The 108,761-nt window shown below is 42.2% G+C and carries 110 protein-coding genes, 1 tRNA gene, 1 rRNA gene and 1 riboswitch (1 of these 113 only partly in view); of the genes, 66 read left to right on the forward strand and 46 right to left on the reverse strand.

Features of this window, described 5'->3' with window-relative positions; all coding sequences use genetic code 11:
• The 4 genes from yunB to ACOSV2_RS17255 all read left to right on the forward strand — a co-directional run.
• Window positions 1-184: the 3' end of a sporulation protein YunB gene (gene yunB / locus ACOSV2_RS17240; protein ID WP_148970790.1), read on the forward strand. Its footprint begins 581 nt before the window's first position; the window shows 184 of its 765 coding nt (coding positions 582-765); its start codon lies off the left edge, out of view; its stop codon occupies window positions 182-184.
• Window positions 185-263: 79 nt separating this feature from the next.
• Window positions 264-446: riboswitch (Lysine riboswitch) on the forward strand.
• 115 nt (window positions 447-561) lie between these two features.
• Window positions 562-2,127 carry a Na+/H+ antiporter NhaC family protein gene (locus tag ACOSV2_RS17245; protein WP_428976202.1) on the forward strand — a complete coding sequence of 522 codons (1,566 nt, stop codon included), beginning with the start codon at window positions 562-564 and terminating at the stop codon, window positions 2,125-2,127.
• Between the two features lie 321 nt (window positions 2,128-2,448).
• Window positions 2,449-3,975: a sodium-dependent transporter gene (locus ACOSV2_RS17250; RefSeq protein WP_428976203.1), complete on the forward strand. Its 1,527-nt coding sequence runs from the start codon at window positions 2,449-2,451 to the stop codon at window positions 3,973-3,975.
• Between the two features lies 1 nt (window position 3,976).
• On the forward strand, window positions 3,977-4,084 hold the full coding sequence (locus ACOSV2_RS17255; protein WP_113969000.1) for a methionine/alanine import family NSS transporter small subunit: 108 nt from the start codon (window positions 3,977-3,979) through the stop codon (window positions 4,082-4,084).
• Between the two features lie 47 nt (window positions 4,085-4,131).
• On the opposite strand, the gene ACOSV2_RS17260 is transcribed toward ACOSV2_RS17255, so the two are convergent.
• Entirely contained in the window at window positions 4,132-5,091 is a 960-nt protein-coding gene (locus tag ACOSV2_RS17260; RefSeq protein ID WP_428976299.1) for a M23 family metallopeptidase, read from the reverse strand.
• A gap of 268 nt (window positions 5,092-5,359) precedes the next feature.
• Between ACOSV2_RS17260 and lipA the strand changes: the two genes are divergently transcribed.
• The gene (gene lipA, locus ACOSV2_RS17265; protein ID WP_428976204.1) at window positions 5,360-6,277 is read left to right on the forward strand and encodes a lipoyl synthase; all 918 of its coding nucleotides are present in this window, start codon (window positions 5,360-5,362) and stop codon (window positions 6,275-6,277) included.
• Window positions 6,278-6,361: 84 nt separating this feature from the next.
• Here lipA and ACOSV2_RS17270 read toward each other — a convergent pair whose 3' ends face one another.
• Window positions 6,362-7,081 (reverse strand): YhcN/YlaJ family sporulation lipoprotein, encoded by a 720-nt coding sequence (locus tag ACOSV2_RS17270; protein ID WP_428976205.1) that lies wholly within the window; start codon window positions 7,079-7,081, stop codon window positions 6,362-6,364.
• Window positions 7,082-7,192: 111 nt separating this feature from the next.
• Between ACOSV2_RS17270 and ACOSV2_RS17275 the strand changes: the two genes are divergently transcribed.
• Window positions 7,193-7,468: a YutD family protein gene (locus ACOSV2_RS17275; RefSeq protein WP_113968994.1), complete on the forward strand. Its 276-nt coding sequence runs from the start codon at window positions 7,193-7,195 to the stop codon at window positions 7,466-7,468.
• Between the two features lie 44 nt (window positions 7,469-7,512).
• On the opposite strand, the gene ACOSV2_RS17280 is transcribed toward ACOSV2_RS17275, so the two are convergent.
• A complete protein-coding gene (locus ACOSV2_RS17280; protein ID WP_113968993.1) occupies window positions 7,513-7,815 on the reverse strand; it encodes a cytosolic protein in 303 nt (100 codons plus the stop codon).
• A 76-nt stretch (window positions 7,816-7,891) separates the two neighbouring features.
• Window positions 7,892-8,161, reverse strand: a complete 270-nt coding sequence (locus ACOSV2_RS17285; RefSeq protein WP_324745235.1) for a DUF3055 domain-containing protein — start codon at window positions 8,159-8,161, stop codon at window positions 7,892-7,894.
• 134 nt (window positions 8,162-8,295) lie between these two features.
• Here ACOSV2_RS17285 and ACOSV2_RS17290 point away from each other — a divergent pair, with 134 nt between their 5' ends.
• The 3 genes from ACOSV2_RS17290 to ACOSV2_RS17300 all read left to right on the forward strand — a co-directional run bounded on the left by ACOSV2_RS17290 (window position 8,296) and on the right by ACOSV2_RS17300 (window position 10,457).
• The gene (locus tag ACOSV2_RS17290; RefSeq protein WP_428976206.1) at window positions 8,296-8,733 is read left to right on the forward strand and encodes a DUF86 domain-containing protein; all 438 of its coding nucleotides are present in this window, start codon (window positions 8,296-8,298) and stop codon (window positions 8,731-8,733) included.
• 125 nt (window positions 8,734-8,858) lie between these two features.
• Window positions 8,859-9,623, forward strand: coding sequence for a TIGR01457 family HAD-type hydrolase (locus ACOSV2_RS17295; RefSeq protein ID WP_428976207.1), 765 nt, complete (start codon window positions 8,859-8,861; stop codon window positions 9,621-9,623).
• A gap of 582 nt (window positions 9,624-10,205) precedes the next feature.
• A complete protein-coding gene (locus ACOSV2_RS17300; RefSeq protein ID WP_261749762.1) occupies window positions 10,206-10,457 on the forward strand; it encodes a helix-turn-helix domain-containing protein in 252 nt (83 codons plus the stop codon).
• On the opposite strand, the gene sda is transcribed toward ACOSV2_RS17300, so the two are convergent.
• Together sda and ACOSV2_RS17310 are read right to left on the reverse strand one after the other, a co-directional pair.
• Window positions 10,454-10,576 (reverse strand): sporulation histidine kinase inhibitor Sda, encoded by a 123-nt coding sequence (gene sda, locus ACOSV2_RS17305; protein WP_113969158.1) that lies wholly within the window; start codon window positions 10,574-10,576, stop codon window positions 10,454-10,456. The two genes, ACOSV2_RS17300 and sda, sit on opposite strands and share 4 nt — an antisense overlap.
• Window positions 10,577-10,894: 318 nt before the next feature.
• Window positions 10,895-11,395, reverse strand: coding sequence for a phosphatidylglycerophosphatase A family protein (locus ACOSV2_RS17310; RefSeq protein WP_113968983.1), 501 nt, complete (start codon window positions 11,393-11,395; stop codon window positions 10,895-10,897).
• Between the two features lie 284 nt (window positions 11,396-11,679).
• On the opposite strand from ACOSV2_RS17310, the gene yutH reads away from it, so the two are divergent.
• Window positions 11,680-12,681 carry a spore coat putative kinase YutH gene (gene yutH, locus ACOSV2_RS17315; protein WP_428976208.1) on the forward strand — a complete coding sequence of 334 codons (1,002 nt, stop codon included), beginning with the start codon at window positions 11,680-11,682 and terminating at the stop codon, window positions 12,679-12,681.
• A gap of 90 nt (window positions 12,682-12,771) precedes the next feature.
• Complete coding sequence (locus ACOSV2_RS17320) at window positions 12,772-13,746, forward strand: 2-hydroxyacid dehydrogenase (protein ID WP_428976209.1); 975 nt, start codon at window positions 12,772-12,774, stop codon at window positions 13,744-13,746.
• 36 nt (window positions 13,747-13,782) lie between these two features.
• Here ACOSV2_RS17320 and ACOSV2_RS17325 read toward each other — a convergent pair whose 3' ends face one another.
• Entirely contained in the window at window positions 13,783-14,019 is a 237-nt protein-coding gene (locus ACOSV2_RS17325; RefSeq protein WP_034763763.1) for a NifU family protein, read from the reverse strand.
• Window positions 14,020-14,866: 847 nt separating this feature from the next.
• Here ACOSV2_RS17325 and ACOSV2_RS17330 point away from each other — a divergent pair.
• The gene (locus tag ACOSV2_RS17330; protein WP_428976210.1) at window positions 14,867-15,193 is read left to right on the forward strand and encodes a YuzD family protein; all 327 of its coding nucleotides are present in this window, start codon (window positions 14,867-14,869) and stop codon (window positions 15,191-15,193) included.
• A gap of 82 nt (window positions 15,194-15,275) precedes the next feature.
• Here the strand turns inward: ACOSV2_RS17330 and ACOSV2_RS17335 are convergent, their stop codons facing one another.
• Window positions 15,276-16,343: an NAD(P)/FAD-dependent oxidoreductase gene (locus ACOSV2_RS17335; RefSeq protein ID WP_428976211.1), complete on the reverse strand. Its 1,068-nt coding sequence runs from the start codon at window positions 16,341-16,343 to the stop codon at window positions 15,276-15,278.
• Window positions 16,344-16,652: 309 nt separating this feature from the next.
• On the opposite strand from ACOSV2_RS17335, the gene ACOSV2_RS17340 reads away from it, so the two are divergent.
• Window positions 16,653-16,910: a YuzB family protein gene (locus tag ACOSV2_RS17340; RefSeq protein ID WP_428976212.1), complete on the forward strand. Its 258-nt coding sequence runs from the start codon at window positions 16,653-16,655 to the stop codon at window positions 16,908-16,910.
• Between the two features lie 88 nt (window positions 16,911-16,998).
• On the opposite strand, the gene ACOSV2_RS17345 is transcribed toward ACOSV2_RS17340, so the two are convergent.
• Entirely contained in the window at window positions 16,999-17,697 is a 699-nt protein-coding gene (locus ACOSV2_RS17345) for a DUF2225 domain-containing protein (RefSeq protein WP_428976213.1), read from the reverse strand.
• A gap of 218 nt (window positions 17,698-17,915) precedes the next feature.
• On the opposite strand from ACOSV2_RS17345, the gene ACOSV2_RS17350 reads away from it, so the two are divergent.
• The gene (locus tag ACOSV2_RS17350) at window positions 17,916-18,278 is read left to right on the forward strand and encodes a HesB/IscA family protein (RefSeq protein ID WP_113968972.1); all 363 of its coding nucleotides are present in this window, start codon (window positions 17,916-17,918) and stop codon (window positions 18,276-18,278) included.
• A 47-nt stretch (window positions 18,279-18,325) separates the two neighbouring features.
• Here ACOSV2_RS17350 and ACOSV2_RS17355 read toward each other — a convergent pair whose 3' ends face one another.
• Window positions 18,326-18,970 (reverse strand): SDR family oxidoreductase, encoded by a 645-nt coding sequence (locus tag ACOSV2_RS17355; protein ID WP_428976214.1) that lies wholly within the window; start codon window positions 18,968-18,970, stop codon window positions 18,326-18,328.
• Between the two features lie 147 nt (window positions 18,971-19,117).
• On the reverse strand, window positions 19,118-20,116 hold the full coding sequence (locus ACOSV2_RS17360) for an NAD(P)/FAD-dependent oxidoreductase (protein ID WP_397552898.1): 999 nt from the start codon (window positions 20,114-20,116) through the stop codon (window positions 19,118-19,120).
• An 819-nt stretch (window positions 20,117-20,935) separates the two neighbouring features.
• Between ACOSV2_RS17360 and ACOSV2_RS17365 the strand changes: the two genes are divergently transcribed.
• From ACOSV2_RS17365 to ACOSV2_RS17380, 4 genes are all read left to right on the forward strand, one after another.
• Entirely contained in the window at window positions 20,936-22,153 is a 1,218-nt protein-coding gene (locus tag ACOSV2_RS17365; protein ID WP_428976300.1) for an NAD(P)/FAD-dependent oxidoreductase, read from the forward strand.
• Between the two features lie 269 nt (window positions 22,154-22,422).
• Window positions 22,423-22,548, forward strand: coding sequence for a YuiA family protein (locus ACOSV2_RS17370; protein ID WP_172655674.1), 126 nt, complete (start codon window positions 22,423-22,425; stop codon window positions 22,546-22,548).
• Window positions 22,549-22,757: 209 nt separating this feature from the next.
• Complete coding sequence (locus tag ACOSV2_RS17375; protein WP_428976215.1) at window positions 22,758-23,075, forward strand: YuiB family protein; 318 nt, start codon at window positions 22,758-22,760, stop codon at window positions 23,073-23,075.
• A 265-nt stretch (window positions 23,076-23,340) separates the two neighbouring features.
• Window positions 23,341-24,045, forward strand: a complete 705-nt coding sequence (locus tag ACOSV2_RS17380) for a 3D domain-containing protein (RefSeq protein ID WP_428976216.1) — start codon at window positions 23,341-23,343, stop codon at window positions 24,043-24,045.
• 34 nt (window positions 24,046-24,079) lie between these two features.
• Here ACOSV2_RS17380 and ACOSV2_RS17385 read toward each other — a convergent pair whose 3' ends face one another.
• Both ACOSV2_RS17385 and ACOSV2_RS17390 read right to left on the reverse strand, forming a co-directional pair.
• Complete coding sequence (locus ACOSV2_RS17385) at window positions 24,080-24,874, reverse strand: cobalamin-binding protein (RefSeq protein WP_428976217.1); 795 nt, start codon at window positions 24,872-24,874, stop codon at window positions 24,080-24,082.
• 10 nt (window positions 24,875-24,884) lie between these two features.
• Window positions 24,885-25,364, reverse strand: coding sequence for a divergent PAP2 family protein (locus ACOSV2_RS17390; protein ID WP_149157587.1), 480 nt, complete (start codon window positions 25,362-25,364; stop codon window positions 24,885-24,887).
• 157 nt (window positions 25,365-25,521) lie between these two features.
• Between ACOSV2_RS17390 and ACOSV2_RS17395 the strand changes: the two genes are divergently transcribed.
• Complete coding sequence (locus ACOSV2_RS17395; protein WP_428976218.1) at window positions 25,522-27,027, forward strand: leucyl aminopeptidase; 1,506 nt, start codon at window positions 25,522-25,524, stop codon at window positions 27,025-27,027.
• A 119-nt stretch (window positions 27,028-27,146) separates the two neighbouring features.
• Here ACOSV2_RS17395 and ACOSV2_RS17400 read toward each other — a convergent pair whose 3' ends face one another.
• A complete protein-coding gene (locus ACOSV2_RS17400; protein ID WP_428976219.1) occupies window positions 27,147-27,284 on the reverse strand; it encodes a hypothetical protein in 138 nt (45 codons plus the stop codon).
• A 202-nt stretch (window positions 27,285-27,486) separates the two neighbouring features.
• Between ACOSV2_RS17400 and ACOSV2_RS17405 the strand changes: the two genes are divergently transcribed.
• Window positions 27,487-28,803: a Na+/H+ antiporter family protein gene (locus ACOSV2_RS17405; RefSeq protein ID WP_428976220.1), complete on the forward strand. Its 1,317-nt coding sequence runs from the start codon at window positions 27,487-27,489 to the stop codon at window positions 28,801-28,803.
• A gap of 64 nt (window positions 28,804-28,867) precedes the next feature.
• On the opposite strand, the gene ACOSV2_RS17410 is transcribed toward ACOSV2_RS17405, so the two are convergent.
• Window positions 28,868-29,248, reverse strand: a complete 381-nt coding sequence (locus tag ACOSV2_RS17410; protein ID WP_428976221.1) for a hypothetical protein — start codon at window positions 29,246-29,248, stop codon at window positions 28,868-28,870.
• A gap of 175 nt (window positions 29,249-29,423) precedes the next feature.
• Here ACOSV2_RS17410 and ACOSV2_RS17415 point away from each other — a divergent pair, with 175 nt between their 5' ends.
• Together ACOSV2_RS17415 and ACOSV2_RS17420 are read left to right on the forward strand one after the other, a co-directional pair.
• A complete protein-coding gene (locus ACOSV2_RS17415) occupies window positions 29,424-29,807 on the forward strand; it encodes a PaaI family thioesterase (protein WP_044338131.1) in 384 nt (127 codons plus the stop codon).
• Between the two features lie 84 nt (window positions 29,808-29,891).
• On the forward strand, window positions 29,892-30,260 hold the full coding sequence (locus ACOSV2_RS17420; RefSeq protein WP_428976222.1) for a DUF2188 domain-containing protein: 369 nt from the start codon (window positions 29,892-29,894) through the stop codon (window positions 30,258-30,260).
• A 66-nt stretch (window positions 30,261-30,326) separates the two neighbouring features.
• Here ACOSV2_RS17420 and mnhG read toward each other — a convergent pair whose 3' ends face one another.
• The 7 genes from mnhG to ACOSV2_RS17455 are packed head-to-tail and all read right to left on the reverse strand — an operon-like array spanning window position 30,327 to window position 36,085.
• Window positions 30,327-30,689: a monovalent cation/H(+) antiporter subunit G gene (gene mnhG, locus ACOSV2_RS17425; RefSeq protein WP_428976223.1), complete on the reverse strand. Its 363-nt coding sequence runs from the start codon at window positions 30,687-30,689 to the stop codon at window positions 30,327-30,329.
• Window positions 30,673-30,957: a Na(+)/H(+) antiporter subunit F1 gene (locus tag ACOSV2_RS17430; protein WP_113968950.1), complete on the reverse strand. Its 285-nt coding sequence runs from the start codon at window positions 30,955-30,957 to the stop codon at window positions 30,673-30,675. Before ACOSV2_RS17430 ends, mnhG begins: the two co-directional genes overlap by 17 nt.
• Window positions 30,957-31,433 carry a Na+/H+ antiporter subunit E gene (locus ACOSV2_RS17435; protein WP_113968948.1) on the reverse strand — a complete coding sequence of 159 codons (477 nt, stop codon included), beginning with the start codon at window positions 31,431-31,433 and terminating at the stop codon, window positions 30,957-30,959. The genes ACOSV2_RS17430 and ACOSV2_RS17435 overlap by 1 nt, the downstream gene beginning before the upstream one ends.
• 6 nt (window positions 31,434-31,439) lie before the next feature.
• Window positions 31,440-32,921, reverse strand: a complete 1,482-nt coding sequence (locus tag ACOSV2_RS17440) for a Na+/H+ antiporter subunit D (RefSeq protein WP_428976224.1) — start codon at window positions 32,919-32,921, stop codon at window positions 31,440-31,442.
• Complete coding sequence (locus tag ACOSV2_RS17445) at window positions 32,914-33,255, reverse strand: Na(+)/H(+) antiporter subunit C (protein ID WP_044338125.1); 342 nt, start codon at window positions 33,253-33,255, stop codon at window positions 32,914-32,916. Before ACOSV2_RS17445 ends, ACOSV2_RS17440 begins: the two co-directional genes overlap by 8 nt.
• The gene (locus tag ACOSV2_RS17450) at window positions 33,255-33,683 is read right to left on the reverse strand and encodes a Na(+)/H(+) antiporter subunit B (RefSeq protein ID WP_324745210.1); all 429 of its coding nucleotides are present in this window, start codon (window positions 33,681-33,683) and stop codon (window positions 33,255-33,257) included. Before ACOSV2_RS17450 ends, ACOSV2_RS17445 begins: the two co-directional genes overlap by 1 nt.
• Window positions 33,680-36,085 carry a Na+/H+ antiporter subunit A gene (locus ACOSV2_RS17455; protein WP_428976225.1) on the reverse strand — a complete coding sequence of 802 codons (2,406 nt, stop codon included), beginning with the start codon at window positions 36,083-36,085 and terminating at the stop codon, window positions 33,680-33,682. The genes ACOSV2_RS17450 and ACOSV2_RS17455 overlap by 4 nt, the downstream gene beginning before the upstream one ends.
• A gap of 303 nt (window positions 36,086-36,388) precedes the next feature.
• Between ACOSV2_RS17455 and ACOSV2_RS17460 the strand changes: the two genes are divergently transcribed.
• Window positions 36,389-36,646: a hypothetical protein gene (locus ACOSV2_RS17460; RefSeq protein WP_428976226.1), complete on the forward strand. Its 258-nt coding sequence runs from the start codon at window positions 36,389-36,391 to the stop codon at window positions 36,644-36,646.
• A 164-nt stretch (window positions 36,647-36,810) separates the two neighbouring features.
• Complete coding sequence (locus tag ACOSV2_RS17465) at window positions 36,811-37,386, forward strand: DUF5366 family protein (RefSeq protein WP_428976227.1); 576 nt, start codon at window positions 36,811-36,813, stop codon at window positions 37,384-37,386.
• 35 nt (window positions 37,387-37,421) lie between these two features.
• On the opposite strand, the gene ACOSV2_RS17470 is transcribed toward ACOSV2_RS17465, so the two are convergent.
• The gene (locus tag ACOSV2_RS17470; protein WP_428976228.1) at window positions 37,422-39,269 is read right to left on the reverse strand and encodes a transglycosylase domain-containing protein; all 1,848 of its coding nucleotides are present in this window, start codon (window positions 39,267-39,269) and stop codon (window positions 37,422-37,424) included.
• A 16-nt stretch (window positions 39,270-39,285) separates the two neighbouring features.
• Window positions 39,286-40,497, reverse strand: a complete 1,212-nt coding sequence (locus ACOSV2_RS17475; protein WP_428976301.1) for an MFS transporter — start codon at window positions 40,495-40,497, stop codon at window positions 39,286-39,288.
• Window positions 40,498-40,752: 255 nt separating this feature from the next.
• Here ACOSV2_RS17475 and kapD point away from each other — a divergent pair, with 255 nt between their 5' ends.
• Window positions 40,753-41,373 carry a 3'-5' exonuclease KapD gene (kapD, locus tag ACOSV2_RS17480; protein WP_428976229.1) on the forward strand — a complete coding sequence of 207 codons (621 nt, stop codon included), beginning with the start codon at window positions 40,753-40,755 and terminating at the stop codon, window positions 41,371-41,373.
• Between the two features lie 45 nt (window positions 41,374-41,418).
• Here kapD and ACOSV2_RS17485 read toward each other — a convergent pair whose 3' ends face one another.
• On the reverse strand, window positions 41,419-41,817 hold the full coding sequence (locus ACOSV2_RS17485) for a kinase-associated lipoprotein B (RefSeq protein WP_428976230.1): 399 nt from the start codon (window positions 41,815-41,817) through the stop codon (window positions 41,419-41,421).
• Between the two features lie 95 nt (window positions 41,818-41,912).
• Between ACOSV2_RS17485 and ACOSV2_RS17490 the strand changes: the two genes are divergently transcribed.
• The 3 genes from ACOSV2_RS17490 (at window position 41,913) to ACOSV2_RS17500 (ending at window position 43,762) form a co-directional block, all read left to right on the forward strand.
• Window positions 41,913-42,653 (forward strand): peptidylprolyl isomerase, encoded by a 741-nt coding sequence (locus ACOSV2_RS17490; RefSeq protein WP_428976231.1) that lies wholly within the window; start codon window positions 41,913-41,915, stop codon window positions 42,651-42,653.
• A 214-nt stretch (window positions 42,654-42,867) separates the two neighbouring features.
• Entirely contained in the window at window positions 42,868-43,071 is a 204-nt protein-coding gene (locus ACOSV2_RS17495; protein ID WP_428976232.1) for a hypothetical protein, read from the forward strand.
• A gap of 160 nt (window positions 43,072-43,231) precedes the next feature.
• On the forward strand, window positions 43,232-43,762 hold the full coding sequence (locus tag ACOSV2_RS17500) for a superoxide dismutase family protein (RefSeq protein WP_428976233.1): 531 nt from the start codon (window positions 43,232-43,234) through the stop codon (window positions 43,760-43,762).
• 111 nt (window positions 43,763-43,873) lie between these two features.
• On the opposite strand, the gene ACOSV2_RS17505 is transcribed toward ACOSV2_RS17500, so the two are convergent.
• Both ACOSV2_RS17505 and ACOSV2_RS17510 read right to left on the reverse strand, forming a co-directional pair.
• Window positions 43,874-45,037 (reverse strand): MalY/PatB family protein, encoded by a 1,164-nt coding sequence (locus ACOSV2_RS17505; protein WP_428976234.1) that lies wholly within the window; start codon window positions 45,035-45,037, stop codon window positions 43,874-43,876.
• A gap of 184 nt (window positions 45,038-45,221) precedes the next feature.
• Window positions 45,222-46,130, reverse strand: coding sequence for an alpha/beta fold hydrolase (locus ACOSV2_RS17510; RefSeq protein WP_428976235.1), 909 nt, complete (start codon window positions 46,128-46,130; stop codon window positions 45,222-45,224).
• A gap of 188 nt (window positions 46,131-46,318) precedes the next feature.
• Between ACOSV2_RS17510 and ACOSV2_RS17515 the strand changes: the two genes are divergently transcribed.
• The gene (locus ACOSV2_RS17515; protein WP_397554233.1) at window positions 46,319-46,819 is read left to right on the forward strand and encodes an Lrp/AsnC family transcriptional regulator; all 501 of its coding nucleotides are present in this window, start codon (window positions 46,319-46,321) and stop codon (window positions 46,817-46,819) included.
• Window positions 46,816-47,985 carry an aminotransferase gene (locus tag ACOSV2_RS17520; protein ID WP_428976236.1) on the forward strand — a complete coding sequence of 390 codons (1,170 nt, stop codon included), beginning with the start codon at window positions 46,816-46,818 and terminating at the stop codon, window positions 47,983-47,985. The genes ACOSV2_RS17515 and ACOSV2_RS17520 overlap by 4 nt, the downstream gene beginning before the upstream one ends.
• A gap of 180 nt (window positions 47,986-48,165) precedes the next feature.
• Here the strand turns inward: ACOSV2_RS17520 and ACOSV2_RS17525 are convergent, their stop codons facing one another.
• A complete protein-coding gene (locus ACOSV2_RS17525) occupies window positions 48,166-48,537 on the reverse strand; it encodes a helix-turn-helix domain-containing protein (RefSeq protein WP_428976237.1) in 372 nt (123 codons plus the stop codon).
• Window positions 48,538-48,667: 130 nt separating this feature from the next.
• On the reverse strand, window positions 48,668-49,996 hold the full coding sequence (locus ACOSV2_RS17530) for a sodium-dependent transporter (RefSeq protein ID WP_428976238.1): 1,329 nt from the start codon (window positions 49,994-49,996) through the stop codon (window positions 48,668-48,670).
• A 344-nt stretch (window positions 49,997-50,340) separates the two neighbouring features.
• On the opposite strand from ACOSV2_RS17530, the gene ACOSV2_RS17535 reads away from it, so the two are divergent.
• From ACOSV2_RS17535 to ACOSV2_RS17565, 7 genes are all read left to right on the forward strand, one after another.
• Entirely contained in the window at window positions 50,341-50,628 is a 288-nt protein-coding gene (locus ACOSV2_RS17535) for a spore morphogenesis/germination protein YwcE (RefSeq protein ID WP_428976239.1), read from the forward strand.
• Window positions 50,629-50,769: 141 nt separating this feature from the next.
• Window positions 50,770-51,327 carry an RNA polymerase sigma factor gene (locus ACOSV2_RS17540; RefSeq protein ID WP_428976240.1) on the forward strand — a complete coding sequence of 186 codons (558 nt, stop codon included), beginning with the start codon at window positions 50,770-50,772 and terminating at the stop codon, window positions 51,325-51,327.
• Window positions 51,320-52,573 carry a hypothetical protein gene (locus ACOSV2_RS17545; protein WP_428976241.1) on the forward strand — a complete coding sequence of 418 codons (1,254 nt, stop codon included), beginning with the start codon at window positions 51,320-51,322 and terminating at the stop codon, window positions 52,571-52,573. The genes ACOSV2_RS17540 and ACOSV2_RS17545 overlap by 8 nt, the downstream gene beginning before the upstream one ends.
• Before the next feature lie 208 nt (window positions 52,574-52,781).
• Window positions 52,782-53,198 carry a S1 domain-containing post-transcriptional regulator GSP13 gene (yugI, locus tag ACOSV2_RS17550; RefSeq protein ID WP_113968910.1) on the forward strand — a complete coding sequence of 139 codons (417 nt, stop codon included), beginning with the start codon at window positions 52,782-52,784 and terminating at the stop codon, window positions 53,196-53,198.
• 118 nt (window positions 53,199-53,316) lie between these two features.
• Window positions 53,317-53,880 carry an MEDS domain-containing protein gene (locus ACOSV2_RS17555; protein WP_428976242.1) on the forward strand — a complete coding sequence of 188 codons (564 nt, stop codon included), beginning with the start codon at window positions 53,317-53,319 and terminating at the stop codon, window positions 53,878-53,880.
• A gap of 219 nt (window positions 53,881-54,099) precedes the next feature.
• A complete protein-coding gene (adh, locus tag ACOSV2_RS17560) occupies window positions 54,100-55,620 on the forward strand; it encodes an aldehyde dehydrogenase (protein WP_428976243.1) in 1,521 nt (506 codons plus the stop codon).
• Window position 55,621: 1 nt separating this feature from the next.
• The gene (locus ACOSV2_RS17565) at window positions 55,622-55,954 is read left to right on the forward strand and encodes a DUF779 domain-containing protein (RefSeq protein ID WP_428976244.1); all 333 of its coding nucleotides are present in this window, start codon (window positions 55,622-55,624) and stop codon (window positions 55,952-55,954) included.
• A gap of 180 nt (window positions 55,955-56,134) precedes the next feature.
• On the opposite strand, the gene ACOSV2_RS17570 is transcribed toward ACOSV2_RS17565, so the two are convergent.
• Window positions 56,135-57,517 (reverse strand): sigma-54 interaction domain-containing protein, encoded by a 1,383-nt coding sequence (locus ACOSV2_RS17570; protein ID WP_428976245.1) that lies wholly within the window; start codon window positions 57,515-57,517, stop codon window positions 56,135-56,137.
• 553 nt (window positions 57,518-58,070) lie between these two features.
• Here ACOSV2_RS17570 and ACOSV2_RS17575 point away from each other — a divergent pair.
• The 3 genes from ACOSV2_RS17575 (at window position 58,071) to ACOSV2_RS17585 (ending at window position 62,274) form a co-directional block, all read left to right on the forward strand.
• On the forward strand, window positions 58,071-59,264 hold the full coding sequence (locus ACOSV2_RS17575) for an ornithine--oxo-acid transaminase (RefSeq protein WP_397554243.1): 1,194 nt from the start codon (window positions 58,071-58,073) through the stop codon (window positions 59,262-59,264).
• Window positions 59,265-59,415: 151 nt separating this feature from the next.
• The gene (locus tag ACOSV2_RS17580; protein WP_113968897.1) at window positions 59,416-60,660 is read left to right on the forward strand and encodes a Glu/Leu/Phe/Val family dehydrogenase; all 1,245 of its coding nucleotides are present in this window, start codon (window positions 59,416-59,418) and stop codon (window positions 60,658-60,660) included.
• A gap of 222 nt (window positions 60,661-60,882) precedes the next feature.
• Window positions 60,883-62,274 carry an aldehyde dehydrogenase gene (locus ACOSV2_RS17585; protein ID WP_428976302.1) on the forward strand — a complete coding sequence of 464 codons (1,392 nt, stop codon included), beginning with the start codon at window positions 60,883-60,885 and terminating at the stop codon, window positions 62,272-62,274.
• A 62-nt stretch (window positions 62,275-62,336) separates the two neighbouring features.
• Here the strand turns inward: ACOSV2_RS17585 and ACOSV2_RS17590 are convergent, their stop codons facing one another.
• Window positions 62,337-62,573, reverse strand: a complete 237-nt coding sequence (locus tag ACOSV2_RS17590) for a DUF378 domain-containing protein (protein WP_113968895.1) — start codon at window positions 62,571-62,573, stop codon at window positions 62,337-62,339.
• Window positions 62,574-62,772: 199 nt separating this feature from the next.
• Between ACOSV2_RS17590 and ACOSV2_RS17595 the strand changes: the two genes are divergently transcribed.
• From ACOSV2_RS17595 to ACOSV2_RS17605, 3 genes are all read left to right on the forward strand, one after another.
• A complete protein-coding gene (locus tag ACOSV2_RS17595; protein WP_428976246.1) occupies window positions 62,773-63,936 on the forward strand; it encodes an iron-containing alcohol dehydrogenase in 1,164 nt (387 codons plus the stop codon).
• A 395-nt stretch (window positions 63,937-64,331) separates the two neighbouring features.
• Window positions 64,332-65,681 (forward strand): glucose-6-phosphate isomerase, encoded by a 1,350-nt coding sequence (locus ACOSV2_RS17600; RefSeq protein WP_428976247.1) that lies wholly within the window; start codon window positions 64,332-64,334, stop codon window positions 65,679-65,681.
• 92 nt (window positions 65,682-65,773) lie between these two features.
• On the forward strand, window positions 65,774-66,181 hold the full coding sequence (locus tag ACOSV2_RS17605; RefSeq protein ID WP_397554247.1) for a YugN-like family protein: 408 nt from the start codon (window positions 65,774-65,776) through the stop codon (window positions 66,179-66,181).
• Here ACOSV2_RS17605 and ACOSV2_RS17610 read toward each other — a convergent pair.
• From ACOSV2_RS17610 to nagA, 6 genes are all read right to left on the reverse strand, one after another.
• Entirely contained in the window at window positions 66,174-67,166 is a 993-nt protein-coding gene (locus ACOSV2_RS17610; RefSeq protein ID WP_428976248.1) for a potassium channel family protein, read from the reverse strand. The two genes, ACOSV2_RS17605 and ACOSV2_RS17610, sit on opposite strands and share 8 nt — an antisense overlap.
• Window positions 67,167-67,218: 52 nt before the next feature.
• Window positions 67,219-67,770, reverse strand: a complete 552-nt coding sequence (locus tag ACOSV2_RS17615; protein ID WP_428976249.1) for a GNAT family N-acetyltransferase — start codon at window positions 67,768-67,770, stop codon at window positions 67,219-67,221.
• A gap of 196 nt (window positions 67,771-67,966) precedes the next feature.
• A complete protein-coding gene (locus ACOSV2_RS17620; RefSeq protein ID WP_428976250.1) occupies window positions 67,967-69,184 on the reverse strand; it encodes a lactate 2-monooxygenase in 1,218 nt (405 codons plus the stop codon).
• 310 nt (window positions 69,185-69,494) lie between these two features.
• Window positions 69,495-69,567: transfer RNA gene (locus ACOSV2_RS17625), tRNA-Ala, on the reverse strand.
• A 154-nt stretch (window positions 69,568-69,721) separates the two neighbouring features.
• Complete coding sequence (nagB, locus tag ACOSV2_RS17630) at window positions 69,722-70,471, reverse strand: glucosamine-6-phosphate deaminase (RefSeq protein WP_428976251.1); 750 nt, start codon at window positions 70,469-70,471, stop codon at window positions 69,722-69,724.
• Window positions 70,458-71,666, reverse strand: a complete 1,209-nt coding sequence (gene nagA / locus ACOSV2_RS17635; protein ID WP_428976252.1) for an N-acetylglucosamine-6-phosphate deacetylase — start codon at window positions 71,664-71,666, stop codon at window positions 70,458-70,460. Before nagA ends, nagB begins: the two co-directional genes overlap by 14 nt.
• Before the next feature lie 231 nt (window positions 71,667-71,897).
• Here nagA and nagE point away from each other — a divergent pair, with 231 nt between their 5' ends.
• Together nagE and ACOSV2_RS17645 are read left to right on the forward strand one after the other, a co-directional pair.
• Window positions 71,898-73,280, forward strand: a complete 1,383-nt coding sequence (gene nagE, locus ACOSV2_RS17640; RefSeq protein ID WP_428976253.1) for an N-acetylglucosamine-specific PTS transporter subunit IIBC — start codon at window positions 71,898-71,900, stop codon at window positions 73,278-73,280.
• Window positions 73,281-73,422: 142 nt separating this feature from the next.
• Window positions 73,423-74,148: a GntR family transcriptional regulator gene (locus ACOSV2_RS17645; RefSeq protein WP_428976254.1), complete on the forward strand. Its 726-nt coding sequence runs from the start codon at window positions 73,423-73,425 to the stop codon at window positions 74,146-74,148.
• A gap of 47 nt (window positions 74,149-74,195) precedes the next feature.
• Here the strand turns inward: ACOSV2_RS17645 and ACOSV2_RS17650 are convergent, their stop codons facing one another.
• Together ACOSV2_RS17650 and ACOSV2_RS17655 are read right to left on the reverse strand one after the other, a co-directional pair.
• Window positions 74,196-74,939, reverse strand: coding sequence for an SIS domain-containing protein (locus tag ACOSV2_RS17650; protein WP_428976255.1), 744 nt, complete (start codon window positions 74,937-74,939; stop codon window positions 74,196-74,198).
• Window positions 74,940-74,992: 53 nt separating this feature from the next.
• Window positions 74,993-75,226 carry a YczI family protein gene (locus ACOSV2_RS17655; protein WP_428976256.1) on the reverse strand — a complete coding sequence of 78 codons (234 nt, stop codon included), beginning with the start codon at window positions 75,224-75,226 and terminating at the stop codon, window positions 74,993-74,995.
• Between the two features lie 146 nt (window positions 75,227-75,372).
• On the opposite strand from ACOSV2_RS17655, the gene ACOSV2_RS17660 reads away from it, so the two are divergent.
• The 5 genes from ACOSV2_RS17660 to ACOSV2_RS17680 all read left to right on the forward strand — a co-directional run bounded on the left by ACOSV2_RS17660 (window position 75,373) and on the right by ACOSV2_RS17680 (window position 81,632).
• Window positions 75,373-76,197 (forward strand): PRD domain-containing protein, encoded by an 825-nt coding sequence (locus ACOSV2_RS17660; protein WP_428976257.1) that lies wholly within the window; start codon window positions 75,373-75,375, stop codon window positions 76,195-76,197.
• A gap of 422 nt (window positions 76,198-76,619) precedes the next feature.
• The gene (locus ACOSV2_RS17665; RefSeq protein ID WP_428976258.1) at window positions 76,620-77,993 is read left to right on the forward strand and encodes a sucrose-specific PTS transporter subunit IIBC; all 1,374 of its coding nucleotides are present in this window, start codon (window positions 76,620-76,622) and stop codon (window positions 77,991-77,993) included.
• Between the two features lie 83 nt (window positions 77,994-78,076).
• Window positions 78,077-79,033, forward strand: coding sequence for an aminoimidazole riboside kinase (locus ACOSV2_RS17670; protein WP_428976259.1), 957 nt, complete (start codon window positions 78,077-78,079; stop codon window positions 79,031-79,033).
• Complete coding sequence (locus tag ACOSV2_RS17675; protein ID WP_428976260.1) at window positions 79,033-80,490, forward strand: glycoside hydrolase family 32 protein; 1,458 nt, start codon at window positions 79,033-79,035, stop codon at window positions 80,488-80,490. Before ACOSV2_RS17670 ends, ACOSV2_RS17675 begins: the two co-directional genes overlap by 1 nt.
• Before the next feature lie 320 nt (window positions 80,491-80,810).
• Window positions 80,811-81,632 carry a Cof-type HAD-IIB family hydrolase gene (locus ACOSV2_RS17680; protein WP_428976303.1) on the forward strand — a complete coding sequence of 274 codons (822 nt, stop codon included), beginning with the start codon at window positions 80,811-80,813 and terminating at the stop codon, window positions 81,630-81,632.
• A 70-nt stretch (window positions 81,633-81,702) separates the two neighbouring features.
• On the opposite strand, the gene ACOSV2_RS17685 is transcribed toward ACOSV2_RS17680, so the two are convergent.
• Window positions 81,703-82,188, reverse strand: a complete 486-nt coding sequence (locus ACOSV2_RS17685) for a CotY/CotZ family spore coat protein (protein WP_428976261.1) — start codon at window positions 82,186-82,188, stop codon at window positions 81,703-81,705.
• Window positions 82,189-82,269: 81 nt separating this feature from the next.
• On the reverse strand, window positions 82,270-83,472 hold the full coding sequence (locus ACOSV2_RS17690; protein ID WP_428976262.1) for an ATP-grasp domain-containing protein: 1,203 nt from the start codon (window positions 83,470-83,472) through the stop codon (window positions 82,270-82,272).
• 285 nt (window positions 83,473-83,757) lie between these two features.
• Here ACOSV2_RS17690 and ACOSV2_RS17695 point away from each other — a divergent pair, with 285 nt between their 5' ends.
• Entirely contained in the window at window positions 83,758-85,008 is a 1,251-nt protein-coding gene (locus ACOSV2_RS17695; protein ID WP_428976263.1) for an ATP-grasp domain-containing protein, read from the forward strand.
• A gap of 171 nt (window positions 85,009-85,179) precedes the next feature.
• Here ACOSV2_RS17695 and ACOSV2_RS17700 read toward each other — a convergent pair whose 3' ends face one another.
• The 3 genes from ACOSV2_RS17700 to ACOSV2_RS17710 form a co-directional block, all read right to left on the reverse strand.
• Window positions 85,180-86,286: a UDP-N-acetylmuramoyl-tripeptide--D-alanyl-D-alanine ligase gene (locus ACOSV2_RS17700; protein ID WP_428976264.1), complete on the reverse strand. Its 1,107-nt coding sequence runs from the start codon at window positions 86,284-86,286 to the stop codon at window positions 85,180-85,182.
• A gap of 20 nt (window positions 86,287-86,306) precedes the next feature.
• Window positions 86,307-87,350 carry a YheC/YheD family endospore coat-associated protein gene (locus tag ACOSV2_RS17705; protein WP_428976265.1) on the reverse strand — a complete coding sequence of 348 codons (1,044 nt, stop codon included), beginning with the start codon at window positions 87,348-87,350 and terminating at the stop codon, window positions 86,307-86,309.
• Window positions 87,351-87,459: 109 nt separating this feature from the next.
• Window positions 87,460-89,460, reverse strand: a complete 2,001-nt coding sequence (locus ACOSV2_RS17710; RefSeq protein ID WP_428976266.1) for a DUF2817 domain-containing protein — start codon at window positions 89,458-89,460, stop codon at window positions 87,460-87,462.
• 272 nt (window positions 89,461-89,732) lie between these two features.
• Here ACOSV2_RS17710 and ACOSV2_RS17715 point away from each other — a divergent pair, with 272 nt between their 5' ends.
• The 12 genes from ACOSV2_RS17715 to ACOSV2_RS17770 all read left to right on the forward strand — a co-directional run bounded on the left by ACOSV2_RS17715 (window position 89,733) and on the right by ACOSV2_RS17770 (window position 105,719).
• Window positions 89,733-90,128, forward strand: a complete 396-nt coding sequence (locus ACOSV2_RS17715) for a GNAT family N-acetyltransferase (RefSeq protein WP_428976267.1) — start codon at window positions 89,733-89,735, stop codon at window positions 90,126-90,128.
• Between the two features lie 18 nt (window positions 90,129-90,146).
• Entirely contained in the window at window positions 90,147-91,541 is a 1,395-nt protein-coding gene (locus ACOSV2_RS17720) for a UDP-N-acetylmuramoyl-tripeptide--D-alanyl-D-alanine ligase (protein ID WP_428976268.1), read from the forward strand.
• Window positions 91,542-91,562: 21 nt separating this feature from the next.
• Window positions 91,563-92,987: a Mur ligase family protein gene (locus ACOSV2_RS17725; RefSeq protein WP_428976269.1), complete on the forward strand. Its 1,425-nt coding sequence runs from the start codon at window positions 91,563-91,565 to the stop codon at window positions 92,985-92,987.
• A 15-nt stretch (window positions 92,988-93,002) separates the two neighbouring features.
• A complete protein-coding gene (locus tag ACOSV2_RS17730) occupies window positions 93,003-94,388 on the forward strand; it encodes a Mur ligase family protein (protein ID WP_428976270.1) in 1,386 nt (461 codons plus the stop codon).
• 152 nt (window positions 94,389-94,540) lie between these two features.
• Window positions 94,541-96,031, forward strand: a complete 1,491-nt coding sequence (locus tag ACOSV2_RS17735; protein ID WP_428976271.1) for a C40 family peptidase — start codon at window positions 94,541-94,543, stop codon at window positions 96,029-96,031.
• 203 nt (window positions 96,032-96,234) lie between these two features.
• Complete coding sequence (locus ACOSV2_RS17740; RefSeq protein ID WP_428976272.1) at window positions 96,235-97,110, forward strand: ABC transporter permease subunit; 876 nt, start codon at window positions 96,235-96,237, stop codon at window positions 97,108-97,110.
• Window position 97,111: 1 nt separating this feature from the next.
• Entirely contained in the window at window positions 97,112-98,119 is a 1,008-nt protein-coding gene (locus tag ACOSV2_RS17745; protein ID WP_428976273.1) for an ABC transporter permease, read from the forward strand.
• Window positions 98,120-98,541: 422 nt separating this feature from the next.
• Window positions 98,542-100,521 carry an LTA synthase family protein gene (locus ACOSV2_RS17750; RefSeq protein ID WP_428976274.1) on the forward strand — a complete coding sequence of 660 codons (1,980 nt, stop codon included), beginning with the start codon at window positions 98,542-98,544 and terminating at the stop codon, window positions 100,519-100,521.
• Window positions 100,522-101,341: 820 nt separating this feature from the next.
• Window positions 101,342-102,094 (forward strand): DeoR/GlpR family DNA-binding transcription regulator, encoded by a 753-nt coding sequence (locus ACOSV2_RS17755; RefSeq protein ID WP_428976275.1) that lies wholly within the window; start codon window positions 101,342-101,344, stop codon window positions 102,092-102,094.
• Window positions 102,091-103,002, forward strand: coding sequence for a 1-phosphofructokinase (pfkB, locus tag ACOSV2_RS17760; protein ID WP_428976276.1), 912 nt, complete (start codon window positions 102,091-102,093; stop codon window positions 103,000-103,002). Before ACOSV2_RS17755 ends, pfkB begins: the two co-directional genes overlap by 4 nt.
• 13 nt (window positions 103,003-103,015) lie before the next feature.
• Window positions 103,016-104,881 (forward strand): PTS fructose transporter subunit IIABC, encoded by a 1,866-nt coding sequence (locus ACOSV2_RS17765; protein ID WP_428976277.1) that lies wholly within the window; start codon window positions 103,016-103,018, stop codon window positions 104,879-104,881.
• 112 nt (window positions 104,882-104,993) lie between these two features.
• Window positions 104,994-105,719, forward strand: a complete 726-nt coding sequence (locus ACOSV2_RS17770) for an MgtC/SapB family protein (RefSeq protein WP_428976304.1) — start codon at window positions 104,994-104,996, stop codon at window positions 105,717-105,719.
• A 41-nt stretch (window positions 105,720-105,760) separates the two neighbouring features.
• Here ACOSV2_RS17770 and ACOSV2_RS17775 read toward each other — a convergent pair whose 3' ends face one another.
• Window positions 105,761-106,453, reverse strand: coding sequence for an MgtC/SapB family protein (locus ACOSV2_RS17775; RefSeq protein ID WP_428976278.1), 693 nt, complete (start codon window positions 106,451-106,453; stop codon window positions 105,761-105,763).
• Window positions 106,454-106,555: 102 nt separating this feature from the next.
• Here ACOSV2_RS17775 and ACOSV2_RS17780 point away from each other — a divergent pair, with 102 nt between their 5' ends.
• Together ACOSV2_RS17780 and ACOSV2_RS17785 are read left to right on the forward strand one after the other, a co-directional pair.
• Window positions 106,556-107,485 carry a DMT family transporter gene (locus ACOSV2_RS17780; RefSeq protein WP_428976279.1) on the forward strand — a complete coding sequence of 310 codons (930 nt, stop codon included), beginning with the start codon at window positions 106,556-106,558 and terminating at the stop codon, window positions 107,483-107,485.
• Window positions 107,466-107,966, forward strand: coding sequence for a GNAT family N-acetyltransferase (locus tag ACOSV2_RS17785; protein ID WP_428976280.1), 501 nt, complete (start codon window positions 107,466-107,468; stop codon window positions 107,964-107,966). Before ACOSV2_RS17780 ends, ACOSV2_RS17785 begins: the two co-directional genes overlap by 20 nt.
• A gap of 76 nt (window positions 107,967-108,042) precedes the next feature.
• Here the strand turns inward: ACOSV2_RS17785 and ACOSV2_RS17790 are convergent, their stop codons facing one another.
• Window positions 108,043-108,219 carry a hypothetical protein gene (locus tag ACOSV2_RS17790; protein WP_428976281.1) on the reverse strand — a complete coding sequence of 59 codons (177 nt, stop codon included), beginning with the start codon at window positions 108,217-108,219 and terminating at the stop codon, window positions 108,043-108,045.
• Between the two features lie 341 nt (window positions 108,220-108,560).
• Here ACOSV2_RS17790 and ACOSV2_RS17795 point away from each other — a divergent pair.
• Window positions 108,561-108,761, forward strand: a 16S ribosomal RNA gene (locus ACOSV2_RS17795); the annotation flags it as partial.

Genomic DNA, 108,761 nt, shown 5'->3' on the forward strand with positions numbered 1-108,761 from the left:
CGTTGTGAAAGTGTTTGTGGAGCTTGAAGTCAATGTCCAGATCATCATTCCATTTGCAACGAAAACCGAAACCATCAAGCAGGATATCCTTGTTGCCATGGGTACCGTTCACTTGGATGTACCGCAGTTTTATAACAATGGTGGAGGAGAATCCAGTCCTTCCATTGAAATTCCCACAAATTAGTCAAGAAAAAAAGTTGTCAAAAGAATGATAGTTTGTTATATTAATAAAGAAAATTTTATAACACACCACATCATCAGTCCGATGGGGTAGAGGCGCAGAGTTCAAGAGTAAGCTGTTTGAGAATGACAACTGTGAGAACAGATGAAAGGGAACTTTTGCCGAAGTAAATATACATGTCGAATGTGTATTTGCTGGGGTTATCTTGAAGAAGGATAACACTGTCATTATAGGGGAATCTCTATAATGGGGAGCTACAGATCGTGATGGAGCACTTAAATTACTTACTAAGGTAATGATAGCTTCTCTATCGTTGCCTTTTTTTATTATCCTCTATCATGCTACGATGGTTCCCCCCTATCAAATAGGAGGAGGACATTATGGAAAACACGATTTACTCACTATTACCACCCCTTTTAGCCATTCTTATGGTTATACTTACGAGACGGGTTCTACTTTCACTGGGAGTAGGAATCGTTGCGTCTGCCTTTCTGTTAGCAGATTTCTCAATTACGAAAACATTAAGCTTTATGTGGGACGCCTTTAAAGGCATCTTTGTCGCAGATGGAGCACTCAACACCTGGAATGTCTATATTATTTTCTTCTTACTCATTCTTGGTGTCATCACAGCATTTGTGAATATTTCCGGCGGTAGCCGCGCATTCGGTGAATGGGCGATGAAACGTGTGAAAACGAGAAAAGGGGCGCAGCTTCTTGCAGCCGTTTTAGGTATCATAATTTTTATTGATGACTATTTTAACGCCCTTGCCGTTGGACAGGTTTCGAGACCCATTACGGATCGTCACAAAATTTCACGTGCGAAACTGGCCTATATCATCGACTCGACATCGGCACCCATTTGTGTCGTTTCTCCAATCTCAAGTTGGGGAGCGTACATCATCGGTATTATCGGTTCGATTCTGGCTACACACAGTATCACAGAGTACACAGCATTTTCGGCCTTCGTTCAAATGATTCCGATGAACCTTTATGTCTGGGCAGCTGTCCTGCTTGTCATCATGGTTGCTGCTAAAGGCCTGGACTTTGGAAAGATGAAAGAGCATGAAGTCAGAGCCCTTGAAACGGGAGCCCTTTATGATCCTGAAAAAGAGATTCCAGGCGAATTGAAGAATGATCTGCCTGTCAGCTCGAAAGGATCAGTAGGTGATCTTGTCTGGCCAATTGTAGCTCTTGTTATCGGTACGATTGGAATGATGCTCTGGACAGGATATCAAGCAGTAGGATCGTTTGACATCCTGCCGATTTTTGAAAATACAGATGTAACGAAATCATTATTATATGGTGGGTTATTCGGTCTCCTTGTTGCACTGATTTTCTTCCTTCGTCAAGTCAGCTTGAAAGGAATCGAAGGGAAAGCCGTTGGAACAGCAGTAGTGGAAGGGATCAAATCCATGCTGCCAGCCGTTTACATCCTTATCTTCGCCTGGACGATCGTCACATTGATCGATCAATTGCAAACGGGTACGTACCTTGCGGGTCTGGTTGAACAATCAAGCTTACCGATGCAGGCACTTCCTGTCATCTTGTTCTTAGTTGCCGGAATCATGGCATTCTCGACGGGAACCTCATGGGGGTCTTTCGGAATCTTACTTCCGATCGCCGGTGAAATTGCTGCAGCGACAGATGTAAGCATCTTACTTCCTGCGATGGCAGCTGTTTTAGCTGGATCCGTATTGGGAGATCACTGTTCTCCAATTTCGGATACAACCATCCTTTCCTCTACAGGAGCAGGAAGCAACCATATCGATCACGTTCTTACACAGCTTCCATATGCATTAATCGGAGCGGTTGCTGCATCGATTGGATACCTTGTATTAGGATTCACTGGAAGTACGCTGTTCGGTCTCGGTGTTGTGATCATATTAATCGTCGCATTCGCTTTTCTGTTTGGTGAAAAAGCAAAACCCGCTGTTTCAGAACAATAATTAAATGAAAAACCAGGAGCTTATCGGCTTCTGGTTTTTTAGTATGTATTCGTATTGATGTCAGGGTATCTACTAAAACACGTGGTGGTATCCCAAAACCCAACTCAACCTTTCCGATCATCAATTCTTCATGGTTCGACAAAATTCTTATAGTGAAATAGTACCTGTCCCGATTAGAAAAAATCTCTCTATATGCTTCAAAATAGCTTTGACAATTGCCTTGGAACTAGCTATACTGACTGTAGATTATAAATAATCTGAAAATATAAAAATTTCGAATACCTTAATATGGTAGTTGAAAAGAACTAGGGGGGAACCAACATGGAGAAACGTGCCCAGTTTGGAACACGAGCAGGATTTATTCTAGCTGCTGTTGGATCAGCAATCGGTTTGGGAAACATTTGGCGTTTTCCAGCAGTAGCGTATGAAAATGGTGGAGGAGCATTCTTTATTCCGTATTTATTCGCTCTTCTTACAGCAGGTATTCCATTATTAGTGCTTGAATTTACGTTAGGTCATAAGTACCGTGGGTCGGCACCACTATCTTATTTCCGTCTGAATAGGAAATCAGAGTGGCTTGGCTGGTGGCAAGTATTAATCGCATTTGTCATTTCTACCTATTATGCCGTCATTATCGCATGGGCGATGTCGTACAGTGTGTTTTCTTTCAATTTAGGTTGGGGGAAGGATACAGAGTCATTCTTATTCAATGACTATTTGAAGCTGACGGTTGATCCCGGTCAGACAGGCAGTATCGTTCCTGGAGTATTCATTCCGCTTGTATTGGTATGGGTGATTACATTAGGGATTCTTTTCAAAGGTGTAAAGAAGGGAATCGAAGTAGCGAATAAGATCTTTATTCCGGCACTAGTTATTTTATTCTTAATAATTGTTGTTCGCGCTTTAACATTACCTGGAGCATTGGATGGTTTAGATGCTTTCTTCAAACCGGATTTCAGCAAAATAGCTGACCCTGGTGTTTGGGTAGCGGCTTACGGACAAATTTTCTTCAGCTTATCCATCGCATTCGCGATTATGATTACGTATTCCAGTTACCTTCCTAAGAAATCGGATATTACAAATAACGCATTCATCACGGGTTTCAGTAACTCAGGGTTCGAATTGCTGGCAGGTATTGGAGTATTTGCTGCTTTAGGCTTCATGGCTCAATCTCAAGGTGTAGGGGTTCAGGAAGTAGTAAGCGGGGGAGTTGGATTGGCGTTTGTGGTATTCCCGCAAATCATTAACGAATTCCCGGCTCTTAACGGTTTATTCGGGTTCTTGTTCTTTGCTTCCCTAGTGTTAGCGGGGCTGTCCTCACTTATCTCGATTACAGAGACTTATGTAGCAGGGGTTTCTGAAAAGTTCGGAATTTCCCGTACCAAAGCTGTTCTATTCGGTGGAGGTCTTTCTGCGATCATCTCGATCTTATTTGCCACTCAGGGCGGATTACTCTTCCTGGATGCAGCAGATTACTTTATCAACCAGTTTGGCGTAGCATTCGCCGGATTAGTTGAAGTGGTGGTGATTGCCTGGTTCCTGCGCAAGTTAGGTGCTTTCCAATCTCACGCTAATGGAATTTCCGATATTCAGCTTGGTGCCTGGTGGAAAATATGCTTAGGCGTCATCACACCAATCGTTCTTGGATGGATGATGTTCGGATTATTCAAAATGAATTTATTAAGAGAATTTGAAACTGAAACTGGAAACTATGGAGGTTACTCAGATGCCTTCATCCTTTACAGCGGATGGTTTGTTGCAGGATTCGCAATTCTTGCAGGTGTTGCCTTCTCATTCAAACGCTGGCATGCGAAAACAGAAGCTGAAAGCTATAAGGAGGTTGGCTAACATGACTGGTAGTGCAATTGCAATGATGATTGTAGGAATGGTCATCATCTGGGGTGGATTAGCAGCTAGTATCATTAACGCTGTTTCCAAATCCAAAAAACAGGTGTAAAGAGAAAAAAGATAAAGCAGACGATGGGTTAACCATTGTCTGCTTTTTTAACGTTTTTTGCTTTTGATTCTCTCCTGACGTTCCCACATGCGTAAGTGAGGGTAAGGATCAAATGACCATTCCGTCAAACCATTATCCTTGTACATTCCGTAGTGCAGATGAGGAGGGAATTTCCCTGATGTCCCAGGGGGGCCGTATCCGGAGCTCCCAACACCGCCAATAACCATTCCCGGTTCCACCACTTGACCTATATGAAGATCTTTAGAGAAACCACTAAGGTGGGCAAAATAATGATACGTATTATTAATGTCACGTATGCCGATACGCCAGCCTCCATATCGGTTCCATCCTTTCATCTCAATGATTCCATACGATGTCGCTCTTACAGGTACACCATAATCAGCAAAGAGGTCCGTCCCTTCGTGAATGCGTCTTCCTCCCCAACCACGGGCATCACCCCAGGTGTTTCGGTAACTGTAGTTGAATCTGAGGGGAAGAGGGAAGGCTTTCTGGTTTAAATGGATGGTATCGTATTGTTTATAGATTTTTGCATTTCCCATGATGATACTGACCGTTTTATCACGTTTGTAATAGTCCCACAGAGCAAGCTTGAAATTATCCCGGTCAATTCCGTATCGTAATATAAAATCTGTCAAAGCAGCCAGTATATCTTCATCACTCTTCAGGCTCGCTTTTCCATCGAAGTCTCCATCCCGGCCTATCCCGTTGAAGAGGGCGATCGTTTCTGGATTGTCATCTTCCCGGTTGGGATTCAGAGGGCCGACCCATTTTTCCGGCTCCATATAGATCGATATAAGTGAAGTGGGCTTTTCCCTATCTTTGCGGGCAAACCGCAGACTGCGTTCGTACTGATCAATAGCAGCAAGATAATACCAGGGAATACGAGTCAGAGCCGCGCTTTTCTGAAATAACTCCATCCTTTTCGTGTGAATCTGTTCGTCTGTCAGCTTTTCTGCAGCAAAGGTTTGACAAGGACCTATCAACATGCAGATAGCGACAAAGGCTAAGAACAATCGTTTGTACAAAATAATCCCTCCATTTTTAGGGGCCTACTTCTAGTTTGTATCGTTCATCGGGATTCATAATCATCAATAAATGGTAATAGGGTATCACATGCTTGTTTTCACTTTTTTAGTATGATAAAGTGACAAAAGAAGTATATTGATGATGGCTTTTTTTACATAAGATGAACGATTGAGAAAGCGTTTCACTCTTTGCCTAAGTCAGAATTATTTAGGATTGGAGATGAGGGGTATGAGTAAGAAAGATGAACACATTCGTAAACCGGATTGGCTGAAAATTAAGCTGAATACGAATGATAACTATATGGGCTTGAAGAAAATGATGCGTGAGAACAACCTTCATACGGTATGTGAAGAGGCTCGTTGTCCTAATATTCATGAATGTTGGGGAACTAGAAGAACAGCTACCTTCATGATTCTTGGAGATATTTGTACACGGGCATGCCGTTTCTGCGCAGTGAAAACAGGCCTGCCAACTGAATTAGATCTGAAAGAACCAGAACGCGTTGCTGATTCAGTTCAATTAATGAACCTGAAGCATGTAGTCATTACAGCGGTTGCACGTGATGACCTGAAAGATGGTGGATCGCAAGTATTTGCTGAAACGGTTCGTGCCATTCGCCGTAAGAGCCCGTTCACTTCCATAGAAGTATTACCTTCCGATATGGGTGGTGTTTTCGATAATATCAAGACATTGATGGATGCAAAGCCAGACATCATGAACTACAATGTCGAAACCGTTCGTCGCTTGACTCCAAGAGTTCGTGCCCGCGCTACTTACGATCGTACATTGGAATTCCTGCGTCGTGCAAAAGAATTAAATCCGGAAATTCCAACAAAATCAAGTATCATGGTTGGTCTTGGGGAAACGAAGGAAGAAATTCTTGAAACAATGGATGATCTGCGTGCAAGTCATGTGGATATTGTGACATTAGGTCAATACCTGCAACCATCTAAGAAACACCTGAAAGTACAGAAATATTATCACCCGGATGAGTTTGCTGAACTGCGTGAAGCAGCGATGGAAAAAGGCTTCAGTCACTGTGAAGCAGGACCCCTCGTTCGTTCTTCCTACCATGCAGATGAGCAAGTTAATGCAGCTGCCAAAGCAAGACAAGCAGCCGGTGAGCAAGAAGTTCAAAAGGCATAACTTTTCATATAAAAAAGGACTGACTTGAAGGAGAAGATCTCTAACAGTCAGTCCTTTTTGTAGCAAAGAGCTTCTGTTCTCTAATTAATCGACCATGTTATCTGTGTTATCTTTTCGCTTTTGGCGGTCTTTGTTGATTTTGTGGACATCATCGTCTTGCATTTCGTATTTCTCGGATGTCATTTCACCATTTGGATTTTCACCTGCGTCTACATTTCTTCCCTGAGGAGAATCCTGAAGCATAAGGTTGATGGTATCATCAATGGCTGTGTTGGCGTTACGGCTGTCGCTATCCATTTTAGCCAGGTTTTCAACATTGCGCATCAGGCTCTTGTCATCGGTCACATAGACATGGTACCAACGGGGAATAACCGACATGGCTGTTTTCTTTACTTGGTCGGCTACTTCAAAGCGGCCGTCTTTATCCTTTTTGTCAGTCACGTATGAAATCAGCACTTCTTCGTCAGTGACAAGAGTGGAACAATCCTTGACGTCTGGAAGAGAGACACTCATTTTGCTGATGGTGTCGGCTACTTGTTCCCGATCGATGCTGTACATATCCTTTGTGGAAATGGTTTGTCCACCTGTGGGACTTTTCTGTTGCCGAACATAGCCGAAGTCCTCACCGCGGTGAGCTCCTTTTTTCGTCCAGCTATTTTCGTTGTACAGGTCTTCCCGGTCATTCACGTTAATGGTATTTCCATTGTTGTGAAACATTTCTTCATTGGCCGTGTCAATTCCATCACAAGCAGTTCCGATTAGCGCAATACTTAGTACAGTTGTACCCAGAATGAATTTATTCAAGTTAAACACCCCCTATTTGATAGGGTGACCATCTCTTATGACAATTTTTCATAGTAATTAATGGACAATCCGTTATAATTTAAGATAAGGAAATGAAAGTGGGTGGACAAGATGATTTGTGTGCAGAATACATGCTACGAAATCGTTGAAGAATTTAGAGACGGATTCAACGAAGAAGCATTTAAGGAAAGATATAGCGACATCTTAAGTAAATACGACTTTATCCTTGGGGATTGGGGATATGGCCAGCTCCGCTTAAAAGGATTCTTTGATGATCATAATCAAAAAGCCTCTTTTGACACAAAGGTGAGTACACATAAGGATTATTTGTATGAATACTGTAATTTTGGCTGCGCTTATTTTCTTGTGAAAAAAGTTAATAAATAATGGTGAAAAAGGAACAAACCGTCCAGTTTGTTCCTTTTGTTATTTTACTTATTTTCAGTATATGGAGGTTCTTCATTCACATCGGGATCTGCATGAACAGGGTGTGATCCAGGCTCCTGACGTGGGATATCCTGATGAAGTGATTTATTTTCATAGTTGAAAGCACTGTAGTATCGCTGTCCTTCTTTCCAAGGAGTGCTTTTGTTCTCAACGGGAGTATGCTTTCCTCGGGGAGAGCCGTATGGCCCTTCTGGCAGTGTTTCCGGCACGATAAAATTGCGGTATGTTTCAACATTGGAAAAGTCACTATATACTTCTTCTTCTTTGTCTCTTGGTTCTTTACTCATATATCTCCCACCTTTCATACTTGTAGTATGTGAGAGTGGAGTGGACTTCATTCTTAATAGTGCCCTGTTAGAACGACTACATAATGATTTCTCCTAAGAAGTCCCTCAATTCATCGGCTTCTTCCTCCGTCAGCTTGAATACACTTTCTACATATCCGGGTTCATCAAGGTCATCCCTGCCAACGATCGCAAATCGACTGCCTTGAAGGTCTAATACTAAAGATTTGCCGTAATAGCGATCGGTTTGGGTAATCGCTAAGTCGTACCGCTGATTTTCCCCCATAAAACTCACAAAACGTGTTTTTGTATTTTCTGTATCATCGTATAAATAAAATCGTTCACTCATGATGATGTCCTCCTCTTTTTTTGCTTATCTCATCATAACAAACTGAGCTGAGAAATGCAGGATGTACCTGTATGACAGTGAGGGAAATATGTTAAAATAAAGGGGAGGATATCGTTCATAGAGAGGGGTGCACCATGTATTTCGTAGACAGAGAAAAGATAGAGGAAATATTATTGTATATGTATGAGCAGTTAAAGACTGTTAGAGCACTTGATCAATGGAACGGGACATTAGAAAAATTAGCTTTGGAGCGAATGGCTCATACGATTATTGAATCTATACTCGATGTAGGAAACAGTATGATCGACGGTTTCATTATGAGAGATCCAGGAAGCTATGAGGATATCATTGATATTCTTCTGGATGAAAAGGTCATTGGAGACAAGATGAGTGAGGATCTTAAAAGACTTGTTGCAGAGCGTAAGGTTCTTGTTCAAGAGTATACAGCCATCGACCATGAGCAATTACATACGATTTTAAACGAGGTATTCCACTCATTAGAGAAGTTTCCCCAACAGGTTCAGAGCTACCTTGAAAATGAATTGGGACCTGTGTCTGCCTTTAAAAATTAATCAGTATTTGACAGCGCTTTCTAAACAGGGGGCGTTTTGTTTTATTTATGGAATACATTTACCGAAAATGGCACCGGCTCTCCGGTGATTGGGACATACTATACACAAGCATATGGAGGTACACAATGAAAGAATATAAAGGTTACTTAATTGATTTAGATGGCACAATGTATAGAGGAAAAGAGAAAATTGAAGAAGCGGGAGATTTTGTTAAACGATTACAAGAAAAGGGATTACCTTATCTGTTTGTCACCAATAATTCTTCAAGAAGACCGGAACAGGTTGCGGAGAAATTGCAGTCATTCGATATCCCTGCCGCGAAGGAACAGGTATTTACTACTTCCATGGCGACAGCTCAGTATATGGCGAAGAAAAAGCCGAATGGGACGGCTTATGTGATCGGTGAAGAAGGAATCCGTTCAGCATTGGAAGAGAACGGCATCACCCTTCAAGATGAGAAACCTGATTTCGTGGTAGTGGGAATTGATCGTGATATTAATTATGAGAAGTTATCCCTCGCTTGTTTAGGTGTGAGGAATGGAGCTACCTTTATTTCAACCAATGGTGATATCGCAATTCCGACTGAAAGAGGGTTGCTTCCAGGGAACGGTTCCCTTACGTCAGTTGTCACAGTTTCCACACAAACCGAACCGGTCTTTATCGGGAAGCCTGAATCGATCATTATGGAGCAGGCGCTAACTGTATTAGGTGTGCCCAAGGAAGATACGTTAATGGTTGGGGATAATTATGATACAGATATTTTGGCCGGGATAAACGCCGGACTTGATACACTGCTTGTTCATACAGGAGTAACAACCAAAGAAGCTTTGAGTTCGAAGTCTATTCAGCCAACCTATACAATTGAAACGTTAGATGAATGGCATCTATAACAATAAAAAAGTGGGGGCTGTATTTACAGCCTCCACTTCCTCTAAACCCTTCTGAGTACTCAAAAGAAAAAATTTTTAAATTAGTAACATATTCATAATAGACAACCCTCGTTCGTATAAGTAAAATAGAACTAGTGTTAAAAGAAGTAATCAAAATACTATTTATACTCGTGGGACCTATGTAAGGGTCTTTTTTATGACTGTCTATGCCTCTATAGATAGTGGGTGAGTATAGATAATAGCAGGAACGAAAATTATACTCCTAAAGTATTATGTGGTTTTTCCTCTAACTAATTTTTCCATTACACATATTTGAGTACTCATAAGGACCAGGAAGACAGGATTTGAAAAAACAATAAGAATATAAAGATTTTTCTTGAAAAATATTACGAAAAGAAGTGTAAAGGTATGCAACTAGGGTAAACAACTAAGGTAGTAGGGACTATTAGCATTGATACCTTTTCAATTTCTAACTATTCTTTACGAATGCAAACAACTTTAAGAATGAAAGTCACTGTTTCTTATTGATTTTCGAAACATTCCACGTCATTTCTAAAGAATTTTTAAAAGGGTAGTGAGGTAATGAGTATTACAGTTACAGGACTTGTCGGAAAGAAAATAAGGCACCATAGAAGAGCAAAAGAAATCACCATACAAGAATTAAGTCGCAAATGTGGATTGACAGTTAATTACATTTCGTTGATTGAAAAGGGAGAGGCGAACCCGTCCCTGAATAAGTTGAATGCCATCGTATGTGCTCTGGACGTACAGTGGGAAGATATTATGCCGACTTGCGAGGAACACGAAGACATCTACAATCAAACGATTCTTTAATGAACTAATTTTCTCTTTTTAATTTCTTGTTCGATCAGAATGATAAATTCATTACTGAGTTTTAACTGTTTTGCTTTCTTATAAGCATCAATAAGGGCTTGGTCACTTAGGAGCCGGATAGGATTTCACCTCAATTATTCTTCGTATGTAGCATGTGAAATTCTCTGGAATCTCATTAAAGTGATAGCCTTTATTTGGTGTTTATTCATACAGAAGCCTTGTTATAGCTATGTTGACGTAATTACAACTATAGTTGTAATTATATAAAACAATTCATCGTTGTGCAATAATAAAGTTGGTTAAAAGGATCTATTTATATGAAGTATATAATCATTTAGGGAATATAGTATGATTATTTTGTTAGCGTATTTATCCACTTCTTCTATCACTAAAAAATCAGACGACCCCTGTCGTCTGATTTGGATAATTATTCAACCTCATTCTGCACATTTCGCCCTGTGTGCCAAACGACTGGAAGCAGCCGCTGCAATAGCTCCGACGATATCATCCAAAAAGGTATGACACATACCGGATGACTTATCATTGAGCCTCTCCAGAATTCCGGGTTTTTGCTTGTCGATATATCCGTAGTTCGTAAATCCGATCGAACCATATACATTCACAATTGAAAAGGCCAGGATTTCATCCACACCATATAGTCCTTCATCTACTTCAATAATCGCTTGAAGCGGTTCTTCAAGCATTTTTTTCTCAGCCAATATATCAAGTTGAATACCTGTCAGTATTGCATTCTGTACTTCCCGCTTCGTTAACACACGTTCAACATTATAGACACATTCCTTTAGTTCAAGATCAGGATGATATTTTTGTTGAAGGTACATGACCAATTGAGCGATATCTTCAATCTCCACTCCTCTTTCATGCAGCCATTTACGTGCCGTTTTCTCTAATAAATCCATTGATTCTTTATCCTTCATCCTATTCACCTTTTCTTTGAAAGATTATAAAACCCCTATTTCGATTAGACGAAGCCTTGTTTTACACATATGATTCCTATTTAAAAAATAGACATAATAATAGCTTCTACTCTCATTCTTGCCCATCTCCAGTTTCAGATATTCATAAATGTCCTTAAAGGTTATATTCATATAATGTGTGTCCTTCAAAATGAAGGGAAATGACAATATGAAAAAGAACTTCTTTGCCACAGATCACCCTGCGAAAAAGAAAAAGACGGTCACTTTAGATAGGAGAGATCAACATGTCTCAAGAAATATTAATCAATCATTTTGGATTGCATCCAGAGCGGGCATTCTTTGATGGAATGATGAATCGATATATGGTTGGGGGGTTAGTATATAGTATTGTCGGCGTAACGAATATGGAACAAGAAACCTTGGTGGAACTCTACAAATTGGCAGAGCACCTAAAAAGTCAGGGGGATCGGCATGTTTCAACCTTCGTCCCTAACAACGAAGGAAGATTTCTAGTTGTCGAAAAAGATAAAGACTTTGTGGTACTGCGAAATGAAAGCATCCAATCCCCCTCTGATAATAGGCTGGGAAGAAAGTTAAGCAAATTCCATTTCAGGGGACGGACATTTGAAGAAAAAGTGGAGAAAATAAATCGTATGGGACAGTGGAAGAGTCTGTGGGAAAAGCGGCTTGCCCAGTTAGAGAAAGCGTACTATCAGGTTATCCAGGATCAGCCTGCTGATGAGTTTGAGCGTCGTTTTGTTGAGAGCTATCCTTATTACAGTGCTTTGTCAGAGAACGCCATTCAATACTTGGTGGATACGGAGCTTGATGAGGACCCGAAGCAAGAGGATGCAGGCACGATTTGCCATGAACGTTTTCTTCAATCCACATGGGGGACTGAGGTATGCATTCATTTTCCTTTTCAGTGGGTGTTCGATCACTGCAGCCGGGACATTGCGGAGTGGGTGAGGGAAAGATATTTCATGAGAAGCCAAACGTTTCATCCTGAGCTTCAGGAATTTATGAGAGAGTATGAATCCATCACCCCACTTTCGCCATTCTCATGGAGACTGCTGTATTCACGGCTTCTGTTTCCCCTTCATTATTTCGAATGCATCGAGGAATATTATATTTCGGAATCTGAGCAGAAGAAGAAGATAGTGGAAGAGAAGCTGGAGAATTATCTGAAAAATTCTCATCAATATGAGGCCTTTCTGTCTGACTTTTATCATATGTCCGAAGTTCCGGTGGAAAAATGGGGAATTCCCCTTGTTGCATGGCTGTAAATGATCAATGTCTTCACAGACTTTAACCCCCTGCATCCCTTTACTTTTATGCTAAACTGAAGGAAAGTGAAGGGAAGGTAGGGGAGACATATGAAGCCATCCATATACATTACGAGAAAATTGCCTGAATCAGTGATTGCACCATTGCAAAGCGAATTTGAAGTCGATATGTGGGAACATGGGGATGTCCCGGTGCCAAGGGATATTCTTCTCCGTAAAGCAGAGAGATCCACTGCTTTACTTACGATGCTGTCGGACCGGATAGACAAACAGCTATTACAGAACGCTCCTTCTTTGAGGGTAGTGGCCAATCTTGCGGTGGGCTATGACAATATAGATGTTGAAGCCTCTAAAGAATTAGGCATAATCATTTGCAACACGCCGGATGTCCTAACGGAAACTACGGCTGACTTAACCTTTGCTCTGTTAATGGCGACAGCAAGACGAATCGTTGAAGCGGATCGTTATATTAAAGAAGGAAAGTGGAAAAGCTGGTCACCCCTTCTCCTTTCCGGCATGGATATTCATCACAAAACCATTGGCATCGTCGGGATGGGAAGTATTGGCGAAGCGGTAGCCAGAAGAGCCAAGGGGTTCAATATGAATGTTCTTTATCATAATCGTTCCAGGAAGCATGAAGCGGAAAGAGCCCTTGGTGTTCAATATGTAACCTTTGAAGACCTCCTAATACAGTCTGATTTCGTTGTTGTGCTGGCTCCACTTAACGCGGGAACGAAAGGCATGTTCCAGGAAGAACAATTCACCATGATGAAAAAAACAGGGATTTTCATCAATGCAGCCCGTGGAGCAATTGTAAATGAAGAGGCATTAGAAAAAGCATTAAAGAGGGGTGACATTGCAGGTGCTGGATTGGATGTATTCGAAGCAGAGCCGATTGATACCGATCATCCACTTCTTGCCTTTGATCAAGTTGTCGCCATCCCCCATATCGGCAGTTCCTCGAAAGAAACGCGTTATGAAATGATGGCCTTATGCGTGGAGAACATTCAGGCAGTATTAAAAGGAGATCAACCGAAGACGGAAGTACAATGGAAAAAAGCCTAAATCCGATTAAGGATTTAGGCTTTAACGTGAATGGAATTAGAATACTTGCTCTACTTCAACGATGCCTGGAACTTCTTCCACTAAAGCGCGTTCGATTCCTGCTTTTAGCGTGATCGTTGAACTTGGGCAGCTTCCACAAGCACCTAGAAGGCGTAATTTAACGATTCCGTCTTCAACGTCCACTAGTTCACAGTCTCCACCATCGCGAAGTAGGAACGGACGTAATTTATCTAATACTTCCTGAACTGGTGCAATCATTTCGTTTTCAGCCATAATTATCTACTCCTTTCCTTACTCTCTATTATAATGACATATTCACAAAAAATCTATCAACCTGCAAACTATTGGGAATTTCTTTTTTGGAAATGGATTATTACGGAAATCCCACTCACTTTGAGTAACTCCAAGAAAAGTGAATTTACCATGAGTTTAGTGTAATAACATGGACCGTTCCTTTCCGCTCCAGGCACAAGATTCCCCGGGGAGGAAGAAAGCCTCCTCGGGCTTTGCCCTGCGGGGTCTCCACTTTTCCTCTACATCCCGCAGGAGTCAAGTGCCTTCCGCTCCAATCCACTCTGTGCTTCTATTTTTCAGACAATTTCAATCTTGGGAAACTTCACATCAAGTTTCTGCTTGTGTTATCCCAATAGACCTATGTCATTCAATTCCCTTCAGTGAGAATCAATTTTTAAAAACTGAAATACATTTCGCAGTGTTGGATTTCCCCTTTTGTTCTAGAGAGTTGTAAAAATCACTTGGAGAGAGTATTAATTAGACTGTTTTCTCTCTTATAAGCTCTGTTACGAAATCTTCAATGGATGGTGAGGGGAACTGCGGAGACTCCTGCGTAAGTACGGGCGTGCCGAGACCCCGTTCGGCTAAGCTGAGGAGGATCGGCCGAACGCTAGCTGCAAGCGGAGCGGTTCCCCTCACCATCCTGCACAACTGGATGACAGAGCACATAGCAGTTCTCATGTAATAAAAAGAAAAGATTTGCGAACAGCTCATAAGAAATTATTAAAAAGCAATTTCCAGTAGAGAAATTCATACATTATCGTTCCAACCCGGCTGCTTTTTTTGTAAAATAAACAAGAGAGGGAAACAAAGGGGAGAGAGTGATATGGTGAGAAAACCTGTTGAGCTTTACGTATATGGGGCAGAAATACTTTGTCCAAGCTGCGTGAACTTACCGTCAGCGAAAGAAACGTACGAATGGCTTGAGGCTGCTGTCAGTCGGAAGTACCCAAACCAGCCCTTCGTGATTAAATATGTAGATATTCACAATCCTCCTGAAGATGAAGTCGTAAAGCAGTTTGCTTCAAGAGTGATCGAAGAAGATATGTTCTATCCCATTGTCCTGTTAGAAGGAAATATTGTCGGCGAAGGGAATCCCCGTTTAAAAACGATTTACTCTGAGCTTGAAAAGTATGGGTATAAAGCGGTTTAGTTCTTAGGGATGGTTAGCCTTATGAATGGATCATTAGAGCTGCATTAAAAAAAGAACCGCGCGCATCGCGGTTCTTTTTTCATCATCCATTATGATACTTATACATCCACAACACACCGGATTTCAACAATCGAGCGACACGACCTGTGATGGAGCGCTCGTTCACCAGGCCGAAACCATGTTTTTTTCCTAGTGAACCGAGAATTCCTTTAAGTTTGATCTTAGGTAATTCTGCAGGGAGTTCCTCGTTTTTCCAACGCTTAAGTAAAACGGTCACGATTTGTTCTGCTTGTCCCTCAGCAAGCTGGGCACTTGGAGCTTGAGGAAGGCTTGCGCAGTCACCGACCACGTACACATTCTCATCTTGAGGCAGGTTATGATACTTTGTCAGAATGACGCGACCGCTTGCATCTTTTTCAACATCCATATCACGGACGACCTTGCTTGGCTGTATACCCGCCGTCCAAACGATGGCATCGCAGAAAATCTGTTCTTCATGGTTATGAAGGGTGTTTGGCTCCACTTTTGTAATATTCGAGCCATTGACGATGTCTACGTCATTCTCGTCGAACCACCCGTGAACATAAGAACTTAGACGCTCAGGGAAGGCGTTGAGAATACGGGGACCGCGATCGAATAATTTAATTTTCAGATCAGAACGGCTTTCACGAAGCTCACTCGCAAGCTCAATCCCGCTTAAACCAGCTCCAACGATTCCAACGATCGAACCAGCTGGAAGATTACATAAGGTTTGGTATGTCTTACGGGATCTTTCTATTGTTTGAATGGAGTAAGTATGTTCGTCAGCACCAGGAACATTATGATATTTATCCTCACAACCGAGTCCAATCACAAGGTCGTCATAAGGAACTGGATCTTGATCTTTCATCTTTACGAGTTTGTTTTCCATGTCCACTCCGGAGATATCTCCGTACACATAGGATAAACGGGCATGTTCCGGGAATGATACGCGTACATGTTGATCTGAAATCGTACCAGCGGCTAAAGCATAGTATTCCGTCTTAAGACAGTGGTAAGGATTTCGATCAATCAGGGTAATCGATACATCTTCAGGTAATTGGTTGGGTAATAAGCGAAGAAGGACGCGCATATTCCCATATCCTCCGCCAAGCAGCACTAATTGTTTCATGAAAAATTTCCCCTTTTTTGCACTCTACATTATGAATGAAATAGTGTGTTTGAATATGATTTATATCCCATAAATTATATGGGACAGGATTGAAAGGACATTCACGCCGAAACGGGTCCTGAAAAAGTAAGCATTTTCAATATGAAGCATAATTCGGGCATTTATCATATTAATAAACCTATTAACATTAAAAGTATATCGAAATAGTGGCGTTTTCACAACAGAAATAAGCGAAAATGTTCACAATCTGTTATACCATTACATGGAATCAAATGATTGACGATAATGATAAAAAAAGATAGCATAACAATGAGTAGTGAGGTGATAGAATTGAAACCAATAATAGAATTTTGTATAAGCAATCTTGCTAGTGGTGCGCAAAAAGCGCTTGAGATATTAGAGAGAGACCCAAACCTTGATGTCATTAAGTATGGATGCCTGGGTTACTGCGGGAAATGCGCCCAATCCTTTTATGCTCTCGTCAATGGTGAAGTCGTAACAGGGGATACACCTGAAGAGCTGGTGGATCATATCTATCAATTTCTTGAAGACAATCCGATGTTCTAAAGAAAAGCTGGTCTTGTGACTGGCTTATTTTTTGTTTGTAAACTGAGTTAAAATAAAAAACTAGTGGACACTCTCCACTAGTTTTCTTTTAAATGGACTTAGTTTCTTTATAGAGCTCACGAATTTCGTACCAGCTCTCTCTGGCCATTTCAACGATTTTCGGTTCGGTGGAGAGATGCTGATTACTGATCACTTTAGATAAATAAACCACCGATTCCTCGATTTTATCCTGTCTTCTCAATAATTCCGCGATGATATACAATAGCTTAGTTTCGGACATCAAAGAACCTGATACACCATCTGTCAAATAGGCATCAATGTATTCATGAGTAGCAAGGTTGATGAATCGTCTTTCCTGTTCTTTTTCTTGGGTCTTTCGATAAAGCCAGGCTGTCCGAAGGTATAATCCTGCTATGGTCACCTTTTTTTCCTTTTTAATAAGGGCACAGTAGGCGGCCAATTTATATGTATTGATCCCATCTTCGTATGACCTCTGTTTTCCATAATCCTGTGTCTGCCAGTGCAGGCTGATTTTCTTTTCCAGCTCAGCTTTGAGAACAGGAGGTATGTATGTTGTGAAATCATCTGTATATGAAAATCCACACTTTGGGCATACAGAAACATTATAAAGTAAAGGATTTACATCCATTAACTCATAAAGGGGACAAAAGTCACTGTCATAACCTGCTACCTTCACAAAGCGAGATCTGATCCTTGTTGTACTGTACGAGTGTTTACACGAAAGACACTGTGTTTTTTTATCATAAAAGGGCGTCACTACCGTCATGAATACCACCTCGTAATCGGGACTATTTTCCTTATTATACCTTGATGGAAGGGTAAAGGACCAGTGTTTTTTTAAAGAATGATAAGCAAAAAGTCATGGTTGATGGATAATAATATAAAGTTTCCTTTCAATCATTCACCAAAGCCCCTTTGGTTGAGTAGTAAAATAGAAAGGAGTATACTAAGAAGTAAGAAATATAAAGGTTGGGGGTGTAATGAATGAGTGAAGTAGTCATTCTGACAGAAGCCGCGGCCCTTCAGATTAAAGAAATGATGAAGGAACATGACGAAACAGATGCCATGTTACGAGTAGCGGTAAAAGGGGGAGGCTGTAGCGGCCTTTCTTACGGTATGGGATTTGAACATGAGCTCCAGGATGGGGATACAACGCTGGAACAGCATGGAATCAAGCTTGTTGTAGCAAAAAATGATGCTGCCATTTTGAACGGTACCAAAATAGATTACAAGCAGTCCATGATGGGCGGCGGGTTCACCATCGATAATCCAAACGCCATCGCTTCATGCGGATGCGGATCATCGTTCGTGACGGCGACGAATAAGGGTACGCCGGAGAATTGTTGATAAATTAAAGGGACGGACCTCCATTTTGGAGGTCCGTCCCTTTTTGATTAATGGAGATTTTTTAGCGCTTCTTCAACAGGTGTGTCACCACTCAGGATTTCGAATACTTTATGGTTCGTTTCTTCGATGGTCAGGGAGTCGACGAGTACTTTCGCGACATCTTCACGTGATATGTCTCTGCTTTTGTCTTCAATGGAAGTAGAAGCCTCAATCTTTCCTTTCCCTTCATCCAATGAAAGGGAGCCAGGTCGGACAATTGTGTAATTCAGACCGCTTTCTTTCAAATAGGCATCCGCTGCTCCTTTCGCTTTCAAGTAAAACTGCAGGGCATCCGGGCCGCTTGACGGGTTATCTGCACCCATTGAGCTAAGCATCACAAAGCGCTCAATTCCCATCTTCTTCGCATAATCCACTGCTTTCTTTGCACCTTCCTGATCGATCGCAAGTGTCTTATCGTCTCCTGTTGAACCACCGCTGCCAGCAGCAAAGATAACGGCATTCACATTTTCGAGTGCGTAGGAGAAGTCCTTTTCGAGATCTGCGACAATCGGTCTCGCCCCTAGGTCTTCCATATCCTTGGCCTGTTCTGTCTTTCGAATCATAGCTCTCACGAAATGTTGACTGCTGTTTGAAAGTTCTTTCACTATGTGTCGGCCAGTATGACCGTTTGCTCCAATAACTAGTACATTCATGCATCCATCATCCTTTATCTAAGTTTTTTTATCTTATTATTGGTCTACCCATTAACTGTTAAAATAAACAATTTGATGGGTCGATGTGAAGAGAGCTAACTAAAAAGAGGGTCAGGAATAGTTATCCTGACCCTCTTATAATGATCTTTAGTCTGAAAACATGGATGTACTGTGCATTGGTTGGACTCTTGCTTTTGGATCCATATAAGCTTTGGCATTATTGACAGCTGTCGGTGCTTCGCCAAATCCACTGGCAATGAGTTTGACTTTCCCATCATAGGTACTGATATCACCTGCTGCATAAATGCCTGGAATATTCGTTTCCATTCTCGAGTTAACGACGATTGAATTCTTTTCGATTTCCAGTCCCCAATCCTTGATCGGACCAAGTGATGAAACAAAGCCAAAGTTCACGATCAGCTCATCCAGATCAATAATCTCCTTCTCGTCACCCTTTGTTTCTTCCAAAATCAGCTGATTGATTTTGTTCTCATCCACAACCAGCTCTGAAGGAACATAAGGTGTTTTCAGTTCTACGGTTGAGTTGTGCAAATTCTCCACACTATGTTCATGTGCTCTGAATTTATCTCTTCTGTGAACGAGGTAGACTTTTTCTGCAATCGGCTCAAGCATAAGGGCCCAGTCAACGGCAGAATCACCACCACCACAAATGACAACCTTCTTGCCTCTGAAGTGCTCCAGGTTATCAACAAAGTAATGAAGATTCTTACCTTCAAATTCAGATGCATGCTGGAGTTCCAGGCGTCGAGGCTGGAATGCACCGTTCCCTGCTGTGATGATGATTGTTCTGGAAAAATGAATTTCTTTATCGGTTGTGAGCTTAAACATGCCATCAGCTTGTTTTTCTACACCTTCCACGGCTTGCTCAAGACAAATCGTCGTCTCAAATTTAGCCATCTGCTCTTTTAAATTATTGACAAGATCCTGGGCTTTCACTTTAGGAAAACCGGCAACATCATATATGTATTTCTCAGGATATAGAGTGGCTAGCTGTCCCCCGAGTTGTGGTAAACTTTCAATGATCTTAACTGATGCTTTTCTCATGCCGCCATAGAACGCCGTAAACAATCCTGTAGGGCCGCCGCCTATGATTGTAATATCATACACTTTTTGATCTTCCTTCAACTAGATCCCTCCAACAATTAAGATGTATTACATTTTAATTTATTCTATCATAGAGCAATCGATTCTTCACAGTAATTGAAATTATAATTGGGAATAATCAGTCTTTTCGGGGAGACCCCTTACGACTTTTGAATGAGTGACTCTGACATGTTTTTCGATGTGTCCAGCTCCGGCAGGTTCACCTTATGCTTGTCGCCTCTGGGCAAAGCCCTTACGCTTTTCGGTGATGTCCAGCTCCAGGGCTTAGAGGCTCGAGGTCATAAGTCAAACCAGCCAAAAAGGCAAAAAAGCGCCTTTCCGGCAGGTTCGTCTTATGCTTGTCGCCTCTGGGCAAAGCCCTTCCGCTTTTCGAAGTGTCCAGCTCCGGCGGCTAGCCCCTCGAGGTCATAAGTCAAGCACACCAAAAAGGCAAAGAACGCCTTTCCGGTGCACTTGCCTTATGCTTGTCGGGCCTGAGCAAGCCGCCTCCGCTTTTCGGAATATTCTTAAGTTTTCAATTTCCTATATATATCTTGAAAATGGATGGTAAAAAGAATATTATGTAATGTAGGCATAATGTTAAGAATTTATGACAATTCTCGCATAAGTATGTAGTAGTTCGTGAAATACGTCACATACTTTCTTGTTTATCGTTTTTATTTATTTTTCATACAATACTTTCCTTTTAAATGAAGGAAAACTTCTCGTTTGATTTGTTTCAGTTTCTTTTCTATAGGGAAAAAGGTAATAGCATCAGATTGAACGGGATAAAAAAGCATGATGTGGAGGACTCTAAGAGTATCCAAAGCAAATTTATCAAAAAAGGTGGATGTGATTCAGTTGAGAAAGCCAAGAATCGTTGTATTAGGTGCAGGTTATGGTGGATTAATGACGGTAACTCGTCTTCAAAAGCAGTTAGGTACAAATGAAGCAGAAATTATTTTAGTTAATAAAAATGATTATCACTATGAAACCACTTGGTTACACGAAGCTTCTGCAGGTACACTTCATCATGATCGTGTACGTTACAACATTAAAGATGTTGTCAACACAAGCAAAGTAAATTTCTTACAAGCTACTGTTGAAGATATTAAAGTAGAAGAAAAGAAAGTCATCACAAGTGACGGTGTGGTAGAATTCGATTACCTTGTTGTTGCATTAGGTGCAGAATCTGAGACATTCGGTATCCAGGGTCTTCATGAGCATGCATTCATGATTTCGAACATTAACTCTGCCCGTCAGATCCGTGAGCATATTGAATTACAATTTGCTACGTATAAAAACGAAGAAGAGAAGAAAGACGACCGCCTTACAATCGTTGTAGGTGGAGCAGGATTCACTGGAATCGAATTCTTGGGTGAATTAGGTAACCGTGTTCCTGAACTTTGTCATGAATATGATATCGATCGCAAGAAAGTACGCATTGTGTGCGTGGAAGCTGCACCGATGATTCTTCCTGGATTCGATCCTGAGCTAGTGAAATACGCGCGTGCCAAGCTTGAGAAAAAAGGTGTGGAATTCCACATCGGAACGCCGCTTAAAGAAGCGAAGGCTGACAGTGTCTTAATCGCTAAAGGTGAAGATGAAGTAGAAGAAATCAAGGCTGGTACGATTGTATGGGCGGCAGGTGTACGCGGTAACTCCATCATCGAAAGAGCTGGAATCGAAAACATGCGTGCCCGTGTGAAAATCAGCAAAGATCTTCGCGCTCCAGGTCATGATAACATCTTCATCATCGGTGACTGTTCACTTATGATCAATGAAGAAACTGAGCGTCCATACCCGCCGACTGCACAAATCGCGATGCAGCAAGGTGAAGTATGTGCCCGCAACATTGCTTCTTTACTGCACGGTAAGGATCATTTGGAAGAATTCACTCCAGACATCAAAGGAACAGTTTGTTCACTGGGTGAAGACGACGCAATCGGTGTCGTTTACGGTAAGAAAATTACAGGAACAAAAGCTTCGTTCATGAAGAAGGTAGTCGATAACCGTGCGCTTTACATGGTTGGTGGACCATCCCTTGTCTTCAAAAAAGGAAAGTTCAAATTCTTTTAAGCTGTAATGAAGAAAAAAATGAAAAAGCAGGGTGGATTCCGCTCTGCTTTTTGTTATGGGGAAAATCCAGGAAAATAATTCGCCTAAATGAGTGTGAATTATTTTTCTTAAAATTCTGTAAATTTTAAGAAAAAAAGAGATAATGAAAGAAAAACACAAATGTATTCGCTTTCTTAGAGGTACATCCCCTATAATGTCCCTTTTCTTTATTTGAGATAGATGATATATTATCAGAAAATTAAGAAATTAAAGAAAAGGGAGAGGGAATTATGAGAGCTACTGCAAGTACTAAAACGAAATACTGTCTATATTGTTCAGGAAAAGGATACTTTCAGTTAGTATTGGGTGGTTCTGAAACGTGTCCGTGTTGCGGAGGCAGTGGGAAGCAGAAATAAGCCCTAAGAAATAGATGAAAAGCAGACCTGATGAGGGTAGATACTTCTATTGGAGGTATGGATCCTGATTCGGGTCTGTTTTTTTGTCACCTGATATGAGACATATGTTTATTTTGTGAATAAGCTACAAATCTTCCCCGAAAATATTGACGCTTCATTACACTAGGGGTACACTAATCTTTAGTGTTTATGGAGGTGTAAATGGTAAAATGCCTATACATGTAATGATTATTTCGATGCTTCTATTTTTTGTTCTATTTTTCGGAATAGGCTTTTTGTTAAATATGTTATTGCGTATGACGTGGATAATGGCGATCATTTATCCTATTGTCGTCATTTTCATTGTGGATGATGTTCGTTTTATAGATTATTTCCGAAATGCAGGAGAGTCCTTTTCTGAGTTAGGTACGAAAATCAGCCATCTGGCTGTAGCCGATCTTGTGATATTAGGAAGTGGGCTGGCAGGAGCGATCCTTTCAGGAGTCGTAATGAGGATCTTAAGAGCAAAAGGATATCGAATGTTTTAAGCAGGTCCGTTTAACCGAGGTGTCTTTCTCGAGTTGAACGGTTTTTTTATTATGATTTTTTTATAAAAAGTGTACATAATAGTTTAAGGAAGAATTATCTTCATCCCACTGTTAAACGCATCAGGGAGATGAAATTCCTCTATAAGGGCCTCTCAAAACGACCATCCTAATAATTTCCAAATATTGAAACTATTCGATTTTTTTCTCAATTTATGCATATATCTCCTCCTGGTTGGGAAGTAATAAGGGTGGGAGGAGTGAATGCATGAATTTGTTTAAAACATGGACGAAGAGATTCGTTATGGTCAGTTTGTTCATTCTGGCACTGGGAACTACTTTTCAATCAGTCTCCGGAGTAGAAGCCCAAACCTTTAAAACCTGGTTGATGGACAAGGGTGACCGTGATCAAACCAATTTGAATTCTAAAGAGCATCAGACAAATCGTTTAGGATTGTCATTTAAATTTCTTAAGAGGCTTGCAGGCTTTGAAACTCAAATTTCTGCGAGTACCCCCGTTGAACCGAGGACGTTGGAAGAATCGGTTGATTGGGATCAGTATACGAAGCATAAGGTTGTAGCCACAGGCTATACAGCCGGGATTGAATCGACCGGGAAGAATCCTGGGCACCCCCTGTACGGAATTACATATTCAGGAGTGAAAGTGAAACGTGATTTATATTCTACGATTGCAGCCGATCTTTCCGTGTATCCTATTGGTACCATTCTTTTTATCCCCCATTATGGATATGGGGTTGTAGCCGATAAAGGGAGCGCTATTAAGGGGAATAGACTGGACCTCTATTATGAGACAGTCGATGATGTGTATAATGAATGGGGTAAACAGACACTGGATGTGTATGTTATCCAGGTGGGTTCAGGAGAGTTATCCGAACAGCAATTAGTGGACCTTAATGAAAATAAATCCATGCAGGTGTTTAGACAGCAGATTTTATCGCCTAAAGAAGAATAATTAAGAAAAGCACGCAGTTGAACTGCGTGCTTTTTTAACGTAATTGTTCCTCTTTATACAATTCTGGATGAAGCATCCCGGCAAGCTTGACGGCTCCCTTTAATAGAAGAGGGGACGGCCTGCAATAGAGGGCTTCTTCCAGGACGAAAATTCGATCCTGTTGAACAGCCCTCATGTCGTTCCATCCTGGACGCTTCTTCACGATATCTGGGTTGACCCGTTTCTGCTGAACGCCGACCCAGGCAAGACAAATATAGTCGGGGTCACGCTTTTGTACATCTTCCCAATCCGTTTGAACACTCGCAAGATCCACATCTTCATATAGATTTCGTGCCCCGATCATCTCGCTCAACTCGGTTAACCAGTTGATCTTACCAGGGGTGAAAACAGGCTTTGGCCACCATTCCCAGTAGAGAGATGGAGGATGTTGAACCCCGGAACTAATCGTCTTTAAGCGTGTTACGGTTTGCAGAAATTCACTCTGACGTTTCAGGGCATCTTCTTCGATTCCACACGCTTTTCCCACCGTTAAAAGATCGTCTGCTATATCAGAAAAGCTCTGAGGATTTAACGTAATGTGGGGGATGTTCCGCTTATCCAGATTTTCTATGTTTTTTTCCATTCCGGGTACACTTAATGAAGAAAACACTAAATCAGGCTCCAAGGACTCCAGCTTATCCATATTAATGGAGAGATCCGGTCCGAGCCTGGGAAGTGATTGGACATCTTCAGGATAATCGGAGTAATCATCGACTCCTACGAGGAGTGGAGTTAATCCGAGGTAATCGATTATTTCTGTATTACTTGGACAGATTGAAACAATTCTCATCGTGCCACTCCTATGCATAAAAGAAATAATGAAGAAGAAGGGTCAGAATAATCCCGGAAAGTCCACCAAAGAACACTTCAATGGGTTTGTGTCCGAGTAATTCCTTTAACTCCTTGCGCTTTTCCTGTTCAGGCTTGTTCTGCCAACCTTTTGCTTCTGACATGAACCTTTGGAAATCGACCATCAATCGATTCAGGACAATGGCTTGTTCTCCTGCCTGCCTTCTCACACCTGTTGCGTCAAACATCGTAATGATGGCAAACATGGCGGAAACAGCAAAGATCGGTGAATCGACGCCTACTTCCAGGGCTACTCCCGTAGATAATGCCGTTACGGCCGCTGAATGGGAACTCGGCATCCCGCCTGTTGAGGTGATTAATGACCAATTTAATTCCCTGGTCGCGATAAACTGTATGGGAACCTTAACAAACTGAGCAAAAAAGATTGAAAATAAAGATGCCCATAATGGAAAATTAAAAAATACTTCCATGCTGTGAAATGCCACCCTTTCAATTGTTTGAATACAAATAATGTTCTCATTATATCATACCCTATTTACCTCTTTAATTAACTTTGTGGATCGGTTTGTTAGAAAGTCGAAATAATGGGACATTTTCGCTATAATAGAGGGTGGAGGTGTCGGATAAATGAAATTTTCAATTAATCAAAATGAATTGACAGCAGCTGATCAGGAGTGCCTGGTTGTTGGGATTTACAATCAGCCAACATTTGAAGGGAAGCTGAAAGAGCTTGACCTCAAGTTCGAAGGCTATCTTACACAGCTGGTAAAAGACGGGGACATATCTACAAAAGCAAAGAAAGTTACCAAAGTACATACATTTGGTAAGCTGGAAACGAAGAGATTATTGTTTGTTGGTCTTGGAAAACAAAAAGAGCTTACGTTTGATTCTTTAAAAGAGTCGTTAGGGGTAGCATCAAAAGCATTAAAGGGGATGAAAGTTTCTTCTTTTTCAGTAGCACTGGATACGTTTATTTCTGAAGAAATGGTAGCGACAGATGCAGCTCATGCATTTATGGAAGCCTTTACGATGTCTACATATGAGTTCCACGGCTATAAGAAGAAATCAAATCAACGGGAAGTACACGTAGACTCGATCGAATTTTTTACAAGCGAAGACTCTAAAGAAGTAGAGACGGCTTTACATATCGGCTCCGCCTTTGGGAACGGAGTCAATTCAGCTCGTTCGCTGGTGAACACTCCTGGTAATCTATTAACCTCTACTAAATTAGCGGAATACGCCCTTGAATTAGCGAAGCGATATAATTTTGAAGTTGAAATTTTGGATAAAGAAGAGATGGAACATCTGGGCATGGGCGCACTGCTCGCAGTAAACCAGGGATCCGTTGAACCTCCCAAAATGATCGTTCTGAAGTACAACGGGAAAGATGAGTGGAAAGATGTCATCGGTTTGGTTGGAAAAGGAATCACCTTTGATACAGGCGGTTATTCTATTAAGCCGAAAGATGGAATCGTCGGAATGAAAGCCGATATGGGGGGAGCAGCAGCGGTTCTGGGTGCAATGGAAATCATCGGTGAAATCAAACCGGAACAAAACGTAGTTGCCGTCATTCCTTCAACAGACAATATGGTGAGCGGCTCTGCATTCAAGCCTGACGATGTGATTACATCAATGAGCGGTAAAACCATTGAAGTGTTAAATACAGACGCTGAGGGCCGTCTCGCACTAGCTGACGGTATGACCTATGCTAAGCATCAAGGAGCAAATTATTTAGTGGACGTTGCAACTTTAACCGGTGGAGTCATCATTGCTCTGGGTGAAGACAAAACCGGGGCACTCACGAATAATGAAGCGTTCTTCGAGCAAGTGCTGGAAGCGTCAGGGGAATCAGGCGAATACATCTGGCAGCTTCCTTATACGGAAAACGACAAGAAGCGTGTTCGTGGAAGTGATATTGCCGACTTGAACAACTCACCTGGACGAGCGGGTCATGCCATCATGGGTGGGGCCTTCGTCGGGGAGTTCGCTGAAGGTCTCCCTTGGGTACACCTTGATATCGCCGGTACGGCAACGACGAAAGGCAGCTATGAACTGGGTCCTAAAGGCGGAACAGGTGTCATGGCAAGAACCCTTGCACTATTAGTTGAGCGCTTTGTACCTTTAGAAAAATAATGTGACGGAATGGAGAGTCTTTTTTCAGTGTTTAAGCACGATGACACTGAAAGAAGGCTTTTTTTTGTGAGAGTTCATGATTTTGGTGGCTGAAATTGTAGATAATACTTGGATTCCGATTAGGATAAGCTGTTAATCCGGCCGTTTTTGACGATAATTCGGCCGAAATAGGCAAAAATCCAGCCATTTTTCTTCAGAATCCAGCCGGAATAGGGAAGAATCCGGCCGTTTTTAACCAGAATCCAGCCGATTGACATTTAATGGTGAACCAACTCGAGCCTCCCCATAAACCAGATCCTCAGCTAAAAACCTTCCACGCTCCTTTTACTTTGCTAAAGTGTTGACAATCTCTCTTTATCTTGTTAAAGTTGAAATCGTGATTTTATTACTCTACCAATTTAGCAGACTAAAGCAAAACGATATATCGTTGCATGGAGAATTATGAGGAGGAAGGTAGTTATGAACGCAGTTGTTATAGCGGTTCTTGTCATGCTTGTACTAAGCCTGGTACGCGTGAATGTTGTATTCGCTCTGATCACTGGTGCGTTAGTCGGAGGATTGACTGGTGGGCTGGGATTAAACGAGACGATATCCGTATTTACTGAAGGAATCAGCGGCGGGGCAAGTATCGCCCTAAGTTATGCATTACTGGGTGGATTTGCGGTGGCGATCTCTTACACGGGAATCCCGAATCTACTTGTTGACTGGGTACTTAAAGTAGTTGGGAAAAAAGGCGATTCCAGAAAAACAGCCCTTTCGAAAGCACTTATTGTTTTATCTATTTTAATTATGGCTTGTTTTTCACAAAATGTGATTCCGATTCACATTGCTTTTATCCCTATTTTGATTCCACCTTTATTGAAGGTGATGACAGAGTTACGGATAGACCGACGTTTAATCGCATCTGTGATTACGTTTGGTTTAACGGCCCCGTATATTCTATTACCTGTAGGATTTGGCTTGCAGTTCCATGAAATCATCGCTCAAAACATGGGCTCAAGCGGCATGGAAATTGCGTTAGGTGATATTCCGAAAGCGATGCTTCTCCCTGTAGGGGGAATGGTGATCGGGTTACTCATCGCCGTGTTTGTAAGCTACCGTAAACCACGGGACTACAATGAAGCAGAAGAAGTGATTGCTGAAGACAAGGTCGTTTATAATAAAAGAGCGATGATTTTCGCTCTCGTTTCCATCGTAGTCGCCCTATATGTTCAGCTTCAGCTGGAATCAATGATCTTTGGAGCATTAGCCGGTATTGCTGTTCTTTATATTTCCGGGTCGGTTAAATGGAAAGAGGCCGACGGGTTACTGAATGAAGGAATGAAAATGATGGCCTTCATAGGCTTTGTGATGATTACGGCATCAGGCTTTGCTGAAGTGGTAAAAGCCACAGGCGATGTCGAAACATTGGTTGAAGCGACTGCTGACGTAATCGGTGGAAACCAGGCATTGGCTGCTCTCATCATGTTGATCGTAGGACTCCTGGTGACAATGGGAATCGGATCTTCATTTGCTACGATTCCTATCATTGCAGCCATCTTCGTACCACTTGCCATGGAGTTTGGATTCAGTCCCCTCGCAACGATTGCGATTGTCGGGACCTCTGGGGCACTTGGTGATGCAGGTTCCCCGGCATCGGACAGTACGCTTGGACCGACAGCCGGATTGAATGCGGATGGACAGCATAATCACATTTGGGACACCTGTGTACCAACATTCTTACACTACAATATTCCACTGATACTATTTGGCTGGATTGCAGCCATTATTCTATAAAAAAAGCAAGGGACATGTGCCCTTGCTTTTTGTTCTTTCACAGCCGGTTCACTACATCGCTTCCCTACATCCACCGGACAATCACAATCAAATGACAGCAATCCACCTGGCCAAGTTTCTCATCGAAGACTAAACGCACACCGTCAGGGTTAAATGAGACGACGGGCTGTACTTTTGTGCCGATGGTTTGAAGTAGTTTATGTACTTCAGGAAGGTTCGATTGCTGTGCAGCCCTCATAAATTTCGATGAAAAATCATCTGAAGTTTTAATTCTTTGGAGCACTTTCTGGGCATCTTCCATCAAGCTCAATGTTTTACCTGCTGAAGACATAAACGTTTTGGTTTCAACAGGGGGATAGTTGCGGTTGTATGAAGGCTGTGCCCTTGAATAAATAGGAGGATAGGGGCGTTGAGTGGGCGGGTAAAAAGGATGGTACCGATACATAACATAACCCCTTTCTTAGGAATGCTCTTAGGAAATGTATGAAAATGTAGAGGGAATTATTCATGAAACAAAAGGTGGATGGGGAGAGCGGCCAAGCCCTTTTAGGCAAAATAAAGGATTTTCACAGCCACTATAGAACAGATAATAGAGAAGAAAATATTATGAGGTGATTCACATGAACATGGAAAATACATTAATCAGCACGTTAGGAATTGAGTTTGTCGAACTGGGAAAAGGAAAAGTAATTGCGACGATGCCAGTAAATGAAAACACGAGACAGCCATTCGGGTTCCTCCATGGAGGAGCATCAGTGGCACTTGCAGAAACGGTTGCGAGTGTTGGGGCGGTGCAATTAATTGACCTGGATAAGGAGATTTGCTTCGGTTTGGAGATCAACGCCAATCATATTAAAGCAAAGCGTGAAGGCCTTGTTACTGCTACAGGAACGGTGATGCACCAAGGGAGAACCACAATGGTTTGGGAGATTAAGATCACGGATGAGGACGATCAATTGATCTGTGTTTCAAGATGTACGATGGCAGTTGTTCCAAAACGCTAAACGAAATTCTTACATATCCAAATGTTTTAAAAGTGAATAAATGGGAAATCAATAACTAACCATTTGATTAGGAGGCTATATTTAATGAGTTGGACAAAAAATGATTATCCTGATTCACTGAAAAACCTGCCTGCAGATGTTCGGAACAAAGCCATTGAGATTGCCAACGCCCTTCTCGATGAAGGGTATGAAGAGGGACGAGCGATTGCGATTGCCACCGACCGGGCCCATAAGTCCGAAGAGGGGAGCAGCTCGGATAAAACGGAGTATCATGTGAGTCCCCATGATGACGGCTGGCAGTTAAAGAAAGCAGACGGACAACGTGCCATCCTGGTAGAAGAGACAAAGGATAAGCTGTTATCAAAGGCGAAGGACTATGTGACGGATCATTCCGGTACGCTTGTTGTACACAAACAGGATGGAAGTGTAGAGAATCACTTGTATCAACAATAAGGAAAAAGGCTTGACCACTCGAGGAGATCCTCATGAGGTCAAGCCTTTTTGTTTCGCATAAGCTTGTTATTGACTGTTTTGGCGGTCATATTCTTTTTTATCTTTTAGGTCATCCCGAACGCTTTTATCCCAAAGCTTAACTCCGGAATTATAGGCAGCTCTTGAGATGAGGTGTCCAGCAACAGGTGCCGTCACAAAGATGAAGAAAATCGTCAGAATCAGTCTCGAATTAAAGTGTCCATGCTCCAAATAAAAGTAAAGAAATGTTGCCAAAAGAATCGACATCACGCCCAGTGTCGCACTTTTAGAAGCAGCATGATTTCTCGTGTATACATCCGGGAGTCTCAGCAAACCAAAGGCAGTGACCAGGCTGAGAAACCCTCCTACTACTAAAAAGAACCCAATGAAAAATCTAATGATCTCGCTCACGTTCGATGATCTCCCCTTTCTCTAAGAACTTTGAAAAGGCAACGGTTCCTAAGAAAGCCAGAATCCCAAGAAGGAGAATAACTTCCAGAAAGGCGTAAGTATCGAGCATCATGGATACGAGGGCGATGATGGCAATCAGATTGATACCGATTGCATCCAGGGCTACCACACGGTCAGGGGTGGTTGGCCCTTTCACAACCCTGTATACAAGCCCCAGCATGGATAGGGAGACGCATAGCAGTGTGATTTGAAAAATCGTGTGTAACATTAGCGACTCACCTCCATAATGGCTTTTTCAAAGGAATTTTTAATCTCATCAATGGCTTGATCGACATCAGGGATATCGATGGCATGGACATAAAGAATCTTATTATCATACGATACATCCATCACGAGTGTCCCGGGTGTCAGGGTAATGAGATTAGCTAATAAGGTAATCTCCCAATCTGTTTTTAAATCTGTCGGTAAAGCAAAGATTCCCGGTTGGAAATCAAGCTTCGGTCTCAGGATCGTTTTTAAGACCGAGATGTTAGCAAGGATCAGTTCTTTTAAAAACAGGAAGAATAACTTGATTACGGCAGCCACGCGTAATAAATAAAACCGTGAGCCGAAAAACCTTCTGAATGCAAAAATCACAAGCAATCCTAGCAAATAGCCAATAATAAATGACTGAGAAGTAAAGGATACCGAAAGAAACATCCAGACAAAGGCCAGGAAAAAGTTTAATAAAATTTGAAATGCCATTCTACATTACTCCTTTAACACTGCGTCTATATAAAGATTCGGATTCACCAGTACTTCTGCTGCTTGTGAGAATAGAGGACGGACCGCCTCGGCACCAAAGCCGTAACATACGGCTAACACGACGAGTATTGCGGAAGTCATCCATAAGTAACGAGCGTGACCTTTTGAAATTCCGTTGTATTCTTTCGGAGTTCCCCATATACCATTCAGGAATATTTTCACAACAGAATACAGTACCAATAGACTTGATGCCAGAATGACACCAGCACCTACATAGGCTTCTGCAGCAAAGCTTCCTCTTAGAATTAATAGTTTCCCTATAAATCCACTCAAAGGAGGGATCCCTGCCAAGGAGAAGGCTGCCACGAGGAACGTCCAGCCGAGCCAAGGGTACTCTTTAATGAGACCGCCCATTTTCTTGAGGTCGGCTGTCCCAGTAATGGCAATCATCACTCCAACCAGGAGGAACAGGGCGGCTTTAATAATCATGTCATGAACGAGATAGTAAATAGCTCCCTCTAGTGCTTCAGGGTTCATGGTCGACACCCCGAACAATATCACACCAACTGCAATGATGATGTTGTAGATGATGATCTTCTTAACATCCCAATACGCGATGGCCCCGATACAGCCAAGGACGATGGTCAGGATGGCTAACATGCTCAGGATTTCATGCGTATACCCGATATCATGATAGAAGAATAATGTGTACGTTCGTAATATTGAATAAATCCCTACCTTTGTAAGCAAGGCTCCGAATAAAGCAAGCACCGGTGTTGGGGGTGCATAGTATGAGCCCGGTAACCAAAAGTAAAGAGGGAAGATCGCACCCTTAAGTCCGAAGACTAAGAGGAACATGATAGCGATCGCTGTAAGAATTCCCGGCTGATTCACTTCAGCAATCTTTCTCGAAATATCTGCCATATTCAATGTCCCCACCACGGAATACAAGTATGCCACGGCAATGACGAATAAAGCAGAGGAGATGACATTGACGAGGATGTATTTGATTCCCTCACGCAATTGAGCCTTTGTCCCGCCCAGAACGAGCAGAACATATGAACTCATCAGCATCACTTCGAAAAAGACGAAGAGGTTAAAAATATCCCCGGTTGTAAATGCCCCGTTCACTCCCACCAACAGGAACTGAACAACAGGGTAGTAGTAGAATCGTTCTCTGTCTGCCCCTATGGACTTAAAGGAGTACAGTAACACGACCAATGTGATGATGCTAGTCGTCGTCACCAGTAGAGCAGAGAGCATATCAGAAACGAGTGTAATCCCAAAGGGAGCCACCCAGCTTCCTAAGTTAATCGTTTGTATTCCATCATTGGAGATGGTGTTGATGAGTACAAGGGATGCTGCAATGGTAGCCAGAGTCGATAGGCTTGAAATTCCTCGTTGTACCTTCACATATTTGCTGATAAACATTAAGATAATCGCCGTAAATAACGGGATTAAAATGGGTAATATTAATAAGTTAGTCATTTCCTTCGTTTCCTCTCATCTGATCCATATTATCCGTTCCAAGCTCTTGATATGCCCGATAAGCAAGAACAAGGAAGAAAGCTGTCACTCCAAAGCTGATAACAATCGCTGTTAAAATCAATGCTTGTGGTAACGGATCGACATAAGATTTTGCGTGTTCTCCAAGAAGAGGTGCAGCTCCTCCTTTTAGGCCACTAATGGAAAGAAGTAAAAGATGAGCGCCGTGACTCAACAATGCTGTTCCAATAATGATTCGGAGCAAGCTTTTGGATAACATTAAGTAAACGGCGATCGTAATAAGAATTCCGACAACAATGGCCATTAATATTTCCATTATTCGCTCACCCCAATCGTTTGAATAATGGTCATCGTGACACCGATCACAACCAGATACACTCCCGTATCAAATAAGACGGCTGTATGCAGAGATGTCTTTCCTAACAGTGGAAGATGGAAATAATCGTACGCATGAGTCAGGAAAGGCACATCAAACAGAAGTGCCCCCGCAGAAGTTGCTACTGCCAGGAGTAAACCAATCGCAGTAACGATTTTATAATCCACCGGCAGGATAGTAGCTACTGTTTTGATATCATACGCCAACAACAGTAATACAATCGCTGCCGAAGTCATCAAGCCTCCAATAAAGCCTCCACCCGGGGTATAGTGCCCGGCGAAGAAAAGTCTCAGAGAAAACAGGATAATGATGAATGCGACAACGTTCGTTACGGTTTGTAAGATGACGTCATTCGTTTTTGTTTTCATCCTTCTTTCCCCCTTGTCAGACGCAATTTAATCATGGAGAAAATACCTAGTGCGGCTATCGCCAATACACAAATTTCAAATAATGTATCAAATCCACGGAAGTCAACGAGGATAACGTTTACCATGTTCTTACCGCCCGCTTCTTCATACACATTCTTGATGTAGTAGCTTGAAATCGAATCAGAAAGCTTTGTGCTGTATGCAGAAATGGCAAATAAGGTAACGACCAGTCCCACACCTATCGCAATCAATGCATTTCCAAGCTTAAATCTCATTCGTTCTTCATGCCTGCTTAATGGAGGCAGGTGATAGAAGCAGAGTAAAAATAGAGCGACAGACACGGTCTCGATCACAAGCTGTGTCAGAGCAAGGTCCGGAGCACGGAATAACACGAAGAATAAAGAAACCGTATATCCGGCAGCTCCCAGCGAAATGATGGACGTTAATCGGGATTTTGCAAACAAGATTGTAACCGAGCTGATAACAAGTAAAAGCGCTATGGCCACCTCATAGACCCCAATCGGAGCCAAATCATCCGTATTGATCGCAAATGCGCCTTTAAACCACAAACTAAACAGTAATACAGCAATCAAGAAGGAGAAGATATATACGAGATACGTACGGATAAACCCTGTCATATAGCCTTTTGTAAAGTTGTAAGCTCCGCGTTCGGTTCCGATTAATCCACCATCATAAAATGAATTCAACGTGAAACGTTCCGGTATCCAAGAGTATATTTTTCTCCATCTTGGAAGTAGGAGATATAACAGAATTCCAAATAGAATGACTCCAAAGGTCATAAACAGTTCAGGCGTAAAACCATGCCAGAATGAAATATGGGTTTTGACTGCATGTCCTTCTTGAATCAGGCTGGGAGTAATGGAAGCTACTGCCGGAGCGATGATTCGTTCGGACAGGATATTTGGAAAGAAACCAAAAATAATCACAAGTGAAGCCAGGATAATGGGAGAAATCAGCATTCCAAGTGGAGCTTCATGTGGTTTCTTTTCCAGTTTCTCCGGTTGATGCTTACCGGTAAAGGTTTTAAACACCAAAATCATGCTGTAAATAAACGTGAACACACTACCAACCCAGGCAAGGATCGGGAAAATCATGCCCACTGTATCCAGGTTGAATATATCCATTTCAAGGACCCTTACCATTCCGGTAAAGAACATTTCTTTACTGAGGAAGCCATTGAATGGAGGAAGTCCTGCCATGGAAAATGCTCCGATTATCGCAATGGTGAAAGTGATCGGCATAAAATTCATCAACCCGCCAAGCTTACGGATATCCCTTGTTCCTGTTTCATGATCAATAATTCCGACCACCATGAACAAGCTTCCTTTGAAGGTGGCGTGATTGATCAAATGGAAAACGGCAGCAAGGGTAGCAACCATATAAATATTTTCGTCTAACTGACTGTAGTGGAGAGCAGCTGCGCCGACTCCCAATAAAGACATGATAAGACCAAGTTGACTGACGGTTGAAAATGCGAGTATTCCTTTAAGGTCTGTTTGTTTCACCGCATTAAAGGAACCCCAGAATAGTGTAAAGATACCGAATCCACCCACAAGCCAAAGCCATACACTTGATTCAGCAAATACAGGACTCATGCGGGCAACAAGGTAAATTCCGGCTTTAACCATTGTGGCAGAATGCAGGTACGCACTGACCGGTGTCGGTGCCTCCATGGCATCCGGTAACCAAATGTGGAACGGGAATTGAGCGGACTTTGTGAAAGCCCCCAACAGAACAAGAAGCAATGCCGGAAGGAAAAGTGCTTCTGTCATCAGCTGATCGGATTGCATGACTAATTCCCTGATGCTGAAGGTCCCGGCCATCAGATAGAGAAGTAAGAATCCCCCAAGCATGCTCAGTCCACCAAAGACGGTAATGAGCATGGATTTCTGGGCCCCGTACCTTGACCGCTCACGGTGATACCAGTAACCGATCAATAAGAATGAGGAAATGGATGTGAATTCCCAGAACATATAAAGAACGATCAAGTTATCCGATAGGACAACCCCCAACATCGCTCCCATGAACATCATTAAATATACATAAAAGTTATGTAGCTGTTCTTTCTTCTTATCTAAGTAATATATCGAGTACAGGACAACCAGTGAACCGATCCCTGTGATAAGCAGGGCGAACAGTAATCCCAGTCCGTCAACGTAGGCGATGAAGTTGATACCAAAGGACGGCATCCATTCCAAGGTTTCCTTGACGGTATCTCCATTTTTAGTAATGGAGATGAATTGAAAAAAGTAAGTAAATAATACGACTGGCAATAATAAAACGAACCAACCGGTATGTACATTCCGAAATGCCTTATAAAGAAATGGAATGAGTATGGCAAATAAAAAAGGCGAAACAATAGCCCAGTGTAACAAAGTCATATAAAACCCCCCTCATGTAAAATTATTTATTCTAAAGCATGGTCTAATGTCTTTCCTGTTTTTAAATATGGATCTTCTTTCAAAAACCTCGACCGAAGCTGAACCTCAAAGAGCATTATAACGTAAAAAATAAATGCGTGCATTACTCAGGATTCCATACATATCAAATTGTTCATGAAGTATTAAATATGTAGATAGACGGAAAATACAACCCGAAATTTGTTGGTTTTTTTCCGGCAATACGACCGATTACAGAATAGTTTCGGTCAAATTGGAGAATCCTATCCATAAGGTGGTGAAGTTATGAAAAAGAAAACGGTAGCGGTTACGACCATATTCTTTACTTTTTTTGGCTTTGCGTGGTTAATTGAATCACAAGATCGGTTTAATAGAGGCATGATCGAAATGGAAGACCCGACCAGTATGAACATCAGGCCTGTTCAATACGGTGAAACGGAAGAAGTGGAAGAAGAAATAACGAAAGACCCCATTCGCCAAAGACAACCATTTGGATCGAGAGAATATATCCGTGTCGTACCACATTCCCGTCCTCAGCAATAAATGACTGTCCTTTCTGCACTCATAGAAGGGCGGTCTTTTTATCCTTGCAGTGAAACAAGTGATAGGCAAATAGTCACTGTTCCTTCTGTTTCTATACCCTTTTCAAGATACTCCTAAACGATTATGATGAGAGTGGTCGAAGAATCGTTATGGGAGAGTTTTGAGTGAAAAATACATACTTAACAAGTTATTTGCCTCTTTTTTCAATATTATTATTTAGCCTTACATTTTCTGTGTATGGTGTAGAAGTATTCGTAGACATCTTTAAGAAAATTGGTGTCTATCCCGGAATGAGGGAATTTTTATCGGATATGCAATTAAAGCTCGCGATTTTGATTTTGTTAATGGTTGCTTTTTTTATGGTATTTGCTGCTTTGAAGCTGATAGCGGAGACGATCAATGGTATTTCGATGTTGTTTTTCTCCATGGATTCAGATGGTGAATTGTATAACCGTGTACGAACAGGCTCGATGATTTATTTTATTGGTGGTCTGGTGTCAGTTCTGAGTCTGAAATCCTTCCTGGGGCTGTTGATTATCTTTGCTTTGAGCTCTGTCGTTTATTTTATTTATTTTGTATATAAAATAAGTCCGTCTCTCTCCAAAATAGGGCTCTTCGGAGTCGTGGGTTTACAGGTGTTTTCGTGGTCATCCTTATTTTTAACGATATTCTTTGTGTGCTTGAAATTATACAATGGCGTGATGGCCAGTTTGCCGGTCATGTCGAAGGTGAAGTTATAGACAAAGAGTCTGCAGCACGTGCTGCAGACTCTTTGTCATTCCATGATCTGCTTCCAAATCTTATGACTTGGTCGCTGCTGTTCTATCTGACTCATGTTACGGGGAATGTCATGCCCGACCCATACACCGGTAGTGAAGGTATCGGTCATTCCCATAACCCAGTAGTCATGATAGTTATTGGTGGTGCCTGTCTTAATCCCGACATAGGGCTTTGATACATAAGCCGCTCTTCCAGTTCCGGAAGTAGCGGCTTCCTCCAGCATTTTTCTCATTTTAGAGGTTGTATCCGCGGACCAAACCTTCTTCGGCTTATTCTTCCATTGATAAAGGATGTTTCCTTTATTGTCCTTCACATGAATGATCGCATGACTATCTTTATACATCCCATCTATAAAGGACGTATATGCATCTGTCATTTCAAGGGGGCTCATCCCATAGGTGAATCCCCCTACGGACGCGGCATAGGTTTGATCCTCGCTGATCACCTTCTCAAATGAGAAAGAGGATAAGGATTTGAAGGCTTCTTCAATGCCCACTTTTTCCATCAAGCGCAATGCAGGGGCGTTAAACGATTGAGCCAGCGATTGTTTTAACGTGACTGGTCCGGGATTAACCCCTCCATAGTTCACAGGGCAATAGTCACCGAGGCAATACCGGTTCCCATTTACCTTTTCAGTGATGGAAGCCTGGTACCTCTCGATATACGGACCATAAACAAGAAGTGGCTTAATCACTGATCCAGGCTGCCTGAAAGCTTGAAATGCGTGATGGAAGTTATATTTCTGGTAGTTCCTGCCCCCGGTCATAGCCGAGATGGTCCTTGTCTTGTTGTCGATGGTGACAGTGGCTCCTTGTAACTCTTGCTGAACCTGTTCATTTAAAGCCTTCACACTTTTTTGTTGCAGCTCCGGGTTCAGTCCGGTTTGAATTTGAACCCCTGAGGAAATCACTTCCTGGAAACGTTCATCGAGCTTCTGTGCCACTTTCTCCTTTTCCTTTGGAGAGGAGGCATTTGCCAGTTCCACTTTGTAGCCCTCATGAATCGAAATCAGATCTTTTAATTCACTTTCCACATAAAAAGCATAATCAGGATATAAATCGATTTTTTTGCGAACGTTTAAGCTAATCGGTACTTTTTTCATTTTTGCTGCTTCTTCTTTTGATAGCTTAGCCGTACTGACGAGAATATCCAGAAGCCGTTCCTGACGAACTTTCGTTTGATCGAAATGATCGATGGGATCATATTTCCCCGGATTATTGGGAATCGATGCAATGAATGCCATCTCTGCATGATTGAGTTCCGTTACACTTTTCTGAAAGTAATACTGTGACGCTGTTTCAATTCCGTAAACTCCATTACTGAAGTAAATGACATTCAGGTAAAGCTCTAATATTTCATCTTTGGATAATGATTTTTCAATTTCATGGGCATAAAATAACTCGGTCAATTTACGATTGTACGTTTTCTCCTGACCCAGATACAGGTTTCTTGCAAGCTGCTGTGTAATCGTGCTCCCACCCTGTTGAATGTGGGTGAATACCAGGTTTTTCACGACAGCCCGAAGAATCGCTCCGGCATCGAATCCGACATGCTCATAAAAATGCTGATCCTCTGAAGCGACAAGAATGTCCTTCATAAAAGGGGGGATCTGTTCATCCGGAATATATAACCGGAAGGGACGATTCACTTCGGAAAATACCTTCCCATTCTGATCCAGCAGTAAGCTGGTGCGATTAAGATTTAAGGTATCGGAACTTACCGAGTGTTCTAATTCATTTTGAAAGCTTTGTACTTTGTTCCATTCATCCGTCGCAAAAAATAATGTGGTAAAAAAGATGAGCATAAAACTTATAACCGTTATATAACCTGCGAAAACTCTCATTTCTCACTCTACTTTTCTAGTAATCTTTCACATGGCTCGTCGTTTTAGAATGACACATACTCCACCATAATAATCCAAATGCGCCTAAGAATAAAGCACCTGTTATATAAAAAACGGAAGAAATCCCAATATATCCTGACACGATCCCGCCAAAAGCAGGGCCGACCACGTTCCCGAGAAAACGAAAGCTTTGATTATACCCGAGCACTTCCCCTTGCATACTTAATGGAGCTTCCTGACGGATATAAGCGGTCACACACGGAATCATTCCTCCGATCGCGATGCCGAATAAGAATCGGAACAGGACAAGCTGCCACAGCTCTACAGCCAGCGCTTGGGGCACAATGAAAATAGAGGCCAGAACAAGAAGGATCGATAAAACTTTTTCATAACCAATGTCATCACCCAGCTGGCCCCACCGTCTCGTCGCAAGTAAATTGCCAAACCCGGTAGCAGAGAACGCAATTCCAGCCAAAAATGCCAGATTTCTAGAAGAGGTTAGCTCATCTACATAGAGGGCGAGAAGAGGCTGAATGCTGAAGTTTGCGACTTGAATCAGGAATGACAGTAAGAGAACGGTCACTAATAATTTATGACTGAAAATATGCTGAAGCACTTCAATACTTGAATACTTGTTTCGTTGATTCCGTTGCTCTTTGCTCCGTTGCTCGTCAATGCCAAGTAAAACAACGGTAGCTGCAATGGCAATGGCAATGGAGGTGAAAATGAATGTGTAGGAAAAACCTACATTATCGGCGAGTAAACCACCGATGACTGGACCGAATAGCCCCCCTGAAACAGTTCCCATTTGCAGGGTGCCAAGCGTTCGTCCTGCTTCTTCCTTTGGAGTCTGAGCGGAAATGAGGGCCATCGAAGTGGGAATGAAACCTGTCACCGCACCCATGATCATGCGAAGGACGAAAAGCCCCCAAACGGAATCCATAAAGCCCATTAGAAAAATGGACGTGGCAATTCCGTATCCAGTAATCAGAAGGATCGGTTTATAGCCGAAGCGGTCTCCGATCCGTCCCCATAAAGGAGAAATAAAGAAAGCCGTTAAGAATGTAACCCCGAACACAAATCCTGACCAGCGTTGAACGTATTCATGACTGTACGTACCAAAGGTTTCAATATAAAGAGATAAAAACGGCAAAACCATCGTCGCACTGGCCGCAACCAGGAAATTGGCCATGAGCATAATCGTCAAATTCTTTTTTTTGATTGAAATGGTTAACACCTTCTGTATGGAATATATTTCGTATACCTAAATATTCATTTTATTAAAGATGGAGACTCCAGTCCACCCAATAACATTTATTCACGGGGAAAACCGGGAATTAGTCATAATTTAAAGGTTCATCATGATATAATGTAAGAATAAGAAGTGTGGGAAATTGGAGTAAGTACCAATTTTATTTTTAGTATGAATTTTTTTTATTATATATAAATTGGGGTCTTATCTAGATTTTGAGGAGGGAGTATAGTGGCGAAAGCGGAACAGCTTGTGTTCATAGATTTTGAGTTTTCTATGCCGGAACGACATAGAGTCCCCAAAGGTTTTTTTCCTGAAATTATTGAAGCCGGTGTCGTGGTGGTTGAGAAAGGGAAAGTGTCCAATTCGTTTTCATCTTATGTGAAACCGACTGCGTTTCCCAAACTGACCAACCGCTGTAAACGGTTCTTATCGATTAACCAGCAGGAAGTCGATTCGGGAATCTCATTTCAATGTTTGATTGACTATTTTTCCGGGTTGAATGCACGAGGAATCGACAAAGTAGTGACGTGGGGAAACATGGATATGAAGGTACTGCGTGATAACTGTGCACAGTCCGGCATTCCATTTCCCTTCCAAGCTCAATTCGTCGACTTGTCCATGGAATACAAACGATTCTTTGGTGATCAAAATCAAACGGGGCTATGGAAAGCAGTCCAGGAATACGGGAGGGAAGGAGTCGGAAAGCATCATAAAGCTTTAGATGATGCCCTCACCACCCACCATATCTACAACCTGGTCGAAAAAGACAAAAAATACCTCGATAAAGCTGAACCTACCACTATCGGGGAAAGAATAGACCTGTCCAAATTTTACAATCAGCTTGCCTAACAAGAAGAGGGACGGACCTTCCTGAGGTCCGTCCCTCTTCTATGTTTAAAATGTCAGGTTATACATCAGTTCGTATTCTCTTTGGATCGATTGGAGCGTTTCAAGGCTCTTTTGGGCGTGAGGGGTTGGATTTTCTTCCAGCTCTTTCTTCAGTGTAAGGTACGCAGAAACCAGTGATTCATTATAATCTGGAATGTTCCCTTCATACGGCTTCACCATCTTCTCCGGCATATTCGCCTGCTCGCGGTGCGCAAGGGCTTTTCGTTCGTGAAACAGAGGAACGTCCACTTCCTGTGGATTATGTAAATCGCCTTGCCGTGGATGCTTCACGACGGAGAGAATCTTCACCACGTAGGCACCTGGACGCTCTCCGGTCACTTCCCCGATATACTTGCCCGTTTTATAAAATGCTGTGACATAATCACCAATTTGTATGTTTTTCATAAAAAAACCTCCTCTAATCCTTCAATCTTTATTATAATGAAAGCGGAATGAATGGTGAAAGAACTACTATAAAGGTAACATGTGGAGGTACATATATGAAGCGTCTGATGATCGTGATCCTGTGTTTATTAGGTTTAGTACTTGCCTCTTGTGGACAAACAGAGAAGGAAGATTCGGCTAAAGAAGGAACGCAACAAACAGAAGAAAAGAAGAATACAGCAGAAGAATCCAAAGGAGATGACACAATGACTTACCCTCAGCTTACAACAGAAGTTGCTGAAAACGAAAAATTGGTAGAAATGAAAACCTCGATGGGGACGATTAAAATCAAGCTTTTCCCTGAGCAGGCACCTAAAACCGTTGAGAACTTTATCACTCATAGTGAAAACGGCTATTATGACGGACTTAAATTCCATCGCGTGATCAAAGACTTCATGATCCAGGGGGGAGACCCGAATGGAAACGGCACGGGTGGAGAAAGTATATATGGTGAGTCCTTTGAAGATGAATTTTCACCTGAATTATTCAACCTTCGTGGTGCCCTTTCCATGGCCAATGCCGGCCCGGATTCGAATGGAAGTCAATTCTTCATCGTACAAAAGGATGAAATCGATCCACAATTTGAAGAGCAAATGAAGTCAGCTGGTTTCCCTGCAGAAATCACCGAAGCTTATATGAAGAATGGTGGAACCCCTTGGCTTGATCAAAAACATACTGTTTTTGGTCACGTGGTGGAAGGAATGGACATCGTCGATGAAATTGCCAATGTAGAAGTTGGTGCGAATGATCTTCCAAAAGAAGATGTCGTGATTGAAACTATTAAGGTTGTAAAATAGTAGTGAGAGAGCTCTAAACCCAAATTGGGGGTTTAGGGTTCTTTTTTTGGGATGAAGGCTCTTAAAGGGTAAACGGATATTTCCTCGGAAATTGTCGAGGCATGTTTCAGAGCCTGTTCATTAAATCGTTAAAAACGTGGCGATTTCAAGTTGGTTTGTCCTTTACAGTGTTGGTATAATAGACGAAGAGTTTGTTTTTTGAAAGGAGCTTACGATGCTTTCTTCTTATGTATTAAATTTATTTCTATACTTTCCTGAAGATAAGTCGGAATATATCCCTGCAAGCATTACCATGGCCATCTTCTTAATAGCTGCCTTATTGACGTTCCGTTTAATTATAAAGGTTTCAAAACGTGAAGAATTGAAAACGAAGAAGATGGAAGAGGAAGCGGGGCAGCATAAAAGGGAAAGAGAATAAAAAGAGTGGAACACGCTTAAATGTATAGGCGTGTTTTTTTGTTGTGTTCATACAACGTGCTTCACTAGATTCGCAGTGGTTTTTCGTGAAAATAGGGAATACTTTTCTACCTCAACGTCAACAATGGTGAAAGAGTATGCAGATTTGGAGGAAGTGCGAAATGAAAAAAATATCACTATTATATATGATCATGATGAGTGTAGTACTTGGGGCATGTGCCATTGAAAACCCCAAAAAGGTTGAAGTGGATATAAAAAATGAGAATGGGGATTCACTTGGAAAAGCCATCCTGCAAGAGAAATCAGATGGAGTGGAAGTCGGATTGGACCTAGAAGGTTTGCCGCCTGGTGAACATGGGATTCACATCCACGAAAAAGGAGTATGTGAACGACCCGATTTTGTATCTGCAGGGAATCACTTCAATCCTGATGATAAAAAACATGGACTTCTTCATCCTGAGGGATCACATGGAGGAGATCTTCCTAACATCATTGTTGAGGATGATGGCATAGCAAAAGTCAAGCTGATGGCAGGTGGTGTTACCTTGACGAAAGGGAAGACGTCCCTTTTCACTAAAGAGGGGACTTCTTTGATCATTGATGAAAACAAAGACGATGGAATGACCCAGCCTTCAGGCGATTCCGGTAAACGTATTGCCTGCGGGGAAATTGTGAGTGATAAGAAGAAGTAGAATAAGGCGTGGGCTTGCAACAAAGTTTGTACCTGGTACAAATGACTTGAAATGTACCAGGTACAAAAAAGTTGAAAATAAAAGTGCAGAAGTTGAAAATAAACCCCTCGATTAGCCCAATGCTTTTCGCAATCTTTCCAACCCATCCATCAACGTCTCTCGTGGACAAGCAATATTCATACGTACAAAGCCTTCCCCGCCTGATCCGTATTTCGTTCCGGGTTCCAATGCGAGTTTTCCTTTGTCCAGTAGGCATTCCTTCAACTCTTCATCAGAGAGTTCCATCTTTGTACAATCTATCCAGAGCAAATAGGTTCCTTCAGGGTCCACTAATTGCACATCAGGCAGGTGCTGTTCAATGAATTCCTTAGTGACTCTCACGTTTTCCTGCAGGTACGCAAGTATTTCTTCCAGCCATGCCTCGCCAAAGCGATAGGCTGCTTCCATTCCGACAATCCCGAACGTGTTAAGAGTGAAGAAGCCCTGTTTTTTATGAATGGCGGCGATTTTTTTCCGGAGATCCGGATTGGGAGTGATCATGGCTGAAGCCTGCAATCCTGCAAGGTTGAAGGTTTTGCTTGGTGCGATGCACGTGATCGTGATATCTCTGAATGAGTCATTAAGAGATGCCAGTGGAATATGGGTATGAGTTTCATAAACCAGATCTGAATGAATTTCATCGGACACGATCACGACATTGTACAGAAGGCATAATTCAGCTATTTTCATTAGCTCATTTTTCCTCCATACACGACCGCTCGGATTATGTGGATTACATAATAAGAAGAGCTTCACACCAGATTTTAAAGATTCCTCAAACGCACTAAAATCGATAGAATAGCTTCCGTCATCATAATCCAGTTGAGCATTGACAATTTCCCGGTCATTGTCCTCCACCAGGCTGAAAAAGGGTGTATAGACAGGGGATTGTACGAGCACTTTATCTCCCGGAACAGTAAGTGCCTGAATAACGGTCGAAATCGCCGGTACAACTCCTGGACTGTATTGGAGCCACGTTTTCTCAATTTCCCACCCGTGACGTTTTTGGAGCCATTCCTTAATGCTTGCTGCCGTTTCATCCCCAACAAAGGTGTAACCAAAGATCCCGTGTTTCAGTCGATCCTGCAGGGCATCCAACACATTTTGTGGTGGAAGGAAATCCATATCTGCCACCCACATGGGCAGAACATCGTCCCTCCCAAACACCGTCTTCGTCAGGTCCCACTTAACGGAGGATGACCCTTTTCGGTTGATGATTTCTTCAAATTTACTCACGAATTTGTCCCCTTTCTAAATATGTAATGGTTAATGTAATCATATGGTGTAATCGAAAAAGATGAAAATTATTTGTTTATCGTTTTTTCTTTTTTAAAAGTAATATAGGTAATACAAGCTGATTTAATTCAAAAATAGCGGATCGTGTTCGATTTAAATATCAACATAAAAAAGGGACTTCTCCCTACGTTTCAGATATGAGCGTTTGGGAAAGTCCTTTTTTGTATAGCGGCTGTGTCTGAGAGTCCTCTGTAATTCCTTCTGGAGGGGCGGATACAAATTGCTGAATGTGTTCCAATACTTCTTCAGGCTTCTCTTCAGGAACGAGATGGCCGGTTTCTTCTAAAATCACGAGCCTTGAGTTCGGGATATCCTGTTTCAGCTTATGCCCCGTGGATAAGGGGACCACTCTGTCATGTTCTCCCCAGACAAGGAGGCAAGGTGTTTGAATGTTGCGCAAATCGCTTACCGTTAAATCCCCTTCACGATCTCGAATCATCCTCGTCAATGCCTTGAAAATATCATCCTCAAGAAATGGCTTCAAATACCCGAACATCATTTCATCATCAATCATGTTAGAATCATGTACGACATTTTCAAGATTATTCCGTATCCCTGATCGTGTAAGCCACAGTTTTACATACAGATGGAAAAAAGGAATATGACTTAGCATCGTGACAGGCCACTTCATTTTCTTGAGATAGCCGGAACTGCACAGGAGTACACCCTTTTCGACTAGGGATGGTGCTTTTTTCATCACGTTCAGAGCGATCTGCCCACCCATTGAATGGCCCGTTAAGTGGACATTGCTAACATTCAGGTGGTCTAATAAGGCGATAACCGTGTTGGCCAGATTGTCGTAAGAATAGATGAATCGATTGTTTTTCTCGCTGTTCCCAAAGGGTGGGAGATCGATGGAAATGACATTATAATTTTCTTTCAATAGAGGCGTTAGACGTCTAAAGCTAAAGGTTGATGATAGAAATCCATGAAGAAGGACGAAGGTTTCAGTGGCTGCAGGATGCTGGTGATGTTCAAAGTAAACATTGGCACCATTCACCTGAACCACCTTTGCAAAATCTTGTTCTTGCATACTTCGTCACTCCTCTCTACTTGGTTTACAGATATTTTACCCCTATTTCAGCTTTTAACACCCCTAGTCGAAAGTTGTTCCATATCCAATTGTAATTATGGAGGTAATGGGGAAAATAGACTTAAAGTGATGATCCCAGCGACTTCTGATATAATAAAATCATTTAGTGGTGATGAGGAGGAAGCAGAATGCAACTAAGAGAAATGGAGCTTGATTTGGTAAGGATTTTGCAAAAGGATGCCAGGATTTCCACAGAGAATATAGCGAAAATGCTTCAAGTAACAACAGAGGAAATAGAGAATGCGATCGAAAAGCTTGAAAAAGACAATGTTCTTGTCAGATACAGTTCCGTTGTGGATTGGTCCAAAGTAGAAGGTCATGAAGGGGTAACGGCGATGATCGATGTGAAAGTCGCTCCGAAAAGGGGAGTGGGATTCGATGAAGTGGCCCATCGTATTTATCGTTACAAAGAAGTGAAAAGCGTTTATTTAATGTCCGGAGCATACGACCTTTCTGTAACGGTGGAGGGCCGGACCATGCATGAAGTAGCTACGTTCGTTTCTGAAAAGCTGTCGACTCTGGATTCCGTTTTATCTACAACCACTCATTTTCAATTGAAGAAATACAAACATGATGGCACCATTTTTGGTGATCATGGTGAAGATAAACGAATTGTGGTGTCTCCATGAAAACAAAGACATCTTACATATCTCAGTCTGTGAAAAACTTAAAGCCTTCAGGGATCCGGAAATTCTTTGATTTGGCAGCAAATATGGAAGGGGTCATATCGCTCGGGGTCGGGGAACCGGATTTCATTACCTCCTGGACGGTGCGGGAAGCCGCTATTCTTTCCTTGGAGCAAGGCTACACCTCTTATACAGCGAACGCAGGCCTATTGGAACTGAGGGAGAAGATTGCCGCTTATATGAAAGAGGGCTACTCCGTAGACTACGATCCCAAAGATGAGATCATTGTGACAGTCGGAGCCTCTCAAGCCCTTGATATCAGTATGCGTGCAATCATTGACCAGGGAGATGAGGTCATTGTGGTGGAACCTGGCTTCGTTTCCTATGTACCCCTTGTTCAATTGGCAGGTGGAGTAGCGGTAACGGTCGGAACCAAGCCGGAAAATGACTTCAAAGTCACAGCCGAAGAATTAGAAGCAGCCATCACTCCCCGTACAAAAGCCGTCTTACTTTGTTCGCCCAATAATCCAACGGGGACGGTCCTTGAAAGAGAGAATCTTGAAGAATTAGCAGAGGTGATTCGGAAGCATGATCTAGTTGTCCTATCAGATGAGATATACTCTGAGCTTGCTTATGATCATCGCCATGTGTCCATTGCTTCTTTAAAGGACATGAGAAAAAGAACCATTGTAATCAATGGTTTCTCAAAAGGATTTGCCATGACGGGCTGGAGACTGGGGTTTATTTGTGCTCCTGAAGAGATCGCTTCGTCCTTACTTAAAATTCATCAATACGCCATGATGTGTGCGTCCACCCCTGCTCAGCATGCTGCCGTGGAGGCACTCGATAAAGGGATGGATGATGTGATGGAAATGAAGCGAAGCTATCGTCATCGACGACACTATTTTGTTGACTCTTTAAATGAGTTCGGATTAACCTGCCACACCCCGGGAGGAGCATTCTATGCCTTTCCTTCCATTAAGAAAACGGGAATGTCTTCAGAAGAATTCGCAGAAAAGCTTCTTATGGAAGAAAAAGTTGCGGTCGTTCCCGGTAATGTGTTCGGTAAAGGGGGAGAAGGATATATTCGTTGTTCTTATGCCTCCAGTATGGAGCAGCTGCAGGAAGCCGTGAAACGGATGAAGCGTTTTGTTGAGAATCACAGTTAGGGAATGAGGGTGCCAGGCACAAAAGAACACATTTGTGCCTGGCACCTTTTTTATTTGGGCAAAAAAAATAGGACGATAAAATATCGTCCAACAAATGAAAACAAAAGGGGGAATACTTAGAAAGCTTATTTTCAGTATGACCCCTTTTTTCACTATCTATACATCATTTTATAAACATTTTCAGGTTTCGCTCTTTTCATACTTCAGTTCATACAACATTTGCATCACACGCAGGAAATCTTCTTCAGAGAATTCCTTCGCCTTTCGGAGGATCAGCTTTGTTCGTTTTGGCCCCAATTCTTTGATCAGCTGTTCCATTTCAGCGTCAACACCTGTAGAAGGATGATCTTTCACTTCCCGTTCCATCAGTTCAGAAGCGGGTATATCAAGTACAGTTGACAGCTTAAGAATCGTTTGTGTATCAGGAATCTGTACATCGGATTCATACTTTTCAATCGTCTTTGTGCCTAATCTGGCCCTTAATGCAAGCTCCTGTTGAGATAGTTTGCGCTCTTCGCGTACCCGTTTTAAATTCTCACCAAAGTGTGACATGCTAAAGTCCCTCCCCATAGAATACCTTCCTTATATCTACAGTTTATCATCATTTGGAAAAAAATAGCCCGCATTCTCGTGAACAAAATGTTAAAAATAAAAAGCCCGCCTCCAGGGACGGACCTCTCATTTAGGTTAAAAATACAAGTAGAATGGCTACTGGTACGATATAGCGGAGAAGGAAGATCCAGCTGTTGAATAATGCCGGTGATATGGAAGATCCTGATTTGAGTTCGTTCCATACGTCTTCCCGTTTCAGTCGATAAGATACAAATATGCTTATTAATAATGCACCGATCGGCAATCCGAAGTTACTCGTTATATAATCTGCAAAGTCAAAGAAGTTCTTTCCTTGGATGAGGAAATCACCGAATACTCCAAATGAAAGGGCGCTTGGAATCCCTGCAAAGAAAACAAGTATTCCTATTAACCATGTAAATGGCTTGCGTTTCGATTGATTCCCTTTTGACAGAGCTGCGACTCCAATTTCAAGAATGGAGAAAGCAGAAGTCAGGGTTGCAAACAATAGTAAAATCAGGAACACTGTTAAGAAAATGCCACCGAATGCAATTTCATTAAACACGGCTGGCAGTACGACAAAGGCAATTCCCGGTCCTTCATCCGGTTGGAAACCAAGGGCGTACACAGCAGGGAAAATGACCAATCCTGCCAATAATGAGATAAAGATATTTAACCCGGATACACTGATAGCGGATCTTGGCATGCTGTCCTCTTTTGAAAGATAAGATGCATACGTCACCATGACAGAAAGTCCGACCGTAAGTGCAAAGAACGCTTGTCCTAACGCAAGTAATACCGTTTCCCCATTCAAATAGCTCCAGTCAGGCAATAACAGGAAGCGGACACCCTCCATAGCACCTTCCAAGGTAAGGGACCTGATCACTAAAATAATAAATAAAATAAATAATGCCGGCATCATATAACGACTTGCCCGTTCAATCCCTTTTTGGATCCCGCCTTGTACGACAAGGATTGTGATGACAATAAAAATGAACTGTGCAATCAGCACTTCTTTTGGATTGGCAATGATGCTTTCGAATAAGGCTCCGTACCCCTCTTGAGTTTTCCCGATTAAAGAGCCAGTCACACTCCGGGCCAAATAAGAAAGGATCCAGCCGCCCACAACACTGTAAAAGGATAATATGATAAAAGAAACAACCGTTCCTAAATAGCCGATCCAATGCCAATAAGAATGAGGCGCCAACTTTTTGTAGGAAGTAACGGCGTCGGCTCCCGTCCGTCTTCCGATGACAAACTCTGCGAGGAGAATGGGGGCACCGATCAAAACGGTGAAAAGGATAAAGAGTAAGAAGAAGACACCCCCTCCATTTGCACCTGCCATATAAGGGAATTTCCAAATGGCACCGAGCCCTATAGCAGAACCGGCAGCCGCCAGAATGAATCCAATTTTAGAAGTCCATTGTTCTTTTTTGGCCAAGATTAAAATCCTCCTTTCGAAAAAATAAGATTTTTCAATCGTACTATGTTTTACACCCTCTGTACACCGGATTTTTAAATTTTCAATATATAAGAAATATGGGGGTGAATGCCATCAAATAAGTGTTAGCGAACAATATGGGCACATGTATTTCCATTTATTATGTGTGAAAACGTTTGAAAACATTACAATTAACCTAATTTCTAGAAAAGTAGTCAAAAACATGTTGAATGGGCTGGAAATTTCTCTAAAATGTAGTATACTAATTGTAACAAAACGTTCACAAATTATTCTTTTTTTCGCCATAATTGAAAGCGTTTACTACCGGATTGGAGGGATTTAGTATGGATGTATTTCTTGTTTATCTTTTTATCGCCACCGCTACTCCGTTATTTCTTTGGGTAGAACATCGTAAATGGGCGGTTCTTCATATCCCATTTGTTATAGCCTTATGGGCAGCATTTATTTATTACGTAGCCGTTCCGGAACTTGGAGGATGGGGACATGTGACGCTGTGGAGCCTGTTTGTTGCAAACCTTGCATTCGCCCACATCGCAGCCTTTATGTTATATGCCTTGCCGTTCATCCAAAAGCAGAAAAAGAAAAAAGCAATCACCATCAAGAATCTATAGTCTGATCCGATGTTCATTGGATCAGGCTTTTTTTTGTGGTCTATTTTAAGTAAATGGATTCAATTGTAAATAAATGAAACAAAATCCACTTCATAATCGTTACATAAATGAGAGCTTCAAAGAGAAAGGGGGAAAACTCGAGTGGAAAATGGGCACTTGATCGAGCGTGCAAAAAAAGGAGATCTGCAGGCATATAGTCATTTAATCACCTATTATTCTCCCATCGTGGAACGGTTTGCCTATCAGATGGGGAATTCTTTTGCGGATATACCAGATATTACCCAGGAAGTGTTCATTCGTGTATATCGGTTTCTGGACGGGTTCTCTTATGCGAAGTTTACAACCTGGCTCTATAAAATCACTTTAAATGTGTCGAGGGACTTTAAACGAAGAGAAAATCAGCACAACAATCGAGTGAAAAAGATCGGGAATGAACCCTCAGAAAACGTCATTACTCCTCAAGAACGTATCCTGAGACAGGAAGAGGATCGTATGCTCCACGAATGTATTCAAAAGCTGGATGGTAAATATCAAATACCAATCATCCTTTACTATTTTCATGAAAAGAAGTATGAAGAAATGGCTGAAATACTGTCAATCAAACTATCTACTGTCAAAACAAGGTTATTAAGAGGAAAAAACCTTTTGAAAAAAGAACTGGAAGATGCTGAAAAGAGGGAGGGGAGATTGAATGGATGACAAGATGCTCGAAAAACGAATGGAATTATTGAATCAATCGTATATGAAAATTCCGGATCAGACCAATCCCTCAGACATCATACAAGCCATAAAAAAAGAAGGGAAATCCCAAAAGAAGCGACCCCTTATTCATTGGCCATACGTTGCAAGTTTCATTGGTGTACTTCTGATCGGTGCGGTTCTCATCCTGCAGCTTACGATGGATGAACCAGGAAGACAGAATGGGAATCAAGCTGATTTTGCCGGTAAGGCAGACCAACGACTTCAAAGGGAAATAGAAGATGCGAAAGCTCAATATGAGTTAAGGAAAACTCAAGCAATGGAGCGGCTCGGGTTTACGGAAGTCATATTTAATTCGACTGTGATTGCCCGGGATGCAAATCGGCATCTCACATATATCGAGTCCATTCCAAAGCGGGACTTCTCAAATGAAAGAAAAATGGAGTGGGTCCAGAGAGCGAGTGAGGAGTTGGATCAGATATTGGCCACTCCTGATGTGATGATGAAAAATCTGAAAGCTCCTTTATCGAAGGAAGAAGCAGAAGTATGGATGGATGATTTTATTAAAAAGGAACAAGATGTTCTCCCTCGATATGAGGACGTGCTGAATGATTATAAGGAATATTGGAAGCCTCATGTTGAGAATGGAAAGTTCAATATGAAGGAGTTCAATCATGTAAAAAATGACTATCCCCCAAAACTATGGTTGTTACGGGAAGGAATATTCAATAATGCTGTTAAGCTATCGTATAACAGTGAGACGGACCGGCTTGAAACTACATTGGATGTGGAGTACTTCAGGATGATCACGAATCGTGAAGCCTTACCGGAAGGCTATGAATTGTATTTGATCACCCGTTTTGATCCAGTCATTCAAGCAGGTGAATTGACAGGAACATGGCAAGAAGCAGCTGATCGCTTGATGGACTACGAAAAGATGTTAAAGGAATTACCGGATAACTCAAGATTCAGGGTAGAAGTGAAACATGAATACAATCTTCTCTATCAATACTTTACAGATGGAAATGTGTATCAGCCCATCTTCAATGAAAGTGATGAGTTGAAATCACATGTAGAAGAAACCTACCGATATATACTGAAAGAGTATCCAGATTACACAACATCCTTTCACCTGAAAGAAGTATATGAGGAGTTAAGAAGTGTGAATTTCGTTAAGCCAGATCGTTGGGTTCAGACGACACCGGTCATTTTGTCTTCTGAGGCAGAAGAAATCTATAAAGACTAATAAAGAGTGCTAAATTTACACTGTTTTAATAATATTAATTATTGGGAAGCATAACTAGTGAGAATGCAATTATAGATGGAAATCGAAGAAAAATGGGGTTTGTTTTATTGGTCAGACAGAATTAAATTTTGCCGAATCCCGGATTCTATGATATAATCTACAATTGCGTGTAAAGACGAAAAATAATATATATACTAGGAGTGTTACCATGACTACAAAATTCGAAACAGGAACTGTTGTAACAGGTAAAGTTACAGGCATTCAACCATACGGAGCGTTCGTTGCACTTGACGAAGAAACACAAGGATTAGTTCATATCTCTGAAATCACTCACGGCTTTGTTAAAGACGTTAGCGAGCACCTTTCAGTAGGCGACGAAGTAAAGGTCAAAGTATTATCAGTGGACGAAAAAGCTGGTAAAATCAGCCTTTCTATCCGTGCTACAGAAGAAGCTCCTGCAGCACCACAAGCAAAACCTGCAGCAGCGAAAAAACCTCGCCGTCAAGGTCAAGGAAGTGTAAAGCAAGCAAACGAAGAAACAACACCAGCTGGCTTCAACACTCTTAAAGACAAGCTTGAAGAGTGGATCGAACAATCAGAACGTCAAGATCTAATCAAGAAATAATACAATTTATAAGAAGACTGCCTTTCTTGGAGGGCGGTCTTTTTTTAATCCTGTTTTTGAAAAAGAGGAGTTCTGATTTATCTTAGAGAATCTATACTATAATGAAAGGCGGGATGAATTGAAAGAGAAAATAGGGAGTCTATTAAATGAAAATCAATGCACTCATATCCTCTATTCATATCATGATCGAAACCGATATCTAGAAAATGCCGTTGCGTATGTTCTCGAGGGGATCGAAAAGGGGGATTCCGTTGTTCTGATTGAGAACGAGAGGAACCTGAATGTATTGCTTAAACGGTTAAACAATCATTTAACCAGCGACCAATTAAAGAAAATTCACGTTATCAGTAACTTTGATTTCTATCAATCGAGTGGAAGTTACCACCCGCCAGCCATTTATGAACAATTAACGAAATCCATTACTCCATTTTTAGAGAACGATATACCTTTTCGCTCGTGGACAAATGTGGAATGGGGCACATTGGAAGACCCGGCTTCCATCATCGAGTGGTTCGAAGAAGAAACGGATCGTGCTATTCATGAGTATGACCTGACCATCGTCTGTGCGTACGAATCGGAGAAAATGCCTGACCATCTGGAGGATGCACTAAAGAAAAGTCATGGGCACATTATGACGGATGAAGATATCGTGATCTCGAAAGTATACAGTAATACTGATTAGTCCAAGAACAGGCGATGATCCTCATAAAGAGGGTTGTCGTCTTTTTGTGGTTCTTTTCATAAAGTTTGTTGCTATTTGCTCTGTCAAAAAAATTATCGTAAATTAACGAAAAATAAAGAATTTTTAAACAACATACTTGTCCGTACCTCATAAATGGCATATAATGATAATGAAAGCGCTTTACATATAGAAAAATACATAAATACAGGAGGATCTTAGATGCTTTATAATAATCCGAATACTGAAGGTTCATTGGTACAATTCAAAGACAAGTATGAGAACTTTATTGGTGGCGAATATGTGCCGCCGGCAAGTGGAGAATATTTTGAAAATGTATCACCTGTTACGGGGAAAGTTTTCACGAAAATTGCCCGGTCGAATAAAGAAGATGTGGAAAAGGCATTAGATGCAGCGCATGCATCAAAAGACGCATGGGGTAAAACCTCTGTTACGGAAAGATCCATTATCTTAAATAAAATCGCCGATCGTATGGAAGAAAACTTAGAAATGCTTGCTGTAGCCGAAACATGGGATAATGGTAAGCCGGTTCGTGAAACACTGGCGGCTGATTTACCACTTGCCATTGATCACTTCCGTTATTTCGCCGGATGTATCAGAGGTCAGGAAGGATCTCTTGGTGAAATCGATAATGATACGGTCTCTTATCATTTCCATGAGCCGATCGGGGTTGTAGCCCAGATCATCCCTTGGAACTTCCCGATTCTGATGGGTGTATGGAAGATTGCCCCTGCCCTTGCTGCGGGTAATTGTGTAGTCTTGAAGCCTGCTGAGCAAACACCTGCTTCCATCATGGTTCTGGTTGAACTGATTAAAGACCTGCTGCCTAAAGGTGTACTGAATGTTGTTCAAGGATTTGGAGTGGAAGCAGGGAAACCTCTTGCGCAAAGTAAGCGTGTTGGTAAGGTAGCCTTCACAGGTGAAACGACAACAGGTCGACTGATCATGCAATATGCTTCTCAAAACATTATCCCTGTCACTTTGGAGCTTGGTGGTAAATCACCAAATATATTCTTTGAAGATGTAATGGATCAGGATGATGATTTCCTTGATAAAGCAGTGGAAGGTTTCGTCATGTTTGCACTTAATCAAGGAGAAGTGTGTACATGTCCTTCAAGAGCGCTAATCCAGGAATCGATCTACGATAAGTTCATGGAGCGTGCGATCGAACGCGTGAAACAAATCAAGCAGGGGAACCCGTTAGATTCAGATACAATGCTGGGTGCCCAAGCTTCTCAAGAACAATTGGATAAGATTCTATCTTATATTGAAATTGGGAAAGAAGAGGGAGCGGAATTACTCATCGGTGGTGAGCAGAATACACTGGATGGAGATCAGGAAGCAGGTTTCTATGTGAAGCCGACCGTCTTCAAAGGCAACAACAAAATGCGTATTTTCCAAGAAGAAATCTTTGGCCCTGTTGTTTCCGTTACAACGTTCAAAACGAAAGAAGAAGCACTTGAAATTGCCAATGATACTCTTTATGGACTAGGAGCAGGTGTGTGGACGCGTGACATGAACACGGCTTACCGTTTCGGTAGAGAGGTTCAAGCAGGACGCGTATGGACTAACTGTTATCACCAATACCCGGCACATGCGGCATTTGGTGGATACAAAATGTCCGGTATCGGGCGCGAAAATCATAAAATGATGCTATCACACTATCAACAAACGAAGAATTTACTAGTTAGCTATAGTCCTAAAGCGTTAGGATTCTTCTAAAATGGAACAGCGACTAGAGGCGACAGAACAAGCCCTCCATCTGATTGAAACGTTAAAAGGCAAGCACGGTGCCCTCCTTTTTCATCAATCTGGAGGCTGTTGTGATGGCAGTTCTCCTATGTGTTTAAGTCAGGATGATTTGATCATCGGTGACTGTGATGTATTAGTAGGTACTGTAGCCGACTGTCCTTTTTATATGAACGAACAACAATATGAGTATTGGAAGCATTTCCGGATTATATTGGATGTAAAAGAAGGGAGGGGAGGAGTGTTCTCTTTGGAATCAACGGAAGGCGTACGCTTTATCACGGATTCCAAATTGATCAAACCATAAACGTGAAGGTTATGGTTCACCCTTCTACTCTCAATGATGATGTTTAGAGACAACCTTTATATAGGTTGTCTCTTTTTCAGTGTCAACAAATTCCGCAACCCCAATTCACCCCATCCCCAATTCACCCCATCCCCAAAACCAAAAAGCCACTCCCTAAAAAGAGAAAGTGGCCGACCAACATTAAAACGAATTCCGTTCGATCCCGTACTTCCGAATCCGATACTGCAGATTCTGCCGGCTCATTCCAAGGGACTTCGCCGTTTTGGTGATATTAAAGTCATGGTATTTCAAAGATTTTTGAATATAATAGGTTTCGGCTTCTTCAATGAAAATCTCCAGCGGCTTGATCTCTGTTCCGGATTGGTAGAGGAACAAAGATTCATCTTGGCTTTCTTCTCCGGCAGCGGAGTGGTGGATGCGTTGCCTGAAACCAAATGGAAGATGATTGAAACCGATCTCCTCTTCAAACCCAACAAGATTAAAAGCTCCCTCGATGACATGCTCAAGCTCCCTCACATTGCCTGGCCAGTCATATTGCTGGAAAATTTCCCGTACTTCATTCGAAATGCCCTTAATACTCATGGCAAAATGGTGGTTGAACTGGTCAATGAAATAGTTCACAATCTCCGGTAAATCTTCTTTTCTCGAACGGAGAGAAGGGATGAAGATTGAAACAATGCTCAGCCTGTAATAGAGGTCCTTCAATAACCGTCCTTCTGCGATGGCGTCGATGGGATCCTCGTTCACCGTCGCCATCACCCGAACATCGTATGGAAGGTCCGTCCCTCGTGAAAAGAAGTTTAATAGCTTCTCCTGGAGGGAAGGGGTTAATGAGTTGATTTCGTCGAGGAGAAGCGTTCCTCCATGTGCTTGTTGGAAGAGGGAGGGCCGGTGATCTTCCGGGTTGCTCGCTTCCTCCTCCTCGTGAAACAAGATTTTTTCAAGCATATCATCACGTAATGAAGAACAGTTCTGGGTAATGAAGGGACGATTGGCACGGGCACTGTCGTTATGGATGCTTTGAGCGAAAAGCTCTTTGCCGGTCCCGATTTCACCACAGATTAACACAGGGGAAGAAGTCCTTGTCGCCCGCTTTCCGGTTTCCACTGCGTCCTGCAGGCGGTGATGCCGACCGATAATGCTATCAAAGGTATATAAGCTGCTTGGGCGCTTATGTATATGATCCCTCATCACTTTTTCGAGCTTGGTGATGTCCCTGGCAATCTCAATCGCTCCAATCAACGCCTCATCATGAAAAATAGGGAATGTATCGTTCATCGTAGTGATTTCGATTCCATTTATATTAAAGTAAGTTTGCTTCACATTAAGGGTAGGTTCCTTTGTGCTTAGAACTTTAAGAAGGGTACTTTCCTCTTCAGAATGAAATTGGAAAACATCCAGCAAATTTTTATCCAGGACGTCTTCAATATCCATGCCTTCGATTTCACGCATTTTGCGATTGTAAATGATGGTTCTTCCGGTAGAATCGATTACATGAACGCCTGATTCGAGATGTTCAGCGACTTTTTCGTACATATATAAACGTTTTTCAGACTCCAGCATGCTGTCTCTCTCCTCTTCATTTTGGTTAGATCTTACTGCAAAACGTATCGTCTATAGTCTTCTTTTTTGCGCGAATTTTCAGCCGTTCGCTGTTTGATTTAGGACTTGGTTTCAAAGGAATCCGCGAAAAGAGTGGGATTATAAAAAATTTTAAAAAAACTCTTGAAAAATGCAACTATCTTTTGCATTATTATAAGTGTAAGGGTTTTCTAAATGCAAATATTTTTTGCGTGTTAGTTAAGGAACCTCGACACACGATGAATTAAAGGGGAAATACCCACATGATTCCTTACAAACAAACACGAACCATTCACAGATTTACTTCAATAGAGATGTACAGGAGGACTCGTCGGCTACCATCCATTTGGTGGGTTCAACATGTCAGGTACCGATTCCAAAGCGGGCGTACCGGATTATCTTCTGCTTCACCTTCAAGTAAAAACAACATCAGAAACAAATTAAGAGTATGAAAACGGGAGGGGGCCTTTTTCTGCGGGGGCTCCATCCTAGTATATAAACAATTATTTTTTTCATTACCTAAGGAGGAAACTATATGACAGTAAGTACTCATTCGATTATTGAACAAACGGAGAAATATGGTGCGAAAAATTATCATCCACTTCCAATCGTCATTTCAGAGGCGGAGGGTGTATGGGTGAAAGATCCGGAAGGCAATAAGTATATGGATATGCTTAGCGCTTATTCAGCGGTCAACCAGGGACATCGTCATCCAAAGATCATCCAGGCGTTAAAAGATCAAGCAGACCGTGTGACCCTGACGTCACGTGCGTTCCACAATGATCAATTAGCCCCTTGGTATGAGAAGATTTGTAAGATGACTGGTAAAGACATGGCTCTTCCAATGAATACGGGTGCCGAGGCAGTAGAAACGGCGATCAAGACAGCTCGCCGCTGGGCGTATGATGTGAAGGGTGTAGCAGAAAACAGTGCGGAAATCATCGCGTGTAACGGGAATTTCCACGGAAGAACGATGACAGCTGTTTCCCTTTCTTCCGAAGAAGAATACAAGCGTGGTTTCGGTCCGATGCTTCCAGGAATCAACTTGATTCCTTACGGTGATCTGGATGCTTTAAAAGAAGCCATCACTCCAAATACAGCAGCTTTCCTTATCGAACCGATCCAGGGGGAGGCAGGGATCGTCTTCCCTCCTAAAGGCTTCATGAAAGCAGCATATGAATTATGTAAAGAAAACAACGTTCTATTCATTGCAGACGAAATTCAGGCAGGTCTTGCCCGTTCCGGGAAAATGTTCGCGTGTGAGTGGGAAGATGTTGATCCTGACATGTACATTTTAGGAAAAGCACTTGGAGGCGGAGTGTTCCCTATTTCATGTGTTGTGGCCAATGAAGAAGTATTAGGCGTGTTCAACCCTGGCTCCCACGGTTCTACTTTCGGAGGGAATCCAATGGCATGTGCGGTTTCCGTTGCGTCCCTTGATGTACTGATCGATGAAAACCTGGCAGACCGTTCGCTTCAAATGGGAGAATACTTTATGAGTAAACTTCGTGAGATAGATAATCCTATGATTAAGGACGTTCGTGGTAGCGGATTATTTATCGGAGTGGAACTTAACGAACCAGCCCGTAAATACTGTGAACAACTGAAAGAAGAGGGGCTGCTTTGTAAAGAAACACATGATACAGTGATTCGTTTTGCTCCACCACTTGTTATCTCACAAGAAGACCTGGATTGGGCAATCGAAAGAATCAAAAAAGTACTGTCTTAATTCCCGGTTGGGTTAAAAGTTTTTTTCTTAAACCGACTGGAACAGGCGTGAAAATAAAAATTATTTCTTTCCCAAGTCAATGGTTTAAGATACGGTAATATGTTACAATTACAACGTTTCAGATCACATAATAAAGAGGCGAATGTTTACAATGGGAGAAAACCTTAATCTGTTTACTTCTACACAGCATGTCATCAATGATGCTTTATCCAAGCTAGGATATACGGAAGAAATGTATGAACTTCTGAAAGAGCCGATTCGTATGTTGACCGTTCGTATTCCGGTTCGAATGGACGATGGCAGTATCAGAGTATTTACGGGCTACCGTGCACAACATAATGACGCAGTCGGACCTACCAAGGGCGGAGTGCGATTCCACCCTGAAGTGGATGAAGAGGAAGTAAAGGCTTTATCCATGTGGATGAGCTTGAAATGCGGAATTGTTGATTTACCGTACGGTGGAGGAAAAGGCGGGATCATCTGTGATCCGAGAACGATGTCTTTCACTGAACTGGAAAAGCTAAGCCGCGGCTATGTTCGTGCCATCAGTCAAATTGTCGGCCCTACAAAGGATATCCCGGCACCTGATGTGTACACAAACTCACAAATCATGGCTTGGATGATGGATGAATACAGCCGTCTTCGTGAAAATGACTCACCAGGATTCATTACAGGAAAACCGATTGTCCTTGGTGGTTCACAAGGTCGTGAAAAGGCGACGGCTCAAGGTGTTACCATCTGTATTGACCAAGCTGCAAAGAAACGGGGCATCGACATCAAAGGTGCACGCGTCGTCATCCAAGGTTTTGGAAATGCCGGCAGTTTCTTAGCGAAGTTCATGCATGATGCCGGTGCAAAGGTCATTGCCATTTCCGATGCCCAAGGCGCCCTTCATGATCCGGCTGGTTTGGATATTGATTATCTGTTGGACCGTCGGGATAGCTTCGGTACAGTAACGACACTATTTGAAAACACGATTTCAAATAAGGAATTATTGGAACTGGAGTGTGACATCCTTGTCCCTGCAGCGATTTCAAACCAAATCACTGAAGAGAATGTCTATGATATTAAAGCATCCATTGTGGTAGAAGCTGCAAACGGTCCGACTACCTTTGAAGCAACACGAATTCTTTCTGAAAGAGGAATCCTGCTTGTTCCAGACGTACTAGCAAGTGCGGGTGGAGTAACGGTTTCATATTTCGAATGGGTTCAGAATAATCAAGGGTACTATTGGACGGAAGAAGAAGTAAACGAGAAGCTTCATGCTAAACTTGTCGAAGCTTTCAACAATGTATACGAAACATCTCAGAATCGTCGAGTGAATATGCGACTCGCCGCATACATGGTCGGCGCACGCAAAATGGCTGAAGCCTCTAGATTCAGAGGTTGGGTGTAACGATCGCATAATATAGAGAACGTATCCTCAATTTATTGGGGATACGTTCTTTTTTCGGTTTGTAAAGGAATTTTCTATTAAGTATCGAAATGATTAGAGAGCATCAATTGTGGGTAAAATCATTGAAATTGGCAATAAAGAGAAATCGTGATACGATAAAAATGTTCTTATGTTTAAACTATTAAACATTAATGATTCGGAGGGATTCATGTGTCAACTGAAATGATTATAGAGGAAACTTCTCTTGAAACGGTTGAATCAACACTTCAACAGCATAAGCAATTTTTTAAGTCAGGGGTTACCCGGCCAATACAATATAGAAAAGACTTGCTAGAGAAGTTCTCAGCAGTCATAAAAAACCATGAAGCAGAAATCATCGATGCATTGAAAAGAGATCTAAATAAATCAGAGATGGAAACGTATGCGACAGAAATCGGTATCCTGCTGGAAGAAATTAGATTCGTTCTGAAGAATATCGACGAATGGGCAGAACCAAAAAAGGTTAAAACGGCGAAAACACATATTGGCTCCAAAGCCTATACCGTCCCGGAGCCTTATGGGGTTACACTAATCATCGCACCATGGAATTACCCGATCCAGCTTGCACTGGCCCCTGTCATTGGAGCGATGGCAGCCGGGAATACAGCCATCATTAAACCGTCAGAATTAACTCCTGCTACATCAGCTTTATTAGCGGAAATGATTAATACTCATTTTGACCCAAGACAGCTTTTCGTGATAGAAGGTGGAGTAGAAACGACACAGCATCTCCTGAAACAGCCATTCGATTATATTTTCTTTACCGGGAGCGTCCCCGTCGGAAAAGTGGTGATGGAAGCAGCGGCAAAGCAGTTGATACCCGTCACTCTTGAACTTGGTGGGAAAAGTCCTTGTATCGTGGATGAAACGGCGGATATCCCTCTGGCTGCGAAGCGCATCGCCTTCGGTAAAGTAACAAATGCCGGGCAAACGTGTATTGCACCTGATTACCTCTTTATTCACAAGAGCAAGAAAGATGAATTTATCACTGAATTTAAGAAAACGGTTATTGAATTTTATGGAACAGAACCGCTTAAAAGTGATAAGTTTGGGCGGGTCGTCAACGAACGTCATTTCAATCGGTTAACAAGCTATTTGGAAGATGGTGAAATCCTCTTAGGGGGAAATGTGGATCCTGGGAGCTTAAAAATTGAACCGACTTTAATGAAGCCGAGAGATTTTACTGTACCGGTGATGCAGGATGAAATATTCGGACCGATATTCCCGGTCATTGAATATGAGGAACTTGAGGAAGTCATTGAATTTGTGACCGAGCGACCGAAACCGTTGGCCCTTTATCTGTTTACAAGCAATCCAATCACAGAAGATAGAATCAATGAATCGATTTCTTACGGGGGCGGTTGTGTGAATGATACACTGATGCACATCGTTACTCCATATCTTCCTTTCGGAGGGGTAGGGGAGAGCGGAATTGGAAATTACCACGGGGAATCAAGCTTTTCAACCTTTTCACATTACAAAAGCATCTTAAAACAGACGACGAAGTTTGACTTAAGCTTCCGTTATCCAAGTGGAAGATTTGGTATGCAGATCATTAAAAAGTTACTGAAATAAGAAAGGTGACCCAGAGGATGGGTCACCTTTTTAAGATGATACGGGAGATACCCCGCTTTTCTTTAATAGCGCGTAGGCTCAGTATGAGGTTCTCTTTCAAGCTCTTCCGTTGGTTTGAATAACAGTCCAAGGTTAATTAGACCGGCTATACCAACTAATCCGTATATGATTCGGGATAGAGCGGCGTCTTGACCACCAAAGATGGCTGCAACAAGATCGAATTGAAAGAAACCGATTAGTCCCCAGTTCACAGCACCAATAATGGTAAGAACCAAAGCAATACGTTGAATTGCACTCATGTTGTTTTCCTCCTTATTGAATGGCTCATTTATAAGTTTCCCATTGCGCTTATTCCTATTCAGTTTGACTGCAACAAAATTTCCTTGTGCAAGTTCTTTGCATTTTGGGGATGATATATTCGATAATAGGAAATGTGTTGAAGACATTTTGGGTAACGAAATAGTTCGGCCCTTACAAAATACAAGGAGGTAACAAATAATGAATGAATTTACTTTTTACAATCCAACCAAATTGATTTTTGGAAAAGGACAAGTAGAACAGCTGAAAGAATTGGTACCTCAATATGGTAAAAAAGTGCTTGTCGTATATGGTGGCGGAAGCATTAAGCGTAATGGTTTATACGATCAGGTAATGTCCGTATTGAAAGATATTGACAGCGAAGTATTCGAGCTTTCCGGAGTAGAACCGAATCCGCGTCTTTCCACAGTCAGACGAGGTGTAGAGATAAGTAAAGAAAATAATATCGAATTTATTTTAGCTGTTGGTGGCGGAAGTGTCATCGACTGTACAAAAGCAATTGCTGCAGGTGCAAAATATGATGGAGATGCATGGGATCTTGTAACGAAGAAAGCTTTTGCGAAAGAAGCCCTTCCATTCGGAACAGTCCTGACTCTTGCAGCGACAGGTTCTGAAATGAATGCAGGATCTGTTATCACGAATTGGGAAACGAATGAGAAATATGGATGGGGCAGTCCTGTGACGTTCCCGCAATTCTCTATCCTGGATCCGGAAAATACGTTCACAGTACCGAAAGATCATACAATCTACGGTATGGTGGACATGATGAGTCACGTGTTTGAACAGTATTTCAATAATGCAACAAACACGCCTTTACAAGACCGTATGTGTGAGTCCGTTCTGACTACGGTTATTGAAACAGCTCCGAAGTTGATCAACGATCTTGAAAACTACGAGCTTCGCGAGACGATTCTGTACTCAGGGACAATTGCCCTTAATGGAATGCTGCAAATGGGCTACAACGGTGACTGGGCAAGCCATAACATTGAACATGCGGTGTCAGCCGTATACGACATCCCGCATGCAGGTGGACTCGCGATTCTATTCCCTAACTGGATGAAGCATAACCTGAAAGTGAATCCTGCACGATTTGCTCAACTGGCAGAACGCGTATTCAATGTAGACCCTGCCGGTAAATCTGAAGAAGAAGTGGCACTGGAAGGAATCGAAAAGCTTCGCGAATTCTGGACAAGCATCGGAGCACCGTCCCGTTTGGCAGACTATGATATCGACGACAGCCAACTGGACCTGATGGCAGACAAAGCCATGGTGAACGGCGAATTCGGTAACTTCAATAAATTAAACAAAGAAGACGTTCTTGCAATTCTGAGAGCATCTCTATGATCGATACTGGGAGGGACGGACCTTGTGAAAGAGGTCCGTCCCTCTTCTTTCGTGAGAGTTGGAAAATAAAGTTAATAGGCTGGATTTTTTGTGATTTCGGCTGGATTTAGGAGTGAAACGGCTGGATTCTGAATCATTTCGGCTGGATTTTTCTACAAAACGGCCGGATTGACCATGCTTTCCCCAATGAAAACTTTATTTTTCATGCCAATCACTCTTCATCCGTCCTTCTTTATTGGTTTGTACACCAATAATTAGGGGAACATAAGCGGGTGAGTACGGTTGTTGAAAAAAAGTTTTCAATGCACACGCTTACATAAAGGGAGCTTTCTTGATTCTCGGGTCAGCTTTCGATAAAGTGAGATAGAAGAAAATATTTTAATCGGAGGATGGTTATGACACACATTCGTTTTGATTATTCAAAAGCGTTATCGTTTTTTGGAGAACACGAACTTACATATCTAAGTGATGCCGTAAAGGTGGCTCATCATTCGTTACATGAACAAACAGGTGCAGGAAACGATTTCCTGGGATGGATCGACCTTCCTGTTGAGTACGATAAAGAAGAATTTTCACGCATTCAGAAATCAGCCGAGAAAATTAAAAGTGATTCCGATGTGCTGTTAGTGATCGGAATAGGTGGATCTTACTTGGGGGCCCGTGCGGCGATTGAAATGCTGAATCATAGCTTCTACAATGCCCTGCCGAAAGAAAAGCGTTCCACTCCACAAGTCCTGTTCGTTGGACAAAACATCAGTTCCACTTACATGAGGGACTTAATGGACCTTCTTGATGGAAAAGATTTCTCCATCAATGTGATTTCCAAGTCCGGTACAACGACAGAACCGGCACTCGCTTTCCGCATATTCCGCAACATGCTGGAAGAAAAGTACGGTGTGGAAGAAGCACGCAAGCGCATTTATGCGACAACGGATAAATCAAAAGGTGCCCTTAAAACCCTGGCAACAGATGAAGGTTATGAAACATTCGTCGTTCCTGATGATATAGGCGGTCGCTATTCTGTGCTGACAGCAGTTGGGCTGCTTCCGATTGCAGCTAGCGGAGTGGAAATCGAGACGATGATGAGCGGTGCTGCACAGGCACGTGAAGATTTCGGAAAATCCGAGCTCACAGAGAATCCTGCGTATCAATATGCTGCTGTTCGTAACGCACTATATAATAAAGGAAAAACAATTGAAATGCTTATTAACTATGAGCCAGGTTTACAATACTTTTCTGAATGGTGGAAACAGCTATTTGGAGAGAGTGAAGGAAAAGACCAAAAAGGAATTTATCCTTCTTCAGCTAACTTCTCAACAGATCTTCATTCTCTTGGACAATATGTTCAAGAAGGACGCCGTGACATTTTTGAAACAGTCATCAAGGTTTCAGAGCCACGTCATGAGCTGAAAATCGAGAAGGCTGACAGTGATTTGGACGGCTTGAATTACTTAGCCGGTGAAACAGTGGATTTTGTAAACAACAAAGCATTTGAAGGGACATTGCTTGCCCATACAGATGGTGGCGTACCAAACCTGATCGTGGAAATTCCTGCAATGGATGCATACACATTCGGTTACCTGGTGTACTTCTTCGAGAAAGCATGTGCGATGAGTGGATACCTTCTTGGTGTGAATCCATTTGATCAACCGGGAGTGGAAGCATACAAAGTAAATATGTTCGCCCTTCTTGGAAAACCAGGCTTTGAAGAGAAGAAGGCGGAGCTTGAAAAACGCCTTAAATAAGGAAAGAGCACTGAGGGAAATCTCAGTGCTCTTTTTACATTTTTCTTTCACTTTAGGAGAAACTATCCCTAAAAGAAAGGGGATGGATCCACGTGATAGAGCTTTCATCTAACATTGAAGGACAGCATTACCAACTGTATAAGCTTGAACAGCTATTAAAGCCGCTTGGATATTCAATAGGTGGCAATTGGGATTATGATCACGGCTATTTCGATTACAAAATTGATGACGAAGTGGGCTATCAGTATTTGAGAGTACCGTTTACGTCTGTTGATGGACAATTGGATTCAAGGGGGGCTACGGTTGAATTCGGAAAGCCGTTCCTTCTCTCTCATAAATACCAGCGTGGCTTGGACGATTACGCATCAACAGGAACCTTCTCAGGCTCGGTCAATCAATTTTCCGAACCACAAGATCCTGATGCAAGCTTCCCGGAAGAATATATTGAAGTTGGGAAAGAACTTGTGAAAGAGCTGGAGAACGTTTTATTCTCTAGTTAGAGATCACAAGCAGTTCATCCGTTTCTTCAACCAAAGTAGTCAAAGGAGGATTCACAGTCGTGTTTTCTCCTTTTTTTATGCCTAAAAGGATGATATTGTTTTTTAGAAGATTTGTACTTAACGAATGAAAGCTCTTATTGATGTATTCTTCTGAAACAGGTATCAGCTTTAAATTGTTTCCTTTTAAATGATTCAATAATTTTAAGATGGTTTTAGACATCCCTTGAGAAATGATACTGTTCATCATCACATAGCTTGTTTGCATATTCGTTTGAATCACTTCATCGGCTCCTGCCCGCTCGGCATTGGCCACTTGATCTTTCTGGAGGATTTCAACGACCGTGTATAAATCAGGGTGATTCCCTTTAATGGCAAGAAGAGTCAGGACAGAATTCATGTCTGCCGTTATCTCATCTTTATTTTGATCAGCGGTAATGATGGCGATCGATGCTTCATGGAGATTTACTTTTTTTAAAATGGCATCTCTAAAAGGGGTTCCCCTCACAAAATGGATATGGTTATTCTTGTATGGATTCTTTTGCAGGGTTTCATCGACCAAAATGATATCACATTGGGACTGCAGGGAGGTTAGTTGGTTAATCACTTCCCGTGTCCGCTCATTCCAACCTACGACTACAATATGTTCCTTCCCCTTGAACGTTGCTTTGCCTTCCAAATACGCATTTTGTGTCATGACCGTTTCTGCTGCAAGCATGACAAAATAAGTAGAAAGAAAACCGGCACCTACTAAGATGAGAATGATGCCAATCAGTCTGCCTTCAAACGATGTGGGAACAAAATCTCCATACCCCACAGTGGAAGTGGTGATAATCGCCCACCAGATCCCATCGAATAGGGAAGGGAAGGTATCGGGCTCGATGAAATGAATGATCGTTCCGAATGAAAGCATCAACGTAATGGCGATCGTGAATATTCGAATTACTAAAGGCCAGCGCAAGAATCCATGAAACATTTGCTGCACCATACTACCAGCTCCTTTTCATCTGCACTGACCATTATTGCCTATTCAGGTTCTTCTAAAACTCAGAAAGCCATTCTTTCTTCAATAAACTGTACATATGCGCATCATATTGATGGTCATCTTGAAGAATATACTCTCTGAGTAACCCCTCCTGCTTGAAACCAAGCTTTTCAACCACTCTTGAAGAAGCTTTATTGAATGGGATAATCACTGCCCCAACACGGTTCATTTCTTTATCTGCAAATAGGTAGTTGAGTAACGGGGAGAGTGCCTCACCCATGATTCCCTTACCCCAGTGTTCAGGGCTAAGGTCGTATCCGATTTCGCAACGCTTATACGCTTTCGAAATGCCGTGGAACCCGCATGTCCCGATCATTCTATTCGAATGCTTCTCCACGATGGCCCAGCGCATGGGACCGCCTGACTCCAAGTGCTTTTCGTAGTTCTCAACCATGCTTACCGCCACTTCTTTCGATTCAATCGGACTCATTCCGAAATAGCGGAGAACGTCACCGGAAGTATAGAGTTCATAAAGGAAATCGACATCTTCCATCGTAATCTGCCTTAGTACGATTCTCTCTGTTTCAAATACTGGATATTTTCCCAAAATTATCAATCCCCTTTGTACATGAAAGTATACCATGTAAGGGGGCGGGGGAGGATAGGAAATTTTATAGTCCCTTTTCCGTTCATGGTTTGTCATATGGGAAAGTTGCATGAGGAAGCATAGCTGGAGACTGATCTCTCGAAACACAAATGAACTGATCGTAAAAGCCCCTGTCAATTAGACAGAGGCTGCTTCATCATGACTTCATTCCGGCAGATTGTGTATCCGGTCTTCCTGACTTTGAAGGAAATGATACGTCTTGCACGTCGGTCAGAAGAGATGGATTTAATTCAGAAACGGATGCTTGACCGGAAAGGGCTAACGTCAAATCGAGGTCGGCCAGTATATTCCGGATGACTTCCTTCACTCCTTGTTCACCAGCCAGGGTCAATCCATACATATAGGGTCTACCTAAGAGAACGGAACTCGCTCCGAGGGCCAATGCTTTCACAACATCCGCACCCCGTCGGATTCCACTGTCAAATAGTACAGGGATCCGTCCATTCACAACCTGACAAATAGCCGGCAATGAACCTAAAGCTCCAACGGCCCCGTCAACCTGTCTTCCACCATGATTGGATACAATGATCCCATCCATTCCGTGATCGATGGCAAGCTTTGCGTCCTCGGGGTGTAGAATTCCTTTAAGAAGAATCGGCAGACTTGTATGATCTCGCAGGAATTCCAGGTCATCCCACGTCAAACTGGCATTGCCAAACACTTTGGACCAAAGGGTGGCAGCTGCCTTACCGTCAACTTCAGGGGGATCTTTCAGCATTGAACGAAAGACAGGGTCGCTCACATAATTCCCAACTCCTTCTCCCGACAGAAAGGGAAGATACGCGTTTTCAAGGTCTGATTCACGCCATGCCATCATCGGGGCATCAAGAGTAACGACGATTGCGGAGTATCCGGACGCTTCAGCCCTCTCCAGCATACTGGCTGCAATCTCACGGTCGTTGCTCCAATATAGCTGAAACCATCTTGGGGAGTTACCCATGACAGAAGCGATTTCCTCCATGGAGTAAGTAGAGGCTGAGCTTGCAATGAACGGAACATTCATGGATGATGCAGCACGTGCAGACGCCAGCTCCCCATCAGGGTGAACGATGGATTGCACTCCGATGGGAGCGAGCATAAGAGGGGAGGAGAATGTATCTCCCCATAAAGTTACCTTCAGATCACGGTTTTCCACGTTATTCAGCATACGGGGAACAATCTGCCAGCGGTCGAAGGCATTTCTGTTGGCGCGCATCGTATCCTCACCGCCGGCACCTCCAGCTACATAATAAAAAGGACCGTCTTCAAGCTTTTCCCGGGCCATTAGTTCAAGCTCTTCAAACCTGAATGGAATGGAGGGACGGACCTTCCTCTGATAGATTTCATTTTGGACATGGTTTCCATACTGATTCATGGTATTCTTCTCCTTTCTTCTATGCCGGAACAGGTGCGAAAAATAAAAAGGAAGCGTATGTAAAAGGCGATTTCCTTATAAGGAAAATGGTACTTGCATAATTCAGAAAAGTCAATTTATTTCAAGGTGAAAAAAGAGACCGATCATACGACCGGACTCCTATGGTATTAGTATGTTTGAGACGACGATATTTTCTATGAGGTATTATGTTGACGGTAAAACATACATTGTCACTGAATCGATGAACCGCCAACCATCTAAAAACATAAAAAAACGTCCTTATTGAAAATAAGGACGCCTTCTTTATGTATGGAGCATAGCGGGATCGAACCGCTGACCTTTTGGCTGCCAGCCAAACGCTCTCCCAGCTGAGCTAATGCCCCGTGAATCGGTCAAGATTAATTATAAGAAATGTTCATAGCGTTCGTCAATCTTTTTTTATAATATTCTTAGCTTTAATTTATATAAGAGCGGCGAACCATTGTCCGCCGCTCTCCAGACATGGACTTAAGATACTCACTCCACATCTTCATCCTTTCATCTATTCAACAACGCTAACCCTTTCACCATTGCCAGCGCTTCTTTATCGGCAATCACCGTGACATGTTCGTGGCGATTCAAGATAGAAGCAGGGAAGTTCTCAGAGATTTCTCCTTCAACTAACTTTTTCATGGCCACTTGTTTCGCCTCACCTGAAACAAGGAGAAGGATTTCTTTGCTTTTCATAATCGAAGAAATCCCCATTGTGATGGCTTGTGCAGGTACTTCATCCATCGAGTCGAAATAACGGGCATTAGCCTCGCGTGTTGACTCGGCAAGCTCGACAATGTGGGTGTTAGTATCAAAAGAAGTACCTGGTTCATTAAATCCGATATGTCCGTTGCTGCCGATTCCCAGAATTTGAAGATCGATTCCTCCATGTAAACGGATCTTTTCATCATATGCCTCACATTCCTTTTCGAGGTCGACTGCTTTTCCAGAAGGGATATGAGTGTTCTCTGAATCAATATCAATATGTTTAAATAGGTGATCATTCATGTAATGGTAATAGCTGTTAGGGTGTTTACCGGATAACCCGATGTATTCGTCCAAATTAAAGGAAGATACATGTTGATAGGAAGTCCTGTTCTGTTTATGGTCATGGATCAATGCCTCATAAAGCCCTTGTGGTGTTCCGCCTGTGGCCAATCCCAGTGTCAGTTGTTTAGAGCTTTTCACCTTGGATAATAGATAGTCTGCAGCGACTTGACTCATTTCCTGGTAGTCTTTCACTTCAATTAGTTTCATGAGTATCATCCTCTCGAATATAGGCTATTTTTCCTTTGCAAATTGTTGTGTATACATCTCTGTTTTCGTCCAGGATGACGAGGTCTGCATCTTTCCGGGGAGCAAGGCTTCCTTTTCGATCAAAGACATTCAATTGTCTGGCAGGGTTTTCAGCGGTCATTTTGATCGCACTTCTCATATCCCCGGTTGTGAATTCCTGGATATTTGTAAAGGCATCCCTCATCTTCAATACGCTTCCTGCTAATGTGTCCTCGTCTAATAATGCTTTCCCGTCCTTAACCGTCACCATCTGGCCGCCAAGATCATATTGGCCATTCTTCAAGCACTTGGCTCTCATGGAATCAGTGATAAGGATTAATCGCTCGTCTGTAATTTGATCGAATGCCAATTGGACCATTTCTGGACGTACGTGGATACCATCTGAAATCAATTCCACCATTAATTCTTTTCGAAGGAAGGAGGCGCCGACAATACCAGGCTCCCGGTGATGAAGTCCCGACATTTGATTGAACAAGTGGGTAACATGGGACAAGCCTGCATCGATGGCTTTCCCGACCTGATCATAGGTTGCATTGGAATGGCCCACTGAAGCGACAATTCCATTCTCTTTTAAGTAACGGATCAATTCGTATTCATCATCAAGTTCAGGGGCAAGGGTCACCAACTTAATATTCTCTCCTGAAAGAGCATGCCAGTTTTTAAATACTTCTACATTTGGCTTTTGGATACGGTTCAGAGGCTGTGCCCCTGCCTTACCCGAGTTAATGAATGGCCCTTCTAAATGAATGCCGAGTATTTCTGCCTGACCACCCCTTTGATGGTTTGACATATAGTCTGCCGTTGCCGTCAAGGCTTTTTCGATTGCACCGGATGCTTCCGTCATGGTTGTCGCAAGGAAGCTCGTGGTTCCTTCTTTCGGAAGTGTCCCGGTCATCGTATCAAGAGCTTCTCGCGTGGCATCCATTGTGTCGGCACCATTTACTCCATGAATATGAATATCTATCATTCCCGGGACAACACTATATCCATGGGGAAGCGAAATCACTTTGTATTCTTCAGAATCGTTTAACTGGGAACGGTCACCCATTTCGGTGATCTTTCCATTCGCTATTTTGATATACCCTTTTTCATATACTGTATTTTCTGCATAGATGTCTCCATCCAAGATAAGTAGTTTCTCTATATTTGAGGTCACTGAAATCACTCCTTGAGTACTTTACACTTCTACCATAACATCGTTTAGTATAGATGTCTATACCAGTTTGTGTTTGGTCAGTGTATTTTGTTATTTTCAAAAGTAATTAGACTCTATTATCTCATCAAATCTCTATTTATATTGATAAAATTGGTATAGACAACCATTCCTTTTTAATGATATGATTTGTTTTGTTTAAACGCTTTCACTTGAAGAAAAGGAGAGAATAGTATGTTAGGTTTCTTACAACGAATTGGTAAATCGCTCATGCTTCCAATCGCGGTGCTTCCTGCAGCTGCATTATTGCTGCGTTTAGGTCAGGATGACTTATTGGGAATCGCGTTCATGTCTGAAGCAGGAGATGCCATATTTAAAAATTTAGCATTAATCTTTGCCATCGGGGTGGCAATCGGATTTTCGAAAGATGGAAATGGTACGGCCGGATTAGCCGGTGCCATCGGTTATTTGGTGTTAACGGGCGGGTTAAAAGCCCTTGATCCGGATTCCAACATGGCCATTTTCGGAGGGATCATATCCGGGGTCGTGGCAGGTTTATTATATAACCGTTTCAATGATATTAAACTTCCTGCCTGGCTGGGCTTCTTCGGGGGCAGACGTTTTGTTCCGATTGTAACCGCTGCGTCCATGGTATTACTAGCAGGGATATTTGGAATCATCTGGCCACCAATCCAGAGTGGGATCAACTCCATTGGTGAATGGATCATCGGTGCCGGAGCCACTGGAGTCGGTGTGTTCGGTCTGTTGAATCGTCTCTTGATTCCAGTCGGGCTGCATCACGTGTTGAATACACTTGTATGGTTTGAATTTGGAACATTTAAAGATGCAGCAGGAGAAATTGTGAAGGGGGATATCCCACGTTTCTTTGCTAAGGATCCAACAGCTGGAACGTTCCAGACGGGATTCTTCCCTATCATGATGTTCGGTCTTCCGGCAGCTTGTCTTGCGATGATTGTGACAGCGAAAAAGCATTTACGTGCCAATGTATCGGGGATGTTAATCGGTTTGGCCGTCACTTCATTCCTAACAGGGATCACAGAGCCGATTGAATTCAGTTTCATGTTCTTATCTCCTGTTCTTTATGGTATTCATGCTGTTTTAACAGCAAGTTCGATGGTCATCACATACGTGCTTGGTATTCACCACGGTTTTGGTTTCTCAGCCGGTGCTTTTGATTACATTTTAAACTTCAACATCGGTCAAAAACCGTGGCTGTTATTAGGAGTAGGCATTCTTTACGGAATCATCTACTTCATCCTATTCACTTTCTTGATCAAGAAGTTTAATCTAAAAACTCCGGGTCGTGAAGATGATGAAGATGTGGTAGTAGCAGATGAAAATTCACGTGGAAATAGTAAATATGAAGTAATGGCAGAACATTTCCTGAAGGATCTGGGCGGGAAAGAAAACCTGGCAGTGATCGATAACTGTGCCACACGATTACGATTACAAATTAATGACGCCACACTGGTAGATGAAAAAGCCTTAAAAGCACATGGGGCTAAAGGCGTGATGAAGGTGAACAATAAAAACCTTCAAGTCATTGTAGGGACCGATGTGGAATTTGTTGCGGATGAGTTGAGAAAGTTAAAATAACAGGGGAGGGCAGACAGGTTTGTCGTATTTGGCAAAACCCGTCTGCCACTTTCATATAGACATGGGATATTTGTCTGTTATAAACAGGGTATATATACTAAAATAAAAGATAAATCGTTATATATCGAAAGGAGAAGCGTTCGTGGTAAATAAAAATTCTCCTCTTCCTTTGTATTATCAGTTAGAAGAGCACCTGAAACATTTAATACAGTCTGAAGAGTTAAAACCGGGTGATGCCCTTCCATCTGAGCGGGAGCTGGCTGAATCGTTCAAAATCAGCAGGATGACCGTGAGACAGGCCATTACCAATCTTGTGAATAAAAATGTGTTATATAGGGAAAAAGGGCGTGGGACATTCGTCTCTCACCGCAAAATCGAGCAAAGTCTCCAGGGGTTAACTAGCTTCAGTGAAGATATGAAGAGTCGGGGACTCGCGCCCGGTAATAAATTACTGCATTTCGAAATTTCTCCGGCCGCAGACGATATTCAGGAACTTCTTTCGTTAGAGGAAGAAGAGCTGGTGTACACGATTAAGCGAATCCGTCTTGCGAATGGTGAACCAATGGCTCTGGAGACAAGTTATATTCCCGTGAAGCTGCTTCCTGGATTGAATCAGGAAATATTGGAAAGGTCACTGTACCACTATATTGAAAGCGAGCTGAACCTTCACATCAGTCATGCCACTCAATCAGTGGAAGCGGCAATTGTGACGGAAGAGGATGCGTTGCATCTAAAGGTAAAGAGCGGGGAGCCGGTGCTCTTCATTCAGCGTGATTCATTCTTGGAAGACGGCACCCCTTTTGAACTGGTAAGATCGATTTATCGAGCTGATAAATATAAATTCAAAATCAACTTGGACAGACTGTAATAAAAGAGTAGGAGCCCTTTTTTATAAAGGGCTCCTACTCTTTTTCTCTATAATCCTTTTGTTAACAGGGGAATACGCTGACGATATTTCTCGATCAATCCTTCGTTATGATTTTCTGCTCCTTCCACGTTTCCGCTGATGAAGATAGGCGGCTCAAATCCGCCTATCACCATGTTTTCAATGGCACCTGCCATAACGCTATTTAATATCGCCGCGCCGATGACCGTTGAAGATGGAGAGAACGGAACAGCCACTCTTGGGTCAGTCAGTACCGCATCGCCTACAACGGAGTGATTATTTATGGCAAGATCCACTACTTCACTCAGAAATCTTCCGCTGGGATGTCGGGACGTTTCCTTCTCTACATAATCAAAGGAACTGATGGACACAACATAAGCGCCCCTCTCTTTGGCGTGAAGAGCGACATCAATGGGAACGGGATTTTTTCCTGATGTGGAGATAACAATCACCACATCATGGGGCTGAATATCTTGCGCATTCATAAACTCACCCGCATACCCTTTCGCTCTTTCTAACTGAGAGGAGCGTACTGCTCCTTCATGAAGCATGAGCGGCTCTATCAAAATAGGATTGATTGGAACCAGTCCACCTGCCCTATAGAATACCTCTTCAGAAAGGATGTGAGAGTGACCGCATCCGAACAGCTGGATGATGCCGTCTTCTTGGATGGAAGAAGAAATCTTTTGAGCAAGCTCTGCCATTTTTTCAGCTTCTTCGGTTTGAACAACATGTAATTTTTCCTGGATTTTTTCAAAGTATGTAGAAATCATTTTCTTCCCGCTTTCCTGTTTCTTTTCAGCATATCATATTTCTTGTGAACGTCTTAGAAGAGGGAATAAATACTGACAAACCCTACAAACAATGCTGCAACGAATGAGAAGTAAGCAGAAGCTTTCTTGTTGGAATTATATTCTGAAAGTCCCATCACAAGCATCATGGCACCTAAAGAAAGGAGCATGATGGTCATAATGAACTCAGGCGGATTCTCACTTACCAACCCGTACAGGGCAAAAGCGATAGCGATGGTGGAAAAAAGGATTCTTAACTTGAACAGCATGAAATTCACTCCTGACACTATAGATAAGACAATAATAACATTTATTTCCATTCATATTTGAAAATCTTTGCTCTGCATACTTTACATGTTATCTTTAAGCTGAATCGTGGTAACATAGGGAGTAATGAACTGTACGGAGGATATCTATGCGTATTTTTAGAATTTTAAACAACAATGCTGTTGTAGTGGTGGACGGGCCGGAGGAGAAAATTGTGATGGGGAGCGGGATTGCTTTTCAGAAGAAGCGAAATGATATCATCCCCAAGAACAAAATTGAAAAGATCTTTGTCCTTCATGAGCAATCCTCGGAGAAATTCCAGCAGCTCCTGGCTACCTTGCCGGAGGAACATATTGAAATCGCTGAAAACATCATCAGCTATGCAGAGGGACATTTAAATTCCCCTCTTAGCGACCATATCCATATCGCGCTGACGGATCACCTTTCCTTTGCATTTGAACGACTGCAGCAAGGATTTCCCATCCAAAATAAGCTCTTAAACGAAATCAAGCTGCTTTATAAAAAGGAATATGAAGTCGGGGTGTGGGCAAAAGAAGAGATCAGGCAGAAACTCGGTATCGAAATCCCCGATGATGAGGCGGCTCATATTGCTCTTCATATTCATACGGCAAAGATGGATGCCCCGTCTATGAGCGAATCGTTGAAGCATGCCACGATCCTGAGGGATTTTGTTGAGCAGGTAGAATCGATTCTTTCCATAGAAGTAGAAGAGTCGAGCATCAACTACCAACGTTTGATCACCCATCTCCGTTTTGCACTAAATCGGATTGAACAGGGAGACCAGTTTGATCCCATCGATGAAGACATGCTTGAACTCATTCAGATGAAATACCAAAGGGCTTACGAGTGCTCAAAGGAAATCACAAAGTATCTGCAGGAAGAATACAGCATTAACTTCCCTCCTTCAGAGGTTGCGTATATCGCTCTGCATATAGAGCGCCTCTTAAAGTAAATGGTTGACGGTAACGTTTTCATCTTGTAGAATGAACTCATCAATTTCATACAGTAGGATTGTTACTGATCATGCAGGCAAGACCTAGAACCTTTAAGACGATAATGGTAAGCGTCTCTCTTTGACCTACCTCTATCCTCTTAGGGGTACTAGGTCTTTTTTTATTGATTCTTTTAAAGGTTCTTTTTGAAACTTTGTTGCTTGTGTAAGCGAGTGCTGGCTGATTTCCGCGGAGCGTGAGTTGAGCCTCCTCAGGCTTTGCCCTGTGGGGTCTCAACTTTCCCGCAATTCCCGGAGGAGTCGAGCACCTTCCAGCACTCTCTGATTGACAGAGCCCGAGCAGACCATATGTAAAATCAACAATCTTTGAGAAAAGAGTCTTTTTTATTAAATATTTTTTTAAAAAACAGGAGGGATTCATTATGAACTATCGTGAAGTTGCTGAACAGCTTGTCCCGTTATTGGGCGGCGAAAAAAATGTTGTAAGTGCCACTCATTGTGCGACGCGTCTGCGTCTCGTGATTGACGACGAAAGTCAGATAAAAAAAGGTGCCATCGAGGAATTGGATGGTGTGAAAGGGGCATTCTCAAGCTCCGGTCAGTTCCAGATCATATTCGGGACAGGGAATGTAAACAAGGTATTTGAACATTTCGGCCCTCTTGTTGGAGCATCAGTTGAAGATAAGTCACCAACAGGCGAGTCTCATAGCGATGCAGCAAAACGGAAGATGAACCCGTTTGCCCGTTTTGCCCGTACACTGTCAAACATATTTGTACCCATCATCCCGGCAATCGTAGCGGCTGGTATGTTAATGGGGCTCCTTGGCCTGATGAGGACGTATAAATGGGTCGATCCTGAAAGCGGTCTATTCGTAATGCTGGACATGTTCTCTTCTGCAGCCTTTATCATTTTACCAATCTTGATCGGGATGAGTGCAGCGAAGGAATTTGGGGCGAATGGTTACTTAGGTGCTGTCATCGGGGGGATCATGACCCACCCGGCATTACTGAATCCATGGGGTCTTGCCGATGCCCAGCCGGACACTCTTGATTTCTTCGGATTTGGCGTTGAAATGCTTGGGTACCAAGGGACGGTCATTCCAGTACTATTAACCGTTTACTTAATGGCAAAGATCGAAAGAGGCTTACGCAAAATTGTACCGAATACCGTTGATTTATTGGTGACTCCTTTCTTGACGGTCATCTTCACAGGATTTACCGCTCTGCTTATTGTTGGACCACTTGGAAGAGTTCTCGGTAACGGAATTACAACGGTTCTGGATGTTGTCTACAATACAGCTGGTCCGATAGCGGGATTGATCTTCGGTGGATTGTATTCAACGATTGTATTAACCGGTGTTCATCACAGCTTCCATGCCATCGAGGCTGAGCTGTTATCAAACATCGGCGGTAACTATTTACTGCCAATTTGGGCAATGGCCAACGTTGCACAAGGTGGGGCAACCCTCGCTGTCTTCTTTAAAACGAAAAACAAGAAAACAAAGGAAATTGCTGTACCGGCAGCTGTTTCTGCTTTCCTGGGAATTACAGAACCGGCGATCTTCGGGGTTAACTTAAAGCATCGCCGTCCGTTTATCGGAGCAGCCATCGGTGGTGCACTTGGGGGAGCATACGTGGTATTCACTCAAGTGATGGCCAACGGAATTGGATTGACAGGTATTCCAATGTTTGCGATCGCTCAAGATCCGCTAAATTATGGGATCGGATTTGTCATCGCCGTAGCAGGCGCATTTGCAGCAACCTTATTATTGGGATGGAAAGAAGAAGCAAAATAGAATTATTATCCTTACTAGTCACCTGGCTGGTAAGGATTTGCTATATTTAAAGTAGAACCGAATGTAACGAGGAGGAACTCAATATGAAACAGGGGATTATCTCACTGGGTGAAGCACTGATAGACTTCATCCCTTTAGATGAACAAAATACTACCTATCAAAAAAGTCCAGGAGGAGCTCCCGCCAATGTGGCTGTTGGACTGGCCAGATTAGGCGCGAGGTCTACCTTTTTAGGGAAGGTGGGAGAGGATGTATTAGGCAGATTCCTTCAGGAAACCCTTAAAGATTATGGTGTAAGAATAAATCAAATGCTATTGACTCCTGATGTCCGCACCGGTGTGGTATTTGTAACCAACGGAGAAGACGGAGAGCGCAGCTTTGACTTTTATATCGATCCGAGCGCAGACCGATTCCTCCAAATGGATGATATTGATGAAGAGGATTTCCTAACTCATAAAATCCTTCACTTTGGTTCCATCTCCATGATCAGCTCTCCTGCGAAGGAAGCGACGCATCATGCTGTGAAAGTGGCGAAAGAGAATGGTATATTGGTTTCCTATGATCCGAATTTACGATTAGGATTATGGGATTCAGAGGAAAATGCCCGAGAAACGATTAAGAGCATGCTTTCTGAAGCGGATGTCTTGAAAATATCTGAGGAAGAACTCGAATTTATTACGGGTGAAAAAGAGATTGAATCAGGGGTAGCGAAACTAAGGGCCTACAATATTCCTTTCTTGATTATTACGATGGGGGCAGAAGGAAGCTATGTGTACGTAGGAGATGCCCGTCAGTATGTACCTGTCATGAAGGTGAAAGCAGTGGATACAACGGGGGCCGGGGATGCGTTTGTATCCGGGATTCTCTATTCCATCCATGAATTCAAAGGGGATATTTCTTCTTTATCAATAGAAGAAGCAGCCCGCATGGCCGGGTTTGCAGCCGTATCAGGAGCACTCGCTGCCTCAACAAAAGGAGCGATGACGGCTTTGCCTTCCTTGGAGGAAGTAAACCATCATCTGAAGAGGGGGAAGGTGTGATGACCAGAAATGAACAACTGCGAAAAGAAGTCTACGAAGAAATGGAAAAGCACAAGGGTGTTGTAGAGCAGGATCCCTACCGCCTTCATTATCACCTTATGCCACCGGTAGGGTTATTAAATGACCCGAACGGATTCATCCAATTTAAAGGGGTCTATCATCTCTATTACCAGTGGATGCCCTTTAAAACCGGACATGGTGCAAAATTCTGGGGGCATTATTCTTCCGCGGATTTAGTCAACTGGACACATGAAGAAATCGCCCTCACTCCATCAGAATGGTTTGAGAAAAACGGCTGTTATTCAGGAAGTGCCATCGAGCATGACGGGAAAATCTATGCGTATTATACAGGGAATGTGAAGGACGAGGAAGGGAATCGGGAATCCTATCAGTGCTTAGCCCTCTCGGAAGACAGCATACATTTTGACAAAAAAGGCCCCGTCGTTCACTTACCGGAAGGATTTACAGCCCACTTTCGCGATCCAAAGGTGTGGGAACAGGATGGAACATTTTTTATGGTTGTTGGCGCACAGACGACAGCGTTAAAAGGAGCAGTCGCTTTGTTGCAATCGGAGAATCTGATTGATTGGGAGTATCGGGGTGCCCTTACAGGTGGAGGCCGGGGCAAGCTTGCTGATTTCGGTTATATGTTTGAATGTCCCGACCTTTTTAAGTTGGGAGATCAGGACATCCTTATTTTCTCTCCGCAGGGAATTGAAGGTGTTGGAATGAAGTATCAGAATGTGTATCAGGCAGGTTATGTTGCCGGATATTTTGATTCAGCCGCAGGAACGTTTGAACACGAGGATTTTGAAGAATTGGACCGCGGCTTTGACTTCTATGCTCCACAAACGACAGTCGACGACAAAGGACGACGTATTCTATTTGCCTGGATGAGTGTACCTGATCAAAATGAACAGGATCATCCCACCATTGAACATAAATGGCTTCATGCGATGACCCTGCCTCGGGAGCTGAAGCTTGTGAACGGTAAGGTGAGACAGGTTCCTCTTGAAGAGTTGCGGCATTTAAGGGCCGGAAAAGCGATAGAACACAAGGTAGAATTGGATAAAGAAAACCGCGAGCTCAATGGTGTAAACGGAAAGGCGTTTGAATTGGAGATCGATGATTTGTCCTTATCAGAAGGGTGGTTTGATCTTTCCATTGGAGATGGAGGCAGACTCGTTTATTCCATCGGGGAACAGATGGTGACTCTTGAGCGCAAAAGCTATGTAAATGGAGTGGTAGAGAAGCGGCAATGTATAGTGGAGAATTTACATTCATTAAGAGTGTACGTCGACACTTCTTCCATTGAAGTATTTATAAATGGAGGAGAAGAAACGTTCACAGCCCGATTTTATCCATCACCAAACAACGATACTATCCGTTTTGGAGCTTCCAATCAGGCTAGTTTTACCATTAGAAAATGGGACCTAAACCATGTAAACTTGAAATAGACTGCTGTTTTGGTGGTCTATTTTCTTTTTTATTACGCTCATTTCGCCAAAAATTGCTTTTTTTAACATAAACTCTCCCAAGGCTCTGTCAACTAGTGTGTGCTGAATAGTAAGGGCAACCGCTCCAATAGAATTTCTGTGACATAGTTTCAACATGCGCAAGAAAGCCATGTAACAATTCTTTTTTAATAATAGGGAAATCAACTAGTAGTATCTCCTCTACAATAGCAACAAGCTTTAAGAAAAAGAGCCTCTTAATGAAAGATTGATGTTATAGTAAAATAATATATAAATCAGATTTCCTGAAAGGATTTTTCATGATGAATTATAAAATGATTGTACTAGACTTAGATGATACATTATTACGAGATGACCAAACGATTTCGGGGCGTACAAAAGATGCTTTACTTCAAGCACAGGAAGCCGGAGTGAAAGTTGTCCTGGCGTCCGGCCGCCCCACGTTTGGAATGAGATGGGTTGCAGAAGATTTGAAGCTGGACCAATACGGAAGTTATATTCTTTCTTTCAACGGATCGAAAATAATAGATTGCAAGACAAAAGAAGAGAAATATAGTCGAACTTTATCAGCAGAAACCGTTCACCGCTTATATGATTTGAGTAAACGGGAAGAGGTTGGCATTCTCACATATGTTGATGATGCGATTGTTGTAGAAGAACCAAGTGAATTTGCTTCTATTGAAAGTGAGTTGACAGGGCTGCCTGTAAAGGTCGTTCCAAACTTTAAAGAAGTGATTCAGGAGCCTGTTGTAAAGGCACTCATGTTAAAAGAAGCCGATCGTTTGGCAGAGGTAGAGAAGAAACTTCAAGCGGAACTGGATGGTGAACTGAGTGTGATGCGCTCCAAGCCATTCTTCCTGGAGTTTACGCAGTTGGGCGTGACGAAAGGAGCAAGCCTTGACTACCTGATCAAGCCAATGGGTATTAAAGCGGAAGAGGTCATTGCCATCGGAGACAGCTATAACGACCTTACGATGATTGAATTCGCCGGTCTTGGCGTCGCCATGGGGAATGCTCCGGGAGATATTAAAGAAAAGGCTGATTTTGTAACAGCTTCTAATATGGAAGATGGCGTAGCAGAAGTAGTTGAGGAGTTTGTATTGAACAGATTGTCCCGCGTTTAAGAGATTTAGGGGTGGCTCTAGTCACCCCTGAAAAAGAGCCAAACCCAAAAATCAGATTCAACCCCGACTCCTACTTATGATCACACTCCCGATCAAAATCCGAACCATATTCTGGCCCCATACCCTGCTCACTTGAACCTCTTCCTTTAGGGACTCCCCGACCGGTATCCGGAAGCTTCCGGTTGACGAATTTCGGAGGAAGGGGCTGAATTCCGAGAAAACAGTTGCAGTCGATGCTGATACATTTGTCGGTTTGATAAAGGGCAAATAATTCATCGGCATCGTCGGTAATGTATCCGTCAATATCCATTCCGGCCAGTAACTGCAGTGTCGCACAGCCATCATCGATATCCATAAGCTTAAAGTATATGGTGCAGTTGGAGTGTAAGTGTGCCTGAAAAGGCTCGCTGTCTTCCTTTGTGTATAGGATAAATGGAATGGTGTCTACCTTGTCGTATTCACAAATAAATTTAAATTTTTGTGTGGCCAATTGGAATTGTTCCAGTAATAATTCATTCAGGGTTTCGCATATACAGCTATTGTGATGACAAATCATCGCCTCAAATCCTCCTTTCACCTGTTTCTTATCATTAGTGTATTTTGGTCTGGAAAAGTGATGTAGTGCATATATAATGGTTTAGATTGATTCTAAATAAAATTGAATGTCTTTAGAGGCATCTTTTGCCCGTCTCTCTGATTCCTGCACGGATTCGCCCCTCGCCATTACATACCCGTAGCGATGCCCCATGGAGGTTGGAGGGCGGAGTGTTTTTCCTATTCTTGGTTTTATATAAACTTCGATGATGCCTTCTTGTTCTTCTGCCTTGTTTTTTCCAATCACTTTTAACAGCTTGCCCGTCTTGTTGACTGTCATATAGTAGGTGTAGATATGTTTTTCCCATTTGCGTTCGCTATGGTGAGGTTTTCTAAGATATACCCTTAACGTTTCTTCCACTATGCTCAGTCCATATGCTTCTTCTATCATTTTGTTCATTGCTCCCCCGGAGATTCGGGGGTTTACTTCAATGAGTTTCCATTTATTCTTTACCAGCCGCATTTCTAAATGACAGCTTCCGTTAACAAATCCCAGGTCATTGACAATCTCTCCAACCTTTCTGACCAGTACCGGATAATGGTAGACGGGTGAAACACTATACCCGGTGACAATGAATCGTTTATGATAGTTGATTTGCTGTTTGACGACCACTGTAATCACGGGCTTGCGTTCTTTGATTACCACTTCGATTAGGTATTGAGGTCCCTCTAAGTATTCTTCTACAAGAAGACTTGGAGGTTTTTTCCGGTTTAATTTCTTTATGCCTGCTGCAAGCTCCTCCTCATCACGAATGAGGAGGACATCTTTTGACCCGTTAGAAATGGGTGATTTTAATACAACAGGATAGGAAAAAGCCTTTACACCCTCTGTATAAAAGGGAGGCTTCATTTTAATGAAATCGGAAGAATATTCTTTTCCAGTCAGTTTCGTTCGGAGCACTGTTTTATCCATACAATCACCAATCGGTCCCAAGGAAATTTCGGTTCCACAGAATTCATTAGAAAGCCGGGCTGCTACATGAACGTAAGAATCGAGAAAGCTGATGATGCACGCTATTTTCTTTCCTCCCTGCAGAAGTGTGGAAATTTCTCTCCTGATTGTTTCTTCATGCCTTAAATCTACTTCGTACATTTCGTCGACATCCCAAAAGAGTTCTCTCTCTCTTATAAACTTCCTGCGGTTAGTAAATAGAATAGTAGAGTAGCCCAGTTTTTTCCCTGCTTCAATACCGTCCCGTGAGGAGCCTGATTGGTTTGTACCTATATAGATGATGTATTCATTCATGGGGGGAAAGCAGCTCCTTTATGTGCTTAGTCTCTACTCAGTATATGAGCTGTTCTTTGATAAGTATGGGCATCTAAAGGGGAAATCAGATAATTGGACGAGAATTTGCTAGACTCCTGTTGAAAATGGAAGCAGCTTTTTTCATACACAAAATATTTAGGGAGATCCTCATTGAATCAGCCTACACCCCCCTAGTATCAACGGAATAAACTGTACAGTAATGCAATGCTCGTACCAACCCTGAGCTTTGAAAGAGAATATGATAAATGAAGGAGCGTACTTTGAATGAAGTCTATCATTTTTATAGAAACCACTAAGTCAGGTTCAAGCAGGGAAGCAATTAAGACGGCAGACAGACTTGGATTTTATACAGTCCTATTCACTGAAAGACCTAACTTTGTAGCGAAGCGGGAGGAATTTCCCGATGTTCATTTCATGAAATTATGTGATCTCAGTGATATGAATATACTGCGAAAGGAAGTAAAAGCCCTGATTTTGAAAGGGATAGAAGTTTCCGCCATTGTCAGCTATGTCGATCCGCATAGCTACACAGCATGCACCCTTGCGGATCAATTTAATTTGAACCATTTTTCAACTGAAGGAATGAAAAATATTCAAAATAAAATTCAATCACGGGAACTGCTAAAGCACTCGTTAATAACTCCGGAATATTGGACGGTTGCAACAAAGGAGGAAAGTGAGGCATTAGAACCGAAAATCAAGAATAAGTTCCCTCTGGTCATGAAATCCCCCCAATCGACCGGCTCAAAAGATGTGTACAAGGTTGGGAATCTATTAGAGTATCGGAAGCGGTATCATACGTTGATCACCCTTTATGAAAATCAACCGATATTAATAGAAGAATACCTCCCGGAACCTCAGTATCTGGTGGAAGTGGTGGTTCACAAAGGAAAGGTTCATATTATGGCGGTGATCAAACAGGATATTCAATATAGTCGACGCTTTATTGTGATGGGTTATAAATTATTACTGAATCCAGGGGTGAAATTTTCTAATGGTCTGATGAAAGCGATTAAAGAGATCGTTGCCAAGCATGGGCTCGAGACCGGACCTTGTCATTTGGAGCTCCGACGCAAAGGAAATCAGTGGAAGTTGATTGAAATAAATGCGCGTATCTCAGGAGCCGGAATGAACAATATGATCAAAGCAGCCTATGGAATCAACCTGGTCGAAGAGATGTTGAAAATGGCGCTGGGAGAAGATCCGGATTTAAAGCCTAAGTTTCAAAAGAATGTGTACATGCAGTACGTGACGGTTGAGAAAAAAGGGACACTAGAGAAAGTCACAGGAAAAAGTAAAGCCCTTGCGTCCCAGGGGGTAGTGGAGGTTTACGTCAAGCCCCGTAAAGGATCAGTCATTACACCGCCATTGTCTATGGGACACCGATATGCATATGTAACCGCTGTTGGAAATACAGCGATAGAAGCTGAGGAGAACGCGAAGAAGGCAGCCGGGGAAATTCAGTTTTGGATTAAAGAGTCTCCAAAGGAAAAGATTACAACGGTCATTCAATAAGAAAAAAAGGGAGGGTATCCATTTTCCTCCCTTTATCACTTAGGAGTACACCGAGTAAATATATAAAAACGCCTTGTTTAAGCTTTTCGGCTTGAAACAAGGCGTTTCTTTTTACTTTAATTCTTTAGATGGTTTTATTCAATCGGATATCCCGTTGTTTCATTCGGGTTATTAGCCAAAACTCTTCTTGCAATATTCCACCGTATCCACCATCTCCAGTCCGCTGGCTCCTTTAATCAGAATGGTCCAGTTTGGTTGGATTATTTTTTCCAGTTTCGCATTTAATGCATTCATAGAAGGCCGGTTAAAGTGAAAAATCCGCTGGCTGTTCATTCCAGCTTCCCTTGCGCCAACCCCAATGTTTCTGGAAAGGTTGCCATAGGTAAAAAGGTAATCAATCTTTTTCTCAGCAACATATCTTCCTATTTCTTTGTGAACTTCTTCATGCTCTTTTCCGAATCCCGCCATACTGCCCAAGACTGCCACCTTCTTTTCTCCCTCCAATTGCGTAAGTACGTCGAGAGCGCCTTTCATGGCATCCGGAAAGGCATGGACCGTATCGTCAATCAGCGTGATGTTGTTTTTCAGCTGCATAACATCAAGCCTGTGCTTTGGCTTTCTCACTTCATTCATTCCTTGTTTCATTTCTTCAGGCTTAAAGCCGAGAAGGTCCGCGATAGCGATGGCAAGAAGGGCATTGTAAACATAAAATTCTCCATGATATGGAATGGAAAAGGTATGTGACTTACCAGAAAGCTTTAGGTCAAAGCTGATACCTTCCACGCTGTAGCGCAGATTCTTCGCCTGGTAATCAGAAGGGGAATAAATGCTGACCTTCTTCAGTACTCCTGTGAAATTCTTCGTATGAAGAAGTTTTGAATTCTTATCATCTCCATTCAAGAATAAATGGCCATCACGATCCATTCCCTTAATAAGCTCCGATTTGGCTGCAGCTATTCCTCTGATATCGCCATTGAAGTTGCCGATATGGGCAGTACCGATATTGGTGATCGTTGCTATGTTAGGTTGGATAAGCTTGCAATGCTTTTCGATTACGCCTGGAAACGCCATTCCATATTCGAGTACGATGGCACGGTGAATGAAGTTGATTTCATCCTGGTGCTTTTCTGTATGATCGGTCCGGTTCCAATAATCACTGGATTCGAAGATAATCCAGCGGGTTCTTAGAATCGATGCGATGAATGATTTGGTTGTTGTTTTGCCTGAACTTCCAGTTACAGCAATGATCGGTCTTTCAACGGAGAAATCTTTATCCATAGTAATCCTCCTTTTATTATTCACTTGGATTTTTTCTTGGCTAAATAGATGCAGTATTGTATGGTGTTTTTGACAACATCCATCTCAAGATAAAAGGTTGGGGGACATCCTGGTCTCCAGTTCACTTCATAGATCCATATTTTCCCGAGGTCATCCAAAGCAACATCAATTCCAAGCTCATCAATACTTTCTGAATAACGTTCCTTTTGCAATGTGTCCAAATGCCGGGCAAGGAGCAGAGAAAAGTTTTCTAAATAGCGCTTAATGTTAAAGTAATCATGATCTCCAAATTCCTGTTTCAAAAAAGGAACGAGATAATTCATCGAACCCCCACTGTTAATGTTTGAGACAATCGTTCCCGGTGCGCCGATTCTTGGATAGATAGAGGTAATGACCCATTTCCCATCACCGTCTTTTTGAACGTGAAGCCGGAAGTCAAATGCGCTTCCATCTTTTGTCCGGCAATTGATATAAGGCTGTACGAGAAAATCCTCTTCTTGAATATTAGCTGAAACAAATGCTTTTAATTCATCATAGGAATAAAGATGATCTTCCGTGTTTAGTAACACTCTAAAATCATTTCCGACACGTTCAATATAAATGATAGATATACCTTTACGCCCGTTTACAGGTTTAAAGACAATCTTCCGGTAGGCATCCAAAAAAGAAAAGAAGTGATTCGTCCCTCTGACGACCTCTGAGGGAATCAAATATTGTGTAAACTCTCCAGCTTCCATCAGCCGTTTATAAACCGCCATTTTATTGCCGATCGAATGAGTGGTAAATGGAATGTTCTTCTTCAGTTCCTGAATCACATCATGGGCTTTAGCGAGCTTTTCAGGGCTTCCTGTGTTATAGATAACATGAGGAAATGGAAAGGTTCCTTCCACCCACTTTCCGTCTTTATATTCAAATCCGGAAATGGTCTTCGTTATAAAATTTACTCCCCCGGGAGAAAAATAGACCATCTGCGTTCCTTCTGCCATAGCAACAGCTGCATAAGCGTATGATTTAATAACACTATCAGGATGCTTTCGGTGGTGCAGCATTCCAATTCGAATCAATTGATTAACCTCCTTTAAAATATTTCCTTCCTTACTAGTAAATGATGGTCGTCCTTTTGAGGGAACGACACTTGTGATTAGGTATATCGCCTTTTTTCCACCGTTCAACTCATGAATAGATGGCATTCCATAGAAGTCTATAGAGATAACTTGTATGTCCCCTGAAACAAATCTCCAACCCAAAGAGAATGACATTTCCTGAAAGGCTTGCGATGATGACAGCCTTTCCTTGTGCTTGTTGATAGTCAGGCCAGTAGCCTGCAAGTAACGAATCAGGATCATTCTTGAATAGTGCGACCACCTTCATCTTGCCGGTATTCGTAAACCAGGCTGGACGGTACACGAAACCGGTATCTTCAGCGGCATATCCCTTGGTTATGGCATGGTTCTTATAATGGATCTGCAATAATGCATTTTTATTCCAGCCGCCGGAATGAACCTCGGCTTCACTTAGCTCAAGAATAGAGGTCAGGGCTTTAGAAGCACCAGCGCCGATTCCGATCACTTTTCCACCCTTTTGTACATAGTCGTGAAGATTATTACGGCAGGCTTCTTGTTGAGCGGGAGAATCAAGTACGAAATCGCGGTAAATGCTTCTAATATTTGATGGTGGATAAAATAAGTGCTCATAGCCGTTGTAAATAAGAACATTCACAGAGGTTAACGCTTTTTCTAAAGCCAAATCCTTCGCTCTTAACTCCTGAAAAGGGATATTCATTTGCTGTAGAGCAAGCTTCAGTCCTGAATGAGCTTTTTTATGAAAAAGGCCGTCATCAATTAGAATCCCCACAGAAACAGCTGCACCTGAGAATGTATCTTCAGATTTCTTGTCTTTCTCCATTAAGGTAATAGGCTTCATCCCTGCTAGCTTTTCAAATACAGGATGACAGTTGACCCCCCAGCTTAATGGAAGACTCCAGGCACAAAATTCAGAAATTCTTTCAGATCCTGACGAGAGATCTTCCCCTTTCGTGAGGAAACAATAAGCTACATTCGCTCTTGCTTGATTCATTGGAACGATGGTGGTGCCTGCTGGAAATGAATGTCCTTCATACGTGAAATCTTTCGTAGAGGAGTATAGCTTTATTCCATTCTTCTGGAGATGTCGCGTTAGTTTCCCGAGACCTGAATGATGTTCGTTCTTTTCTGTCAGTACGTAGTATTGGGGAAAATCGCCCGTTGAGTGAGTGGGATGCACATTCTTGATTCCACGTTGGAAAAAGGCAGCTTGATTGTTGTTTAGTTCCTCGCTGTGCTTTGAAATATGGGTAAGAGCAGCTGAAAGAGCTAAAAGAAGCCAGGTGATGCCATCCTCTGAACGGCTCGGTGATTCAATGGTAATCCCGATCGCCCCATGGAGCATGGAATACATCGAACAGCAATATGGACTATAGTCATCCCAGCCACTTTTTCCATCACGGTAAGGGATGTATGTCCCTTTTATCGACTTAAACCGCTTAGAAGAAAACGTTTCTTTTTCTGCAACTAGATAGGATTCCATGCACTGAGCAAGGGGCATGGCCAACTTCAGATATAAATCATATTCATAAGCTGGATTGTGAGGTGGGGTACACGGTTCGATCAATCCAATGTGAGAGGGGTTTTTCCATACATACCCATGCAAGTCCAAAACGACTGCAGGCTTTTCTTTCACAATCAGATTAACGATGCTCTCTGTTTCAGGCTGTGATTGTGTAATGAAATCCCTGTTAATATCAAAGCCCTCTGCATTATAGCGTGTCTTATACACATATCCGTCGGGATTACAGCAAATGACACAAAATACAATCAAATCATCCAGCCATTCCATGCTTTCGCCATCTTTTTGAATCTTATTCAAAAAACGCAGTAAAGCTGTCGAACCGGTGGCTTCATGTCCATGAATGGAAGCGGTAATGACGATTGAAGTTTTCTTTCGTGACCTTGAAGAACTTTTCCTTGTTTGGACTATTTTTGTTCCTGAAAGGGCTGGCTTTTGAATCGTAACACACCAAATGTCCCGCCCTTCGATGGACTTGCCAATTGAGGAGAGGGAAAAGAATGGACATTGTTTCGTTTTCTTCTCTATTAATGCTTCTAGTTTTCTATAAGAAAGTATAGTACTTCCCATGTAGTCATAGCCTCCTTTCTATAGTTAATTCAAAAGAAGCTAATTCTGCTATGGACAAGTGTCCCTTTAAGACAAAATGATGCATTTTCACTGCCGGCTGACGTTGCAAACCTCAGCCGGTAGACGACTCAGCCGTTTTATTGACAATCACCATGGCCGGCAATCTTGTGGTAACAGCCTTATATAAATAGCCTTTAGCCGTTTCCTCAGTGAAGACTTGTACATACATTAATACATAGAAGTGGTTTATCAGTTTAAGAGAGGTGTATCCCATGAATATATCGATTGAGACATCCACATTCAAGGAGCTCGAGCCTCTCATTCTACTTGCCGGGAAAGATGGAATGAGGGTTCATGACGTACCGGGCTCTGTATGGTTTTGTGCAAAAGTGGATGGAGAAATGGCTGGTTTTGTTTCTTGTTATATAAGAGAGAAACAGGGAAAAGCAGTATTTAAGAGTGATTATGTACAGGGGGAATACAGACGGAGAGGCATCTACCGAAAACTTTTTGAAACGAGATTGGACTATGTGAAGAATTTCAAAGTGAGAAAGATTAAAGCTTCCTGTACGAAGATGTCTTTAGAGTGCTTCTTATCTTACGGATTTAAGAAAATAGAAAGCAGATCAAGGAAATATACTGATGTTTTGATGTATGTCGATTACTAGATGAACAGGAGGAACGAAATGATTACGCTGAAATTAACGGAAATCAGAAGGCTATTGAAGGGAAGGCTGATAAGCGGTTCTGATAATATGGACATCCATGATGCGATCATATTCCATCAGCATAAGTTAAAGAAGAGTCATACACTGGTATTCATGGATAAAAGGAAGGCGATTAGTGAGAAAAAATGGAAGAGAATGATCAGAAATGCTCCATGTGCCGTGATTACGGATCATGAACAAGAGGCTGTAAACGGAGATGAGGGGCTGACCATCATTCAAGTAGGAAATGTAAGAGAGGCTTTTATGGAGTTTGTACGTTACTACCGGAAAATATGCTCACTCCCGATTGTTGCTATCACAGGGACATGCGGAAAAACAACGACCCGGGAGATGCTCACCCAAATTATGGAGGAGAATCATTCTGTCATTTCAACAGAATGGAATGATAACGCACCTCACAGGTCTTTTGAATACCTGATGAAGATAAATGAAAGCACAGACGTCGGGATATTCGAAACAGGGTTGGGCGGACCTGGTGACCTACGCTATCACTGTAAGGTTTATCAACCGGATATAGGGATCATTACCAATATCGGAAGTTACCATCTTGATCGTTGTAAGACCTTTGAAGGATACCTTGCAGCTAAAGCGGAAATGCTTGAAGGGCTACAGAATAAAGGCACGCTACTCTTAAATGCTGATGATCCGAACATTTCTAAAATCAGCCTGGAGGAGTATAAAGGAACCGTTCATTATTTCAGTATCCATAAACATTCCGACTTCAGGGGAACCTCTATATCCATCAGTGAGGAAGGAACTCGTTTCACCCTGCAAGCAAACGGCAAAGAATACCCTGCTTTTATCCCTGAAATCGGGGAGCACCACGTCTACAATGGATTGGCTGCTTTACGGGCCTCGATGGAACTGGGGGAAGATATTGAAACGGGGATCAGGAGGTTGGGCACCTTTCAAAATATAGAGAGACACTTTGAACTGCAGAAAGGACGGAACGGTTCAACCATCATCGATGATACTTGGAACGTCAACCCTACCTCTTTAAGGGAAGCCATTAAAACACTATCTATAATAGGAAAAGGTAAGAAACGGATGGCACTTCTCGGAAATATCGAGAGGCTTGGAGAAGAATCAAAGGATGTACACAAGCAAATCGGGCAATACGTGGTGGAATGTGGAATTGATGTCCTGATCACGTATGGAAAGAAAGCTCAGTATATAGCGGAGCAGGCAGCGAGGGAGAGTCAAGATATCATCGTATATCCTTTTACCAGTATACAAGGGATGGAAAAAACGATATTGAACCATCTGGATGAACACACATACCTGCTGGTGAAGTGCCGGGCCGGCAGTAGACCCTTGATGAGATTAAGAAAACGCTTGATGGAATCCGAGTAAGAATGGAAAAGGGAGGGGTGAATGGTGAAACGTTTACAGCTGAAGGAAGTAATAGAGGTGGTGGGAGGACGCTTGGTTCATGGTTCAAAGGATATAGAGGTGAAAGATGCGATCATTTATCATCTCCATTCCATCATCCAGAGCCATACGATGATCTTTTTAGATAGAAGGAAGCCATTCAATTATGAAAAAATAAAACATCTGGAACCCTTTGTCATCATTAGTGATGACAGGGATAGCAGGGAGAACTATCAGGAAGCTTTTGCGGTGATTGAAGTTGGGAATATCAGAAAGGCCATCTTTGCGTTTGCTGAATATTATAGAAGATTATTCAGCATTCCCGTTATAGCCATTACGGGAACGGATGGTAAAACAACGACAAAGGACATGATTGTTCATATTTTAAAAAAACAGTATTCCGTTCAGTCCACTATAAGAAGCAGGAATGCGCCGAGGAAATCCTTCGAATATCTGATGGGAATCGATGAGGGTACAGACGTTGGTGTCTTCGAAACAGGCTTGGGGGCTCCCGGGAATCTTCGATATCATTGTGATATTTTCCAGCCTACCATCGGGATCATCACGAACATAGGGATCTTTCATTTGGATAAATGCAAAACATTGGAGAATTATGTTATGGCAAAGGGAGAAATCATAGAAGGTTTAAAGAATAAAGGGACTTTACTGGTAAATGGAGACGATGAACATATAGCAACACTTCCCTTAAAAGACTATAAGGGGAAGCTGGTTTCCTTTGGGAAGTCTGCTGGAACAGATTTGAGAGCGACTGATATTAAAGTGGATTCAAGTCAAACCAAGTTCACGATGACCTATGAATACAAACCATATTCCGTGGTTCTGCCTTGTCACGGTGAGCATCAGGCATATAATGCAATGGCAGCGATCGGGGCTGTACTGGATGTGGGAGTGGATATCACCGATGCGATCAACGCATTACAATCGTTTCATGTCCTCGAAAAACACTTACAAGTGAAACAGGGGATCAATGATTCTACTATCATTGATGATTCATGGAGTTTAACTCCCGGAGCGTTAAAAGAAGCATTGAAAGTTCTGCAATCCATTGCGTACGACCGGAAAAAGATACTGATGATCGGTGATATCGGCCGCTTGGGGGATCACACCACAAAAACTCATTTAGAAGTTGGGGAGATGATCTCGGAGCAAGACATAGATGTTCTGATAACCTATGGACATAACGCGAAAAGAGTCGCAGAAAGAGTAGCGGAAAAAAACATGCACATTCAAGTATACCCATGTTTGAATATACACGACGTCTATCAAAAGGTCAGCTCATTATTAACACCTGATAGTTTATGCTTGTTTAAGTGTTCAAATACAGATAATGATCTAATGAACCTTAAAGAACAAATCATCAAGAAAGATGAAATGGAAAGGAAGCAGCATGATGAACGATTGCATTAGGACAGGAGTGAGACAATGAAACCTCTGCCACTGAAAGAATTAATTGGTGTGATGAACGGAGAGCTCGTATACGGGGATGAAAACTTCATCGTGAAGGATGCGATGGTTTCACATTTACACAGAATAAAAGAGAAACATACGTTAATTTTTCTAAAGAAAAAGAAAGCCTTTCAGATTGATAAGGTTAAAAGATATTCCCCTTATGTCATCGTAACCGATAAAAACGATGAAGAGATGAAGAATATAGAAGCTGCCGGTATGATAAGGGTTCAAAATGCAGATGACGCCTTCTGGGCTTTTACCCGGTATTACCGGCACTTATTTGAACTGCCGATCGTGGCGGTTACAGGTACTTGTGGAAAAACCACGACGAAAGAAATGCTTTCCCACCTTTTATCCTCCACACATTCCATTCAATCTACCATCAGAAGCAGAAATGCCACCAGGAAATCCTTCCAATATCTCATGGGAATCGATGAAAATACAGATGCGGCCGTGTTTGAAACGGGTCTGAACGGTCCTGGCAATCTTCACTATCATTGCAAGGTGTTTCAGCCCACGATAGGAATCATTACGACGATCGGTGTCGATCATCTGGATAAGTGCAAGACGTTAGACGGGTATATTAAAGCAAAATCCGAGATCGTGTCAGGTGTCAGGAAAGGTGGCACCCTTATATTAAACAGCGAGGATGAAAACACAAAAAAAATATCACTCACAGGTTTCTCAGGCGACATCATTTATTGTGGAACAAGTGAAAGTGCTGATTATCGGGTAAGTGATATTGTTTACAAAAAGAACGGAATGTCATTTACTTTGCATCATAAGGAGAGGACTTACAGGACGTATTTACCGGGCTTTGGTGAGCATCAGATTTACAATGCGCTGTTTGCTCTTGCGGCAGCCCATAAAATCGGCCTGACCCTTTCGAAGGCTGTTATAAGAATGAGGACGTTTGAAAATCTGGAACGGCATCTCCAGGTGGAAGAGGGCATCAATGCCTCTACGATCATCGATGATACGTGGAGTTCAAATCCAACATCAGTCGCTGCAGCCATTGAAGTACTGGAAACTCTGGGAAATAATAAAACAAATGCTTTATTATTAGGCGATATTGCCTATTTAGGGAGCCATGTAAGGAAAGTTTATCATGATTTGGGAAAATTAATTGCATCTACAAAAATCGATTTCTTGATTGCAGTCGGGGAAAATACAAAGCATATAGCAAATCACGCTAAAAAGTATGGATTTAAAGGAAAAGTGTTTACAACCGCTTCCGCCTCCCTTGTAAAGGGGTATGTCGAAAGTCTGCTAGATGAAAAAACCGTTCTTTTGGTTAAGGGTTCTATGATGGATACAGAATTAATAGGGCTTGCAAGGTCTTTTAAAATGAAAGAATAAACAGGTGAGTATAAAGACCTACCCTCCTTACCCCTGCATGTATGACACCGCATTCTTGGCAATTATTACATCCATTTTCGGGTGAAAATCAATGTTATACTTTCTGTGGATAATTATTAGAAAATTTCACTTTATTCACAGGAGGTAGAAACATGAAGAAATTAATAACAACAGCGGTTTGCACAGTTGCTTTGACGTTCAGCTCTGTGTCCATTCCACTTGTGCAGCAAGCAAATGCAGCTACAGCTCCCCAACAAGCTGAGGTAGAGGAGAAAGCTGATAATATTATATCAACTGCAAAGAATTTAATAGGTAAAGCGACATACGAAAGATATGTTTATAATCCACCACATCAATTTGGCTGCAGTGGATTCATTTACTATGCCTTCAAACAGAACGGTATCGACCTTGCAACAAGAGATACAAACGTACAGGCACAATTAGGTGAGTATGTACCAAAGGATCAGCTTCAAAAGGGAGACATAGTTTTCTTTGACTCAAATCCGAATGATAATGATCCTGTGACTCATAATGGAATTTATATAGGCGATAACAAGATCATTCATATGGCAGACGAAGAGAATGATATTCTTATCTCAGACCTGGACGGAAAAGAATATTATCAGAAAAACTATAAAACAGCACGCCGTGTACTTCCTTCCTTTATGTTTGATCAAGCAACTTCATCCACTGGGGAAAAGGTAGTTGATATTGCGGAAGGATTAATTGGAAAAGCTTCCTATGGCACGCCTTATAATGAAGAAACCTTGACCTTCAATGGTGCAGGACTGACTTATTATTCGTTTAAGCAAGTAGGAATTGACCTTAAATCGAAAACAGCCAGTGAACAATCAAAACTAGGTGAACCGGTTAAACGTCAAGACCTTCAAAAAGGTGACCTTGTGTTCCTTTCAAACAATTCCAGTAACGGAAAAATCGTTCATGCAGGTGTTTATGCAGGAAATGATCAAATCGTCCATGCTGCCGGTTCTCAATCAGGAATCAAGAAAAGCGTTATTCTTAACGGCTACTACGACGAACATTATGTTACAGCGCGCCGGGTGATTGATGTGAAAGCAGCCAATTCAGAAGATAATACTGATACGACAGAAACTGAAGAACCTTCAGTGGAATCTCAGCCTGATGGACAAGCACCTTCTGCCCCTCAGGAAAAACCTGAACCAGAGACGGATGTTCAACCAGCAGCACCTGAAGAAAAACCAGAGAACACTGAAGCCAAGCCTGCTCCTGTCCAAAATAAAGGCGCTGAAGTATCAAGCCTGGCAGAAAATGTAATGGATAAGGCTCAGTATGGATATTCTTATGATGAACGTACAATGAGCTTCAACAGTGCAGGACTTGCTTATTATGTATTTAAACAGAACGGCATCGATCTTCAGGATAAAACGGCAGCAGGTCAAGCAACTAAAGGCCAAAACGTTAGCAAATCCCAGTTGAAGGAAGGCGACTTAGTGTTCTTCTCAAATTCTTCAAGTAATGGAAAGATTGTTAACACCGCGATTTACGTAGGCAACAATGAGGTAATCATGTCTGCCGGCAAGAGCGTGGGGGTAGTTAAGCGAGACCTGAATAGAAGCTGGTATCAAGAAAATTACGTAACAGCCCGCAGAATCATTGAATAGTGAAACTGTCGAAAAGCTTGTGTTCAATGAGCTTTTCTAGAGTCTAAATCTAAAATGACCGGAGTCCCTTAGGGGATTTCGGTCATTTTTATTTGGTTTTGGAGACTTAGGAAAAGAGTTTTTGAAATAAAGGAAAAATATGTATAATCACTAGTGTTATATGATACTATTAAAAATAATTAATTCAACTGGAGGACAAATCATTGAGGGGTATTGGCGGTATTTTACTCAAATTCTTCTTATCAATCATAGGCATTATTTTTATAGGGGGACTTCCCGTTCTCCTTTCAGGCATCGGCCATCGCGAATTAAGGTTACAGGCGTATTGGCAGTCCATTAAAGAAATCGTATTTGCCCTGCTTCACCCGGGGGATTTAACATATGTCATCATCGGTGGCCAAAAGGAACGCGACTTGTTTCCTTATTTATGGGAGCCGATCACCTACTCGTTACTCGTGCTGTTTTCTGCCTTTCTTCTGGGCGGCTTCTTAAGTATTCTCCTCACGATCCTCACCATGTTGTTTTCTCAAAAAAACCGAAATCGAATCAAGTTCATGTTTTATTTATTCGAATCTGTTCCGGATGTACTGGTTATCCTGAGTGCTCAATTACTTGTACTCACTCTATATAAACATACGGGGATATTGTTTTTCGAAATTGCTTCAGTTGATACGGAACGTGCCTTTCTTCTGCCGGTTCTGGTTTTGGCGGTTCTGCCCACTGTTCAGCTGTTTCGGATGTCCATTCTTTCATTTGAGATTGAAGAAAGAAAAGACTATGTGACATTGGCACGATCCATTGGACTCGGGAAACTGGTGATTTTGACCTTTCATATTTTAAGGAATGCGGTTATCTCTGTGTTCTTTCAATCAAAAAAGACCATCTGGTTTATGCTCTCTAATTTATTTGTGCTGGAACTGCTATTCAATATAGCCGGAATAACCCGCTTCTTAAAGTCGACGCTGCAGCCGAAAATGTTTACCATTGCGGTACTTTCCATTTTCATTCCTTTGTTTGTCTTTTATACAGTCGGAGAAATCGTTCTCTCTAAAAAAGCGAATAAGGGGGAGGAAATCTAATATGAAGAAAAGTGTGTGGAAGAATCCATTATTTCTTATCGGATTTACATTTATAGCCCTCATGCTCATGTCCAGTTTTATGTATTCGCTGGTGTGGGGGAATGAAGTAAGAAGATTGTATTTCATTAGTGTTGAAGGTGTTGTCGTGGAATCCTCCCCGATTTCACCGAAATGGCTATTTCCACTTGGAACCGATCCCCTGGGACTTGATATGCTCGGTAAGATCATCATCGGGGCCAAGTACACGATACTAACCGCGATAGTGATTGCCTTTTTACGTGTAATATTAGCGCTCCCAATCGGATTCATTCTCGGGACGTTCCTGATGAAGTATAAGAACTACATCAATGGCTGGATCGATTCCTTCCATTACATACCCTTAACGATACTTGCCTATTTTTTGTTGGAACCGATTCTTTGGGAACCGTTTGGAGGGTTTCCTAATTCGATTGTTGAACGCTTCATCATTGAAATATTGATTTTGACCTTCCTTATTGTTCCCATATTGTCAGCTCTGTTTGGCAACGAAGTCTCTATGCTCTACAAACAGGAATTCATCATGAGTGCGAAAACACTTGGAGCGGGAAAGTGGCGGATCATTTTCAAACATATTTTACCCGGAATGAAAGAAAAGCTTGTGATCGTATTTGGACAGCAATTCATGCAGACCCTGATCATCTTTATTCATTTGGGATTACTGACCTTGTTCCTCGGGGGAACCGATGTGGACTATCAAATGGTGAATGACCCTCCAAGATCCATCACCTACGAATGGTCGGGACTGATCGGGGACTCCTTCCGATACCTTCAAGGAGCACCGTGGGTTCCACTGACACCGATTCTTTTCTTTTCTGCCACAATGCTATCCGTTTCATTGATGATTGAGGGCTATGTCCAGACAACGAGCGGCCACTCATATTATAAAAAGAAATTCCAAGCGGCTTATCGTCCTTTTAATGAAAGGAAAGACCCACCGGTGCAGGCTGACTTTGAAAAGGTAAAAATGTAGAGGGGATTGTGCATAATAATATAGGAAGAAAACAAAAGAATGTGGTAAAAATTTCATCTTACCAATAGGTTTGTATAAGGGAAATTGGGGGAATAAGTTTACACTGAGTAAACAATCTAAAAACACTATTAACATTTCTAGTATATATATCCACATGATTGGGAAAGTCTGGGTCGTTCACGAATCGTTCAAAAAGGGCAAAGCTTTGCCAGCCCAAGCTTTCTTCCCCTTTTCTTACGGAATGTCGAATTCCCATGAAATATTTTTGTTACGAATCACAACAAAATGTTATACACATGAAATTATTTTTTGTTATAATACTCGTTGTTGATTCAAATGAATTTACATTTGCTAAACAAATTCTTAATAAATTTTCAGTCATACATGTTTTAAATAAATACAAATTAAAAAGGTGATGAAGCATGAACTTCTTAAAAAGACAGTTTGAAGATACGCGTACTGGGAAGTTATCGTTCTTCTTTACAGTCGTTATACTATTCTGGATTAAGACTTATGCCGTATATTTAGCTGAATTTAACCTGGGAATACAAAATGCGCTCCAGCATTTTCTTTTATTTTTTAACCCTTTAAGTTCAGCGCTATTATTCTTTGCCTTCGCATTATTCTGGAAAGGCAGAGGGCGATATATTGCGTTTATCGTTATTAATTTGTTAATGTCCTTCGTTCTTTATGCGAATGTCGTGTACTACCGATTCTTTAATGACTTTATTACAGTACCTGTCATCTTACAGGCGAAAACGAATAACGGTCTCGGTGGCAGTGCACTTGAATTAATCAGCCCGATCGATATTTTATATTTCTTGGATCTATTCATCATCATTGGATTAATGGTTCTTAAGAAAGTGAAGCCCCAGGAGAAATTACGCTTCCGTTCAGTATTTGCGGTCATGACATCTGCAGTCCTTGTGTTCTTATTGAACTTAGGTTTAGCGAACATCGATCGTCCTGAATTATTGACTCGTAGTTTTGACCGTAACTATCTGGTGAAGTATCTTGGAACGCACAACTTTACGATTTATGATATTGTTCAAAACTCTAAAACGTCTGCTAAGCGTGCTATGGCCGACAGCAATGAAGTTTCAGAAGTTGAAAATTACGTAAAAGCCAATAAAGTAGATCCAAATCCTGAATACTTTGGTAAAGCAAAAGGGAAAAACGTTATCTACATCTCCATGGAATCATTGCAAACTTTCATGATTGGCAGAGAGTTAAATGGAGAGGAAGTTACACCATTCTTGAACTCTCTAGTGGATAATAAAGAAGCGATGTACTTCGATAACTTCTTCCATCAAACAGGTCAGGGAAAAACATCGGATTCTGAGTTTATTATTGAAAACTCGTTATTCCCTCTTCCTCAAGGTGCTGTATTCATGACACATGCCAACAACACGTATCAATCAGCTCCTTCGATTCTAAAGGGAGAAGGATATACGTCAGCGGTATTCCACGGTAACTACAAAACATTCTGGAACCGTTCAGAGATGTACCGTTCAATGGGGTATGACGAGTTCTTCGATGCAACGTATTATGATATGAGTAATCCGGAAGAACAGCTTCCTTATGGATTAAAGGATAAACCATTCTTTGAAGATTCCATTCCGATGCTGGAAAGTTTAAAACAACCGTTTTACACAAAATTCATTACGCTATCCAATCACTTCCCGTTTGACCGCCACGAGGAAGATGCTAATTTCCCTCAGGGTGAAACAGGTAACGGTGTAGTGGATCGATATTTCCAAACTTCTCATTACATGGATCAGGTGTTGGAAGACTTTGTGAATGATTTAAAAGAAAAAGGTTTATATGAAGATACAATGATCGTTCTTTATGGTGATCACTATGGAATTTCGGATAACCATAATAAAGCGATGTCCGAGGTATTAGGTAAAGAAGTGGGTAACTATGAAAGTGCTCAGCTTCAACGAGTACCATTGTTGATTCTTAACTCTGGTGCAGAGGGTGGAGTTAACCATACGTATGGTGGACAGATTGACCTTCGCCCTACGATTATGCATCTTCTTGGAGTAGAGACAAAAGACTATCTAAGCTTTGGTCAGGACTTGCTTTCTGAAGAGCGCAAGCAAATCGTACCTTTCCGTAATGGTGATGTCATTACAGATAAGTACTCTGAGATTAAAGGAGTCTGCTACGATAATGAAACAGGCCAACCTGTAGAAGAAAAAAGCAAAGCATGTGAAGAAGCAAGTAAGGAAGCGAACAAACGTTTAGAGCTTTCCGATAAAGTGGTTTATGAAGATCTACTTCGCTTCTATAAACCTGAAGGATACAAGCCGATAGATCGCTCGGATTATCAGTATAATAATCCAAATCCAAAAAGCTCAGAAAATCCTGAAGCTTCCCATGAAGAAAATCACGAATAAAATAAGTAACTTTAAGCAAGCTCCCTCCACCTATGTCGGTGAGATGGAGCTTGCTTTTTTTGTTGTTTACTCTTTCGTAAACAGTGTTGCTATTTAAACAGAGAAAAACATGGACCGTTCCTTTCCGCTCCAGGCACTTGCTTTCCGCGGGGAGGAAGTCAAGCCTCCTCGGGCATTGCCCTGCGGGGTCTCGACCTTTCCTCTATCTCCCGCAGGAGTCAAGTGCCTTCCGCTACAATCCACTCTGTGCTATTACATTCTTACTGCAAATAAACGTATAGAAAATCAACACAAAAAAGTTCGTATTGTTTGTCTTTGTATGGAGCAGCAATCCCCAAGGCATATGGGACCTTGAATGACAAAAAATAAGTTCAAACAATCTTATCTATAGAATGTCCTATTATCTCACCGGGTATATAACTTCTTGTAAAGAGAGTAGTGATCCGTTTTCTATTGTAACCTTTAAGCTCTGTCACGAAATTCTCTTATAGATGGTGAGGGGAACTGCGTAGACTCCTGCGGAAATACGGGCGTGCCGAGACCCCGGAAGCGAAGCTGAGGAGGCTCGGCCGAACGTCCGCGGAAAGCGAAGCAGTTCCCCTCACCATCCAACACATACTAATTGTCAGAGCCGAAGCAGACTTTTGGTTTAAAAACAACAATCTTAGCCAAAGGTGCATTGTTATTAAAAGATAACCACCTGATCGTTTTTGAGTGTTTTATGATGGAAATTGATTACTTTTGATTAAAAATGATTGATTTTTGAAACCGTTCTCATTATAATGAAAGTAACAAGAAACGGAGAAAGTAGGAGAGTGCTATGTTAACGGAGGAACGACATCGAATCATCTTAGACTTATTGAAGGAGAAAGATGCGATAAAAATCCAAGAGATTGTGGATGTTACGAACGCTTCTGAGTCAACGATCCGCCGGGACTTAACACAGCTCGAGCAAGAAAAATTTCTGAAACGTATCCATGGTGGGGCTGCGAGGCTTCAAGGGAAACTGAAGGAATTGAGCGTTTCTGAAAAGTCATCCAAAAACTTTCATGAAAAGCAATCCATCGGTCAATATGCTGCTTCCCTGGTAGAAGAGGGCGATTGCATCTTTTTGGACGCAGGTACGACGACCTTGAGTCTCATCGACCATCTTCCGCAAATGGATATTGTGGTTGTAACGAACGGGTTGACCCATGTGGACACACTCCTTCAAAAAGGCTTTAAAACGTATATGATCGGCGGATACGTCAAGCCGGTGACAAGAGCGATGGTCGGAAGTGCAGCGGTGGAATCCTTACAACAGTATCGATTCGATAAAGCATTTATGGGAGCAAACGGGGTACATGCTCAATATGGATTCACGACGCCGGATCCCGAAGAGGCCCAGGTAAAACGGATGGCGATTGAGTTATCAAGGGAAGCGATGTTTTTAACGGACGACTCCAAGTTTGGAGAAATCGCTTTTAGCAAAATTGTGGATCTTGATAAAGCCATGATTATAACGAATGCGCTGGACGGGGAACACGATACGGCAATGTTGAAACAAACTACGATAAAGGTTGTGACACCATGATATATACCTTAACACTGAACCCTTCTGTCGATTACATTATGGAACTTGGCTCCTTTCAAAAAGGCGGTCTAAACCGAAGTGAGAAAGAAAGTGCATTTCCTGGAGGCAAAGGAATCAATGTTTCCCGTGTTTTGCATGTGCTGAATGTAGAAAGCATTGCTCTTGGATTTGCAGGAGGATTTACTGGTGAGTATATTAAACAATTTTTAAAAAAAGAAAAAATACAAACTGAATTTGTAGAGGTTGAAGAGCCTTCAAGAATTAACGTAAAGGTTAAGTCCGATGATGAAACGGAAATTAACGGTAGTGGACCTTCGATTCGTGAGGAACATATACAGAAGTTACTCCAGCAAATATCTTCATTAACAGAGGAAGACATGATCGTTCTGGCGGGGAGTATACCTGGATCGGTGCCTAAATCGTTTTATCAGGAGATTGCTGCACAATGTAAGGAACAAGGAACGAAAGTGATTATCGATGCCGAGAAGAACTTGATTCAACCGGTTCTTTCTTTAAATCCTTTCTTGATCAAGCCGAATCACCATGAGCTGGGGGAGATGTTTGATGTGAAGATTGAATCAGTGGATGATGCAGTTCACTACGGAAAGAAATTGAAGGATACCGGAGTCGAAAACGTGATGGTTTCAATGGCGGAAAAAGGTGCCCTCTTACTGACCGGTAAAGAGGTATTGTATTCTTCCGTGCCAAGTGGAAAGCTGCAAAGTTCGGTCGGTGCAGGAGATTCAACCGTTGCCGGCTTCCTTGCGGGACTATCAAGGGGCTGGAGCATTGAGGATGCATTCCGATTAGGAACCTCGGCTGGATCGGCCACTGCTTATTCAATCGGTCTTTGCTCATCGGGAAAAGTGGAAAGCTTATTTAAAGAAATTCAGATTACGAAAAAATAGGGGGGGAACAAAAATGAGAATTACTGAATTATTAACGAAAGATACGATTCAGCTAAATATCTCTTCTACATCCAAAAAAGGCGTTATTGATGAATTGGTTTCCGTATTGGATAAAAGTGGGAACCTGGAGGATCCTAAAGAATTTAAGCAAGCGATTCTTAATCGCGAGGCTCAAAGTACGACGGGTATTGGGGAAGGAATCGCCATTCCCCACGCGAAAACATCGGCAGTCAAAGCACCTGCTATTGCATTCGGCAAATCAGCAGAAGGAATAGACTATGAATCTCTCGATGGTACTCCTGCACATTTGTTCTTCATGATTGCAGCAACAGAAGGGGCCAATCAAACACATTTAGAAGCGTTAAGCCGTCTTTCTTCTATGTTGATGGACCCCGATGTTCGCAAAGCATTACTGAATGCTTCATCAAAAGAAGAAGTATTAGAGATTATTAATGTTCATGATCAAGAGGAAGAGGTTCCTGATGAAGATTCTACAAACGAAGGAAAGGTCCTGGCTGTAACGGCATGTCCTACAGGGATTGCCCATACGTACATGGCGGCAGATGCTCTGAAAGCCAAAGCGAAAGAAATGGGTGTGAATCTGAAAGTAGAGACGAATGGTTCCGGTGGAGCAAAGAACGTCTTAACTTCTGAAGAAATTGAAAACGCTGTAGCTATAATCGTAGCTGCCGATACGAAAGTGGAGATGAATCGATTTAAAGGAAAGCCTGTGATTGAAGTTCCTGTGGCTGAAGCGATTAGACGTCCTGAAGAATTATTGAATCAGGCTATGAAACAAGAGGCGGCCATATATAAAGGTAGAGAACAATCTGAAGAGACTGGGGCTGGTCCTGAGAAAAAACAAAAGACAGGCTTTTACAAGCATCTGATGAATGGTGTTTCCAACATGCTTCCATTCGTTGTGGGTGGAGGGATCCTGATTGCGATCTCGTTCTTATTCGGCATTCAGTCAGCGAATCCTGATTCTCCTGAGTACAATGAATTTGCAGCCATGCTAATGAAAATCGGTGGAGACAATGCTTTCTACTTAATGGTTCCTGTATTGGCGGGCTTCATTGCCATGAGTATAGCCGATCGACCTGGATTTGCCCCTGGTATGGTGGGTGGATTGATTGCTGCAACTGGTCAAAGCGGGTTCTTAGGTGGGATTATTGCCGGTTTCTTAGCAGGTTATGTGGTTCTTGGAATCAAGCGTTTAACAAACAATTTCCCTCCATCATTAGAAGGGATCAAACCGGTATTGACCTATCCGCTGCTGGGAATTTTCATTACTGGATTCATCATGCTTCAGTTCCTGGTTGAGCCACTGAGTGCAGTCAACACGGGTATTCAGAACTGGTTGGATGGATTAGGCACAGGGAATCTGATTTTACTCGGACTTGTTCTAGGTGGTATGATGGCGGTCGATATGGGAGGTCCTATCAACAAAGCGGCCTTTACATTCGGGATTGCCATGATTGAAGGAGGAAACCTTGCTCCCCATGCAGCCATCATGGCGGGTGGAATGGTACCGCCACTGGGGCTGGCCCTTGCAACGACAATATTCAAGAAGAAGTTCAATGATAATGAGAGAAAAGCGGGTATCGCAGCTTACTTTATGGGAGCATCCTTTATTACAGAAGGAGCGATTCCGTTTGCAGCAGCCGATCCATTCCGGGTCATTCCTTCTATTGTGACAGGTTCTGCGGTTGCAGGAGCGTTAGCGATGTTCTTTGGGATTGGTTTACCTGCCCCTCACGGTGGATTATTCGTATTCCCGGTAGTCGAAGGGAATCCGTTCTTATATCTGTTGGCAGTACTGATCGGATCTGTCATTACGGCCGTGATGGTTGGGTTATTAAAGAAGCCGATTAAATGATTCATGAAAGAACCAGGTGATTTCCGCCTGGTTTTTTTGCTTTTTGCGTTTTAAAAGGTTCATTGCAGGTAAAAAGTATAGGTAGATGATGGAGAGGGGAAAGGCTATGGAGATGATGGAATTTCTGGAGATCCCAGATGAGTTTTATACTGCTCTTATTCGTATTATGTTAATCGTTCTACTGAGCGGCTTAATTGGTATAGAGAGGGAATTTAAAAATCACCCAGCTGGTTTACGCACTCATATTCTTGTAGGTGTAGGTTCCTGTTTATTGATGCTTGTTTCCCTATATGGGTTTGAAACGTTTTTAGACGAACACCCTCAATTAGTAGGTTTTGATCCAAGCCGGATTCCCTCCTATGTTATTTCCGGAATCGGCTTTCTTGGTGCGGGAACGATTATGGTCCATGGAGGAGTCACGGTTAGAGGATTAACTACTGCCGCCAGTATTTGGGTTGTTGCAGGCTTAGGGTTGGTAGTAGGGATTGGGATGTACTACCTGGCCATTTTTACAACGCTCGTGATTGTGATAACATTATTTTTCTTGAACAACCTGGAAAGCTTTTATAAGGAAAAAGTGAAGCATAAGAAGCTGCTTCTCCTTAGTCTGGTCGTGCAAAAGGGAAAGGGGAATATCACGTCAATAAATGATGCCCTTCATGATCATGGAATCGAGATCACTCAGTACCAGATTGAAGAAGGAGATGAGATGGAGGGGGTGGAGGTCTTTAAATATTCCCTTCTTATATTAACTCCAAGTGCCCTTCAGTTTAATGAAGTGTTGGAAGTTGTCCAAGATTTGGAATGTGTGAAAAAGTTCCAGCTTCACAAAAAATAAAAAAGGAACGAGGGTGTTCATGCATCCTCATTCCTTTCCTTTTACAAGCTCTCAATTTCTACATCTTTTATCCCTTCGATTTCTGAAATCGTATAGTAAATGTCTACCGTCTTTTTTCTGAAGTCCACAATGATTTTCAATTCCAAAAGGTGCTGCTGATTCTTTAAGTCTTTGATCCGGATATTTTCAATCGAGATTTCTTCAGCTTTGATTCTTTCAATAATCGATTTGATCTCTTGTTTCTCCAAGATGGTAGCACGCAGGGAAAGCTCTTTTTCCCTCAATCGTTTCGGACCTAAATACGTAATAATAATAGGCACCACTTCAACGGAGACAATCAAGAGAATCACACCTGCCGTAGCTTCCATGTAGAAGCCGGCTCCAACAGCAATTCCGATTCCTGCCGCTCCCCAGATCATTGCTGCTGTCGTTAAGCCGGAAATGCTATCATTCCCTCTTCGTAAAATGACACCTGCCCCTAAGAAACCAATCCCTGAAACAATCTGAGCTGCCAGTCGCAAAGGATCCATCGTGATATTTACTTTATCCGATCCCTCAGAAATATAAGCAGACTCAATAGAGACAATTGTTAATAAACAGCTCACGATACAGATAACGAGAGACGTCTTTAAACCTACAGGCTTTCGCTTTAATTCTCTCTCGAGCCCAATAATTAACCCCAATACTGCAGATACACCCAGCTTTACCATGAATGTCGTATCTAAGAGTTCCATCAAGCCCCCTCCAGTTCTACGTATATCTCTGAAAATTCATGTAGTAATTTAACCCCGCTGATTATAAAATAGGAGCAACGAATACATATCAGGAGGTTTGTCATGTCAGACACAAGGGTTAATCCGTATCTACTACTCGCAATCGGAGTCATCTCCGTATCAACCTCTGCCATCCTGGTAAAAGTATCGAGTGCACCAGCAGGTGTTTTGGCCTTTTACCGGTTGTTTTTCACAGTTCTATTAATGTCCCCTGTATTTTTCTTAAAGTATGTGAAGGAATTGAAAGTTATTACTTTAAGAGATTGGATGTTTTCAATTTTAGCCGGGGTCTTTCTTGCTTTTCACTTCATACTCTGGTTTGAATCCTTAAACTATACTTCTGTTGCCAGTTCTACGGTACTCGTCACATTGCAGCCATTATTTGCTTTTATCGGGGCATACTTGTTCTTTCAGGAAAAATTAACAGGGAGAGCCATTATCTCGGCGGTTTTAGCTATTAGTGGGAGTATCATCATAAGCTGGGGAGATTTTAAAATTAGCGGAAGCGCGCTATGGGGAGATATTTTAGCGTTGGTGGCGTGCGCTCTTGTTACAGGATACCTGTTATTCGGGCAGACGATAAGGAAACGGCTATCCCTCATTACCTACACGTATTTGGTCTATGCGATAAGCTCAGTCGTTTTATTCTTATATGTCATGATACGTTCCGAAAGCCTAGGGCCATATCCGAAAGAGGATTGGGTCTACTTTCTATTACTTGCCATTATCCCCACACTATTAGGTCATTCATTATTCAATTGGTCCCTTAAGTGGTTAAGCACCTCAACCATCTCAATGGCCATCCTCTTTGAACCAATCGGCGCTTCAATCCTTGCTTATTGGCTCTTAGCTGAAAAAGTGATGATGACTCAAGTAGTTGGCGGTCTTGTCATTATCATCGGCGTTACCTTCTTCATAATAGAAGAAAGGAAATTAAAAAAGATGGTCCAAAAAGTCAACGAGGTGAAAAAGAATGGAGAACTTCCGCTTTAGAAAGGCGAACCTTCAAGACTCACCCGGGTTAGCATCTGTACACGTCCATAGCTGGAGAACGACGTACGAAGGAATCGTATCATACGAATATCTTCAGTCTTTATCAATAGAAGAAAGAGAACAAAAGTGGGTACAAATTCTTTCCGGGTCTCATCATACGTATGTATGTGAGGTGGATGATGGGAAAATCATCGGCTTTGTTTCATTTGGGAAAGAGCGTACAGGGGAGTACGAAGGAGAATTATATGCCATTTACCTTCTAGAAGAATATCAAGGTAAAGGCATCGGGAAAGAGCTCTTCGGAATTGCTGCTACAGGTCTTAAAAATCAAGGCTACAACTCTATGTGGATCTGGGTGTTGAAAGAGAATCCATCTAAACATTTCTATTATGCCTTAAAGCCTGCGCTCATTAAGGAAGAGGGATTAACGATTGGCGGTGAGTTGCACCAGGAAGAAGGGTTGCTGCTGGAACTGCATTAAAAAGGAGTAAAGGAAGCGTTCATTTCGCTCCTTTACTCCTTTATTAAATTTTTTCAACGCTAACAGATTCTTTCACTCAAGAAAAAACGTATGTAAAACCAGAAAACACAAACGCCATGACCACTGAAAAGATGAAGGTCATTCCTCTTACAGGAGCAGTGCTTTCGCTTATCTTAAGAGCTTGTACATACGAATACGCAAACAGATACACAGCCATGATGAATGATAGAGATAATGCGACGTTGGTAAGCATGAATAAAAGGTCTCCTTTCAGGAATGCGTAGTAATAATGTATATGAAGGTTTGCTGTTAAACAGAACAACAGAAGTGATTGATTAAGTTTTTAAAGTTTTCCTTAAAAATATATTGCAATAACATTAACAGCATGTTATATTTATAAACGTCGCTGATGCAGCAAACAACATTTCGGAAAAACAAATGAAAAAAGTTGTTGACGCGAGAATGAAAGATATGTTATATTGATAAAGTCGCTTCAGAGCGGAGCAGACAAACCTTGAACCTTGAAAACTGAACAAAACAAGACAATACGTCAACGTTAATTCTAGATTTATTTTTAAAGAGCTATTCAAACTTTTATCGGAGAGTTTGATCCTGGCTCAGGACGAACGCTGGCGGCGTGCCTAATACATGCAAGTCGAGCGGACTGGTGGGAGCTTGCTCCCATCAGTCAGCGGCGGACGGGTGAGTAACACGTGGGTAACCTGCCTGTAAGACTGGGATAACTCCGGGAAACCGGGGCTAATACCGGATAACTCATTTCCTCGCATGAGGAAA

The sequence above is a fragment of the Rossellomorea sp. DUT-2 genome (assembly GCF_052665285.1).

Bases quoted from the DNA above. Each gene is read 5' to 3' on its own strand.
- ACOSV2_RS17245 (WP_428976202.1), top strand. From the start codon at position 562: ATGGAAAACACGATTTACTCACTATTACCACCCCTTTTAGCCATTCTT.
- ACOSV2_RS17250 (WP_428976203.1), top strand. From the start codon at position 2,449: ATGGAGAAACGTGCCCAGTTTGGAACACGAGCAGGATTTATTCTAGCT.
- ACOSV2_RS17255 (WP_113969000.1), top strand. From the start codon at position 3,977: ATGACTGGTAGTGCAATTGCAATGATGATTGTAGGAATGGTCATCATC.
- ACOSV2_RS17260 (WP_428976299.1), bottom strand. From the start codon at position 5,091: ATGTTGATAGGTCCTTGTCAAACCTTTGCTGCAGAAAAGCTGACAGAC.
- lipA (WP_428976204.1), top strand. From the start codon at position 5,360: ATGAGTAAGAAAGATGAACACATTCGTAAACCGGATTGGCTGAAAATT.
- ACOSV2_RS17275 (WP_113968994.1), top strand. From the start codon at position 7,193: ATGATTTGTGTGCAGAATACATGCTACGAAATCGTTGAAGAATTTAGA.
- ACOSV2_RS17280 (WP_113968993.1), bottom strand. From the start codon at position 7,815: ATGAGTAAAGAACCAAGAGACAAAGAAGAAGAAGTATATAGTGACTTT.
- ACOSV2_RS17285 (WP_324745235.1), bottom strand. From the start codon at position 8,161: ATGAGTGAACGATTTTATTTATACGATGATACAGAAAATACAAAAACA.
- ACOSV2_RS17290 (WP_428976206.1), top strand. From the start codon at position 8,296: ATGTATTTCGTAGACAGAGAAAAGATAGAGGAAATATTATTGTATATG.
- ACOSV2_RS17295 (WP_428976207.1), top strand. From the start codon at position 8,859: ATGAAAGAATATAAAGGTTACTTAATTGATTTAGATGGCACAATGTAT.
- ACOSV2_RS17300 (WP_261749762.1), top strand. From the start codon at position 10,206: ATGAGTATTACAGTTACAGGACTTGTCGGAAAGAAAATAAGGCACCAT.
- ACOSV2_RS17310 (WP_113968983.1), bottom strand. From the start codon at position 11,395: ATGAAGGATAAAGAATCAATGGATTTATTAGAGAAAACGGCACGTAAA.
- yutH (WP_428976208.1), top strand. From the start codon at position 11,680: ATGTCTCAAGAAATATTAATCAATCATTTTGGATTGCATCCAGAGCGG.
- ACOSV2_RS17320 (WP_428976209.1), top strand. From the start codon at position 12,772: ATGAAGCCATCCATATACATTACGAGAAAATTGCCTGAATCAGTGATT.
- ACOSV2_RS17325 (WP_034763763.1), bottom strand. From the start codon at position 14,019: ATGGCTGAAAACGAAATGATTGCACCAGTTCAGGAAGTATTAGATAAA.
- ACOSV2_RS17330 (WP_428976210.1), top strand. From the start codon at position 14,867: ATGGTGAGAAAACCTGTTGAGCTTTACGTATATGGGGCAGAAATACTT.
- ACOSV2_RS17335 (WP_428976211.1), bottom strand. From the start codon at position 16,343: ATGAAACAATTAGTGCTGCTTGGCGGAGGATATGGGAATATGCGCGTC.
- ACOSV2_RS17340 (WP_428976212.1), top strand. From the start codon at position 16,653: ATGAGTAGTGAGGTGATAGAATTGAAACCAATAATAGAATTTTGTATA.
- ACOSV2_RS17345 (WP_428976213.1), bottom strand. From the start codon at position 17,697: ATGACGGTAGTGACGCCCTTTTATGATAAAAAAACACAGTGTCTTTCG.
- ACOSV2_RS17350 (WP_113968972.1), top strand. From the start codon at position 17,916: ATGAGTGAAGTAGTCATTCTGACAGAAGCCGCGGCCCTTCAGATTAAA.
- ACOSV2_RS17355 (WP_428976214.1), bottom strand. From the start codon at position 18,970: ATGAATGTACTAGTTATTGGAGCAAACGGTCATACTGGCCGACACATA.
- ACOSV2_RS17370 (WP_172655674.1), top strand. From the start codon at position 22,423: ATGAGAGCTACTGCAAGTACTAAAACGAAATACTGTCTATATTGTTCA.
- ACOSV2_RS17375 (WP_428976215.1), top strand. From the start codon at position 22,758: ATGCCTATACATGTAATGATTATTTCGATGCTTCTATTTTTTGTTCTA.
- ACOSV2_RS17380 (WP_428976216.1), top strand. From the start codon at position 23,341: ATGAATTTGTTTAAAACATGGACGAAGAGATTCGTTATGGTCAGTTTG.
- ACOSV2_RS17385 (WP_428976217.1), bottom strand. From the start codon at position 24,874: ATGAGAATTGTTTCAATCTGTCCAAGTAATACAGAAATAATCGATTAC.
- ACOSV2_RS17390 (WP_149157587.1), bottom strand. From the start codon at position 25,364: ATGGAAGTATTTTTTAATTTTCCATTATGGGCATCTTTATTTTCAATC.
- ACOSV2_RS17395 (WP_428976218.1), top strand. From the start codon at position 25,522: ATGAAATTTTCAATTAATCAAAATGAATTGACAGCAGCTGATCAGGAG.
- ACOSV2_RS17400 (WP_428976219.1), bottom strand. From the start codon at position 27,284: ATGTCAATCGGCTGGATTCTGGTTAAAAACGGCCGGATTCTTCCCTAT.
- ACOSV2_RS17405 (WP_428976220.1), top strand. From the start codon at position 27,487: ATGAACGCAGTTGTTATAGCGGTTCTTGTCATGCTTGTACTAAGCCTG.
- ACOSV2_RS17410 (WP_428976221.1), bottom strand. From the start codon at position 29,248: ATGTATCGGTACCATCCTTTTTACCCGCCCACTCAACGCCCCTATCCT.
- ACOSV2_RS17415 (WP_044338131.1), top strand. From the start codon at position 29,424: ATGAACATGGAAAATACATTAATCAGCACGTTAGGAATTGAGTTTGTC.
- ACOSV2_RS17420 (WP_428976222.1), top strand. From the start codon at position 29,892: ATGAGTTGGACAAAAAATGATTATCCTGATTCACTGAAAAACCTGCCT.
- ACOSV2_RS17430 (WP_113968950.1), bottom strand. From the start codon at position 30,957: ATGTTACACACGATTTTTCAAATCACACTGCTATGCGTCTCCCTATCC.
- ACOSV2_RS17435 (WP_113968948.1), bottom strand. From the start codon at position 31,433: ATGGCATTTCAAATTTTATTAAACTTTTTCCTGGCCTTTGTCTGGATG.
- ACOSV2_RS17440 (WP_428976224.1), bottom strand. From the start codon at position 32,921: ATGACTAACTTATTAATATTACCCATTTTAATCCCGTTATTTACGGCG.
- ACOSV2_RS17445 (WP_044338125.1), bottom strand. From the start codon at position 33,255: ATGGAAATATTAATGGCCATTGTTGTCGGAATTCTTATTACGATCGCC.
- ACOSV2_RS17450 (WP_324745210.1), bottom strand. From the start codon at position 33,683: ATGAAAACAAAAACGAATGACGTCATCTTACAAACCGTAACGAACGTT.
- ACOSV2_RS17455 (WP_428976225.1), bottom strand. From the start codon at position 36,085: ATGACTTTGTTACACTGGGCTATTGTTTCGCCTTTTTTATTTGCCATA.
- ACOSV2_RS17460 (WP_428976226.1), top strand. From the start codon at position 36,389: ATGAAAAAGAAAACGGTAGCGGTTACGACCATATTCTTTACTTTTTTT.
- ACOSV2_RS17470 (WP_428976228.1), bottom strand. From the start codon at position 39,269: ATGAGAGTTTTCGCAGGTTATATAACGGTTATAAGTTTTATGCTCATC.
- ACOSV2_RS17485 (WP_428976230.1), bottom strand. From the start codon at position 41,817: ATGAAAAACATACAAATTGGTGATTATGTCACAGCATTTTATAAAACG.
- ACOSV2_RS17490 (WP_428976231.1), top strand. From the start codon at position 41,913: ATGAAGCGTCTGATGATCGTGATCCTGTGTTTATTAGGTTTAGTACTT.
- ACOSV2_RS17495 (WP_428976232.1), top strand. From the start codon at position 42,868: ATGCTTTCTTCTTATGTATTAAATTTATTTCTATACTTTCCTGAAGAT.
- ACOSV2_RS17500 (WP_428976233.1), top strand. From the start codon at position 43,232: ATGAAAAAAATATCACTATTATATATGATCATGATGAGTGTAGTACTT.
- ACOSV2_RS17510 (WP_428976235.1), bottom strand. From the start codon at position 46,130: ATGCAAGAACAAGATTTTGCAAAGGTGGTTCAGGTGAATGGTGCCAAT.
- ACOSV2_RS17515 (WP_397554233.1), top strand. From the start codon at position 46,319: ATGCAACTAAGAGAAATGGAGCTTGATTTGGTAAGGATTTTGCAAAAG.
- ACOSV2_RS17520 (WP_428976236.1), top strand. From the start codon at position 46,816: ATGAAAACAAAGACATCTTACATATCTCAGTCTGTGAAAAACTTAAAG.
- ACOSV2_RS17525 (WP_428976237.1), bottom strand. From the start codon at position 48,537: ATGTCACACTTTGGTGAGAATTTAAAACGGGTACGCGAAGAGCGCAAA.
- ACOSV2_RS17535 (WP_428976239.1), top strand. From the start codon at position 50,341: ATGGATGTATTTCTTGTTTATCTTTTTATCGCCACCGCTACTCCGTTA.
- ACOSV2_RS17545 (WP_428976241.1), top strand. From the start codon at position 51,320: ATGGATGACAAGATGCTCGAAAAACGAATGGAATTATTGAATCAATCG.
- yugI (WP_113968910.1), top strand. From the start codon at position 52,782: ATGACTACAAAATTCGAAACAGGAACTGTTGTAACAGGTAAAGTTACA.
- adh (WP_428976243.1), top strand. From the start codon at position 54,100: ATGCTTTATAATAATCCGAATACTGAAGGTTCATTGGTACAATTCAAA.
- ACOSV2_RS17565 (WP_428976244.1), top strand. From the start codon at position 55,622: ATGGAACAGCGACTAGAGGCGACAGAACAAGCCCTCCATCTGATTGAA.
- ACOSV2_RS17570 (WP_428976245.1), bottom strand. From the start codon at position 57,517: ATGCTGGAGTCTGAAAAACGTTTATATATGTACGAAAAAGTCGCTGAA.
- ACOSV2_RS17575 (WP_397554243.1), top strand. From the start codon at position 58,071: ATGACAGTAAGTACTCATTCGATTATTGAACAAACGGAGAAATATGGT.
- ACOSV2_RS17580 (WP_113968897.1), top strand. From the start codon at position 59,416: ATGGGAGAAAACCTTAATCTGTTTACTTCTACACAGCATGTCATCAAT.
- ACOSV2_RS17585 (WP_428976302.1), top strand. From the start codon at position 60,883: ATGATTATAGAGGAAACTTCTCTTGAAACGGTTGAATCAACACTTCAA.
- ACOSV2_RS17590 (WP_113968895.1), bottom strand. From the start codon at position 62,573: ATGAGTGCAATTCAACGTATTGCTTTGGTTCTTACCATTATTGGTGCT.
- ACOSV2_RS17595 (WP_428976246.1), top strand. From the start codon at position 62,773: ATGAATGAATTTACTTTTTACAATCCAACCAAATTGATTTTTGGAAAA.
- ACOSV2_RS17600 (WP_428976247.1), top strand. From the start codon at position 64,332: ATGACACACATTCGTTTTGATTATTCAAAAGCGTTATCGTTTTTTGGA.
- ACOSV2_RS17610 (WP_428976248.1), bottom strand. From the start codon at position 67,166: ATGGTGCAGCAAATGTTTCATGGATTCTTGCGCTGGCCTTTAGTAATT.
- ACOSV2_RS17620 (WP_428976250.1), bottom strand. From the start codon at position 69,184: ATGAATCAGTATGGAAACCATGTCCAAAATGAAATCTATCAGAGGAAG.
- nagB (WP_428976251.1), bottom strand. From the start codon at position 70,471: ATGAAACTAATTGAAGTGAAAGACTACCAGGAAATGAGTCAAGTCGCT.
- nagE (WP_428976253.1), top strand. From the start codon at position 71,898: ATGTTAGGTTTCTTACAACGAATTGGTAAATCGCTCATGCTTCCAATC.
- ACOSV2_RS17650 (WP_428976255.1), bottom strand. From the start codon at position 74,939: ATGATTTCTACATACTTTGAAAAAATCCAGGAAAAATTACATGTTGTT.
- ACOSV2_RS17655 (WP_428976256.1), bottom strand. From the start codon at position 75,226: ATGCTGTTCAAGTTAAGAATCCTTTTTTCCACCATCGCTATCGCTTTT.
- ACOSV2_RS17660 (WP_428976257.1), top strand. From the start codon at position 75,373: ATGCGTATTTTTAGAATTTTAAACAACAATGCTGTTGTAGTGGTGGAC.
- ACOSV2_RS17665 (WP_428976258.1), top strand. From the start codon at position 76,620: ATGAACTATCGTGAAGTTGCTGAACAGCTTGTCCCGTTATTGGGCGGC.
- ACOSV2_RS17670 (WP_428976259.1), top strand. From the start codon at position 78,077: ATGAAACAGGGGATTATCTCACTGGGTGAAGCACTGATAGACTTCATC.
- ACOSV2_RS17675 (WP_428976260.1), top strand. From the start codon at position 79,033: ATGACCAGAAATGAACAACTGCGAAAAGAAGTCTACGAAGAAATGGAA.
- ACOSV2_RS17680 (WP_428976303.1), top strand. From the start codon at position 80,811: ATGAATTATAAAATGATTGTACTAGACTTAGATGATACATTATTACGA.
- ACOSV2_RS17685 (WP_428976261.1), bottom strand. From the start codon at position 82,188: ATGATTTGTCATCACAATAGCTGTATATGCGAAACCCTGAATGAATTA.
- ACOSV2_RS17690 (WP_428976262.1), bottom strand. From the start codon at position 83,472: ATGAATGAATACATCATCTATATAGGTACAAACCAATCAGGCTCCTCA.
- ACOSV2_RS17695 (WP_428976263.1), top strand. From the start codon at position 83,758: ATGAAGTCTATCATTTTTATAGAAACCACTAAGTCAGGTTCAAGCAGG.
- ACOSV2_RS17700 (WP_428976264.1), bottom strand. From the start codon at position 86,286: ATGGATAAAGATTTCTCCGTTGAAAGACCGATCATTGCTGTAACTGGA.
- ACOSV2_RS17710 (WP_428976266.1), bottom strand. From the start codon at position 89,460: ATGGGAAGTACTATACTTTCTTATAGAAAACTAGAAGCATTAATAGAG.
- ACOSV2_RS17715 (WP_428976267.1), top strand. From the start codon at position 89,733: ATGAATATATCGATTGAGACATCCACATTCAAGGAGCTCGAGCCTCTC.
- ACOSV2_RS17720 (WP_428976268.1), top strand. From the start codon at position 90,147: ATGATTACGCTGAAATTAACGGAAATCAGAAGGCTATTGAAGGGAAGG.
- ACOSV2_RS17725 (WP_428976269.1), top strand. From the start codon at position 91,563: ATGGTGAAACGTTTACAGCTGAAGGAAGTAATAGAGGTGGTGGGAGGA.
- ACOSV2_RS17730 (WP_428976270.1), top strand. From the start codon at position 93,003: ATGAAACCTCTGCCACTGAAAGAATTAATTGGTGTGATGAACGGAGAG.
- ACOSV2_RS17735 (WP_428976271.1), top strand. From the start codon at position 94,541: ATGAAGAAATTAATAACAACAGCGGTTTGCACAGTTGCTTTGACGTTC.
- ACOSV2_RS17745 (WP_428976273.1), top strand. From the start codon at position 97,112: ATGAAGAAAAGTGTGTGGAAGAATCCATTATTTCTTATCGGATTTACA.
- ACOSV2_RS17750 (WP_428976274.1), top strand. From the start codon at position 98,542: ATGAACTTCTTAAAAAGACAGTTTGAAGATACGCGTACTGGGAAGTTA.
- ACOSV2_RS17755 (WP_428976275.1), top strand. From the start codon at position 101,342: ATGTTAACGGAGGAACGACATCGAATCATCTTAGACTTATTGAAGGAG.
- pfkB (WP_428976276.1), top strand. From the start codon at position 102,091: ATGATATATACCTTAACACTGAACCCTTCTGTCGATTACATTATGGAA.
- ACOSV2_RS17765 (WP_428976277.1), top strand. From the start codon at position 103,016: ATGAGAATTACTGAATTATTAACGAAAGATACGATTCAGCTAAATATC.
- ACOSV2_RS17770 (WP_428976304.1), top strand. From the start codon at position 104,994: ATGATGGAATTTCTGGAGATCCCAGATGAGTTTTATACTGCTCTTATT.
- ACOSV2_RS17775 (WP_428976278.1), bottom strand. From the start codon at position 106,453: ATGGAACTCTTAGATACGACATTCATGGTAAAGCTGGGTGTATCTGCA.
- ACOSV2_RS17780 (WP_428976279.1), top strand. From the start codon at position 106,556: ATGTCAGACACAAGGGTTAATCCGTATCTACTACTCGCAATCGGAGTC.
- ACOSV2_RS17785 (WP_428976280.1), top strand. From the start codon at position 107,466: ATGGAGAACTTCCGCTTTAGAAAGGCGAACCTTCAAGACTCACCCGGG.
- ACOSV2_RS17790 (WP_428976281.1), bottom strand. From the start codon at position 108,219: ATGCTTACCAACGTCGCATTATCTCTATCATTCATCATGGCTGTGTAT.